Source organism: Rhodococcus sp. BP-160, from assembly GCF_019836205.1.
Lineage (GTDB): Bacteria > Actinomycetota > Actinomycetes > Mycobacteriales > Mycobacteriaceae > Rhodococcoides.
In genome coordinates, this window is the sequence record NZ_JABUEK010000005.1 from 286,651 (window position 1) to 368,327 (window position 81,677).

The window sequence follows — 81,677 nt, forward strand, 5'->3', positions numbered from 1 at the left end:
GTAGCGGCTCGGGTTCCGGCAGGGGTTCGGGCTCGGGTTCGGGTTCCGGCAGCGGTTCCGGCTCGGGCTCGGGTTCGGGTTCGGGCAGCGGTTCCGGCTCGGGGGCGACGGGAATGCTGTCGGCGCGGTGACTCGACGGGTTCCATTCGGGGGTGCGCGGCGACTGCGGTGCGGGTGCCGGATGGAAGGTGCCGTCGTGATCGAACTCGCCGCCGATGACCGACGTCTCCGCCGTGACCGGGTCGTCGAAGGGAGTGGCAAAGCCGGGCCGGGAGTAGGTCGGATCGGGGGCGAAGCTCGGCGGGCGGGTGCGCGATCCGGGAACGTACAGACCGGACGGCGCCGGCTCGTAGCCGCTGTAGGAGCGCTCGGCCAGCTCCCGCATCCGCATCGCCTCGCCGGCGATGGCAGCGCGGTCGTCCGGCAACTCGCCGTCGAACAGCATCTCGAGGCTGCGGCGCAGCGACGCGAGTTCGGCTCGGAGAGCACGCATCTCGTCTCCGTCGGCACCGATCTCGGCGCGCACCCGCGACTCGACGCCGAGCTCGTACTCGCGGCGCGCGGCAATCTCCCGCTCCAGCTGGAGCTCGTAGACGGTCTGCAGATCGCGCGCCTTCATCTGATCCACCGCGGCGTCGCGGCGGTACTTCGTCATCGCGAACGCGCCGAGAACGGCGGCCCACAGCGCTGCCACGATGCCCACGCGCAGCAGCGGAACGCTGTCGCTGAGGATCATCAGAACGCTGGCCACCACGCCCAGCAGAACCAGACCGGCGAGAGCCGTGTGGTTGCCGCCGCGTTTCGTGCGACGGTTCGCCTTGCTCCTGCCGGTGTCCGTCATGAATCCCAGGGTAACGGCTCGGGCGGCTGTCGCACTTCACCATGCACGGACGGGGTGTCCGAGGACGGCCGCGATCGGGTCAGTGGGCGGGCTCGTCGGCTCCGTCGTCCGGTGTCCGGCAGCAGTGCTCGAGCCACAGGGCAGCGGCCACGGCGACGATCCCGGCGACGAGGCCGATCAGCGCTCCCGGCGTGTCCTCCGACGCCGCGCGCACCGAGGACCGCAGGGGCAGCAGATGGATCAGCAGACCGGCCCACACTCCCGCCGCCGCTGCACCGACGAGGGCCGCGGCCTTCGCCAGTGCGACGGCGCGGGCGACCGTGATCGGATGCAGCTGGCCGGGCCCGGGGCCGATCCTGCGGGTGCGCAATCGGGACCGCACCAGCAGACCCACGACCACGAGGACGACCGCCACCGGATACAGCGACGCTCCGGCGAACGTCGAGATCGGCGGAACAGACCCGTAGAACGAGGACGCGAGGATCCAGGTGGCCACCACGGCGAACGCCGCGAGCGCGACGAGGTCGCGCACGCGCGTCGGGCTCACGTGGAGTCACCGCCGGCCCGCCCGCAGCGCACCGGGTCCCACAGCCGTGTCTCGGTGCGACGCACACCGGCGCGTTCGGACTCCGGCAGCTCGGCCAGCAGGTCGCGCACCGATCGGCCACGCAGCACGGCGTCGGGATCCGCGTCCAGCCACGGTGCGAGGACGAAGGCGCGCTCGTGCGCCAGTGGGTGCGGAAGAATCAGCTCGGGGTCGTCGCTGACGACGTCGTCGCACACGACGATGTCCACGTCGACGGTCCGCGGTCCCCAGCGCTGCACCCGCTCGCGGTGAGCGGCCGTCTCCAACTGCTGTCCCCGTCGCAACCAGCCCCGGCAGTCGGTGTTCTCGTCGTCCACGATCACGACGGCGTTGAGGAAGTCCTGCTGGTCGATGCCGCCCCACGGGGCGGTGGCGAACACGGTCGACACCGCGACGACGGCGTCACCGAGACCCTCGACCACGGCCCGCAACTGCTGTTCGCTGTCCCCGATGTTGCTCCCGATCGAGAGCACCGCGCGGGTCACGCAGACCTCGATCGGGTCACCACGACGGCCACGTCCGTGAAGGTCAGGGGGATCGGAGCCGACGGCTTGTGCAGGGTGACCTCGACGCGTTCCACGCGCGGATCCGTCAGGACACCGTCGGCGATCTCGCTCGCGACCGTCTCGATGAGATCGCGACTCGGCCCCGCGACGACCGCGGCGGCGGCCTCGGCCAACTCGCCGTAGTGCGCCGTCTTCGTCAGGTCGTCCGATGCCGCGGCCGGGGCGAGATCCATGTGGACGACGAGGTCGACGAGGAAGTCCTGCCCGTCGCGCTTCTCGTGGTCGAAGACACCGTGATTGCCGCGCACGGTCAACCCGCGCAGCTCGATGCGATCGGTCATGTCGTGCCTTTCGGTTCGGTCGGGCCGTGCCATTGCCGGTGCACGGCGAGAGCGTCGAGAGTGCCGACGGCGTCGTGGACGCGCACCCCCCAGGCGCCCGCCACGGCGGACAGCACCGAGATCGCGGCCGTCGCAGCGTCGCGGCCGTGCGGAGGGCGAGGCTGCCCGTCGCGGGCGAGCAGAGTGCCGAGGAATCGTTTGCGGGACGCACCCACCAGCACGGGAATGCCCGTGTCGACGAGACGATCGAGTCGGCGGAGCAACGCCCAGTTGTGCTCCGCGTTCTTGGCGAAGCCGAGCCCCGGATCGAGGACGATGCGGGAACTGTCCACCCCGGCGGCGACGGCCGCGTCGACCTGACGGAGCAGTCCGCTGCGCACGTCCTCGACGATGTCGCCGTAGTCGTGCTCCTCCGCGGCACCCGGTCGGTGGGTCCAGTCGACGGTGGAACGCCAGTGCATGAGCACCCAGGCGACGCCGGCATCGGCGACGACACCCGCCATGTCGGGATCGGCGCGGCCACCGGAGACGTCGTTGACGATGGACACGCCCGCACCGATCGCCGCAGTCGCCACGGATGCCCGCATCGTGTCGACGCTGACGCACACGCCGTGAGAGACCAACTCGGCGATCACCGGTGCGACGCGCTCCGCCTCGACGGACGGGTCGACGCGGTCGGCTCCCGGACGTGTCGACTCGCCCCCCACATCGACGATGTCGGCACCCGCGGCGTGCAGTTCGAGGCCGTGACGCACCGCGGCGTCGACGTCGAGGTAGCGGCCGCCGTCCGAGAACGAGTCGGCCGTGACGTTGACGACGCCCATCACCACGGGCCCGTCCGCGTGCGGAAGCGTGAACACGAGCGGCGCCTATTTGCGAAGGATGAGATCCAGCGCCTCGGACCGGGACACCGCGCTGGACTGGAACACACCGCGCACGGCGGAGGTGGTGGTGCTGGCGCCCGGCTTACGGATTCCCCGCATCGCCATGCAGAGGTGCTCGGCCTCCATCACCACGATGACTCCGCGCGGTTCGAGCTTGCGCATCATCGCGTCGGCGACCTGCGAGGTGAGACGCTCCTGCACCTGCGGCCGCTTCGCGTATAGGTCGACGACCCGCGCCAGCTTCGACAGGCCCGTCACCCGGCCCGACTTGCCCGGGATGTAGCCGACGTGCGCGACGCCGTGGAAGGACACCAGGTGGTGCTCGCACGTCGAGTACATCGGGATGTCCCGCACGAGGACGAGCTCGCGGTGCGCCTCGTCGAACGTCGTTCCCAGCACCTCGTCGGGATCGACGAACAGTCCGCCGAACATCTCCCGGTATGCACGCGCCACTCGAGCGGGCGTGTCCTTCAGCCCCTCGCGCTCGGGGTCCTCACCCACCGCGAGCAGCAGCTCGCGAACGGCCGCCTCGGCGCGCTCCTGATCGAACGTCCGACCGGACACCACGGACACGGGCTCGTCGATCGACTGATCGGCTTGGTTGACGGACACGGGAGGTCCCTTCGCTGACGGACGCGCTGCCGATGGATCAGAGCAGCCGGAGTGATGTGCGGGCGGGTGCGGCCGCACGGACGAGAGGGTCGGACGAGCGACTCTAGCGCGCGTCCGGGCCCTCCCACCGCTGGGTGTTCGGCGGCAGCTGGGGATCCTCGGCCTCGTCACGCGGAGGCTGGTACTGCCCCTCCGGGTTCTGCGGGTTGCGGTACCGCGGCTCGGGCTGAGCCGGCTCCCCCACACCCGAACCGGGGTACTGCCCGTACGGCTGCGGATCCTGGTACGGCTCCTGATAGGGCTGCGGTTCCTGGTACGCCTGCGGTTCCCGATAGGGCTGGGGTTCCTGGTAGGGCTGGGGTTCCTGGTAGGGCTGGGGCTCGTCGTACCCGCGCGGTTCCTGATACCCACGCGGACCCTGGTAGCCCTGCGGGTCACCCTGACCCTGAGGCTGCCCGTATCCCTGCGGCTGCCCGTATCCCTGCGGCTGCCCGTATCCCTGCGGCTGCCCGTAACCCTGCGGCTGCCCGTAGCCCTGCGGCTGGCCGTAACCCTGCGGCTCCGGGTACCGAGGTGCCTCGTTCTCGCGAGGAGGCCATCCCGGTGCGGACCAGCCGGCCGGTGCGCCGTAGTCGGGCATCGAGGAGCCGGGACGGCCGCCGCGATGTGCGCCACCCTGACCGTTCGGGGTCGACCCGTTCTGGCCCTGCCCGTTCTGACCGTGACCGTTCTGGCCGTGCCCGTTCTGGGCGTGGCCGTTCTGGCCGTTCTGTGCCTGACCGTTCTGGGCCTGGCCGGCGTAGCTCGGCTCCTTGACGATCGAGACGGGAGGCCACGGCTCCCCGCGCTCGGTCGCGAGCTCGCGCGGCGTCTTCACCGGGGGCTTCGACGACGGAACTCGATCACCGAAGTCGTTGAACGCGGTGATGCGGGGACGCTTCTCGACGCCGGTGAAGATCTTCTCCAGATCCTTGCGCGTGAGCGTCTCGCGCTCGAGCAGCTCGGTGGCCAGGATGTCGAGGACGTCGCGGTAGTCGTTCAGGATGGCCCATGCCTCGGTGTGCGCGGCCTCGATGAGGTTGCGCACCTCCCCGTCGATCTCCCGGGCGACCTCGTGCGAGTAGTCGGACTGGACGCCCATCGAGCGGCCCAGGAACGGATCGCCCTGCTCCTGGCCGTACCGGACGGCGCCGAGCTTGCTGCTCATGCCGTACTCGGTGACCATGGCGCGAGCGATCTTGGTCGCCTGGTCGATGTCGGACGACGCTCCCGTGGTCGGCTCGTGGAAGACGAGCTCCTCGGCAGCGCGGCCGCCCATCGCCATGACGAGGCGCGCGATCATCTCGGAGCGCGTCATCAGGCCCTTGTCGTCCTCCGGCACCGTCATCGCGTGACCACCGGTGCGGCCGCGGGCGAGGATGGTGACCTTGTAGATCGGCTCGATGTCGGGCATCGCCCACGCCGCGAGGGTGTGACCACCCTCGTGGTACGCCGTGATCTTGCGCTCGTGCTCGCTGATGATGCGGCTCTTGCGTCGAGGTCCGCCGATGACGCGGTCCACCGACTCCTCGAGGGCGGCCTCGGTGACCACGGTGCCGTTCTCCCGCGCCGTGAGCAGTGCGGCCTCGTTGATGACGTTCGCGAGATCCGCGCCCGACATGCCGACGGTGCGCTTGGCCAGACCTTCGAGGTCGGCGTCCTGCGCGATCGGCTTGCCCTTCGAGTGCACCGCGAGAATCGCGCGGCGTCCTGCGAGGTCGGGGGCGCCGACCGGGATCTGCCTGTCGAAACGGCCCGGGCGCAGCAGGGCGGGATCGAGGATGTCGGGGCGGTTGGTCGCGGCGATGAGGATGACGCCGGTGCGCTCACCGAAGCCGTCCATCTCGACGAGCAGCTGGTTGAGCGTCTGCTCGCGCTCGTCGTGTCCGCCGCCCAGACCGGCCCCGCGCTGGCGACCGACGGCGTCGATCTCGTCGACGAAGATGATGCAGGGGCTGTTCTGCTTGGCCTGCTCGAACAGGTCGCGCACACGTGAGGCACCGACGCCGACGAACATCTCGACGAAGTCGGAACCGGAGATGGTGAAGAACGGCACGCCGGCCTCACCGGCGACGGCGCGGGCGAGCAGCGTCTTGCCGGTTCCGGGAGGGCCGTAGAGCAGCACGCCGCGGGGGATCTTCGCGCCGAGTGCCTGGTAGCGGGCCGGGTTCTGCAGGAAGTCCTTGATCTCGTACAGCTCTTCGACCGCTTCGTTCGCGCCTGCCACGTCCGCGAACGTCGTCTTCGGCATGTCCTTGGTGAGCTGCTTGGCCTTGGACTTGCCGAAGCCCATCACACCGCCGCGCCCGCCGCCCTGCATGCGCGACATCACGAAGATGAAGATGCCCAGCAGGATGATCATGGGGAGCAGGAACACCAGGATCGACGTGAACCAGCTGTCCTGCGTCACCTCGGTGTCGTAGCTCTCGGCACCCGACGCGGCGACCTTGTCGAAGATCTGCTGCGACGCGGCGTCCGGGTACTGCGAGATGATCTGCGTCTCGTTGCCGGTGGCGTCGTTGCCGCTCTTCAGCGTCAGACGGACCTGCTGCTCGCGGTCGTCGATCTGCGCGGTCTGCACGTTCTGGTCGTCGAGCTGCGCGACGGCGACCGACGTGTCGACACTCTTCCACCCCCGCGTGTCGTCGCCGAAGTAGCTGAAGGCGAAGATCACCAACAGGATGCCGGCGACTATCGCCAGGTTGCGGAACAAAGTCTTGCGGTTCATACAGCGTCGCCCTCGATGGCAGTCGGACTCACAGGCAGGTGGTCATGGTTCGCGTCGGTCGGCCGGCAGCAGTTCTCGATCGTTGCCGGTTGCGCACCGGACAAGCCAGGTTACCGCGGATGCGGACGGCCGGGCGGCGCGCACATCTCGGTCAACGCGCCGACACGCGGTGAGGTTCCCGCGCCCAGCTGCGCGTGACGAGTGTTACCGGTCGGCCGCGGTGCGTGGCCAGGGCCGATGCTGTTCGATCTGTGCCGCGAGCGCCAGCAGTCGACGCTCGGACCCGGGAGGTCCCGCCAGCTGCACGGCCAGCGGAGTCCCCGACTCGGGATGGAGTCCCGCGGGCACACCCACGGCCGGCCACCCCAGCAAGTTCCACGGTGCCGCGAAGGGTGCGTAGCGAATGTTGGCCGCCATGTTGGCTGCCCACCCGCGCTCGCTCCACCGGTCCGCACGGATCGGCGGCGCGGCGAGCGCCGGCGTCAGCACCACGTCGACACTCTCGAAGTACGAGCGCATGCGTCGCGTGAGCGTCTCGGTCTGCGACGGCCGCACGAACCGTGCCGCTCGCCGACCCACCGCGATGTGGCGACGGGTTCGCTTCTGCAGCGCCGACACGTCGAGCCCCGCGGCGTCCGCGGCTCCGCCGGCCGTCCAGCGGGCGAGCTGCCCGAGTGGACTCGCCGGGTAGGGCAGCGCTGCCGTGCTGGTGCGGTGCCCGATCCGCTCGAGCTCCCGGGCGACGTCGAGTGCGGCCTGCCGGAAGTGGGGATCCACTCGCACGACGGGCGACGGCGACTCCACGGCGACCCCGATGCGCGTGGTCTCGGGAGCGTCGACGTAGGCGAGATCCGGATCGTCCGCCATGACCGAGAGCAGGAGCGCCGCGTCGGCGACGGTCGTGGTCAACGGACCGTTCTCCGACATGCCGAACCACGAGCCGTTGCCCAGTTCGGACGGGACGAGGCCGAGCCCCGGCTTGATGCCGACCAGTCCGCAGTTCGCGGCGGGGATCCGGATGGACCCCATGCCGTCGTTGCCGTGGGCGACGGGCACCATGCCCGAGGCGACCGCGGCGGCGGCGCCACCGGACGATCCGCCCGGGGTGAGGTCGCGGTTCCACGGATTGCGGGCGATGCCGTCGGCACCGTCCGTCGCGCCCCACAGGCACAGCTCGGGAACCGAGGTGAGACCGACGATCACAGCGCCCGCGCCGCGCAGGCGCGCGACCACCGGGTGATCCGCGGCGGCGGGAGTGTCGGATGTCGCGAGCGAACCGTTGCGCATCGGGTAGCCCGTCACCGGGACGTTGTCCTTGATCGCCACCGGAACGCCGGCGAGCGGCAGGGCCCGTAGATTCGCTCGAACGGCGACCGCGTCCGCTTCCCGGAGCACCTCGTCGGGACGCACCACGACGAACGCGTGCAGGTCGTCGTTGCGAGCGGCGATGCGGTCCAACGCTTCTCGGGCGACCGCGGCAGGTTGGACCCGCCCGTTCCGGACGTCGTCCGCGATGGACGTGGCGGTGGGGCCGACCTGTTCGCGCGACATTCGATCAGCCTCCGTAGACCCGCGGTTCCAGCAGTCCGATGTAGGGAAGGTCGCGGTAACGCTCGTCGTAGTCGAGGCCGTAGCCCACGACGAACTCGTTCGGAATGTCGAAGCCGACGTTCGCGACGTCGACGTCCACCTTCACCGCGTCGGGCTTGCGGAGCAGGGTGACCACCTCGAGCGATGCGGGCTGGCGCGTGGCGAGGTTCTTCATCAACCACGACAGCGTCAGACCGGAGTCGATGATGTCCTCCACGATGAGGACGTGGCGGCCGTGGATGTCGCGGTCGAGGTCCTTGAGGATGCGGACGACGCCCGACGAGGACGTGGACGATCCGTACGAACTGACCGCCATGAACTCGAGCTGGCTCGGGATCGGCAGTGCGCGTGCGAAATCCGTCATGAACATGATGGCGCCCTTGAGAACTCCGACGAGCAGCAGATCACCCTCGGGAGCCCCCACCGGATAGCGAGCGGCGATCTCCTCGGCCAGCTCGGCGATACGCTTGTCGATCTCCTCTCGGGAGATCAGGATCGATGCGATGTCGCCCTCGTACACGGGTGTCCCTTCACTCGCTCGCGGCCCGGCCGGTCCACCGAACCAGGTCGAGCTTGCCACGTCGTCTCTCGACGACCAACCTCTCGACCGGGCCGCCCCCGGCCACCGCGACGCCGCCCTGCCCGCGCCACGCGCCGACGAGATCGTCCACGGCGCGCACCTGCGCCTCGTTGCGCAACGGCACTCCACAGTCGGCCAGCCACTCGCGGATCACCCGCCGACGGAGTGCACCCGGTACCTCCACGAGGGCGGACACCTCCAGCGCGTCGCCGACGCGGGCGGACACGGCGATGTCCGCGGCGAGTGCGTCGAGAACGGCGCCGTCCTCGCGCAGCTGGTCGGCGGTGCGCGCGAGCGCGGCGGCGACACCGCCGTGCAGGACGTCCTCCAGCAGCGGGAGCACCTCGCCGCGGAGTCGGACCCGAACGAAGGACGGGTCGAGGTTGTGCGGGTCGTCCCACGCGGCGAGACCCAGTTCGGCGCACGCGCCGACGGTGGACTCGCGGCGCACGGTCAACAGCGGCCGACCTCGCGGCGGGTCCCAGGCCGCCATCCCCCGCAGCGATCGGGACCCGGATCCGCGGGCGAGTCCGAGCAGGACGGTCTCGGCCTGGTCGTCCAGCGTGTGGCCCAGCAGGATCGGGCGGTCACCGCGGACCGCGTCGAGAGCGGCGTACCGGGCGCGCCGGGCCGCGGCCTCGGGTCCACCCGCCCCGGTCACCGACACGGTCCTCACCTCGGCGCGGGAACACCCGAGGTCTCGTGCCTGCTCGGCGGCCCTGTGCGCCACCTCGGCCGAACCCGCCTGCAGCGCGTGGTCGACGACCACGGCGTGCACCTGTGCGCCCTCGGCCACACAGGCGGCGGTGAGCGCCAGCGAGTCCGCACCACCCGACAGCCCGACGACGACGGCGCGCTCCGGGCAGTGCTCCCCGAACCAGGCGCGCACCGCCCGCCGCACCGTGAGCAGGTGCGGGCCCTCCGGCATCGGGCGTGCCCCGGTCATGCCGGGACGCCGGTCATCCCAGAACTCGCTGCGTCCACTTCTCCGGCGCCTCGATCTCGGAGAGCAGCGGCAACGTGTCCGCGTCGGTCCACACGGTGTTGAAACGCTCCATGCCGACCTGGCCGACGACGGCGTCGACGAACGCCTTGCCGCGGACGTACTGCGCCATCTTCGCGTCCATCCCGAGCAGCGCGCGGATCACGCGCTGCACCGGGTTCTGCTTCCGCGTGCGACGGGCGTCGAAGGCCTTGCGGATCGCCGAGACCGACGGCACCACCGCGGGACCCACCGCGTCCATCACGTGGTCGGCATGGCCTTCGAGCAGCGTTCCGAGCACCAGCAGACGATCGAGTGCCTCCTGCTGCGCGGGTGCCTGCGTCGCCCGGAGCAGGCCGATGATGCCGCCGTCGCCGCCGTCCTGCCCGCGGGACCGCACCGCCGCCGCGAGGCGTCCCACGACGTCGGCCAGGGGCTCGTCCGCGCCGCCCTGCAGCGTGGTGACGCTGTCCTTCATGTAACCCGCGAGCCACGGCGACGACGAGAACTGCACGCGGTGCGTCACCTCGTGCAGACACACCCACAGTCGGAAGTCGCTGGGCCGCAGGCGAAGCGATCGCTCCACGGAGACGATGTTGGGTGCCACGAGCAGCAGCGTTCCGTCCGGACCGGTGAAGGGGTCGTACTGCCCGAGAATGGCCGTCGACAGGAACGCCAGCATCGCGCCCGCCTGCACGCCGCCCGGCTTGCCGCCGAGGAACGAACTGTCGTCGCCGTCGGAGTCACTGACGAGATGCCGCATCGACTCGGACGCGGCGGCGATCCACTCCGGCCGATCGAGCACGCGCGCCGCCGGGACGGGCAGACCGTCGGCGAGTCCCGTGACCTCGCGCACGGGGCCCTCGGCGCGTACCGACGCGTCGGCCAGTTCGCGCAGCGCCGCGTCCGCGGTGTACCGCGACGTCTTCGGACCCCGTGGTGCGAGCCGGGCACCCGTCCGGGCCGCCAGACCCCAATCGATCACACCAGTGTCGGACATGCCCTCACCCCTGTTCTCTCTCGAAATCGACCGGTCAGGTGCAGCCGCAGGAGCGGAGCGTCGACGCGAGTGCGTCCAGGGCCGGACGACCGACCTCGGGCGGCCTGTCGTTGGACATCAACGCGAACGTCAACACCCGGCCGCTCTCGTCGGTCACGTATCCGGCCAACGCACTGGCGGTCGAGAGCGTTCCCGTCTTGGCGCGCAGCCACCCCGCGGCCGTGCGGTCACCCGACGCGTAGCGGGCGGCGAGCGTGCCCGTGGCACCGGCGACGGGCAGGTAGTCGAGCATCGGCCGCAGGTTCTCGGTGCCGGACCCGGCGGCCCGGGTGACGAGCGCGCCCAGCACCCGGGCAGGGATGAGATTGTCGACGGAGAGTCCGCTGGTGTCCTCGAGCATGACTCCGGTGACGTCGACGCCGTTCTTCTGCAGTGTCTCCAGGACGGCGTCCGTGGCCCCGTCGAACGACGCGGGCCGGCCCACCTCCTCGGCGATCTCGCGACCGACGGCCTCCGCGAGCACGTTGTCCGAGAACCCCAACATCTGCCCGAGCCGCTGCCGCAGAGGCGCGGACTGCACCGTCGCGAGAGATCCGGCACCGGACTGCGCGCGACCGTCCGTCACGACGGCCGGGTCCAGGCCGAGAGCACGCGCCAACGCCCGACCGGCGTCGAGACCGGGAGTGGCGCTGCGCGGCGACTCGTCGACCGTCGGCACCGAGCGACCCCCGTCGAGGGTGATCGGTTCGATGGGTGCGATGTATCCGGCGGCCACGTCGCCGGGGAACCAGCCCTGCGCCTGCTCCGGCCCCGAGTACGCGCCGCCGTCCACGGCGATGGACGTGACGGTCGTGCCGGACCTGCGGATCTGTTCGGCGAGGTCGTCGATGCGGGCTCCCCCGTCGTAGAACCCGGGTCGCCCGACCGGCTCCGCCGTGAGCGTGGGGTCGCCGTCACCGACGAGTACCACCTGACCGGCCGCGTCGCCCGCCACGACCTTGGTGGTCACGCGGTGGTCGGCGGGCAGCGCCATCATGGCGGCCGCGGCCGTGAGGATCTTGGTGGTCGACGCCGGCGTCATGGGGGTGTCCGCATCGGCGCTCCACAGCACCTCACCGGTGATCGCGTCCGCGACGGATCCGGTGAAGCGGCCCAGATCGGGATTGCGCAGGGGTGCGGCGAGCACCGCCTCGAGGCCCGCCGGGCTCGGTTTCGGCGCATCGGGTGAGACCGGAACCACCTGCGGGGCGGGCAGAACGGGCGACGGCTCGGGTGAAGTCGCCACGGGTGTCGAGTCCTCGGAGAGCGTGGGGGTGATCAGCGCGACGCCGACGATCGCCAGCACGAGCACCACGACCGAGGCTCCGATCAGCAGCACGCGCGTGCGTAACGGCGTGCCGGACGGCCGCTTCCCTGAGCTCACGTCTCTCCTCCACTCGCGGGTCCGTGGCCGTTCTCCGGCGATGCACCTCTCCTCGCACCCTATCGACGCGGCCGGTTACTGTCTGACCACCGGCGCGTCCTTCGATGCGCCCGACAGACGACTGCACGACAGTACGTGGCCGCCGAGCAGGTAGCCGGGCCACCGAGCAAAGGACAGTGGACGTGAAGTTCGACGTGACCATCGAGATCCCCAAGGGTCAGCGCAACAAGTACGAGGTCGACCACGAGTCCGGGCGAGTGCGCCTGGACCGCTACCTCTACACGGCGATGGGCTACCCCGCGGACTACGGCTTCATCGAGAACACCCTCGGTGAGGACGGCGATCCGCTCGACGCGTTCGTCCTGCTGCCGGAGTCCGTGTTCCCCGGCGTCCTCGTCGAGGCCCGCCCCGTGGCGATGTTCAAGATGGTCGACGAGGCCGGCGGCGACGACAAGGTGCTGTGCGTCCCGGCGGGCGATCCGCGGTGGGACCACATCCAGGATCTCTCGGACGTCTCGCAGTTCGAGCTCGACGCGATCGAGCACTTCTTCCTGCACTACAAGGATCTCGAGCCGAACAAGCACGTCACCGGGTCCAACTGGGTCGGCCGCGCCGAGGCCGAGGCGGAGTTCGAGGCATCGGTCGAGCGCCTGAAGAACCAGGGCGACCACTAGAGACCGTCGGAAACCCGGATGCGGTGCTGTCCGCTGATAGCATCGCATCCGCGGTCCCCCGGGCCGTGTCAGGACGAACGAGCCACGACGTAAGGGTGCGGTACCACCGATGAGTGACGCTGTGAGCGACCGGAGAAATCCCACGTCCGAGGCGGTCTCGACCACGACGCAGTTCCCGTCACTGCCGGTGACCGTCGTGCTCGACCGCATTCCGTTGGCCGTCCTCGCCGTCGAGCCCGGCGGCACGGTCGTCTTCGCCAACGAGGCCTTCGACGAACTGATGGGCTTCGACGAGGAGTCCCCCCGGTCGAACGAGACCCTCACACTGCAGGACATCTTCCCGGCCAACGAACCGCTCGGAGTCAACATCGCCGAGACGTTCCTGACCACCGTCGCCACCCGCGCCGACTCGCTCTGGCGCATGACGGACTCGAAGGGCGACATCCTCCAGGTCCGGGCGAGCAAGTCGATCCTGCGCCGCGCTGAGGACTCGGTGGTGCTCGTCGTCCTCGAGGACTTCACCGATCAGCTGTGGAACGACCCGAAGAGCGCCTTCCGCTGATCGGGCCGTTCCACCAGGGTCTCTACTACTTGCCCTGGAACGACGCGGGGCGCTTCTCGAACACCGAGGTGATGGCCTCCGTCAGATCCTCGGACGGCAGGAAAGCTGCGTTCCACGCGGCGACGTAGCGCAGCGAATCCTCCACTGCCGCAACGCGACCGTGGTCGAGAACCGCCTTGATCCCGTGCACCACGAGAGGCGGGTTCGCCGCGATCTCGGTGGCCGTGGCACGCGCTGCGGCGAGCACGGCCTCCGCGTCGTCGAACACGTCGTTGACCAGACCGATCTGCTGCGCCCGGGCACTGTCGATATCTTTTCCGGTCAACGCGAGTTCGCGAAGATGACCGTCGCCGATGATCGCGGGCAGACGGGCGAACGACCCCATGTCCGCCACGATGGCGACCTTCACCTCGCGCACACTGAACGTCGCGTCCGCGCTGGCGTAGCGGATGTCGGCGGCCGAGATGAGATCGATCCCACCGCCGATGCACCACCCCTGCACGGCGGCCACCACGGGCTTGCGGCAGTCGGCCACCGCGTTGATCGACGCCTGCATGCGCTTGATCATGTCGTGGAACGTGCTGCGCGGACCGGCCTGTGCCTTGTCCCCCATGACCGCACCGAAATCGCCTGCCATGGCGGGCAGGTCGAGACCGTAGCTGAAGTTGCGGCCCGAGCCGGCGAGCACGATGGCGCGTACCTCGGGGTCCGCGTCGAGCGCGGAGAAGACGAGAGGCAGTTCCGACCAGAAGTCGGGACCCATCGCATTGCCCTTGTTCGGGCCGATGAGGGTCACCGTCGCGACATGGGCGTCGGTCGTCACCGTGAAGGCTTTCCACGCATCCGTGTGTGTCATCCGGTCAGGATAGCCAGCGCTCCCGCTCACCGGATGTCCCGGCGGCGTGGACTGACTATCCTGCGACCATGACGCGGATCCACCATCCCGCTGCGGCACACGTGTCGGACGTTCTGATCGCCCGAGGTCATCACGGCGTGATCGTGACGCAGTCCGAGCCGACGCACACGGCGCGTCAGGCCGCGGCGGTGAGCGGGGTTCCGCTCGGTGCCGTCTGCAAGTCGCTGGTGTTCCTGCTCGACGACGACCCGGTGTTGCTGCTGGTGTCGGGTGCACACAACGTGGACCTCGATGCCACCGGTCGACGTCTCGAGGGCACGCTGACCCGCGCATCGATCGACGTGGTCGAACACGCCACCGGGCAACCGGTGGGCGGGATCGCGCCCGTGGGCCACCCGACGAATCTGCCGACGTTCGTCGACACGGCGCTGGAACGCTTCGAACGGCTGTGGGCTGCAGCGGGTCACCCCGCGACCCTCTTCCGCACGACCTACCCCGAACTGCTGCGCATCACCGCCGGGCTCGCTGTGGACATGGGCCCCGAGACCCGCGAGGGCTGAGCCTCAGGACGCGCGCAGACGCCGAACCTCCAGGGCGGGCACCACCTCGGTGGTGATCGCCCGGACGACGGACTCCCGCGTCTGCTCCACCACCGGACGCAGGGTCACGCCGTCCGCCACGTCGACCGTCACGATGTCGGCGACGAGGCCTGCGAGACCCGACGCGGTCCCGACGTACTGCAGCGTGCCGGGGCGAGGCTTGCTGTCCGACGCCAGCACCTCGCGGCGGGCGGTCCGGGCGTCGGCGGCGATGTGCACGTCGATGTCCACCACGACACGAGCACCGGGGTGCTCGGCCTTGAGGGTCGCGTAGCGGCTCTGGGCCTCGGAGAGATCGGCGGCGGAGAACCGGACGACGTCCGGGGAGGTACCGGAGACGCCGTCGAGGAAGACGAGGGAGTCGGAAGACACCGTGGTCATGAGTTGTCCAGTCAGTCGTGGGTGCAGCGGAGGCTGTGGGGTGAAGTGAGTCGCACGATCACCGGACCGGACAGGCGCTCGAGGTCGCACGGCAGAGGTCGACGTGTCGTCGACCCCACAACCTGCTCCTCGTCATGATGCTGATGCTAACGATCCGGTGGTGACGCGATCCCGCAGTGAGAGGCACGTCACACGCACCGCCTCCACGAAGCGGTCGACATCGTCGGCGGTGGTCCCCAGCCCGATGCTCGCCCGCACGGCACCGTCGGCCGCGCCTACCCGCGAGAGGAGGGGGTGGGCGCAGAACTTCCCAGCCCGCACCGCGATGCCGTGATCGTCGGCCAGTGTGGTGGCGAGTGCACCCGCGTCGACACCGTCGACGGTGAAGGACACGATGCCGACGATGTCGGCGGAGTCGCTCCACAGACGGAGGACCGACACACCGGCCAGAGCGGTGAGCCCGCCGAGCAGGGCGTCCGTGCACTCCTGATCGTGAGTGGCGATGGCACCGTGGCCGATCGCGCCGATCTCGTCGCACGCCGCGGCGATCGCGACGGCGCCGAGGAGATTGGGTGTGCCGGCCTCGTGCCGCGCCGGGGACGGCGCCCAGTCGATGTCGACCGACGCACCGAGGACGGACACGTGCCGGGTGGCTCCACCGCCCGCGAGGTACGGCTCGGCCACATCGAGCCAGTCACGCCGTCCCACGAGCACTCCCGCTCCGAAGGGCGCGTACAGCTTGTGACCACTGAAAGCCAGGTAGTCGATGCCCGCCGCGGTGATGTCCACGGCGCGGTGCGGAACGAGTTGCGCCCCGTCGACAAGGATGCGGGCACCGTGTCGGTGCGCCAGATCCGCGAGTCGATCGAGGGGCAGGACCTCGCCCGTCACGTTGGAGGCACCCGTGACGGCAAGCAGCGCAGCAGGTCTCGACGCGAGTTCGTCGCCGAGCCGAGTCAGAGTCTCATCGACCGAGTCCGCCGATCGCACCACCCGGCGGTTCCGCCACGGCAGCAGATTCGCGTGATGCTCGATGTCCAGCACCACCGTGTCCCCGGGAACGCAGCCCGCCAGGAGATTCAGCGCGTCGGTGGTGTTCCGCGTGAACACGACCACGTCGTCGGGATCCGCGCCGCAGAAGCGGTGCACCGTGTTCCGGGCGGACTCGTACTCCCGGGTGCAGACCTGCGACTTGTGGCCGGCGCCGCGGTGCACACTCGCGCAGTGCGGCAACACCTCTCGTACTCGCTCGACCACCGCGTCGAGCGCGGGAGCGCTGGCCGCGTAGTCCAGATCGATGCTGCGAGTGGTGCGGCCGTCGGCACACGTCACCTGATGGTCCCGGCCGTGCACGGATGCGATGGGGCGCTGCAGAACTGTGGTCATGAGGAATCCCTCCGTCGAGGGATCGACGCACGGCACGAGGGCCGCGATCTGACGAGAGGCGTCGATCCGCGCTTGCCGCCTCCGTCGTCGGAGCGCGGCCAGGTCGTCACCCGGAGCACCCCACCGCGGAGGAGGGTTGCCGACCAGCGAGCCGGGGCTTGATGCTGGTACTCGTGACCTGGAAGCAGGATGGCAAACGGTCGCCCGAGTTGTCAACTGGTTCGCCGCACGCGCGCCGGGTCGGCGGAGTTGTTCACCAACCCGCAAACTGGGCGTGCAATAACGTGTCGTCACACCCGCCAGCGTTCCGTCGTCCCTGTTCGATGCGAGAGGCCGTTCGTCTTGTCACTGCAGACCCGTGTTCCCGAGGCCTACCTCCGTTCCTCCGTGGCGGCCGCGGTGCGCACCCTCGTCGACATCCTCGAGGACACCGCGCGGGCATTCCCCGATGCGCCGGCCATCGACGACGGCGACACCACCATCAGTTACAGCGAACTGCTCGACAACATCGACGAGGGCGCTCGGTGGCTGTCCCGACACGGCGTCTGCGCCGGCGATCGCGTCGGGGTCCGCATGCCGTCGGGCAGTTACTCGCTCTACGCGGCGATCCTGTCGGTCATCGCCGCCGGTGCGGCCTACGTCCCGGTGGACGTCGACGACCCGGACGAGCGGGCCGAGCTGGTGTTCTCGGAGGCCGGCGTCACCGCGATCATCGCGGACGGCGGCGTGACCCGAACCGACACCGCGGGGACCGGTCGCGCGGTCGGCCATCCCACACCCGACGACGACGCCTGGGTCATCTTCACCTCGGGCTCGACCGGCAAGCCCAAGGGCGTCGCGGTGAGCAATCGCAACGCGGCGGCGTTCGTGGACGCCGAGGCACGACTGTTCCTGCAGGACCGACCCATGGGCCCGGGCGATCGAGTGCTGGCGGGGCTCTCCGTGGCGTTCGACGCGTCGTGCGAGGAGATGTGGCTCGCCTGGCGCAGTGGCGCGTGCCTCGTTCCCGCGCCTCGCTCCCTCGTGCGCAGTGGCATGGACCTCGGCCCCTGGCTCGTCGCACGTGACATCAGCGTGGTGTCGACGGTGCCGACCCTGGCGGCGCTGTGGCCTCGCGAAGCGCTCGAGGACGTCCGGTTGCTCATCTTCGGCGGCGAGGCCTGCCCGCCGGATCTCGCTGAGCGACTGGCTGTTCCGGGCCGCGAGGTCTGGAACACCTACGGGCCCACCGAGGCCACCGTCGTCGCCTGCGCCGCTCTCATGGACGGTGTCGGACCGGTGCGCATCGGGCTGCCGCTCGACGGATGGGACCTCGCCGTCGTGGGCCCGGACGAGGAGCCGGTCGCGGTGGGCGAGGTGGGTGAGCTCGTCATCGGTGGCGTCGGCCTCGCGCGTTACCTCGATCCGGTGAAGGACGCCGAGAAGTACGCTCCCATGGCGACTCTCGGATGGGACCGCGCCTACCGCAGCGGCGATCTCGTGCGGCTCGAGCTCGAGGGGCTGCTCTTCCAGGGCCGCGCCGACGATCAGGTGAAGGTCGGCGGGCGCCGCATCGAGCTCGGTGAGGTGGACAACGCCCTGCAGGCCCTCCCCGGTGTGAGCGGCGCAGCCGCCGCAGTGCGGACCACCGGCTCCGGAACACCCGTGCTGGTGGGCTATGTCGCCAGCACCGACCCGGACTTCGACCTCGTCCGCGCGCGCGAGCTCCTCGCGGAACAGCTTCCCGCCGCGATGGTTCCGCGTCTCGCACTCGTCGACGAACTGCCCACCCGCACCTCCGGCAAGGTCGACCGCGCGGCTCTGCCGTGGCCGCTGCCCAAGCGTGGTTCGACTCCGGACGACGCCTCTCTCGCCGGGACCGCCGGCTGGGTGGCCGAGCTGTGGAGCGACGTGCTGGGCGCCGAGATCGGATCCCTGGACGCGGACTTCTTCGCTGCCGGTGGCGGATCGCTCTCGGCCGCACTGCTCGTGACCCGATTGCGCGAGCGTTTCCCCGAGATCACGGTCGCGCAGCTCTACGACCATCCGCGACTCGGCTCGCTCGTCGCGTTGCTCGACTCGCTCGTCCCCCCGCCGGTGACCGCGAAGCGCATCGTGGTCCCCACACCCCGGACGGCCCAGGTGGTGCAGGTCCTCGCGACCCTGCCGCTGACGACGTTGACCGGGCTGCAATGGGTGACCTGGCTCGGCATCATGGCGAACACATTCAGCTGGTTCGCTCCCCGCCCCTGGCTGCCGACGGTGTCCTGGTGGTGGCTCGCGCTCGGGTTTCTGCTGTTCGTGACGCCCGTGGGCCGGATGGCGATCTCCGTCGCCGGATCACGGCTCCTCATGCGCGGCGTCACGGAGGGCGCCCATCCGCGCGGCGGCAGCGTGCACCTCCGGCTGTGGACCGCCAACCGGTTGACCGACGCCAGCGGTGCCTCGAACCTGTCGGGCGCGCCGTGGATGGTCTACTACGCCCGCGCACTCGGTGCGACGGTCGGCCGCGACGTCGATCTGCACACCCTGCCTCCGGTGACCGGCATGCTGACTCTCGGTGACGGATGCTCGCTCGAGCCGGAGGTCGATCTGTCCGGTTACTGGATCGACGGCGACGTCGTGCACATCGGCTCGATCGAGGTCGGCGCCGGCGCCACGGTGGGTGCGCGGTCGACCCTGCTTCCCGGAGCCAGGATCGGCCGCCGCGCCGAGATCACCGCGGGATCGGCCGTCTCCGGCAAGGTCAAAGCCGGTCAGCAGTGGTCCGGCTCGCCCGCCGCGAAGGTCGGCAAGGCGATGCACCCGTGGCCGGACGAGGCGCCGCCGCGCGGTCGCGGCTGGGTGCCCGTCTACGGCGTGACGTCGCTGTTGCTGTCGGGACTTCCCCTCCTGTCCATTGCCGCGGGCCTGCTCCTCGTCGCCGTCGGAGTCGCGCACGCGACCACCCTGCCCGGTGCGATCGGCCTCGGGCTGGCGCTGCTCGCTCCCGCCACCGCGGTGTCGTTGCTCGTCTTCGCAGCGGTCACGCTCGTGTCCGTGCGGTTGCTGTCGATCGGGCTGATTCCCGGCCACCACGCGGTACGCAGTCGCATCGGCTGGCAGGTGTGGGCCACCGAACGCCTGATGGACTCGGCCCGTACGTTCCTCTTCCCGCTCTACGCGAGTCTGCTCACTCCGGGATGGCTCCGGCTGCTCGGCGCGACCATCGGCAAGGACGTGGAGGCGTCGACGGTCCTGATGGTCCCGAAGTTCACGACAGTCGGCGACGGTGCGTTCCTGGCGGACGACACCATGATCGCCAGCTACGAGCTCGGCGGCGGCTGGATGCTGCTCGGCGAGGCCAAGGTGGGCAAGCGTGCGTTCCTCGGCAACTCCGGCATGGCGGCCGCGGGTCGACGCGTGCCGAAGAACGGCCTCGTCGCCGTGCTGTCGGCCGCACCCGCCAAGGCGAAGTCGGGATCGTCGTGGCTCGGCAGCCCGCCGGTGCGCTTGCGCCGAGCGCCCAACTCGTCCGACACCACCCGCACCTTCGACCCGCCGCGGCGACTCAAGATCGCCCGCGCCGTGGTCGAGACCTGTCGACTCGTGCCCGTCGTCGTGTCGTTCGGCATCGGGTTCGGCGTCCTCGCCGCCCTGACCTGGATCGCCGGGACGCTGGGCTACTGGGCCGCCGCCCTGCTCAGCGGCGTCGTGTTGCTGATCGCCGGCGCCGTCGCGGCCGGAATCTCCGCCGTCGCCAAGTGGTCGCTCGTCGGCCGCATCGGTGCGGTGGAGCACCCGCTGTGGAGTTCGTTCGTGTGGCGCAACGAAGTGGCCGACACGTTCGTCGAGGTCGTCGCCGCCCCGTGGTTCGCCCGCGCCGCCGAGGGAACCCCGGTGCTGAACCTGTGGCTGCGCTGGCTCGGCGCCCACATCGGGAAGGGAGTCTGGTGTGAGACCTACTGGCTGCCGGAGGCCGACCTCATCACGCTCGGCGACGGTGCCACCGTCAACAGAGGGTGCGTCGTGCAGACACATCTGTTCCATGATCGGATCATGAGCATGGACACGGTGAGTTTGGGGGCGGGAGCCACGCTGGGCCCGCATTGCGTCGCACTGCCCGCAGCGGGAATCGGGGCGGGTGCCACGGTCGGACCGGCCTCGCTGGTCATGCGCGGCGACACCGTCCCCGAGTCGAGCCGGTGGCAGGGCAACCCCATCGCACCCTGGACCGAGAAGTGATGCCGGACTCTCCCATCGACCCGTACCTGCCGCAGAACGGCAACCGCGGGTACTCGGTCGAGCGATACGCCCTCGACCTCGAGTACAAGGTGCAGTCGAACCGCCTGTCCGGCAAGGCCGTCGTGCACGCGGTGGCCACCCGGTCGATCACCAAGTTCTCACTCGACATGGGTCCGGCCCTCACCCCGTCCAAGGTGAGTGTCACCGGAATGCGCGGTGTCCGGTTCACCCATCGGGGCGGCAAGCTGACGGTCACGCTGCAGCGTGCCATCGACGAGGGCGCCTCCTTCACGGCCACCGTCGCCTACAGCGGCAACCCCGCACCGATTCGCAGCGTGTGGGGTGAGGTCGGGTGGGAGGAGCTCACCGACGGCGCCCTCGTCGCGAGCCAACCCAACGGCGCCGCATCGTGGTTCCCGTGCGACGACCATCCCAGTTCCAAAGCGGCGTACACCATCTCGATCACTGCCGATTCCCCGTACCACGTCGTCTCGAACGGCACACTGACGCGGAAGTACGTGAAGTCCTCGCGCACCACCTGGGTGTACGACCAGCCCGAACCGATGGCTTCATACCTCGCGACCGTGCAGATCGGCCAGTACGAGAAACACCGGGTCAGCGACTCCCCCGTGCCGATCGACGCGATCCTGCCGGCGCGTCTGCGCCAGAACTTCGATCACGACTTCGGCCGTCAGCAGCAGATGATGGAGACGTTCGTCGAGTCGTTCGGCCCCTATCCGTTCGAGTCGTACTCCGTCGTCGTCACCGACGACGAGTTGGAGATCCCCGTCGAGGCACAGACGCTGTCGATCTTCGGCGCCAATCACTGTGACGGCGACCGCGAGTACGAGCGACTCGTCGCCCACGAACTGGCGCACCAGTGGTTCGGCAACAGCCTCACCATCGCGCGGTGGAGCGACATCTGGTTGCACGAGGGCTTCGCCTGCTACTCCGAGTGGATCTGGTCGGAGAGCTCGGGCGGACCGTCCGCGCACCAGGAGGCCACCCGCGCACACAGCCGCCTGTCGTCCCTGCCGCAGGACATCGTGCTGGGAGATCCAGGACCGGAGGACATGTTCGACGACCGCGTGTACAAGCGCGGAGCCCTTGCCCTGCACGCACTTCGGCGCACCATCGGCAACGCGGCGTTCTTCGAACTGATCCGCGAGTGGACCACGACCTTCCGCCACGCCACCGTGGCGACGTCGGACTTCGTCGGGTTGGCGAAGCAGTACGGCAGCACCGACGAGTTCTGGGAGTCCTGGCTCGAGAAGAAGCGGCTACCCCGACTGCCCTGACGGCAGGTGCGACCGCGTTCTCGTCGCGACGAGCACCAATGACACCGCGGCGAGAACCGCACCGGCCGTGAACAGTTCGGGGTAGGTGATCGCGTCGGGGAACTCCTGCACGAGCAGCGCCAGAATCGCCGGCACTGCGAAGCCGAGATAGGTCACCGAGTAGAACACCGCGGTGAGTCCGGCCAGATCACGCGGTCCCGCGATGCGCTGCACCTCCTGCAGGCCCGACACCATCGCCATGCCGTAGCCGCACCCGAGCACCGCGGCGGCGAGCAGCGCCATCGGGATCGTCAGCACGTCGGCGGCGACCGAGACCAGCACCATGCCGACGACGATGATGCCCAGCGCGACCAGGACGGCGCGCGCACTCGACGCGGTGTCGATGCGTCGGCCGACGGCCTGGATGGCGAAGCCGGACGACAGCGCGACCACGCCGAGCAGTGCGGAGAACGCGATGGGGAACGCGCCGGAGTGGTCGGCCATCAGACCGGGCAGCACTGCGTACGCGACGCTGGCCGCGCCGAAGACCCACGGCGCCATGGGAAGAACGACGGACACGAACCGACGGTGACCCGCCGACGGGATACGCAGATCAGACAGCAGCGAGGCGCCGTCCACCGCACGCGCTCGCGTCTCGGGCACCCCGAGCAGGGCCACGGTGGCCAGTGCTGCCAACGCGACGTGCACCAGGTACGGCAGCACCTCGGGCCACGGCGCCCACTGCGCGAGCACCCCGGCGACCCCCGCGCCCGTGGCGAATCCGCCCGTGAGCGACATGGCGGCACGGCGGGCACCCGAGCCGTCCGCGGACAGCTCCTTCAACCAACTGCCGCCGACGGCCATACCCAGCCCCAACGCGATGCCGCTGAGCACGCGGCCGGTCGCGAGGATCGGGGCCGAGTGCGCGCCGAGGGCGATGACGAGAGATCCCGCGGCGGCGACGGCCGGCGCGGGCACCATGAGCGGCCGCCGTCCGTAGCGATCCGAGAGCGGGCCCCCGATCAGCAGGGCCGGCACGATGCCGACGACGTAGGCGAAGAGGAACACGTCGACGACGACGGGCGAGAAGCCGTGACCCTCGCGGTACATCACGAGGAGCGGCGTGAACTCGTTGCCGCCCCAGGCGACGGCGAGCATGCCGAGCGCCACGGGCAGCCAGGTGCGGGTGGTGGTCGTGCGGTCGAGAACGGTCATGGTGGGGTCCTTCAGCGGATTCCACGCGGCAGCGCGTGCGTGGCTGCCATGTGGAGGGAGAGGGCGTCGTCGTACGCGGCGACGTCGCCCTGCTCGACGAGTGCGGTGAGACGGGTGTGGTCGCCGATGATCGACGCCAACACGTCCGGATTGCGCGCCACGGAGTTCGCGGTCATGCGGCGCTGCCGGTCGCGCAATCCTGAGTAGAAGGTCGACAGCAGCGGGTTGTCCCCGTGCGTGACGACGATGGTGTGGAAGTCTGCGTCCTCGGCAGCGAAGCCGAGGGAGTCGCCCGCCTCCGCGAGAACGCGCTGCCGGTCGAGGCTCTCGCGCATCTGTGCGGCGGCGGAGGCCCGGCTGCCCGGATCCTGTGCGAACGCCTCGAGCGATCCGGTCTCGACGAGTCGACGGGCGGCGACGAGATGGGTGGCCTCGTCGGGGGCGACGGGAACCACGAGGGCCCCGCGCTTGGGGTAGAGCCGCATCCATCCTTCGGCCGCGAGCCTGAGGAAGGCCTCACGGACCGGGGTGCGGCTGGTGCCGGTGCGCTCGGCGATCTGCCCCTCGCTGATCAGCTCCCCGCCCGGCAGCTCGCCGGAGACGATGAGCTCCTTGACCGTCGCGTACGCCCGGTCGGACGACGTCTCGGTTGCATCTGTGTTGCGCACATCTTGTATCTAAGCAGTCGCTGCACCGCGTTGCCAGGTGTGTGTGACGGGCATTACGCGGTACGCGCTGCTCTCCGCACCGCAGTTCGCCACCCGCACCTCAGATCGCGGGTGCACCGAACGATCCGCGGAGCGCGGCCGGGCGCAGCGCCCGGTTCTCTGCGCACCGTGGAAGGTGCGCGCGGCGACGAGCGGTGCGCCCGGCGAAGCTAGAGCGCACCGCAGTTCGCCACCCGCACCCCCGATCGCGGGTGCACCGAACGATCCGCGGAGCGCGGCCGGGCGCCCTGCCCTACAGAACCGCGGTGTCGAGGTCCAGCGTCGTACGGTCCAGGTTCTCGAGCAGGTCGAACTGTGGGCCCGTCTTGGGGAGCTCGTATCGGAAGAAGTACTGCGCCGCGACACGCTTGCCGTCGTAGAAGGCGCCTTCCTTGTCGCCGATCGCCCGGAGCTGGTCGAGCCAGAGCCACGCGACGACCACGTGACCGGTCGCCTCGAGGTACGCGGACGAGTTGGCCAGCGCCACCTCGGCGTCGCCCTGACCCCACAGCGTGCCGGTGACGGCCACGAGGCGATCCACTGCCGCTCGCAGGGCGTCGGCGTACTCGCCCGACATCGCGTCGATGGTCTCCGTGATGGTCTCGACGAGGAGCTGGAGCCCTCGGCCGCCCTGCGCGACGACCTTGCGTCCGAGGAGGTCGAGGCCCTGGATGCCGTTCGTTCCCTCGTGGATGGGGTTGAGGCGATTGTCGCGGTAGAACTGCTCGACGTTGTAGTCGCGGGTGTAGCCGTACCCGCCGTGCACCTGGATCGCGAGGTTGTTGGCCTCGAGGCACCACTGCGACGGCCACGCCTTGGCGATGGGGGTGAGCACGTCGAGGAGGAACCCGGCGCGATCCGCCGCGTCCTGCTCGCCGGTGATCTGCTCGTCGACCAGCCGGGAGCAGTACAGACCCAGGGCCAGACCGCCCTCGACGTAGGACTTCTGCGCGAGCAGCATGCGGCGGACGTCGGAGTGGTCGATGATCGGCACCTGCGGGGCAGCCGGATCCTTGTCACCGACGGGCCGGCCCTGTGCACGGTCGCGGGCGTACGCCACCGAGTGCAGGTAGCCGGTGTAGCCCAGCGCGGTCGCGCCCATGCCGACGCCGATGCGCGCCTCGTTCATCATCTTGAACATGTACGACAGGCCCTTGTGCGGCTCGCCGACGAGATAGCCTGTGGCGCCGCCGTTCTCGCCGAACGCGAGGAGCGTGTTGGTGGTTCCGCGGTACCCCATCTTGTGGTTCAGGCCGACGAGGTTCACGTCGTTGCGCTCGCCCAGCGACCCGTCCGCGTTCACCAGCGTCTTGGGTACGACGAACAGCGAGATGCCCTTCACGCCCGCCGGACCGCCGGGGATCTTGGCGAGGACGAGGTGCACGATGTTCTCACCGAGTTCGTGCTCGCCGCCCGAGATCCACATCTTGGTTCCGGTCACCGCGTAGGTGCCGTCACCCTGCTCGACGGCCTTGGTGGTGATGTAGGCGAGCGACGATCCGGCACCGGGCTCGGACAGGCACATGGTCCCGTGGAAACGGCCTTCGAGCATGGGCCGGACATAGGCGTCGACCAACTCCTCGCTGCCGTACTCGATGAGGAGATTGGCGTTGCCGATCGTGAGGAAGGGATAGGTCGCGGTGCCGGTGTTCGCGGCCTGGAACCACGCGAGCGACGCCTTCGACACCGTGGTCGGCAGCTGCATGCCGCCGAGCGAGTCGTCGAACTGCCCGGAGATGAGGCCGGCGTCGTTGAACACCTTCAGCGCCTGCTCGACCTCGGGAATCAGGACGACCTTGCCGTCCTCGCCGACGTGCGGCTCGTTCGCGTCCGCCTTCTTGTTGTGCGGCGCGAAGTGCTTCACCGCGATCTGCTCGCTGAGCTCCATCACCGCGTCGAACGTCTCGCGAGAATGATCGGAGAAGCGCTTCCGCTCGGTCAACGACTCGACGTCGAGCCATTCGTAGAGGAGGAACTCGAGATCGCGACGAGACAGAACGAGGTGCGCGGGAACATCAGCAGCAGAGGACATGCTTCGAGACTAATACCGCCTAGTAGTTCTGTGTCTCGAGCTCGAGCAGAAGCTGCTTGGCGGCCTCACCGCCGGCGTAGCGACCGGGCGTTCCGTCCGACCGCACCACGCGATGACATGGGATGACCAGGGGCAGCGGATTGCGCGCGCAGGCCGATCCCACGGCGCGGACGGCCTTCGGGCTGGCCGTCTCCGCGGCCACGGCGGCGTAGCTCCGGGTCTCGCCGTAGGGGATGCGCCGGAGATGCGTCAGGACGTCGCGACGGAACCCTGCAGCGAGGCGCAGATCCAGGTCGACGTCGACGACGCGGGACGTCCCGGCGAAGAACGCGTCGAGCCCGCGGACCACCGGGTCGAGCCGGGCCGGCGCTCGGAGCACGCGTGGACTGATGCGGGTGGCCAGCGTCTGCAGGACCGTGTCGTGGTTCTCGACGTCGAAGGCCACGCGCACGACACCTCGCTCGGTGGCCGCCACGAGGAGCGTGCCGACGGGTGAGTCGAGGGTGCGGTACGCGACGTCGAGCAGTCCTTCCTCGGCGGCGCGGTGCGTCAGTCGCTCGTGGAGCGCGGTCAGTTCGGCGGCGGTGGTCACAGCAGCTCACTCCTCGTGGTCGTGCGGCGCAGCGTCGCGATGCCGTCGGCACAGGCACGCCGGGCGGCGGTGGTCGAATTACCCAGCAGCGCAGCGACGTCCGCATGAGGGAGCCCCGCGATGTGGTGGTACGCGACGGCCAGTCGCTGAGTGTCGGGCAGGGCCGCGACCGCGGACCACAGGGCGTGATTCTCGTCGGGCACCATCGTGGCGACGTCCGGAACTGAATCGGTAGGCACGGGCCGACGAGCTGCCGCGCGATGAACGTCGACGGCCTTGCGGTGCGCGATGGTCACCAGCCAGGCCTGCACGTTCGCGTCCTCGGGCAGGTCGGGGTACGCCCGGAGTGCGGCGAGGAAGGTCTCCGACCACGCGTCGTCGGCGTCGACGGGACCGACCACGGCGCGACAGACCCGCAGCACCACGGGGCCGTGGGTGGCCACGACGGTCTCGAACGGAAGCATCACGATCAGTAAACGCGTGAGGGCGGCGGAACGTGAGAATCGGCGGGATCGCGAGGTTCAGCGAGCTGCGTGCACACCCCCTGCGTCAACCGCACACACCCTCCAGCCTGCAGCAACGGGTGTTCACCACACGCCGGCCGTGTGCACACCCCTTCCAGCCGGCCACCGCACCAGCGCGCGCACTCCGACACTCAGCAGGGGCTGGGGACCCGATCGGCGTAGGACCGGTCGAGCCCGCGCTGCACCATCCACAGTGCGCGGGGGTCGGTGGTCAGTTCCATGTGCCCGGCGGTGTTGCTCGGGCAGCCGTCCTGCACCCAGACGTTGTCCACGGTCGCGCCCGGGCCCGCGGCGAGGAAGGTGTTCTCGGGCGGCGTGGAGACGGTGTCCGCGCGGGTGGCGATCACGGTGTAGTCGACGCCCGGGACGGTGTCGCCGCCCGCGTTGAGCACGTCGAGGAACGACGAGCCGACCATCTGCTGGACGAACGACGGTCCGACGGCCGCGGCGGCGACCTCGCCGACCGGCAGTCCGAACTGCTGCGCGAGCGATCCGATGAGCTGCCCCGCCGAGAACGTGGTGCCGTGATTGGTGGCGCCGAGGGTGACGAGGGTGTGCACGGCGTCGGCTCCACCCTCGAACTTCAGGTACTGACGCGCCACGACACCACCCTGGGAGTGCCCGACGACGTCCACGTCGGCTGCGCCGGTGCGTGATCGGACGTCGTCGACGAAGGCGCGCAGTTCTCGCGCGGACGTGGCGATGTCGTCGCCGCCGTAGGTCTGCAGCAGGTTCTCGCCGGGCTCGGCGCGGTAGCCGTACTCGAGCGTGAAGACGCAGTAGCCCTCCGCCTCGAGCTGCGGAGTGAGGGTGGACCAGGTGTCCGGACCGTCGACCCAGGTGCCGTGCACCAGCACGACGGGACGGGGATGCTCGGGTGAGCAGGAGCCGACGGTGTCGGCCGCGGCCGGACCGGCGCCGAGAGGTGCGGTGCCCACGGCCACGGCGAGTGCCGTCGCCGCCGTCAGAAGTGCCCGTCTCATGCCCTCATCTTATCCGAGCGTGTTACTGGTGTGACGGATGGGACTCGTCAGTCGCCTTCCGGTCCGAGCGAGATACCGCGGCCGATCAACCACAGTTCGGGATCCACGTGCTTGTCCGCGACGACGGTCTCGAAGTGCAGGTGCGGCCCGGTGGAGTCGCCGCGGTTCCCCATCGTCGCGATCTGCTGCCCCGCCGCGACCCGCTGACCGGCCACCGCGACCAGGGTGTCCACGTGACCGTAGATGGACACGGTGCCGTCGTCGTGTCGCACGCGCACCCACAACCCGAAGCCGCTCGCAGGGCCGGCCTCGATCACCTGACCGTCCGCCACCGACAGGATCGGTGTGCCGATCGGGCCGGCGATGTCGATTCCGTTGTGCATCGTTCCCCACCGCGGGCCGAAACCGGACGTGTACGTGCCGCGAGCCGGTGAGGCGTAGCTACCGATGCGGGCGCCGATCACGGCCGGCGGCAGCTCGTACAGTCGGCGGTCCTTCTCCTCGGCGCTCGCCGCCGTCGAGAGCACGGCGATCGCGGCCGCGTACTCCTCCTCCGCCGTGGCGCGGTTGACCTTCGCGATCTGGCGCAGCGGGCCCAGGTTGCGCTCCGGTTCCGCCAGGAAGCTCGGCCGCAGGTCCGCAGCGGGAGCGGCGACCGCCCCGACGGCCGGTTCCTCGGCCGTCGGCCGGGTCAGGTGGAACACGAGCACCGCGACGGCGAGCACGAGCACGATGGCCAGCGCCTGCGCCGAGACGGTCCGCACCGGAACGGTCGCAGGCGTCGTCACGCTCGGCCGATCGGCCGCCTGTGAGCGCGAGAGCAACTGAACCACCGGAGGAACGCTACCGCTCGGTAAGTCCTCCCGGACCGAGATTCACCGCGCCGGTCGACGCATCAGTCCCCGAGGCGGAGCGGGGCGATGCTCTCGAAGACGTCGCCCGGCCCGGGATTGTCCGGATGTGTCGATCCGCCGAGGTGGTTCATGACTCCCCACACCGCGTTGAGCGCGGTCTGGATGGCGCCCTCGGCCCATCCCGCCGTCCACGAGATGTCGTCGCCGGCGAGGAAGATCCCGCGATGCCGGGGGGCGAGCTCGTCCTGCACGAAGTGCGAGAACAGGCGTTCCTGATAGCGATAGTGGCCGGGCAGGTTGGCCTTGAAGGCACCCATGAAGTGGCGCTCGGTCTCCCACGACAGCGTCACCGGATCGGAGACGATGTGGCTGCGGAAGTCCACCCCGGGATAGATCTCCTCGAGCGATCCCAGCATCAGCGTCAACCGCTCGTCGGGTGAGAGCGGCAGCAGCTTCAGCGAGTCGTCGCTCCACGTGTACGACAGACAGATCACGCCGGGCCGATCGTCGCCGTGATCGAGGAGATACGTTCCCCGACTCAACCGGTCGGTGAGGGTCATGCTGACCAGTTCCCTCCCCGTCTCGGGGTCGACGTCCTTCCAGAACGGTCGGTCCACGAGCACGAACACCTTGGTCGACCCCATGTAGTGGGTGCGTTCGACGGCCGTCCAGTGATCGATGGGCAGCAGGTCGTCGTCGGTGTCGATGGTGTTGAGGAGCATCCAGCTCTGCGCGGTCACGACGACCGAGGCGAACTCGTCCGTCCGGCCCGAGGAGTCGGTCACCGCGAAGGTGTGGTCGCCGGTGGCGTCGTCGGTCCGTCGCCGGATCTCCGTGACACCCGGGCGGGGTGTGCCGCCGTGCAGCGACGCGACCGAGGTGCCCGCCGGCCAGTGCGCCGCGTCCGACACGGCCTCCGACCACAGACCACGTGGCAGGCGGCTGGATCCGCCGACGATGCCGCGGTGGTGATCGTCCGCTTCCGTGGCCACGACGCGCAGGATCTCGAGTATCGAGTTCGGGAAGTCGGTGTCCCAGCCACCGGTGCCGAAACCGACCTGCCCGAACAGCTCTCGACGCGCGAACGACGCGAAGTGGGGGGATCCGACGAGGAACCCGTAGAACGTCGTGTCGTCGAGTCGCACCACGAGGTCGTTCCAGATGCGCTTCACCGCCGCCGCGTCCCGGGCGCGGATGGCGCGCTGGAGAGGGACGAGTTCGGACTGCTCCTCGAGCGTGCGCTGCCACGCCCTGGCCACCTCGGCGTACTCGTCGGGGAGATCGGTCAGCTGCCGCGCGTAGTGACTGGTGCCCTTGAGGTCGATGACGGTGCTGGGCGTCGCCTCGGAGAGCGGGTTGGGGAACGGGGTGGTCTCGATGCCGAGGTGGTCGAGGTAGTGGAACAGGGCGGTGGACGACGGCGGGAACCGCATCGCGCCCATCTCGGCGACCGTGTCCTCGTGCCCCTCGAACGGGACCGAGTGCATGCGGCCGCCGATCCACCCCGCCTCGTACACCACGGGTTCGAGTCCAATCCGCAGCAGCTCCCGGGCGGCGACGGTGCCGGCGAGACCGGCCCCGACGATGGCGACGCGGGTGCCGCGGCGGTCCGGAGGGACCGACCCGAGCCCGGCCGGGTGCGCGAGGAAATCGTCGTAGGCGAAGGGGAAGTCGGGGCCGAACATGGTGACCGGCTGCTCACGGTCCCCTGCTGATCGCTCGTGGACCGAGCTGTCGGGAGTGACGGGCGTGGTCATGGGGTCGTCTCGATTCTGGTTCTGTCGTGGCGGGAGGGCAGGGACGGCGTCAGGACCCACAGCACAGTGGTGTCGACCTCCGCGCGGAAGCTGTGCCGACGACGAGGATCGAAGGTGAGCGCGTCACCGTCGTCGAGTTGCACGGTGCGCTCGTCGAGCGTCAGGATCAGCCGACCGGTGAGCACCAGGACGAACCCCACCTCGGCCGGCAGTTCGTACGACTCGTCGCCGCTGCCTCCTCCGCGCTCGATCCTGCCGTGGATGACCTGCACGCGCTGTTCGCCCGCCGGGGTCAGCAGGTACTCCGTCTGGGCATGACCCCCGAGGGCGATCGGGGGGTACTCGCCGGCGCGGACGACGTCGCCGTGCGGAACGTCGTCGAACAGCGACCCCATGGGAATCTCGAGCGCGTCGCACCAGCGCACCAGGACGGCGACGGACGCGGACGCGCGGTCGTTCTCGACCTTGGACAGGTAGCCCTTGGTCACACCGACGGTCGACGCGAGCGCGTCGAGAGTGAGACGACGGGCGGCCCGGGCCTCCCGCAGCCGGTTTCCGATGGTGGACACGCCGCGATCATGCCCTGCTCCGCGTCAGGAAACAAGTGTTGACCAACCGCCTGAAGTGAGGAAACATCACTGCTCATGACCGACATCAGGGGACCTCTGGACGGCTCGCGATACCCGCGGTACATGGAACCGTCGACCTTCGCGCGGCTGCCGCGACTCGACGAGGTCTCCCGGGCGGACGTGAGCATCGTCGGAGTGCCCTTCGACTCGGGCGTGAGCTACCGGCCGGGCGCGCGCTTCGGTCCCGGCCACATCCGCGCGTCGTCCAAACTGCTCCGGCCGTACAACCCCGCGCTGGACGTGTCGCCGTTCGCGCACCGCCAGGTGGCCGATGCCGGCGACATCGCGGTCAATCCGTTCGACATCGCCGAGGCACTGACGACGGTCGAGCACGCGATCACCGATCTGCGCAAGGACGGCAGCACGGTCCTCACTCTCGGTGGCGACCACACCATCGCGCTGCCGATCCTGCGCGCGCTGCACCGCGACCACGGGCCGATCGCCGTGCTGCACTTCGACGCGCACCTCGACACGTGGGACACGTACTTCGGTGCACCCTTCACGCACGGGACACCGTTCCGACGGGCCAGCGAGGAGGGGCTGATCGACCTCGAGCGGTCGCAGCACATCGGGATCCGCGGTCCGCTGTACGGCAAGAAGGACCTCGAGGACGACGCCGTCCTGGGGTTTCAGATCATCCGGTCCGACGACTACGAGACGGACGGGGTGGCCTCGATCGTCGAGCGGATGCGCCGCCGTCTCGACACGGGCCCGGTCTACGTCTCCGTGGACATCGACGTCCTCGACCCGGCCCACGCCCCGGGTACCGGCACACCCGAGGCGGGCGGCATGACGTCGCGGGAACTGCTGAACACCCTGCGCGGGTTGGTGGGAGCGAACATCGTCGGTGCGGACATCGTCGAGGTCGCGCCCGCGTACGACCACGCGGAGATCACCGGAATCGCCGCGTCACACGTGGCCTACGAGCTGCTGTCGGTGCTCGCGCTGGGATCGTAGGCCCGCGCCGCGCCCTTCTCGGAGCGATGAGCCCGGACGCGCCACACGATCAGCGCGATCACCACCACCGCGACCACGATGATCGCCGCGTCCCGTCCCACCGTCTTCGCGACCTGTTCGTACGAGTTGCCGGCGACGAATCCGAGCACCACGAACCCCGTCCCCCAGACGAGCCCACCGAGTGCGTTGTACGCGAGGAACTTCGGGTACGGCATGCGCGACATTCCGGCCAACGCCGGCATCACCGCCCGGAAGAAGGCGACGAACCGGCCGAGGAAGACGGCCGTCCCGCCCTTGCGCGCCAACAGGTCCCGCGCCTTGTCCAGCTTGTCGCGACGCTTGTCCAGAATCTTCATGGCCAACAGTCGTGGGCCGAAGTGCTTGCCGATCTCGAAGCCCACCGAGTCACCCACCACGGCCGCGACGACCACGACCGCCGCCATCGCCACGACACTAACGTGGTCCTGACTCGCCGCGACACCGCCGATGACCGCGGCCGTCTCTCCCGGGATCACGAAACCGACGAAGATCGCGTCCTCGAGAAACACCAGCAGGAAGACGATGAGGAACACCCAGATCGGTGCGATGTCCAGCAGGCGCTCCATCACGGAAGTCATCCGACCATGATGGCCCACAACCAGTGAATCGAGGTTCGATGTGGCTCCACGCAATCCGCACGCCATCGCGGACGGCATGATCGTGCGCAGTGTCACACGCCCGGATCGGGTCTTCCGGGTCAGCGGCGATCCCGGCGGGACTCGGGTCAATTTCGTGGCGCTGTCGCCGGGCACGCGCACCGTGGTGAACGGCAGCCCTCGCAACTACCGTCCCGAGACACCGGCCGAGGAGTTCGAGCGACTCGCGGACGCCGGGCGGGACGACGTGATCGAGGACGTCCGTCAGACCGAGCCGGCCGACGACGAATCGGCGGGTACGAGCGCCGTGGCGGACGAGCCGACCGACGACGATTCCGTCGCCACACTGTGCGTACGCATGCAGGATGCCGTCGCGCGCGTCGCCGACGGCGAGTGCGACCCGGACGACGCCGCCGCGATCGTCAGCGCCGCGGCCGCGCTCAATGCCGCCGTGATCGAGGAGCACGCACGCCGCGGCTGAGCCCACGACACGAAGAACCCCACCGGTGCGCAGGCACACAGTGGGGGTCTCCGAGACATCGGCGGGCTTCTTCACTCGACGGCTCTGGCACTTCGTGATGTCCGGACAACACGAGTACCTGATGCTTGCGATACCCGCTGGCCACCGAACTCAACCGGAGTCGCTGCCGGTGTCCCCGCGTCGTGCGATGATTCTCAACCGTGGAGAGCAGGGACAGCGCCGTGGCGGCGACAGCGGACTCGGAGCGCGCGGAGGCGGACGAGTCGACGTCGCGTGCGGCGGAGTTGGTCACCGAGGTGGCCACCGGGTCGGTCGCTCCCCGTCGACTCGCGGCCATGCTGAGCGTGGTCGGCGGCAGCGTCCGCGACGACGACCATCTGGCGGTGCTGCTGAAGCGCACCGCGGAGATCGCACACGAGGCCGTCGACGGTGCGTCCAGCGTCGGTGTGAGCATCCTGTTCGGCGGCCTGACGTACACGGCCGTGCACACCGACGACCGCACGCTCGAGGTCGACCGCCATCAGTACGAGATCGGTGAGGGTCCGTGCCTCGAGGCCGCCCGGACCGGAGAGATCGTGCGCGTCGACGTCGATGCGGCGCAGCAGCGCTGGCCGGAGTTCGTACACGCTGCTCGCGAGGAGGGCGTGCGCTCGTTCCTCGCCGCGCCCCTGCACACCGCCGACATGAAGCTCGGATCGTTCAACCTGTACGGCACCGCCCCCGACGCGTTCGGGTCGATCGACGAGTCGATCCTCGAGCTGCTGACGTCCACCGTGTCCACGGCGATCGGCGACTACGCGCGCGTGCGGTCGGCCCGCGAGGTCGCGTCGGGCCTGCAGGACGCACTCGAGCACCGCGCCCCCATCGAGCAGGCCAAGGGCATTCTCATGGCGCTGCACGGCGTCGACAGCGACACCGCGTTCGGCATGCTGTCCGCGGAGTCACAGCGTGCCAACCGCAAGCTCCGTGACATCGCCCGCGACTTCGTGGAGAGCGTCTCGCGCGGCGAGTGATCAGCTCGCGCTCCAGCCGCCGTCCATCGTGTACGACGCGCCGGTGATCATCGACGCCTCGTCTCCGACGAGGAAGGACACCAGTGCGGCCACCTCCTCCGGCTCCACCATCCGCTTGATCGCACTCTCGGTCAGCAGCACCTTCTCGAGCACCTCGGACTCGTCGATGCCGTGGACGCGCGCCTGATCGGCGATCTGCTTCTCCACGAGGGGTGTTCGCACGTAGCCGGGGTTGACGCAGTTGCTGCGGACGCCCCGCTCGGCGCCTTCGAGAGCGGTGACCTTCGACAGTCCCTCCAGCGCGTGCTTCGCCGTGACGTACGCCGACTTGTTGGCCGATGCCCGGATGCCGTGCACGGACGACATGTTGACGATGCGTCCGTACCCGGACTCGTACATGTGCGGCAGAGCGGCACGCACCAGCAGGAACGGTGCCTCCACCATGAGTGTCAGGATGCGGCGGAACATCACCGGGTCGAAGTCCTCGATCGGCGACACGTGCTGGATTCCCGCGTTGTTCACCAGGATGTCGGTCTCGAGGGTGAGGTCCGCGAGCGCGTCGACGTCGGAGAGATCCACCTGCCACGCGTCTCCCCCGATCTCGTGTGCCAGCGCCGTGGCGGCGTCACCGTCGAGGTCGGCGACGGTGACCCGAGCGCCGTTCGCCGCGAGGGCGCGGGCGATCGCGGCCCCGATTCCGCTGGCACCACCGGTGATGAGAGCCGATCGTCCTGTGAGGTCCGTCATGGTCACGAGTCTGTGCCCGTCGCGCTCCGTCTTCAATGACGACCTGCGCACCCGCTTCCTGCACAAGTGCAGACTGGACCCATGACCGACGAACGACTCGAGTTTCAGCGCGTGATGCCGTTGCCCGCGGCGGACATCTTCGACGTGCTCTGCGATCCCGACGGCCACGTCGCCATCGACGGCTCGGGCATGTTGATGAGCGCGGACGGCGCACCCGTGACGTCCGCGGGAGACACCTTCGTCGTGCACATGGATCGCGAGGCACTCGGCGACCTCCCGATGGGTACCTACGACGTCGAGGTCACCATCGCGACCTTCGAGCGCGATCGGGACATCTCGTGGACGATCGTCGGCACGGTCCGACCGCCCATCGGCCACCGCTACGGGTACCGGCTCGCGCCGCACTCCTTCGAGGACGGCACGGAGGGCACCCTCGTCACGTCCTACTACGACTGGTCCGACATCCATCCCGACTGGCGGGAGCGTGACATCTTCCCCGTGGTGTCCGGATCGTCCCTGCGCGTGACCCTCGGCATTCTCGAGCGCACCGTGCGTCGCGGTTACCCTCGACCGCTGCGGGTATCCGACACGGTATGAATCTCACACCGCTGTTCCACCCGCTCGAGAAGGCGACGTTCCTCGATCCGGTCAGCGACCCCGTCGCCGGGAAGCTCCGATCCGCTCTCGAGGGGACGAAGGTCGACGGCCTCCTCCGTGGGACCTTCGTCGGCCACCCGATGCATCCCATCATGGCCTACTCCTCGGTCGGATTGTGGACCAGCGCAGTCTTTCTCGATGTCACCGGTGGAGACTCCGCGGCAGCGCGGCGCCTCATCGGTGCCGGACTGGTGACCGCCCCCACCGCACTGGTGACGGGGTGGGCGACGTGGTCGACGCTCAACGCGGAACAGCGACGAGTGGGTCTGATCCACGCGAGCACCAACGCCGTAGCCCTGGCTCTGTTCACGGCGTCGTATCGCCGGCGCGCGAAGGCAGCGGACGCGTCGTCGCCGCCGGACACCACGTCGAAGGCGCTCGCACTCGCCGGATTCGCCGTCGCCGGTCTGGGCGGCGCTCTCGGCGGTCATCTCGGGTACAACATGGGAGCGGGAGTCGCGGCACGGGCACTCCCGGCGGGCGTGTGAGTACCGACGAGGTGTTCGCCCAGTTGCGAGCACGCGGTGTCACGGCCGAGGGTGCACGGCGCTTCGCGGACGGCAGTGCCGAGAACCTCGATCCGGAGGCCCTCGCGGCACTCACCGAGGCGAACCTCACCGAGGCGCAGCTGCACGACTACGTCACGCAGGCGGCGGAGTGACCGTCCGATAGTGCTCGGCGATGTCGCCGGCGGTGGTGAACCAGACACCGTCGGCGTGCGACGTCAGGTGATCCAGCGCGCGACGAAAGCGTCTGAGCCGGTGCGGTTGCCCGGTGAGGAACGTGTGGGTGGAGATGGCCAACACGCGCGGTGCGCGCCGCGACTGCTCCTTCAGCTCGTCGAACGAGTCGACGACGATGTGCTCGAGATCCTCCGCGGACCCGTGGTGATGGACGAACACCGGAAGGTCGTTGACCTCGTGCGGGTACGGAACACTCAGTAGAGGTCCACCGCGCGTGGCCATCCACACCGGCTGGTCGTCGATCGGCCAGTCGAGCGTGTACTCGAATCCCTGCTCCGCCAACAGGTCCTCCGTCACCCGGCTCGGGTTCGCGCCGGGGCTCATCCAACCCCGAGGCGGCGAACCCTCGTGTGACTCGATCGCCCGTCGTACCGCCTCGATGGTGCGACGTTCCGCGTCCTCGTCCTGCTGGTTCGGCTGCTCGGCGTTGGTGCGGCCGTGGGCGACGACGTCCGCGCCGAGTGCGCGATACGCCGCCACCAGATCGGGAGCGTGCTCGTAGATCTCGGCGTTGACGAGCAGAGTCGGACGAATTCCGCTGTCGCGCAACGTGTCGGCCAACGCGAAGCCGCCCGCCCTGTTGCCGTACTCGCGCCAACCCCAGTTGTAGGTGTTCGGCTGGTCCATTCCCGGCGTCCATCCCAGCCCGGGAGCTCCGTCGTCGTACGGGAAGTGCTCGCAGTTGACGGCCACGTACACCGCGAGGGACGCGCCGCCCGGCCATGAGAACGACGGACGGGACGTGATGGGCGAGTACGGGAATCGGCCGTGCGAGGGCAGTGCCATCACTCGCCCCGACTCGTACGGATCGCGGCGCGGAGGCCGTCGAGATAGGGCTCCATGTCGGTCTCCGACGTCAGCGCCACCGCCTCGACAGGGTGGTGCCGCGCCTCGATCACCACACCGTGGTCGCCCACCGTCGCCGACGCCCACCACCGTTCCTGCCCGCCGTGCATCTCGAAGTCGGTGTCCGCGCCGTTCACCGGCACGACGACGCGACGCGCCTCCGTCGCCGCGATGGCCTCACGTCGCCGCTTGTACTCGGGCGACATCGGCGTCAGACCGATCGCCGACAGCATCGCCTTCAGCGCCGTGCGGTGCGCGTCCTTCGTGGTGGTGGTGACCTCGACGAAGGGACCGTCGATGTCGTCGCCGTCCCAGTCGACCTCACCGTGCCGCAGTGTCACGCTGGTCAGTACGTCGTTCTCCCGCGACCACGGGCCCATCACCCGCACCCCGTTCCACCCGTTCACCGTGTAGGTCGGGAAGGTGGTCGACTCGGCGCGGATCTGATCCTCGATCGCGCGTTGCTGGGTCCAGAACTCGTCGGGCGTGAGGTGGCCGGTGATCTCCATGCCTGCAGTGTGCCCACTTCGCCGTCGTGCGACTCTCACGCCGGAAGAAACACCCGGCCGCGATACGCCTCGCGCACCGTCCTCGTCGCCACCGTCGTCCACGCCGTCACCAGCACGGCGAACAGCACGACCGCCAGTGCCTCGACGACGGACGACTCCAGCGCGCGCCCCAACGCCGCCGCGCCGGTGACGCATGTTCCGACCGGGAAGGTGAACGACCACCATGCCAACGAGAAGCGCAGTCCTCGGCGCGCCGCGTGCACGGTCAGCGCCGTGGCCAGGGCGAACATCATCGCTCCGAAGCCGCCCATCACCATTCCGAAGAGGATTCCCGCCGCACGCAGGACCACCGCCACCTCGCTCCGGTCACCGGTGAACACCATCGCCGCATCGGCACCCAGGAGGTTGGCCGCGGTGACGGACTGGCCGATGACGCCGAGAGTGATCCATATAGTCGGTGCAGCCTGGACCGGGAGGACGGCGCCGTGCAGCAGTCGACCGAGAACCGCGGTCGTCACCATCAGCCCGGTCACGAGTGCCGATCCGAACAGCGCGTAGCAGCCGACGAGCATCGCGAGCCGCCACTGCCCGTCGGCGATGTGCGGGAGGAGAAGTGCACCGGTGGATGCCGAGACCATCGGCGGCACCACGGGCATCAGCCATGCCGGGAGCGCGACCGTGTCGGCACTGCGGCCGCGGGTGATCATCACGTACGGGACGACGACACTGGTCGCGAGCCCCAGCGCGGTACCCACCGTCCAGAGGACGACGAAGATCGAGGTGGCCAGGCTCTGCCCGATGATGTCCACGCCGAGGAGGCTCGTGCCGGCACCGACGGTGAGCAGGGCCATGGGCGGCGCGCCGTAGAACTGCATCATGACCGGGTGGGCCGCGTGGGCCTGCGCGACGCGGCGGTGCGCGAGCCAGTGCGCGGCGAACAGGGTCGACACGACGACGAGGACAGTCGAGGCGAGCAGCCACATGACGACGGCTGCCATGTGGAGCACGACATTCTGCACGGGCAGCGTTGCTGCGGCCGTGGCGACGATTCCGGTCCCCATCACCGATGCGAACCAGTTCGGCGTGATGTGCTCGATCACGCTGCCGGGCGAGTCGAGATCGCGGAGCAGCCCGTGCGATGTCGCGGTCCGGAAGGTCGTCATGCCTTCACAGTGCGCCGGGACGGCGACGATCAGTAGTGGTCGTGCTCTTGTCACCCCACAAACGCTGTTTGTGGCTACTGCCGGGCAATGTCGAGGAAGTCGCGACGTGGACCGCGCAGTGCTGCAGACAGGCTCCAGACCGCGCGCAGCTCACGCGTCATCGAAAGACCGGGAACGTCGATGCGCACCAACGCGCCACTCCGCAGCTCCCCCTCCACCGCGAGGGACGACACCACCGCCGGCGCATTCGCCGATATGGCAGCAGACTTGACAGCGGTGACGGAGTTGAGCTCGATGAGCGGCGGAACCGTCGGGCGGACGGCGCTCTCGTACGTGGTGCGGGTTCCCGACCCCGGCTCCCGTTGCACCAGAGCCGTCGTCTGCAGCAGCTCCATCGACGCCGCACGTCTGGTCGCCCACGGGTGGGACGGTCCCGTGACGATGATCAACTCGTCGTGCGCGACGACGGCGACCCCGAGCCCGGCCGGCACGTCGGGCCCTTCGACGAAGCCGATGTCCGCGCGCCCGTCCAGCACCTGCTCGGCGACCTCCGCCGAGTTCATCAGTCGCATCTGCACCTGGACGTCGGGCGACTGTCTGCGCATCGACAGCATCCACGCCGGCACGAGGTGCTCGGCGACGGTCATACTCGCGGCGATGGTGAGCGTCGCATTGCCCTCGCGCAGAAGCGATGTCACTCCTGTCGCGAACTTCTCGGCCGAGTCGAGGATGCCGCCCGCCCACTCCATGACCGCGACGCCCTCGGGGGTCAGGGCTACACCGCTCGTCCCGCGATCGAAGATGCGGACACCGATGTCCCGCTCCGCCGCGCGCACCCGTGCGCTGACCGCCTGCTGACTCAACCCGTGTTCACGGCCGGCCGCCGTCATGCTGCCCAACCGGGCAACGGACACCATCACGTCGAGGGCTCCGAGATCCGGGACTCGCGGCGACAGTGGCATCCGCCCACCGTAGCGACTGAGCCGGTGGGCTCGGGCTCAGCTGGCGAAGCCTGCGCGGATGCCGACGAGCTGGTACGTGCCGAAGGCGAGGCCGGGCGCACAGTTCACGAGGATGATGTCGCCTCGTTCGCGGTACTCCGCCGCCGTCTCCTGGCAATTCTTCGCAGGCGGGAAGTAGAACTCACCGAAGGTCTGGAAATAGAGCGGGCCGATCGACGGTGCTGCGGACGCCGTTGCCCCGCCGGACAACGCAATGGCAGCGGCTCCGGCGCCTGCCACTGTGGCACCGACGAGTGTGCGGGTGATTCGACGAGACATGGTGGACCTCCTGGGCTGGACGTACCGTTCGGTCTGTTCACGGTAGACCCGGCCACACGCCGTGTCCATGGGTCGAGCCTCACTCGCGCGGCGCTTCCCGCGGGAGTTACGTCGTACCGCGCCGGTTGCAGTGCCCGCGGTAACACGAATCGACCGCGGGAACCCGTCGATCGAGTTCGCCGGCGATCAGCTCCCGAAGAGATCCGTGCGGATTCCGACGAGCTGGTAGCCGGGGTACGCGAGATTGACGGCGCAGTCGACGAGGATGATGTCGCCCCGTTCGCGATACCGTGCCGCCGTGTTCTGGCAATTCTCGCTCGCAGGAATGACGAGCACGCCGAACGATTGCCAGTAGATAGGGCCCTGAGCGGGTGCCGCCGACGCCGTTGCAGAACCCGACAGGGCGATGGCGACTGCTCCGGCGCCGGCGGCCGTGGCGCCGACGAGTGCGCGGGTGATTCGACGAGACATGATGGACCTCCTGGCTGGACGTACCGATCGGTCCGTTCACGGTAGGCCCGGCCTTCCGCCGTGTCCAGAGGTCGAGCGACCCACCCACTACATCGTCATGGTGTACCTGACCTCGTTCTTCAGGATCTTTCCGACCTTCGACCGGGGCAGAAGATCCCAGACCTCGATGTTCTTCGGCGCCTTCACGCTGCCGATGCGTTCTTTGACGAAGGCGATCAGTGCGGCGGGATCCACCTCCTGCCCGGCGCGCAGCTCGACAGCCGCCACGACCCGTTCGCCCCATTTCTCGTCGGGGAGACCCACCACGGCCGACTCCTTCACTGCAGGGTGAGCGAGCAGAGCCTGCTCGACTTCGGCCGAGTACACGTTGAATCCGCCCGTGATGATCATGTCCTTGGCACGGTCGACGACGAAGAGGAACCCGTCGTCGTCGAGGTACCCGATGTCGCCCGTGTGGTGCCAACCGTGAGCGCCCACCTCTGCCGTCGCCGCCGGATTCTCGTGATAGCCGTCCATGACCAGGGGACCGCGCACGACGATCTCGCCACGCTCACCGGTGCCGACGAGGTCGCCCTTCTCGGTCATGATCGCGACCGTGGTCAAGGGTGTCGGACGACCAGCCGAGGTGAGCCGTTCCGTCGCCACCGTGCCGTCCGGACGAAAGTGGTCCGCCGGCGCCAGGGTGGCGATCATGTTGGGCGCCTCGGTCTGTCCGAACAGCTGCCCCAGCACCGGCCCGATGCGCGTGAGCGCTTCCTCGAGCCGCGTCGGCGACATCGGCGCCGCCCCGTACCAGAGGCAGCGGAGAGACGACAGGTCCCGATGACTCAGCTCCGGGTGGTCGAGCACGCCGTAGATCACCGTCGGAGGCAGGAACGCATGGGTGATGCGGTGCCGTTCGATCAGCGCCAGGAACTCCCCGATGTCGGGGGCCGCCATGATGACCACCTCGCCGCCGAGACTCAGGATCGGGAACGTCAGCACACCGGCGGAGTGCGTGAGCGGCGCCAGCGCGAGATAGCGCGGCCGCACACCGAAGGGATAGCTCATCAGCGCGAGTGCCGTCGAGGTCATCATGTTGTCCTCGGTCAGCCGCACCCCTTTCGGCTTTCCCGTGGTGCCGCCCGTTCCCGCCAGCATCGCGAGCCCGCGCGGCGGCCGCCTGTCCGCGTCGAGCTCGCCGCGGTGTTCGGCGAGCCACGACTCGAACGGGATCGACCACTCCGTGTCACCGTCGAGGCAGACCAGTCGCACGAGGTGCGGCAGATCGCCTCGGATCCGGTCGACCAGATCGGTGAATCGGCTCTGGAAGAACAGAGTTCGGCATCCGAAGAGATCGAACAGCTGGCGGTTCTCGTCGGCCTCGTTCCGCGGATTCACCGGGCACCACACCGCGCCGGCGCGCGAGATGCCGAACACGCACGTCAGCGCCAGCGGGTCGTTACCGGACAGGACGGCGACGCGATCGCCGGCCTCGACACCGTCGTGTTGCAGCGCCGCGGCGATCTCGACCGACCGGTCGTACACCTCACCGTAGGTGGAGGTGTCACCCCCGGCCGTGAGGCACGGTGCCCCACGGCCGAGCGAGACGCCCTTGTCCAGGTAGTCGGAGAGTCGCATCTCAGCGGTGCACGGAGACGATCGGGTCCAGGACCAGACCGAACGCCCGCAGCGTGCCGAGCAACTCGCGATGACCGAACGCCTCACAGCTGGAGGCGAATCCGACCTTGCGCGGAGCTCCCTGCAGGAGTGCGGCAGCCCCGTGTGCGTTGAGCAGCGCGGTCTGCTTGTAGTTGCAGTTGCCGTGGATGACGCAGTGTGCGCGGCCCAGCGGACCCGATGCGTACACCGAGTCCAGCGAGGTGTTCAGGCGCGGATTCTCTCGGGGCGGCATCTCGCTGCGGATCGCGGACGACTGCTCGTCGATGATGCGGTACTTCTCCTCGTCAGACTTGCCCTCCATCTGTTCGAGGGCGGCGGCCACCAACAGCGGAACCGCCTTCATCAGAGGCGGATTGAAGACACCGCCGAGAGCCTTCGCGGTGGTGACCCGCGGGTCGTTCTTGAACCAGACCGGATGCGACGTGCCGCCCCACGGCAACGCCAGGCCGAGATCGTGCTGACCGGGAACGCTCACGGTGTAGAGCCCGGCGTCGGCGGGCCACTCGACGTACTCGTTCTCCTCCAGGTAGTACGCCTTGGAGAACGCGGCGTTGGTGAGGATGGTGTTGGTCGAGGCGACGGTGGGGTGCCCCTTCCAGAACACCTGGATGTCGAGGCTGTTCAGACCCGGGTTCTCCAGGCAGATGTTCGCGGCGATCTCACCGATGGAGTACATCTGCGCGAGGCCCGGCGTGAGAACCAGTCCCTGCGAGGCGAAGTCGGCGCTGTACTGCGCCTCGGCGTCGATCATCCAGTTCTGCTCGCCGTTGGTGTCGGTGTAGTGCGCACCGATGGCCAGGCAGGCCTGCGTCACCTCGTGGCCGTAGCGGGCGAACGGTCCCACGGTGTTGAGGACCACGGTCGCGCCGCGGAAGGCCTCGGTCAGCGCCTCCACGGTGTGCTCGACCTCGACGATCTCGTGCTCGACGGTGTCGATACCCGGCACGGCACTCACGGCATCCTTCAGGCGGGCGTGATCGCGGCCGGCGGCCAGGAAGGGAATGTTGTACTCGCGCAGATACTCACAGATGAGGCGACCCGTGTAGCCGGACGCTCCGTAGACGACGACGCGCTTGTCAGTGGGCATGGTTGATCTCCTGGTTCGAAGTGGGGTGGTCGAGAGCCGTACTGGTGGGGCGGCAGGTCACATGCCCATGCCGCCGTCGACGGGGAGCCCCGCGCCGGTGATGAACTTCGCGGCGTCGGACGACAGGAACACCACGGCGTCCGCCATGTCGTCGACCTGGCCGAGTCGACCGAGGGGCGTCAGTTCCACGACGGTCTGCACTGCCGCCTCGACCGACGGGAACAGGCCGAGTTCCGCGGTGTCGACCGCGAGCTTGTTGCCCATCGCGGTCGGGGTCAGTGCCGGATAGATGCAGTTGACGCGCACGCCGTAGCCGAGCTTCCCCGACTCGGCCGCGGCCACGCGGGTCAGCCGGTCGATACCGGATTTGGTCGCCGAGTAGAGGCTGATGCCCGGGAACGCGATCGTGGCGGCAACCGACGCGATGTTGACCACCGAGCCGCCCTTGCCTGCCTTTCCGCCGGGCCGCATCGCGCGGAATGCATGCTTGACCCCGAGTGCGGTGCCGATGACATTGACCTGCAGCATCGCGGACGCCGCCTCGGCGTCGAGATCGGCGATGAGACTGGTGACCTCGATACCCGCGTTGTTGACGACGATGTCGAGGCCGCCCAGTGCGCCGATGGTCGACTCGACCGCCGCCTCCCAGGCCGCGTCGTCCGTGACGTCGAGCTGGACGAACTCCGCTTTCGCTCCTGTGGCCCGCAGCGCCTCGACCGTCTCCTGACCACCCGCGGCATTGATGTCGGCGATGGCGACGGACGCTCCTGCCGCCGCGAGAGCCTGCGCCATTCCCGCGCCGAGACCCTGCGCACCGCCTGTGACCAGTGCCGTTCGTCCGGTCAGGTCGTAACTCGTCATGTCCGCTCTCCTTGTTCGAAGCGTTCTTCGCGTTGGATCACATCCGCTGTTCGATGTGATGCAGGCAACACTAGGGACAAGTCTTGACAGTCGTCAAGAAAAATCTTGACGACTGTCAAGAGTTCGTCGATGCGGCGGTATGCTTTCCGGGTGACCCAGACCACCGACCCCCGACTTCGCGTCGAGGAGCGCTCTCGAGACAAGTTCGAGGCGCGTCGCAGCGAGCTCGCACTGGCGACTCTCGCGACGTTGGCGGAACTCGGTTACGCCCGCACCAGCCTTCGCGAGATCGCTCAGAACTCCGAGTACTCGCACGGCGTCCTGCACTACTACTTCTCCAACAAGCTCGATCTCATCGCGCATGCCGTGCGGCAGTACGAGGAGATCTGTGTGACGCGGTACGACGACGTCGTCGCCGGGGCCGAGTCCGCGGAGCAGCTGCGACGCTCGTTCACCGAGACCTTCTTCGGCACTCTGCTCGCCGACGCGGCGATCCACCGCCTCTGGTACGACCTGCGCAATCAGAGCCTGTTCGATTCCTCCTTCCGCGCCGACGTCCTCGAGATCGAGTCCCGGCGCGAGGAGATGATCTGGCGCGTCGTCGCCCGGTACTGCGAACTCGTCGGAGCGGCGCCTGTTCTCACGCCGGCCACCGCCTACATCACCATCGACGGCATCTTCCAGCGCGCCCTGCTGAACCAGATCGCCGAGCGCCACCCCGACGTCGACGAGGGCCGGGCTCAACTCGACGCCGTCTTCGACATGGTGACCGGTGGCGTACCCTCCTCCCACTGACGACCGCGCCGCGGATCCGCTCGGCTATCTCGGCATCGTCCGATTACCCGGTGCCGCACGCGCTTTCCTCCCCGCACTGCTCGGCCGCCTGGCCTTCGCGATGGTCGGACTGGTCATCCTGTTGGCGGTGCAGCGTGCCACCGGATCGTTCGCGGTCGCGGGTTCCGCGACGGGTGCGTTCGGTGTCGCCAATGTGGTGGCGTCACCGTATCGGGCACGTCTCGTCGACCGCATCGGTCAGCGGCGAGCCCTCGTCTCGATGGCCGTCGGATTCGCCACGGCCCTGGGCACTCTGGCCGTTCTGACGTACATCGATGCCCCGGCCTGGTCCCTGGTGCTCGGCAGTCTGGTCACCGGATTCTTCCCTCCCCCACTCGGTGCCTCGATGCGTGTCGTCTGGAGCTCGCTGACGCAGCCGGGGCCGACCCGCACCCGCGCCTACAGTCTCGATGCCGTGAGCGAGGAGTCGATGTTCACCATCGGTCCCCTCCTCGGCGCCACCCTCGTCACCGCCCTGTCCCCGTCGATCGCACTCGCCGCCACGGGATGCGTCGCCGTCGTCGGCACGGTCGGCATGACCACCAGCCGGCACTCGCGCGGACACGGCCCGCGCACGGCAGGGACCACTCGCTCGTCGCGCCCACTCGGCCGGCCCGGCTTCGTCGGTGTCCTGACAGCGATGGCAGGGGTCGGGGCCGTCCTGGGAACCGTGGAGATCGCCGCCACAGCCTTCGCCGCGAAGCAGGGAGCCATCGGTTCGGCCGGAACGCTTCTCGCGGCGCTCGGAGCCGGAAGTGTCTGCGGTGGACTGCTGTACGGGCGCCGGAGCTGGGCCGGCTCGCTGACCGGTCGACTTCTGACGACGGTCCTGACGATGGCCGTCCTCACCACCGTGCTGTCGCTGGTCTCGACCACGGTGCCGCTGCACGTCGGACTGTTCCTACTGGGCTTCTGCATCGCCCCCGCCCTGGTGACGGGGTACCTGCTGTCCGATCACCTCACCACCGCCGACGTGCGCACCGAGGCGTCGAGCTGGATCAACACCGCGGTCAACGCGGGCGCTGCTCTCGCCTCCGCGGGCGTCGGCGTGGTGGTCGACTCCCGTTCTCCCGGTACAGGATTCCTGGTCGGTGGCGCCGCGGCGGCTCTTCTCCTCGTCCTGGCAGCGGTGACGAGGCCGCCCTCGTGACCGTCGTCGCCGTCACCGCCCGGCTCACTCTGCGCACCTTTTCCCCCGACGACGAGCACCGGCTCGACTTCTACACCGATCCCGAGGTCTGCCGGTACCTCATGCACGAGCCGTGGACGGCGGAGGACGCACGGATCGCAGTGCAGAGACGGTGCGAGCGAACGAGTCTCGACACGGGGGCATTGAATGCTCTGGTCGAGCTGAACGGCCGGGTGATCGGCACCGTCTCCGCGTGGTTCGTCGCCGAGGACACCGTCGAACTCGGGTGGACCTTCGCGCGCGACGTTTCAGGCCACGGCTACGCCACCGAAGCGGTGCAGGCAGTGCTCGACGAGGTACTCGCTCTGGACCGGGTCCGGCGCGTCACCGCGGAGATGGACGCGCGCAACGCAGCCTCCGCACGTCTGGCCCAGCGCGTGGGATTACGCGACGAGGAACTGCGCCTGCAGGACTGCTGGTGCAAGGGTGAGTGGACGGACACGCTCGTGTACTCGCTGAGCCGCTGACCTCGACCGGCCTCCGGCCTTCCCGCTGACCTCGACCGGCCTCCGGCCTTCCCGCTGACCGCACAGGTTCTCGTAGGTGTTGCAGCGTCCGCAGCAACCGGGAACGTCCGCGGGAACCCCGACCCGCGTGCGCCATACTCGAGGAATGGCCGACATCGACTCTCTCCCCGTGGCCGAGTTCGCCTTCCCCGGGCCGCTACGCGATGCCCTCGTGTCGGCGATAGGCGCAGGCCGCAAGACGGCGACCACCTCACTGCGGGTGGAGTACGAGAACGAGCCGCTGCCCCGAGTGGGCGAGCGTCACAGGGTGATCGACTCCGGCGGCGCCACTGCCTGCGTCATCGAGATCACCGATGTACGCGTCAGCGCTCTCGGCGACGTCGACGATGCGCATGCCGTCGCGGAGGGTGAGGGTCACGCCGACATCGCCGCATGGCGTGCCGGGCACGAACGCTTCTGGCGATCCGACGAGATGGCGGACACGCTGGCCGGCCTCACCATCGACGACTCGACTCTCGTGGTCCTCGAACGGTTCCGGGTCGTCTGAGCCTTCGGCCTTCCCGCTGAGAAACGGCCGGCCTCCGGCCTTCCCGCTGGGAAACGGCCGGCCTCCGGCCTTCCCGCTGAGAAACGGCCGGCCTCCGGCCTTCCCGCTGGCCTTCCGTGTTCCCGTAGGCATTGCATCTACCGCGGGAACACGAAACGCCCGCGGGAACACGAGTCACGGCCGTCTTTCCCGCAAGTCACCGCGGAGGAAAGCCACCCGCACGCCCGAGGAACCCCGGCACGTCCTTGCCCAGCGCCGAGCCGAGCCAGGTCGCGGCGTCGACCAGCACGTCCATGCTCACTCCCGTCTCGACGCCGGAGCGGTCGAGCGCGTAGATCAGGTCCTCGGACGCGATGTTCCCGGTGGCGGCGGGTGCGAACGGGCACCCACCGAAGCCGCCGATGCTGGCGTCGAGGGCCTGCGCCCCCGTCTCCAGTGCGGTCAGCGCGTTGGCGTAACCGGTGTTGCGTGTGTTGTGGAAGTGCCAGCGCTGCGGGATGTTCGGAGCGTTACGGGTGGCGAGCTCCGCCAGGCGACGAACCTGCGCCGGCACTCCCACGCCGATGGTGTCGGCGAGGGCGATCTCGGCCGGTGCGCATTCGGCGATCCGCGCGACGAGTTCCCCGACTCGCGCCGGATCCACCTCACCGCTGAACGGGCACCCGAACGATGCGGCGATGGTGACCGTGCCCGGCACGCCCGCAGTACGCGCATCCGTGATGATGTCGTGCGCCGCCGCCACCGCCTCGTCGACGGAGCACCCCTGGTTGCGCTTGCTGAACTCCTCCGTCGCGACGACCACGACGTTGACCTCGTCGACGCCGGACGCCAGAGCGCGGTCGAGTCCACGTCGATTGAGCACCAACCCGATGTACGAGACGGAGCCGTCACGCGGGACGCCTGCCATGACCTCCTCGGCGCCGGCCATCTGCGGCACCCGCTTCGGGTTCACGAAGCTCACCGCCTCGATGCGCGTGGCACCCGAGGCGACGCTGCGCGTGATCAGTTCGATCTTGTCGTCGACGGAGAGGACAGCGTCCTCGTTCTGCAGTCCGTCACGGGGACCCACCTCGACAAGTTGCACCGCAGTCATGGGCCCATCCTGCGCCGACACGCCGTTGTATGCAATAGCCGATCGGAAACGAGAATTTAACGACGATTACCGGGACACGCCATCGTCATGGGCCTACATTGTGAACAATTCACCACCGACCACAGGGAGTCGCATCCATGGCGAGAGCCGTCGACCGCGTCTACGCGCACATCCGCGACAGCATCGTGTCCGGGACGTATGCGCCCGGTGCACGTCTCGGAGAGGTCGAGATCGCCGAACTCACCGAGACCAGCCGGACACCGGTGCGTGAGGCGCTGCGACAGCTCGAGATGGAGGGACTCGTCGAGGTTCTGCCGCATCGCGGGGCTCGGGTGTACCAGTGGACGGCGGACGACCTCGAGGAGATCTACGACCTGAGGATGACGCTCGAGGCCATGGCCGCGGCACGGGCGGCCTCACGTATCGGCGAGAAGGACATCGACCGACTCGCCGAGCTGTGCGACCTCATGGAAACCGCGGCCGGGGACGGAGCGGATCAACGCCTGGACCTGATGGCGCAGCTCAACGACGAGTTCCACGCCATCGTGCGCACCGCCGCGGCCAGCACCCGCCTCATCTCGATGCTCGGAGCGGTGATCCAGCTGCCGTTGGTGATGCGCACCTTCCATCGCTATGCCCCCGTCGATCTCGCACGCAGTCACGCCCACCATCGCGACCTGGTCGCGGCTCTGCGCGCCGGCGACGAGACGTGGGCGGACTCGGTGATGCGCGCCCACGTCCGCGCTGCCAAACATGTTCTGCTCCAGGCCCTCACGACCGACGAGACGAAGGAGTCCTCATGAGCGAGGCCCCCACCGGCCCACTGTCCGATCTGCGTGTCGTGGAGATGGGCCAGCTTCTCGCCGGCCCCTTCTGCGGACAGTTGCTGGCCGACTTCGGCGCCGAGGTGATCAAACTCGAGCCGCCCGGCACCGGCGATCCGATGCGCCAGTGGGGTCGGGAGAAGCCGCACGGCAAGTCCCTGTGGTGGCCCGTCGTCGCGCGCGGCAAGAAGTCCGTGACCTGCAACCTGCGCAGCGCCGAGGGTCAGGACCTCGCCCGCCGGATCATCGCGGACGCCGACATCGTGGTGGAGAACTTCCGCCCCGGCACGATGGAGCGTTGGGGCCTCGGGTTCGACGCACTGCGGGAGATCAATCCGCGCCTCATCATGGCCAGGGTCACCGGGTACGGCCAGAACGGCCCCTACGCACCGCGGGCGGGCTTCGGGTCCATCGGCGAGGCCATGGGCGGAATCCGTTACGTCACCGGCAATCCCGAGATGCCGCCCTCTCGTACCGGTATCTCCCTCGGTGATTCACTGGCAGCCGTGTTCGCCACGATCGGCGTCCTCACCGCGCTGCATCACCGGGAGAACACCGGACGGGGGCAGCTCGTCGACTCGGCCATCTACGAAGCGGTGCTCGCCATGATGGAATCCCTGCTGCCCGAGTGGGAGATCGGCGGGTATCAGCGTGAGCGGACCGGCTCCGTGCTGCCGAACATCGCGCCCAGCAACGTCTATCCCACCCTGGGCGGCGAGATGATTCTCGTCGCGGCCAACCAGGATTCGGTGTTCGGCCGACTGGTCACCGCGATGGACCGGACCGACCTGATCGAGGACGCCCGCTACCGCGACCACGAGGCGCGCGGGAAGAACATGACCGAGCTCGACGACATCGTCGGGGCCTGGACGTCCGCCCTCGACACCGACACCGTGCTCGACCTCCTGCACGAGGCGGGCGTTCCCGCCGGCCGCATCTACACGGCGCGGGACATGTTCGACGATCCGCACTTCGCAGCGCGCGAGGCCATCGTGCGTCTGGCGCACCCGGACTTCGGTGAGATCCCCATGGCGAACGTCGCACCGAAGCTCAGCGACAGTCCCGGCTCGGTCCGGCACGCCGGACCCGAACTGGGAGAACACAACTCCGACATCTACGGACGACTCCTCGGAGTCACGGAATCCGACCGGGCGGCGCTCGCGGAGCGCGGCATCATCTGACCTTCGCTCCTCTCACCCTCACAGCACGGGAGAACACCATGCGTTATCGACTCGGCGTCGACGTCGGCGGCACCTTCACCGACGTCTTGCTTCTCGAGGAGACGACCGGCACCACCTTCAGAGCCAAGACACCGTCCACCCCTGCGGACCAGTCGATCGGTGTGCTCAACGGCATCGCGAAGGTCTGCGCGGAGGCCGAGATCGAGCCGTCGGAGATCGGGCAGGTTCTGCACGGCACCACGGTCGCGACCAACGCCATCCTGCAGGGACGTGGTGCGCGCGTCGGGCTCGTCACCACGGACGGGTTTCGCCAGGTGCTGCAGATCGCGCGCTCCTTCGTCCCGGGCGGGCTCGCGGGGTGGATCATCTGGCCCAAGCCGGAACCGCTCGCGGCGCTCGAGAACACCGTCGAGGTGGTCGGGCGACTGGCTGCCGACGGGTCGGAGATCACTCCTCTCGACGAGGAGCAGGCCCGCGCGCAACTGCGTCGACTGGCCGGTGCGGGCATCGAGGCGCTGACCATCTCGTTGATCAACTCGTATGCGAACGACGCGCACGAGAAGCAGGTCGCGGCCTGGGCGGAGAGCGAACTGCCCGGCATTCCGGTCTCCATCTCGAGCCAGGTGCTTCCCGAGATGCGCGAATACGAGCGCACTCTGACGACGGTGGCCAACAGCTACGTGCAGCCGGAGGTCTCCCGCTACGTGCGGAACCTCGACCGGTCGCTGCAGGAGAAGGGCATCACGGCGCCGCTGTCGATCCTGCGCAGTGACGGTGGCCTGGTGCAGTCGGCCAAGGCGGCCGAGTCACCGGTGTCCCTGCTGCTGTCGGGCCCTGCGGGCGGCGTCACCGGCGCGGTGTGGTTCGCCGAGCAGGCCGGCTACTCCGACTTCCTGACCTTCGACATGGGCGGCACGTCGACGGACGTCGCACTGGTCCTCGGCGGTGAGCCGCGGATCGGTCGTGAGACCAAGGTCGGCGACCTCGCTGTGCGCGCCACCAGTGTGGACGTCCGGACGGTCGGTGCCGGCGGCGGGTCGATCGCCCATGTCCCCGAGCTCACGAAGGCGCTGCGGGTGGGTCCGCAGTCCGCGGGAGCCGACCCCGGGCCCGCGGCCTACGGCAACGGCGGCACGGAGCCGACGGTGACCGACGCCAACGTCGTGCTGGGGTACCTGCCTGCCGCCCTCGCGGGCGGTGAGGTGAGCCTCGACGTCGACGCGAGCAGGACGGCAGTGGCGACCATCGCCGACGCCATCGGGCTCGGCAGTCCCGAGGAAGCGGCGTCGGGCATCGTCGACATCGTCAACGAGAACATGTTCGGCGCACTCCGACTGGTGAGCGTGCAGCAGGGCTACGACCCCCGCGACTTCGCACTGGTGTCGTTCGGTGGCGCAGGTCCGCTGCACGCCAACGCACTCGGGCGTCTCACCGGCGCGTGGCCCGTCATCGTCCCGCCGTCGCCCGGCGTCCTCTGCGCCTACGGAGACGCCACCACCTGCGTCCGCGACGAGAGCGCTCGCACGATGATCCGTGCGTTCTCCGACACCGACGACGCCGAGCTGCGCACCGCCCTGGCGGAACTCGCGACGTCCGCGGCCGCACGACTGTCGGCCGAGGGCGTGCCCGCGGATCAGCAGACGGCGAAGTACCAGGTGGATCTCCGGTACCAGGGCCAAGGCTTCGAGATCCCCGTGGACCTCGACGCGAGCGCACTAGAGTCCGGCGATCTGCTGTCCACTCTGGGAACGGCATTCGACACCGAACACGAGCGTCTCTTCTCCTTCCTGCTGAAGAACGAACGTGAGGTCATCAACCTGCGCGTCACGGTCAGCGGGCCGCGACCGGACGTGGCGTTCCAGCCGCTCGAGGAGGGCGGTGCGGATCCGTCGGCCGCACTGGTGTCCACGAACGACGTGTGGATGGACGGCGAGTACGCGAAGGCCGGCATCTACGACCGGGCGAAGTTGCTGGCAGGCAACGTCGTCGAGGGACCCGCCGTGATCACCGAGATGGACTCGACCACGTTGGTCCTCTCCGGTCACGCCGCGACGGTCCATTCCAGCGCCAGCCTTCTCATCGCTCCCCGCTGATCCCCTCTCGCCCGGAACTCATCTCAGGAGACCTGATGGCCACGATCATCGAGACCTCGACCACGCCCTTCACCACGGTTCCCGTGGACCCGATCACGCTCGACATCATCGAGAACGCGCTCCGCAACGCCCGATACGAGATGGACGAGGTGCTCTTCCGTACCGCACTCTCACCCGGTATCCGCGAGCAGCACGACGAGTTCCCGCTCATCGCCGATCCGAGCGGGAAGATGGTCGTCGGGCAGTTCGGTCTGTCCGTGCCCGACTTCCTCGACAATTTCAACGGGACCGTCGGTGAGGGCGACATCCTCCTCACCTCCGATCCGTACGCGTGCGGTGCCGCCATCAGCCACGCCAACGACTGGCTCATCGTGCTGCCGATCTTCCACAGCGGCCGCGTCGTCGGATGGTCGTCGATGTTCGGCCACATGTCCGACGTCGGCGGAAAGACCCCGTCGTCGATGCCCACCGACGCGCACACCATCTTCGAGGAGGGCGTCATCATCCCGCCCTTCAAGCTGTACAGCGAGGGGCAGCTCAACGAGACCGCGCTCGACATCATCCTCAACCAGGTCCGCAAGCCCGACTGGAACAGAGCCGATCTCAACGGTCTCGTCGCCGCGTGTTCGACGGCGTCCCGGCGCATCGTCGAGTTGTGCGACAGATTCGGTGTCGACGTCTACCTGTCCGCCCTCGACGCACTGCTGGACCGCAACTACCAGGCGATGAAGGTGCTGCTCGCGATGCTCTTCGTCGACGGTGAGACGATCGAGTTCAACGACTTCATCTGCGACGACGGATGTGGTTACGGGCCTTACGAACTCGCGATCACACTGACCCGGCACGGCGAGAAGATCCACCTCGACTTCAGCAAGGCGGCGCCGCAGGCGGTCGGTCCGATCAACTACTTCATCAACGAGAACCTCGTCCGGATGTTCTTCGGGATCTACGTCATCACCGTGGCGGATCCGCAGATCCTCTGGAACGACGGCTTCTATCCGCTGATCGACGTCACCATTCCCGAGGACTCGTTCTGGAAACCGCGCTATCCCGCGGCGCTCAACGGCCGCAACCACGGCATCGGGCGGGTGTTCGACCTCTTCGGTGGGCTCCTGGGCAAGAACAATCCCGACATCCTCAACGCCGCCGGGTTCTCGTCGTCACCCCACTTCATGTACTCGGGCCACTACGACGGCGGACCGCGGGACGGTGAGTGGTTCCAGCTGTACTCCATCGGTTTCGGCGGCATCCCCGGCCGACCGATGGGTGACGGTCCGGACGGACATTCGCTGTGGCCGTCGTTCGTCAACATCCCCTGCGAGTACCTGGAGTCGTACTACCCGCTGCGCATCGAGCGGTGGGAGACGGTCACCGACACGGGCGGCGCCGGTCTGCATCGCGGCGGCAACGGCGTGGACGTGGCCTACTACTTCGAGGAGCCGGGCACCATCGCGATCCACGACGATCGCTGGCTCACCTATCCGTGGGGTGTGAACGGCGGCAAACCCGGTGCACGCGGACGCAAGTGGCTGATCCGCGCGTCGGGTGAGACGGAGATCCTCCCCAGCAAGATTCACGACGTCGAGGTGTCGCGGGGCGATGTGCTGCACTTCGTGACGTGGGGTGGCGGCGGCTGGGGTGACCCGCTGACGCGCGATCCCGAGCTGGTGGCGCTCGAGGTGCGTCGCGGCCTCGTCAGCGCCGACGGCGCTCTGACCGGCTACGGCGTCGTCTGCGACGCGGACGGTGTCATCGATGCCGACGCATCCGCGGGCCGACGCGAGAGCATGGCAGCCGAGCGGGGCGAGATCGAGGTGTTCGACAAGGGTCCGTCCCTCGAGGTCATCCTCGAACGGTGCGAGGAGGAGACCGGTCTGCCGGCGCCACGTCCGCCCGTCAACGTACGGAAGGCGGTGCGCGCGTGACGGACACGCTCGGGTCGTATCGCGAGTCGGGTTTCGCCGGCGATCTCGGACCGGGGCGCAGCGCGGCGCTACTGGTGATCGACGTCGTGCAGGCGTACCTCGTCGACGGGTCGCCCCTGCGCGCTCCCGTGGAGGACGCCGTCGCCGCTGCCGCGACTCTCGTCGCGGCAGCCCGCGACGCCGGGGTACCGGTCGTCTTCACTCGCGTGAGCTATCAGGCCGGCGGCGCCGACGGCGGGCTGTTCATAAGGAAGATCCCGGCGCTGAGCGTGTTCGAGGAGGGCTCGGATCTCGGCGACTTCCCGTCGGCCCCGCGGCCCGCAGCGGGCGAGACCGTCGTGACGAAGCAGTACGCGAGTGCCTTCTTCGGCACGTCGCTCGCCGCGACCCTCACCGCACGCGGTGTCGACACCCTCTACATCTGCGGCCTGACCACCAGTGGCTGCATCCGCGCCAGCGCCACCGACGCTCTGCAACACGGATTCCGGCCACTCGTGGTCGCGGACGCATGTGGTGATCGGGAGGCGGGGATGCACGAGTCGAACCTGCTCGACCTGCGGGCGAAGTACGCGGACGTTCTCACCCTCGACGAGGCGGTGGGGCACTGGGGACGGTCCGGATGACTGCGTCACATCCACGGCACTCGTCGTTGCCACCACGGCATCGATCGCGGTCGCTCCGATTCGACTGTCGCCGAGCGTAAGCGAGTATCGAGGGTGTCGACGGCGACCGCGAGGCGATGAGCGCGCCGCCCGCCGTTGTGCAGCAGCCCGGCGAGACGCGCCCGAGCATCGGTCGGAAGGTCACCGTCACACATCGGACACCCCGTGGGGCCGGTCCATTCCCATGCACGTGACACGGGGTGGGCGCCACCGCGAGCGACGCGCCGTTCCGTGCGCTCGACGTGGTCACGCCACTCGTCGAGGTACCGGAGCGCCGCGCCATCGCGCCGCGGTCGAGAGGGACGGTGCCGGCGAATTCCCTCGTCGGCGGTACGTGATGCCATGTCGATCCCGATGCAGTAGGGGAACCGTGCGACGACGCGGACGGGCATCGGGTCACCGTGGATCGAGCATACCGCCGCTCAGCACCGCCGCAAGGCTCGATCCCGTGGGGTACCGACTGATCCACACCGCCTGGGCTGCGTGGTAGATGTCGGGCTTCCCGCCCCACACACTCGTCGCCACGGCGTTGTGCTCGTCGAGTTCGTGGTGCCACGATCCGCGCGCTCGGTCGACGTAGCAGTCGGCTGCGTGATCCCACCACGCGCGATAGTCGTTCTCGTACTGCCCTTCTCCGGTCCACCGCAGCAGGGTCGCGGCGGCGGCGATCGCCTCGCACAGCACCCAGTGCAATCGCTGGGTCACGACGGGCCGGCCGGTCCAGTCGGTCGTGTAGACGAAGCCGGGCGTCGACCCTTCCTGCCATCCGTCGGCAGCGGCGCGCCGATACAGCGATCGAGCGACGTCCACGTGGTCGTGGCCGCGCGCGCTGGTGGCCACGAGGGAGACCTGCAGCATCAGGCGCGACCACTCGAAACCGTGACCGACCGTCGCACCGTAGGGCTTGAACTGATCGGCCGGACTGTCGGAGTTGTACTCCAGCAGCGGTTCCCACTCGGTGGTGAAGTGTTCGGGGATGCGCCAGTCGTTGGCCTCGGACCACTCGATGACGCTGTCGCAGATGCGAGCGGCCCGCTCGCGCCACACCGTGGGGGCGCCGGCGTCCACTGCCGCGAGCATCGCCTCCACCATGTGCATGTTCGCGTTGATCCCGCGATAGTCGTCCAGTTCCGACCAGTCGGCGTTCCAGGTGTCCACGCACATGCCACTGCGGTCGTCCCAGAACCGGGCATCGACGACGGCGAGTGCCTCGGCGAGCAGTGCAGGTCCGTGAGGGTGACCCGCCGCGGTGGCCGTCGACGCCGCGAGAACGACGAAGGCGTGCGTGTAGGCCGACTTGGTCGCGTCGTCGGTCGACTCGACCCAGCCGTCGTGTCGGTCGTCGCGCAGCACCGTCAGGAGTCCGTCGAACAGTCGGTCGGCTCTGCGGCGAGAGCCCGGATGCCCGAGCAGCGCACCGAGGTACTGCACGTGCACCATGCGCGCGGTGATCCAGGTGAACACCGGCCGCGTCAGGTCCGGCTCGCCCGTGTCGTCGAGCCACGCCGCGCCTCCCGACGGGTGATCGAGAGTGCGGCCGAAGTCGAGCAACCGGGCGGATTCGCCGTCGAGCCACGACCTGTGGGACGGAAGCGTCGGCCAGGAGGGACCCGCAGGCATCTCGTTCGAGGACACCGCGTCACCCTACGAGACCGTCGGCGCCTCCCGGCTCGGAACAGCGGCACCGGTGCTGACATGATCGGGTCCCGCATCGAACAGGAGTTCCTCTGATGGCAGCACCCACGCGCGTCCACGTCACCCACACGTTCACGTCCGCACCGGATGTCGTGTTCGCAGCCCTGTCGGAGCACGAGAACCTCGGCCCCCTGTTCGGAGCGAAGATCACGCGTGTTCGTGACGGAGACAGCTCGCGCAACGGTGTCGGCTCCACGCGCGCACTGAAGCTCGGCCCGCTGCCCGCCTTCCACGAGACGACGATCGTCTCCGAACCGAACACCCTCATCGAGTACAAGATCACCAAGGGCTCACCGCTGCGCGGACACTGGGGCACCCAGCGCCTGACCCCGACGACCGACGGCGGCACCGCTCTCGACTACACCATCGGATTCGACGCTCCGGTTCCCGGCCTGGCTCTCGTCGTCGCGAAGGTTCTCACCTCGACCATCTCCGCCAAGATCGGCAACCTCGTTCCCTGACGAGGGTCAGAAGGTCTCGTTCCAGTCGCGAGCGAACATGAATGCACCGGCGGTGCCCCAGCAGGTCACGCCGAAGTCGACGTCGGACGAGCACACCACTCCGGACGTCGAGAGAACCTCGCCGTACTCGAGTACTCGAGGTGCCGGGCTCGTGTAGATGCCCTGCGTGGTGCACAGATGGTGTGAGCCGGCATCGTCGACACGGACCGCGTACTTGTCGTTCGGCGCATTCGTGCACATCGGGCCGTCGACCGGCTGCACACTCGTCACCGCTTGGCATCCGACCTGGCCCGCGGGTGAGCCACCGGCCCAGATCCCGCACTGCACGTTTCCGCTGGGCGTCGTGAAGTTGGTCAGGCCAGGGGCGGTCTGGAACAGGGCCGGGTCGACCGTTCCCGACTCGGGGCTCGGACGCGGCTGATTCCAGGGAAACAAGTCGGACACCTCCTCCGGGGTTCGCCGCGGCGAGGTGGCAGTGGACTCTCCCGACACCTGTGCACCGGGTGCAGGAGGCGTCGCCGACTCCACCGCCGGTGTCGTGGTGGTCGGCTCCACCGTCGACGTGGCCACCGTGGTCCCCGCAGCCGGCGCATCCGTCGCGGAATCCCCGCCGGAACACCCCACCAGAGCCGACGCACACAGTGCAGCGATCGGAGCGACGAACGTCCGCATCGCCGTCATCGGGCCGGCACCTCGAAAGTGGGGCTCGGCGTGTGCGGGGTGTTCGTCCTGAACGTGACGGTGACCGGGCCTGCACCCGTGTCGATGTCGAGATAGGGGTTGGTCACGTTGGGGCCCTGGAAACGCCAGCTCGCCACTCGGTGTTCGGCGGTACCGCTGGCGCCGGTGTCGTGATTGTGCCAGTCCGCGTACATGGTCACGTAGCACTCGTAGTCGGCCAGCCCCACCCACGCGGGGCTGTACAGATGGGTCGTGAAGTCAGCGTGAATCTCGTCAGGGGTGTAGCCGCTGGTCACTCTGACATCGACCGTTCCCGCGAGGCACTGGGGAACCTCGGCGAGGGTGTGGATGCGCTGCTCCGGTGAGAAGTACATCGGTTGCGCACCGGCGTTCACGGTGCCACCCGCCGTGACGACTGCCGTCAGGGCGCCGGTGACGACGACGGCGCGAGTGCTGATGGGATGCTTCTTCATGACCCTCCTCGAGTGGACTGCATGGCCCGTCGAACGTAACACTTTCCAGCACGGAAAGTGTTAGTGTTTCCGTCATGGAAAGCCATCGGTCGCCAGGCGATGCTCGCGCCCTGCTGAGTGAGATCCATGCCGACCGAGTCGTTCTCGCCGACCGTCTCGTGGCGCCGACATGGTTCTATCCGACCTTCGCGGCACTGACCGCCCTGTACGTCGGTACACCGTCGCTGCCCGACGGCCACGTGCGTTCGGTGTCGACGTCCGTTCTGGTCGCGGCCGCGATCGTGACGACGGTGCTCTATCCCCGCCTGACGGGGGTACGCCCGTCAGGCGTGGGTGCCGTCGGGTGGTCTGTTCTCGGTGGGCTGCTGGTGACCGTGCTCGGATCGTTGAGCGTCTCCTACGGTCTGGTGGCATCTCTGTCCGCGTGGTGGGTCCTCGTGCCACAGGCGCTGTGTTTCGTGCTCGTGCTGTTCGGCGGCCGCCTGTTCGACCGCGAGTATCGCCGCCATCTGCACGCAGACGACGTCCGACGCCCGTCCGGCCGGGCGCACTCCGGACCACGGTCGTGACCGAGGATCGCGGCCCCGAACCGCGATTCGATGCCGTCATCCACGCACCGGTCCGGCTGCGCATCTGCGGGCTTCTACGCCGAGTCGACGAGATCGATTTCGCCATCATCCGCGACACCCTCGAGATCAGTGATGCGTCTCTGTCCAAACATCTCCGAGCTCTGTCGGACGCGGGCTACGTGTCGACGAAGAAGACGACGTCACTCTCCCGCGGCGACTCGCGACTGGTGACGTGGGTCGAGCTGACCCGGGTCGGTCGCGATGCGTTCGACTCTCACATCGCAGAACTCGGACTCATCGCGCACGGTCGCCCGGAACAGTCGACGGCTCGGCAACCACTGTCGACGAGACTTCCCCACTTCGGACCGACACCCGAATTCGGCTGACGACCGCACGGCGTCGTCGCCTGATCCACGTCGTATCCACGTTGTTCACGCCGACGTCGACTCACCCGCCGTTCGAGTTCACCGGGGCTCGATATCAATGACCCGTCACCGTCGAACAGCGCAGCGGCACAGACAGAATTCGGGTCGCATCCTGTGCGCGGGGAGACCGGTGACGCAACGATCCGAGCGCCCGCCGACACGGGCACCCTGCTCGGCTCGGACTCGCTCGCGAACGATTGACGTGAGGGCGGCGACGGTGCACAGTGCGCGCATGACACTGCCGCGCGAGACCGCCGACCGTCACCGCGCCGTCGCCGCGACCTTCACCACGCTCGTCGAGTCCACGTCGGCCTGGGATGCCCCGGCGCCCGTGGACGGTTGGACCGCACGGGATGTGGTGGCGCACCTCGTCGACTGGTTCCCGGCGTTTCTGGCGACGGCCACCGGGCTGGAACTCGATTGTGGGCGCTCACCACTCGAGGACCCGGTCGATGCCTGGCGTGTCCACAGCGACGCCGTGCAGAGAGTGCTGGACGGGCCGGACGCCGCGACCCCGTTCCACCATCCGATGATCGGCGAGATGCCACTTCCCGCGGCGGTCGGCCAGTTCTACGTACCCGACGTCTTCATGCACTCGTGGGACCTCGCCGCGGCCGGCGGGCAGGATCTCTCACTCGACGCCGACTACTGCGCCGAACTGGTCGACGGCATGCGGCCGATCGAGGAGCTCATGCGGTCGTCCGGCCAGTACGGGCCGGCTGTCGCAGTACCCGACGACGCCGACGATCAGACGAGGCTTCTCGGATTCATCGGGCGCGATCCGCATTTCCTCGGGCGCTGAGGCGCCCCGTCAGTCCTGCACTTCGTCTCGCTCGTGCTGCGTTCTCTGCTCGAGCTCGTCGTCGTCGAGATGGCTCGGTGTCTTGGCGTGAGCCCGGCGGTCCGGGTGCGCGTCCTCCGTGGGAACCAGGACGTCGTCGAGTGTGGGTTCGTCGTGTGGATCGGTCATGAGTGCGGCGTGCCCGCGGACGAATCATCTAAACGTCCCCGTTCTCACTCCGCGATAACGACCCTGGACGCCCCAGACCGTGCAGGTGTGATCTGGATGAGAATCATTCACCGAGTCACGGAGGTCTCCATGAGCCAGAACCCACGCGTCGCCGTCGTCACCGGAGCAGCCCGAGGAATCGGCAAGAGTATCGCCGAACGCCTGGGCCGAGACGGTCTTCACGTCGTCGTCGCCGACCTGCCTGGTTCGAAGGACGGTGTCGACGAGACCGTCGAGACGATCGTCGGTGCCGGCGGTGTGGCCACGGGCGCCGCGGTCGACGTCGTGGACGAATCCTCGGTCGAATCGTTGGTGCGTACCGCGGTAGACGCAGGCGGGCGCCTCGACGTCTTCGTCGCGAATGCCGGAATCGCCCAGGTCGAAGAGCTGCTGAAGTACGACAGCGCCGACTTCGACAAGATCTTCGACGTCAACGTCAAAGGCGTCTTCAATTCCTACCGAGCCGCGGCCAACCAGTTCATCGCGCAGGGAGGCGGCGGCAAGATCATCGGCGCGGCCTCGATCGTCGCGTTCCGACCCTTCGCACTTCTCGGCCCCTACTCAGCGACGAAGTGGGCCGTACGCGGTCTCACCCAGGCCGCGGCCATGGAGTGGGCCGAACACGGCATCACCGTCAATGCCTACGGCCCCGGCATCGTCGGCACGGCGATGTGGGATCTCATCGACGAGAAGCTCGCCGCGAAGCACGGCCAGCAGAAGGGCGAGGCGCTCGCCGAGAACGCCCAGTCGATCCTGCTGGGCCGAGTATCGGTGCCCGACGATGTGGCGAAGCTCGTGAGCTTCATGGCATCTCCGGATTCCGACTACGTCACGGGTCAGACGATGCTCGTGGACGGTGGCATCCAGTTCTCCTGACGCGGACGAGGTCAGCCGGTGCGCAACCACCGGCTGATCTCGTTCGCCGCGGACCGCAACGCGTGCTCCACCTCGGCCGCCCGTCGACGGTCCACTTCCCGATCGGGGGTGCTGATGGCCACGGCTCCCATGACCGCACCCGACGCATCATGGACAGCCACTGCAGCGCACGCTTTCGTCGGAACGAATTCCTCACGCTCCCATGCCACCCCACGACGGGACACCTCGGCGAGGTGGTGTTCCAGTTCGTCGCGGTCGGTGATGGTCGTGGACGTGAGCCGTTCGGTGCCATGGGTGTCGAGGTACTCGGCTGCGTCCTCGCGGGACATCGCAGCGAGCAGGATCTTGCCGAAGGCAGTCGCGTGCCCGGCCTCGTGGAAACCGAAGTTCAGCGGCGTGATGCGGGGGTGGGTGGCGCAGTCGGCGACATGCGCCACCACAACGTCGGACCCGCGGTAGACGGCGAAGTAGCTTGCCGTCCCCAGTGTCTCGTGCAGCTTCGAGATACGCTGCCGCACCGGCACAGGCACGCCGACCTGGCGATGCAGGCTGACACCGAGACGAGCCAACTTGTATCCCAGCTCGAACCGCTGTCGCGCTCGGAGATGAACGAGGTAGTCGCAACCGACGAGTACCTGCAGCAGACGGTAGGTCGTGGGCAGCGGGAAGCCCAGCACCTCGGAGACCTCCTTGGCGGTGGCGCCGCCGCGATCGGCCACCACCTCGAGCACGGCGAGGGTCTTCTCCACCGTGGCGACTCCGCCGGCTCCGGCGCGCCGCAACCGCGTCGGGACGTCGGGGGTCGGGGGATCACGGGGAATTCGATCGTCGTCGAGCACACCCCCATCGTCTCTCAGCACCGCCGCAGGGGGCGGAAGATCGAGCCCACGGGTTTCGTCGATCACAGAACTCGACGGGCGCGACGGTCCAACTCTCGGCGCACCCGGGTGCACTCGTTGGAGACCGACACGACGTCGTCCGGTGGCGCGTCGCGGGCAATGGCGGAACGGCGGTCCGTCACCAGCCGCTCGTACCGTTCCTGCAACAGATCGGTGGACATTTCCGCATAGTTCATGGCCCGACTCAGCTCTGACCGCGAGGGTGACCCGGCAGGTCACACCACACTCTCGATCTCCACGATCAGGATCCATCACCGGAGGTCGACTCGGGCATGAATGGCAGATCCCCCACGGACGGTCCATTGACCCGTTCCATTGTGGCGCCACCCTCTCGCGACGCGGTTGACGTGGAGACCGGCCGCGCCTAATTTGGGTGAACCTTCACCCATATGGAACTGGAGCCCAGCGATGGCAGAGTCGATCGAGCAGCTGATGCACGCCAACCTCCTGCAGGTCTTCGGCGAACGGGACCCCGCGGCGAGGCGGGCCGCCATCGCGCGGACGTACACGGAGGGCGTCGTCTTCTCCGATGCCGAGGCTCGGGTGCAGGGCCACGACGCACTCGATGCCAAGGTGCAGGCGATCCTCGACGACGCACCGGGATTCGTGTTCACCGCGGACGGCAGCGTTCACCTCATGCAGGACGCCGGCTACCTGGCGTGGGCACTCGGACCCGAGGGCTCCGATCCCGTCGTCCGCGGAGCCGATGTCGGCATCGTTCGCGACGGCCTCCTGGCACAGGTCTACACCGTCATCCTCACCTGAGGTCGGTGGCCGCCTCGATGCGGGCCGTCCGTCGTCGGCCGGGTACAACAGGACGATGACCGAGTACGACGTGGCATCCGAGTCTCCTTACGCCTTTCTCGGCGAGGAGGAGACACGGGCCTGGTACGCCTACATGAAGGTGCACCTGCGGCTGCGCTACGAGATGGATCACCACCTGCGCGGCGATCACGGCATCTCCCTGGCCGACTACGACGTACTGGTGGCGCTGGTCAGCGATCCCGAGCGCACGCTCTCGGTGTCCGACCTCGCCACCCGCATCGGCTCCGAGCGCAGCAGGGTCTCGCATCAGCTCCGCAGCCTGAGCGCACGGGGACTCGTGACCCTGGCGACCGACCCCGACGACCGTCGAGTGACCCGAGTTGCACTGTCCGACAGAGGTAACGACACCCTCGCCGATGTCTCGCCGCGACACATCGACTTCGTGCGGTCCGTCTTCTTCGATGCCCTCACTCCCCCTCAGGTGCAGGAGATGTCGACGATGTTCGAGGGCATCTACGACCAGTTGATCCGACACGGGACACTGCCCCGGCCTGTCGACCATCCGTGAGTCACCCGACGCCGATCAGTCGGAGTCGGACGGGAACCCGGGAGAGCAACGACACATCCGATCTCACGGCGCTTCTCACGGGTTACCGACCCTCGAACACTTCCTGACACCGAGACTGGCGCGATTCACGAACTCCTGGTCGCCCGCTGCTCAGGAAACGGACCGCACGGCGCACGACGCGAGATACGCGGTGTCCGTTCATGCGAGCGTCGGGGCCCGCATGATGCAGAATCAGCCCATGACCACGGCGGAGTACGCATCTCCGCGACGAGCGCGCCCACCATTTCTCGATGTCGATCGGTCCGATCGTGCAGCGACCGAGGCGAAGGCCGCTGCGCTGGACCGAGACCTTCGCGACCGATGCGGTGTCCTGCTCGGCCTGATCGCCTCCGGGGACGACCGCGCGATGGTCGAACTGATGCTGGTCACTCGACCCGTGGTGTTCGCAGCGGCGTTGCGAGTTCTCGGAGACCGTGCGCGCGCCGAGGACACGGCTCAGGAGACGTACTTCCAGGTGTGGACCTCGGCCGGAACGTTCGACTCCGACCGAGGGACACCTCACGCCTGGTTGGCGACTCTCGCGCGCCGACGAGCGATCGACCGTTCGCGCTCCGACACGGCGTCGGCGAGGCGGGACACGGCGTACACCGCATCGCATTTCGACCGCGCTCACGACGGCGTCTGGGAAGCGGTGTGGACGAACGCCGACAACGATCTGCTGACGAAGGCGCTGATCGAACTGACCAGTCTGCAGAGGAGCGCAGTCGACCTGGTCTACTTCCAGGGCCTGTCCTGCCGCGAAGCAGCCGATCGGCTCGGCGTACCTCACGCCACCGTCAAGACTCGCGTGCGAGACGCCGTGTTGCGCTTGCGACTTCACCTCGCGCGCACCGCCTGAGCGAGCGTTCAGAGGGTGCAGCGAGTCCCTGCCTCGGGTGTGGCCAGCTCGACGAGATAGTCGGCCACGATGTCGTTCACGCAGGCATTCGCACCGGAGATCGCGACGGTGTGCTGCTCGCCGTCCACGGGGAGCAGCGTTCCGCCCAGAGTGTCCGCGAGGTTCACACCCCCTTCGTAGGGCGTGGACGGATCACCCGTGATCGAGATCGTCAGAGTGTCGGGAACGCCCTCGACATCCTGTGCGTAGGGAATTCCGAGTGTCGGCTCGGCCGGCCAGAACTCGCACGGATCACGAGCCCCCTCCGGACCGAGTCCCGCGTCCGTGAACGGCGCGATCTCCTGAATTCTCCGTTTGAGCTCGACTTCCTCCTCCGGTGTGTTGCGGTCCTCGTCCATGCAATTGACGGCGTAGAGCGCTTCGCTGAAGTTGGGGTGGGTGCCGTCCTCGTCGCGGCCGCCGAACACGTCGAGGATCTTCAGCAACGTGTCTCCCTGTCCCGCAGTGACCTCGGCTATCCCTCGGATGATGACAGGCCACACCGTCGAGTCGTAGAGTCCCGCGACCACCGCTCCGTATGCAGCGTCGAAGTCGAGGCGCCGACCGCTCTCGGTGACGATGGGATTCTCGACGAGAGGCCTGACGATGTCCTGGAACCTCTCGACCGCCCTGCTCGGATCGGGGCCCAGCGGACAGTCCGGAGACGCCGCACAGGACGCGGCCATCTCGTCGAACGAGCGCTGGAAGCCGGTGAACTGGTCGACTCTACGGTCGGCCGTGCTCTGAGCGGGGTCGATGGCGCCGTCCAGGACCATGGCGCGCACGTTCTGAGGGAACATCTCGGCGTACACCGCTCCCAGTCTCGTTCCGTAACTCTGACCGAGGTAGCTCAGTTTCTCGTCGCCGAGCACCTCTCGCAGAATGTCCATGTCCCGCGCGGCATCTCGAGTTCCGACCGCCGAGAGGACGTCGTCGCCGCCCGAGCGCTCGGCGCAGCGTTCGACCAGGCGACGCGAGTCGTCCTCCGTCAGCGTTCTCGAGCCGGTCAGCACCGTGGTGTACGCCTCGCCGGCGTCGTTCTCGGCATCGGTGAAACAGTCGATCGCCGGTGTCGACGCACCGACCCCGCGAGGATCGAAGCCGATCAGGTCGAAGTGTTCGGTCACGCGACTGTCCGCCAAGGTCGTCGCACCCGCGGCGGCCATGCTCATTCCCGGACCACCGGGCCCACCCGGATTGAGCAGCAGTGACCCGATTCGCTCACCCCGCGCGGGTGCCTTCAGCAGGGCGATCTGCGCCGTCCGACCGTCGGGATCGTCGTAGTCCAACGGCACGGTCACGTGAGCGCACTCGAAGGTCGGGTCGGCGGCGAACGCAGTGGCATCGGCCGATGTCACCGCGTACCCGTCGCACGATTCGAAGGCCACGTCCTGGTCGTGAACACTGCTCAGATCCGGCTCGGTCCGCGGTTGCGCACACCCGGCGAGCACCAGCGCAGTGACTGCCACGGTGACTCCTGCCGTCCTGCGGCTCACGACAGCGACCCGCTCGGTGCGTGGACGGACGAGGGACTCGCGGAATGCTCGCGCCCACCAAGGTGCTGGGCGAGGAACCGCTCGACCTCGCGGTAGAACGCGATGGTGTTCTCGGGGTTGACGAACCCGTGTCCTTCGTCGTCGAAGACGAGGTAGTCGACGTGGACCCCACACGAGCGGAGGGTGGCGACGACGTTGTCGGACTCGGCTCTGGTGACACGAGGGTCGTTGGCTCCCTGCGCGATGAGCAGGGGCGCCGTGGACCCGTCGAGACGGCTGATCGGGGACCGCGCGAGCATGTCCGCTTCCTGCTCCGGATCACTCGGGTCGCCGACGAACCGGTACCAGTTGTTGACCAGGCTGGCCCGGAGAAAGGACGGTTGTGTCCTCATGAAGTTGGCGAGGTCCGAGATGCCGACCAGATCGACCGCCGCGGTGAACACGTCGGAGGTGAAGGTCGCGCCGACCAACGCGGCGTACCCGCCGTACGAGCCGCCCATGATCGCGACGCGCTCACGATCGGCGTACCCCTGCTGTACGGCCCACTCCACCGCGTCGACCAGGTCGTCGTGCATCGCGCCCGCGAATTCCCCCACCGCGGCGTTGGTGTGAGCCTTCCCGTAGCCGGTGGAACCGCGGAAGTTGACCTGCAGCACGGCATACCCGCGGTTGGCGAGCATCTGCACGACGGAATCGAAGCCCCACGAGTCGCGATACCAGGGGCCGCCGTGCACGAACAGCACCAGCGGCAGCGCGGTCGGGTCGACGCCGAGAGGCAACGTCAGGAAAGACGGCAACGCACGCCCGTCGCGCGCCTCGATGGTCACCGGTTCCATCGGCGCCATCGCGGTCGGCTCGAGATGCGGGTACGGACGGAACAATTGGCGGCTCGCACCCGCGGTGTGGTCGTAGAGAAAGGTGACAGCGGGATCCCGATCGTGCACGAAGCTGACGGTCCAGCGCAGTCCGCTCCGGTCCGAGGACAGTGCGCCGACATCGCCGTCTGAGAGCTGTTCGAGTGCTGCCAAAACCTCTCCGAAGCGCTCGTCGAGGACCCGTATCTCCTGACGCTCGCCCAGGTATCGCACCCCGAGCAGGTCGCCGGTCTCGGCGTCGCAGATCAGGGGCGACGATGTCTGTTCGACAGCGCGGCGGGCTGCGTCGAGTTCCAACGTCGGGTGCGAGTCGACGACGGTCTCCTCGCCGGTGTCGAGGTCGACGCGCACGAGGTGAGTCAGATCGCGCCCGCGGGTCGAGCCCATCCACAAGCCTGTACCGTCCGGGGTCATCTCGGTCGGGGTGATCCCGATCGGGTAGTCCGTCGCGTCGATCGACGCGATCGGAGTCCGTGTTCCCGACGGGGTGACCCGGGACAGGAGCAGGTGGCCGTCGTCGGTCATCTCCTGCTCGACGAGCGTGTCGTCCTCCGCGAGCATCAGCAACCGGTCCGTCCCGGCGCTGCGTCCGATCACGGTGATCTCACCCGTCGCGACGTCGATCCTGTGGAGGTCGAACTCGGCAGGGTTCCGCGCGTTGAGCATCACCGTGTAGCTGCCTGCACTCCCGTGCACGGGCAGGAGTTCGATCGCACGAGCGCCGGGGAACGGCGTGAGATCGACGGCGGGACTGCGGGGATCGTCGAGATCGACACGGAACACGTGGTGGTTCTCGTCGCCTCCGCTGTCCTGCAGGTACAGCAGCCACCGGGGGTCGTCGGTCCACTGGAAGTTCATGACGCTGCGGGTCTCGTCAGCGCTCACGCATCGTGCATCACCCACTGCGGAGAGATCCGGAGCGATGTCCTGCACCCAGACGTTGAGCCTGTTCCTCCACGGTGCGAGGAAGGCGATTCTGTTGCCTTCCGGAGAGATTCGGGCACCGACCGCGGCGGGCGGGCCGAAGAGGTCGTCGATCGCGATCAGATCGGGTGCAGTGGTCATGGGAGGTCCTCTCCTCTGGTGGGGCGGGTGTCGAGCTGTCTGTCGGTGGTGTCTCTCAACGGACGAAGTGGGTGGTCGAACGCCGGAACGCCCAGACGGTGACCACCACGGCGACCGCGAACAACGGCGCACCCATCGCGATTCTCGCGACGGCGAGCCAGCCGGTGGCGTCGGTGTCGTACAGCCAGTCCTGCACGAGGTACCGGGCACCGAAGAGCACCGCGAAGGTGAGAGTGGCGACGTCATGGGCGCGGCGCACCGAGGAGTTCCGTCGCCATGCATATCGGTTGCCGTGCAGCGCGTTCCACAGCAGGCCGGTCACCGGCCTGCGGATCAACACCGATGCGAGCACCACGACGCCGGCCACCAGGCTGGTCCAGATGCCGAGGAGGAAGTAGCCGCTCGCACTGCCACTCATCGCCGCGACGGCGCCGGCGGCGAGAACGCCGACGAGACCGCCGCTCGCCCCGGCGATCGACTCACCACCTCGGACGCGATGGACGGTCAGTCCCAGTGCGACGAGCACCGCGGCGCCGATCGCGATCGGCAGCGTCCAGATCGAGTTGGCGACGACGAACACGATCACCGGTATCGCGGTGCGGATCATTCCGCTGGTGCCACCCAGACTGTCCACCACCCTCGCGCCGGCATCGGTGGTCGGTGCGTCCTGCGTGCTGTCGTGTGGCGGGTTCGTCATGTCGCCCTCCTTGCGCCTCGGTCGATCCGGTCAAATGTGTTCTCCAAACCAGAGTCGTCGAGCTGACCGACCGCTGCCAGTGCCTGCGTGCACCGGATACGGTGACACTGTCATCGACCGGTCATGACAGATGTCACGGCGTCAGCCGGTGCTCACTGCGTCGCCCGAGGACACTGGGCGTCCTTCTCCGGCATGGTGCCGTCGACGAGATAGTCGGTGACCACCTCCTGCGCGCAGGGGTTGGTTCCGAGTGCGAAGACACCGTGCCCACTGCCGTCGACGGTGAGCAGCCGGGAACGATCTCCGAAGCGCTCGTCGAGCAGTTCACCGCCGCTCGAGGGCGTGACCGGATCACGTCGATGCTGAGCGATGAGGATGTTCGTCGGTCCGTCGGAGTCGATGGTGACCGGGGGTTCGGTCGGGGCATGGGCCCAGAACGCGCACGGCATGATGTTCGCCGCCGCTGCGCCGAACAGCGGGTAGTCGACCCTGTCGGTGGCGACGGCATTCTCGTACGTGGTCACGTCGTGCGGCCACTCGACGTCGTTGCAGGTGACCGCCAGGAAGACGGACCACGAGTTGTCGCCGGCCGACGGTACCGGAGCCCCCTGCGGAAGGTCCCCACCCTGACCCGCCGCGAGGCCGTCCCGGTACGAGACCCACGCATCGGCCGCAGTCTCGTACGTCGCCGGGTTGTACAGCGTGACGAAGGTGGCCAGACGGAACGAGCGACCGTCGACCCCGTTCACGGGCGTGGCATCGAGCCTGGAGGCGATGTCGAAGTACGTCGCCCGCACCTCGTCCTCGGTCGCACCGAGACCGTATCGGTCGTGACGCTCGGCCATCCACCGGGCGAGATCCGGGAAGGTGTCTTCCATTCCTCGGGAATAGCGCCGCATCCCGGCTCGATCGAGATGGGTGTCACCGATGTTGCTGTCCAACACGATTCGGTCGGTGCTCTCGGGGAACATCGACGCATAGGCCGCGCCCAGCGCCGAGCCGTAGGAGTAGCCGAGGAAGCTCGCGGTGTCCTCGCCGAGAGCAGCTCGGACGCGGTCGAGGTCCCGCGCCATGTTCGCGGTGCTCACGTGGCGCAGCAGGCCGTCGTCCTCGGCGGCGCACCGGCGCGCGACTTCTCTCGCAGTACGAACCTGCTCGTCGAAGGCAGCCTGGTCGTACGCGTACGGCGGGACTGCGCCGTAGTAGTGCAGGTCGTCGGTGAAGCCGCAGCTGATGGGACTGGAATGGCCCACCCCACGGGTGTCCATGCCGATGAGGTCGTAACTGTCCAGCACGGACTGCGGCATGCCCCGATTCACCAGGAACGTCGGTTGGTCGAGCCCCGTACCGCCGGGGCCGCCCGGGTTGAGCAACAGCACCCCTCGCCGTTCCTCCGGCTTCTGGGAGGGCAGCCGAGAGATCATGACGTCGATCTGTCCAGCGTCGGGGTCGTCGTAGTCGATCGGCACGGACACCGACGCGCACTGCAGGCGCGACGGTTCCTCCGCTGGGTCACCGACGTCGTCGGGACATGAGGACCACTCGAGGTCGGGCATGGAATATGGTTGCTGCACTGCGGCATCGGGCTGAGACGCGGTGGAGGTCGTCGAGCAGCCGACGAGAACGAGGCTGATCGCGGCCACCGCAGCGGTACGCGTGTCGTATCGGTTCACGGGATGTCCATTCGGTAGCAGGGGTGGCCGACGGCCGATCAGTTGCCGGCGGCGTCGAGCCAGTGATAACGCAGTCGCAGAGCGCGTTCCGTGCTGCCCACGGCGGCACCGACGGTGGAGGCGACCGTCGACCACGTCGGCAGATCGATCGGTGCGGCGATGACACCGACCGACTCGGCGATCGGCGGAATTCGAGACACTGTCTCGACGAGATACACCGCGAGCGACAGGACTCCGCTGAGAACGAGGGCGATCGAGACGACGCCGATGACCGAACTCGCCGCGGGGTGCCGCCTGTCGAATCGGGCCCGGCGCCCTTCGGCCGAGCGGGGGTCGGGGCTCAGCTGCCGCTCGCTTCCGTCAGCGGAGACGAGATGGCACCGCTTGACACCGAAACCACTCATCGCGACCTCGATGCGGCCGTCCCCGACGGGGAACGCGGCGGGCAGTGCCGACCGTGCTTCGCACAGACCGTCTCTGTACAGATCGGCCGTGACAGAACCGGAGGCCTGGTCCTGCCAGTGCCTGATGTCGACGGACCATTCCGGCTCATGGGGGCCCGACGGTGGGAGATGAAACAGCGCACGTCCCAGCAACTGCCACCATCGGAACGGCTGCAGTGCTCGCCCGTCGCCGGGTCGCACCCGACGAGCCGCGCGGCGGCGCCTGACTCGATCGAACATGATTCGCTCCTCTTCCGCCGGCCGTGCCACTAGCACGCTGTACTGTCGCGAACGATGGCGACGACGCTAGCACACCGTGCTAGCACATTGTGCTGGTCGCGTGATCGGTCCTGCTCAGAGCAGGAACGAGCGCAGAGGAACAGAGGGGACGCGATGCCGACACCGGAGGAACCCGGCCCGGACACGCGGGCGCGGATACTCATCGCTGCCTGCGAGATGATCGGTGAGGACCCGGCGTCGACACTCAGCGTGCGATCGGTCGCCGCGCGCGCCGGAGTGAGCATGGGTTCTCTCCGTCATCACTTCCCCACCCAGCGCGCACTGCGCGAGGCCGTTCTCGCCACGATCTACGACGTGGTGACACCGGACGCCGACGTCATCCACGACCGATCGATACCGGCTCGGGATCGCCTCGTGCGCTGCCTCGAGCAGGTCCTGGTGCCTGCCGTCGGTGCGCAGGCGCGGCGCGCGTTGATCAGCACCGTCGAGGCGTTCGCAGTACCCGAACCCACCGCAGACATCCGAGCCGCCTACGCGTCCTTCGCCGAGGAAGCGCAACGGAGAGTCGAGCAGTGGCTCGACATTCTCGCCGCCGAAGGTGCAGCGCCACAGGGTGATCAGTCGCTGAACGCCGCGTTCCTCAACACGGTTCTCGACGGCCTGTTCTGGGACCGGGCGATGCCCACCGATCCCGCCACGCTGCACCGAGCGACCGCCATTCTCCAGCATGCAGTGGATTCGGTCCTCACGCCGCCGTGACCACGTCGAGGATGTGGCTCGGGGGCTTCATCCTCACCGCGAGGAGGCGGATGGACGACCCGTGCTGCGCCGTGTCGACACCGCCCGGTGGTCGTGATATGCCTGGCGGCATCGTCGCCACCGCGCACGCATCGACCGACCGGAAGGTCCACCCATGACCGCCGACCTCGCCGCAGGCCCCGACACCCACTCGTCCTCGGCATGGGCGCCGCTGCGTGGCAGGGTGTATCGCACGCTGTTCATCGCTCAGCTGGTGTCGAACATCGGCCTGTGGATGCAGACGGTGGGATCACAGTGGTTCCTGGTGGAGCAGAACAGCAGCGCGACCGTGGTCGCCCTCGTGCAGACGGCCAGCCTGCTGCCCACCTTGTTCTTCGCCCTCCTCGCCGGCGGACTCGCCGATCTGCTCGATCGGCGCAGGTTGTTGATCGCGATCAGCACGTACACCGCCGTCGCCGCGACGGCCACCGCGGTGCTCGCCTTCACCGACGTGCTGACCCCGATGATGTTGCTGGCGATGACGTTCATGCTGGGGTGCGGCTCTGCGCTGTCGTCTCCCGCATGGCAGGCCATCCAACCCGAACTGGTTCCGGCCGAACAGATCCCGGCAGCATCCGCCCTGGGCGGCGTGACCGTGAACGGTGCGCGCGCCGTCGGCCCGGCCATCGGCGGCGTGATCGTGGCTGCGGCCGGACCCGCCGCGGTGTTCGCCATCAACGCCCTGACGTTCGTCGTCATCATCGGCGCGCTCGTGTGGTGGCGTCGGCCCGCAGACGACCGGTCCGTCGACCGAGAGCGCCTCGGCAGGTCCATGCTGACCGGGCTGCACTACATGCAGTCCGCACCGATCGTGCGCCGGATCCTGCTGCGCTCGGCCCTGTTCGCCTTCCCGGCATCGGCGCTGTGGGCCCTGCTGCCCCTGGCCTCGTCGCGCCACCTGCACTTCGGCGCGTCGGGGTACGGGCTCGTCCTGGGAATGCTCGGTGTCGGCGCAGTGTCCGGCGTGGCGCTCTACCCGCGGTTGCGACAGTCGATGTCGGGCAACGCCGTGCTGGCACTGTCCGCGGTCACCTATGCCGTCGGCGTCGTCTCCGTGGCCTACCTCCCCGCCGGCGCGGCCGTCCCGTTGCTGCTGCTGTCGGGCGCCGCGTGGATCGCCACCCTGACCACACTCAACGCGGCGATTCAGCTCTCTCTCGCGCACTGGGTGAGAGCTCGGGGGATGTCGATCTACCTGTTGGTGTTCATGGGCTCCCAGGCGCTGGGCTCGTTCGTCTGGGGTCTGGTCGCGTCGCACGTCGGTTTCGCTGCGGCGCTACTGATCTCGGCGGTGCTCTTGGTGGTCACCGCCGCCAGCGTCACGGTCCTGCCTCTGCGCGCCGACACCGGCACGCTGCCGCGCGGGGTGTCGACGGCGTGGCCGACACCGATGGTGATGTTCGAACCCGAACCCGACGACGGCCCCGTGGTCGTCTCGGTGACGTACCGGGTGCGGCCCGACTCGACGACCGACTTCGACCGCGCCATGGCGGCCGTCGGGAAAGCTCGCCGCCGGACCGGCGGGTACTCCTGGGCACTGTTCAGGAACGGCGAGGACCCGTCTCTGCGTGTCGAGCAGTTCACCGCCCGGTCGTGGGGCGATCTCGAGCGGCAGCACCGTGAGCGCTGGACCGAGTCGGATCACCAGCGGATGACCGAGGCTCTGTCCTACACGGTGACCGGTACGACCGAGAAGGAGGAACACCTGTTCGGCGTACCGGCCGACCGGTAGTGCGAGACCCCGGCCGGACGTGACGACCCCCGGTCAGGCGAGCAGCAACGTTGTCGTCAGCCACTGATCGGAACCCACGAAACCTGGAGGTCGCCATGCCCTACATCACCACCACCGACGGAACCGAGATCTACTACACCGAGCAGGGCACCGGAAAGCCCGTGGTGCTGAGCCACGGATGGCCGCTGTCGTCGGATGCCTGGCAGGTCGAGCTCAAGCTGCTCGCCGACGCCGGCTACCGAGCCATCGCCCACGATCGCCGCGGACACGGCCGGTCGTCCAAGACCTACACCGGCAACGACATGGACACCTACGCCCGTGACCTCGCCGAGCTCGTCGAGGCTCTGGATCTGCAGGAACTGACGTTGATCGGCCACTCGACCGGCGGCGGCGAAGTCGTCCGCTACGCCGCCCAGCACGGCGGATCCCGCGTCGCCCGCGTCATCACTGCCGGCGCCGTCCCGCCCATCATGCTGAAGTCGGAGTCCAACCCGGAGGGCACTCCGATCGAGGCACTGAACGACATCCGCGACGGCGTGCTGACCGACCGCTCGCAGTTCTACCAGGATCTCGCGCAGCCGTTCTTCGGCGCCAACCGTGACGGCGCCGCGGTCTCGCAAGGCGCGATCGACGACTTCTGGCGTCAGGGAATGCTCGTCAACCTCGCTGCCGCCTACGACTGCGTGAAAGCGTTCTCCGAGACCGACTTCACCGAAGATCTAAAGGCGCTGACGGTCCCGATCTTCATCGCCCAGGGTGACGACGACCAGATCGTCCCCATCGCGGCGGCGGCCCTGAAGTCCATCGACCTCGTCCGGGACGGCACGTTGAAGGTGTACCCGGGCGCACCGCACGGCATCTACGGCGACTACCAGAAGGCCCTGGACGCAGACATTCTCGACTTCCTCGCCCGATGACCACTCCCCTCGCCCTCGGGCCCGTCGGCAACGTCTTCTACTTCGTCGACGACCTCGAGGCCGCAGTCGAGTGGTACTCCGCCCGGCTGGGTCGCACACCGATCCAGCGGGGCGGGGCACTGGTGGCCTTCGACATCGACGGGGTGCGGCTCACGCTGCACGAGAACGACGACTACAACTCGTCGGGGCCGGCCGGAGTCTCCGCCTACTGGACCGTGACCGACGTGGATGCGATCGTCGCGGACTGGACAGCCCACGGAGCGGTTGCACACCGGGGACCCAAGACGGTCTTCACCGGTGAACGGCTGTGCCAGCTGCTCGATCCGTTCGGCAATCTGTTCTCGGTGCGACAGGCTCCTGCGCAGACGAGTGTCGACGGCTAGGACAGGGGATCGAGACCGAGAAAGCGGCCACGCGTGTCGCGTGGCCGCTTTTTTCTGAACTGTGTGGAGCCGCCTAAGAGAATCGAACTCTTGACCTTTTCATTACGAGAACGACGATAGACGTTCAGGCGGGTTCGCCTGGGGTTGCGAAACACCGCCTGAACAGCACAACCGTCCGATCCGGTTCACGACGGTTCATGGCCGTTCGTACCGACATGTGTCACTGTCGTGGCATCGAGAGGCTTCCCGAGCGCTGGGTTCCAAGTTACCGACCAGTAGGACGCCCACAAGGTTTCGCAACTTCGCCCCGCCCCATCCTTGACCACCGTCGGAGCATCCGATTTTCCCGAATCGGAACAATGACACCCTCCCGACCGTTGAGCGGGGTATGGCGACCTACAAGACTGTCAATCCTGCCGACGGCACAACTGTGAAGGAATTCGAGACTCTCGACGGTGCCGGCGTCGAGCGTGCACTTGCCGATGCACACGCCGGTTTCCAGACATGGCGCAAGACCTCACCGAAGCATCGCGCCGACATCCTGCACAAGGTCGCCGATCTCTACACCGAGCGTTCCGACGAACTGGCCCGCACGATCTCGCTCGAAATGGGCAAGCCCCTCACCGAATCCCAGGGCGAGGTGGAACTGTCGTCGAACATCTACCGCTACTACGCCGACCACGGCCCGTCGCTTCTCGAGGACGAGAAGCTCGACGTACCCGGCGCGGAAGACACTGTGCTGCAGCGTAAGCCGGTGGGCGCTCTCGTCGGCGTCATGCCGTGGAACTTCCCGTACTACCAGGTTGCCCGGTTCGCCGGCCCGAACCTGATGGTGGGCAACACGATTCTGCTCAAGCATGCACCCAATTGCCCGCAGTCGGCACTGCTGATGGAGGAGATCTTCCAGCAGGCCGGACTCCCCCAGGACGCGTACATCAACATCTTCGCGACCAACGACCAGATCGCCGACATGATCGCCGACTCCCGCGTCCAGGGCGTCTCGCTCACCGGTAGTGAGAGGGCCGGAACCTCCGTCGCCGAGACGGCCGGACGCAACCTCAAGAAGGTCGTCCTCGAACTCGGCGGATCGGACGTATTCATCCTGCTCGACTCCGACGACATGGACGCCACCGTCGAATCCGCTACCCGGGCGCGGCTGTCCAACGCAGGCCAGGCCTGCAATGCCGCCAAGCGCATCCTGGTCGCCGAGGAGGTCTACGACGACTTCGTCACCAAGCTCGTCGCGTCGTTCGAAGCCGTGCAGACCGGCGACCCGCTGGACGCGAAGACCACCCTCGGACCCCTGTCGTCGCAGACCGCCGCCGACACGCTGATCGAGCAGATCGACGACGCCGTCGCCAAGGGCGCAACGCTGCTGACCGGCGGTAAAAAGATCGACGGACCGGGTGCCTACGTACAGCCGACATTGCTGACCGACGTCACCCCGGACATGCGCGCCTACAGCGAAGAGCTGTTCGGACCGGCCGGCGTGATCTACAAGGTCGAAAGCGCGCAGCAGGCAATCGAATTGGCGAACTCCTCCGCATACGGTCTCAGCGGCTCGGTGTGGAGCGCTGACCTCGACAAGGCCCGCGACGTGGCCGAGCAGCTCGAAGTGGGCATGGCGTTCGTCAACGAACACGGCACCACGCTGCCAGGTCTGCCGTTCGGCGGAGTCAAGCGCTCCGGCGTCGGCCGCGAACTGGGCCCGTGGGGCATGGACGAGTTCGTGAACAAGAAGCTCGTGCGCGTCTCAGCGAAGTAGATCCTGCTGGCATGGCTCCCCGGACAAGATGTCCGGGGAGCTTTCGCGTTCCCCGTCGTCGAGCATTTCGACCCGGTACTGCGGGCGTAGCCGATAGGTTCGAGTTTCGTCCCCATCGCCGTGTCGAGGAGTAACCGTGGCCAACGCTTCGTCGTTCGTATCCAAGCAGGACGACATCGAGATCAGCACCTACACCTGGGCAACGGCCGCCGATCCGGCTCGCGGCGTCGTACAGATCGCGCACGGACTCGCCGAGCACGGCAGCCGCTACGCTCGCTTCGCGACCGCGCTGAACGACGCGGGATTCCACGTTATTGCCTCCGATCATCTCGGTCACGGCCAGTCGATCGTCGATACTCCAGGCGATTTCGGTGCCGCTGCGTTCGCCGGGCTGTGGGCCGACATCGAGCAACTCGGAGAATCGTTGCTCAGCGAGTACCCGGACCTGCCGCTGTTCTTGTTCGCTCACTCAATGGGATCGTTTGCCGCGCAGCACGTTCTGATCGAACGATCGGACCTGTACGAGGGTGTGGTGCTGTCGGGCTCGACCACCCTGAACATCGGGCGCAGGGCCGGCTAATCCGGGTTCACCGTCGAACGGACCGTCGCGACCGAATCGGACCGCGACCGGTCCCGCCAAATCTGGTCTCGACCGGCCCCGTTCTACCCCTGACCGTGTAGTCCGGCCCGGTACGGCCCCGTCCGCTGGACCGCGAACAACCTCGAACGGCTGGGCGATTCCACTCAATCAGATTGACGTCTGTTCAAATATTGGAGGGCTAACCGCGCTCACCCAGAACGACCGGATTTCCAACTTGGCGATGCTATGTCCGGCGACGCAATTCGGCTACCAATTGGGGTCTGGCGACCCGCACGGCAACTTCGACCCAAGTCTCTTCGAGGTCGTTGTCTGTCAGCGTTCGCAGTGTTCGCGCTGCGTCGAGCTTGAAGAATTTAGAACCGTTTACCGCGCGTTGTACTGAAACAACGAGATCATCAAAGGGTTCTACGAGCTTTCGTCGCCGAATAGAAGTAGCTTTGTATCTTACACGCATCAAAATCATCACCGGGGACTGTCCCCATTTCGGTTGACGCGTGGGGTTGTTTGGATCAGGCCGCGTGTGCGGCCCTGTTAATTGTCCCGAACTCGATCGGAGAGTAAGTCTGCCGGGGCGTTGCTGGCGACGCCTGCGGTGGTAGGAAGCCGGGGGCATATCGAGAGCCTTTGTCAAGATTGAACTCCGACTCTTCGCTTACCTACTCAGTGGCACTGCCTTCTCGCCAACAAGACAAGCCCCAGGGCTACGCAACCGGATCGGACCGTTTACGGATCTGCAGAAACAGATCTCGGGGCTTCAGAGTGACTGTCTCGTCTACCTCGAGTGAGTAGTCGGGGTCCTCGATCAAGTCGACTCGACCAACTATGAGAGCAAGTGCAACAAGCACCTCGTGATAGGCGAACTGTCGGCCGATGCAGCCGCGCAGTCCGGTCCCGAACGGCTTGTACAGATCAGCGAGGTTGGCCGGAACGCGACTGCGCTCGAACCGATCCGGGTCGAATCGTTCCGGATCAGCACCCCACGCCGCATCGCGATGCAGTTGCAGCAACACCACGAACACCCACTCCCCCTTCTCGAAGGGGTGCTCCCCCACCATCGTGTCTCGACGAGCTTTCCGGTAGTAACCGGGCGCCACCGGCCACAGTCGTAACGTCTCGTCGACCACGCGCCGCAGGTACCGCAGCTTGCCCACGTGCTCGAACTGGAGATCACCATCGGGGCACACCGCCGAGAGTTCCTCCCGGATTCGCTCGACCACGTCCGGACGGGTCGACAAGAAATGCAGAGCGAACGCCATCACACCGGCTGACGTCTCCTGGCCCGCAACCAGGAACGTGAGTATCTGGTTGCGGATGTTCTGGTCGGACAACCGCTCCCCCGTCGCCGGGTTCGCAGTGCTCAGCATCAGGTCTAGGAGATCGCCGCTCCCCGGGGCGTCTCGCTCGCGCCGCGTCGCGACGATGTCGTCCACGAGTCGTTGCGCTACCTCGATGTCGTCTCGGTGCTGGTTGCGTTCACGTCTGTAGATGGTCGCCTCGACAGCCGGATGGGAGTACGCGGCCCGGTTGATGTACTTCAGCGCCCGAGAGATCCGCACCACCAACTCGTGCGGTGCTGCGTCGTCGAACGATCCGAAGTCGTAGCCGAAGGCCACCTCGCCGATCACTCCGAGAGCAAGCTTGTTCATGTCCGCCGGTACATCGATCCAAGCTTCTGGCCCACGGGCGGTCCACAAGGACAACATCTGCTTCGTCATCCCCACCATCGTGTCGTGATACGTGCGCATCGACGACTGTGAGAACGCCGGTGCCAGAATCGCGTGGGCCGCTGCCCAGGAGGGTTCCGAGTTGTAGGCGGTGAACAGCCCATCACCGGCCACTGCCCGGAGATTGCCCATGGGTACACCGAGGAACTTGGCCCACGTCGTCTCGTCGTTCACCGCCGCGACCTCGACGGGTCCCGACACGTACGTCACGCGGGTTCCGAACACGTTGCGTTCGTAGATCGATCCGTACTTCTGCGCATCACGCATCGCCCACTGGCTGGACTCGGTGACGTGCAGATCAAGGACGTCGCCGAGCACCGGTAGCCGTCGCGGTGGATGTGGCAGCACGCGGTCCACCGCTCGAACAGGCCCTACGGTGTTATCGATCATCTCTGCTCCCCCTGCATTCTCACGGTGAATCTCGGCTCGGTCGGCCAGCACCGACCGATGGCGGCAAGTACTCGAACTTCTTGCTTCAAGTCGGCAGACGGCTCGATCGGAACTCTGGTGAACACTCCGGGCGGCGCGTCGGCGCGTCGTCTATGTGCTGCACGGTAGAAGACCTCCGCGGCTGACTTGTCGTCGACCGACACCGCGTCAGGGAGGTCTTCCACATAACGGCCCAGCAGACTCAGTGAATCCCTGATCTCCACGCACATGCGATGAACTCGATGCACGGGTGAGGACTGCGGAGACGGGTGACGGAGGACGACCTCCGGACAGGTCCGAATGAGGTCCGACCACATCGGCGTCAGGGAACGGATCGACCGGGACCAGCGGTCGACGCCCAGCGACTCGGTGACCGCTCGCCAGAGAGGCAATGCCGCGCACAAAGTGGCTAAAGCCAGCAAGTAGGTGTAGCTGGCCTCGTTCAGCGTCACCCGCAGAGTCACGAAGTCCGGAGCGAGTCCGGCTGCTGCGAACACTCCCATCAGCAAGATCGAGATAGCCTCCTCCAACCCCCACACGGCCACGATCGCGAACAGCCAGAACACCAACGACACCTGTGCCGGCAGCTGACCGCGGCGCAGCTCCTCCACAGAGACACGCAGGTACAGATACGGCATGAACGCTGCCCACGCAAAGAAGCACGCGAAGTACACCGCCGTCCGCCAACCCGGCCGGACATCGATGTACTCGCCAGAGACCCGCGCCGCGGAACCGACGACAATCATCAGCGCTCCACTGGCAAGGGCAATCATCATCACCGCTGTGGTCGTCGCAGCATGTCTCTCAGGCCGTCGCCAGCGGAGGGCAATAGCGATCAGTGGCGCAAGTGCCAAAAGGAGCGCCACGGTTCCGAGTTGCTGGATCAGCGGCACGTCGATCACGGCGCCGGTCGCTGACGCCACCGCCGATTGGATGGCTCCTTCACGAGCGAGACCAGACGCAATCCCCAGCGCCAGGGCCACATTGACGAGACGCGAGGTGGCAGTTCGGCTTACGAAGACAAGCCTCGCGACGAGGATGCCGACGCTCCACAGCAGCAGTGGGCATGACACCAATATCGGCACAGACGACGTCACGTCAGACCCAAGAAATCATGCATCGCGGAGGAACGCCTGTAGCGCGACACTGCTGCCGACATCAGCAGATCAGCGAAGGTCTCGGCTTCGCCTTCCTGATCGTCATCGAAGTTCGATCTCTTCATGACCGATTCGAGTGCATCGAGGTCGATGTCGGGGCAGAGATCGCGGAGCGTCGTGTCTGCAGCTGTCGATCCCCCGTGACCCAGCACCATGTGTCCGACTTCGTGCATGATCGTCTGGTCGACGTGGTAGCTCGATGAGTCTGCGTGACAGACGATTTCGTCATGGTCGTGGAACTGCAGCCACAGTCCGCACGGCAAGCCCTGCAGCGTCACCGCGTCGATGGGAACGAGCGCGATCGGCCGACCTCTGTGATGCGACAGGGCTTCGAGGAAGGCTGTTCTGTTCCACGGGCTCGGAACCAAGAGTTCGACGGCGCGGGCAGCCACGATCACATCATGTGCTGAGAATGTCATTTCCCCCCCAGGAATGTGCGAATCGAACGCTGTTAGGGGCCGGCCTCGCGCGCGCGGCGCAAGTCGGCCAAGAGATCCGTGAGATGTTCGATGCGAAGACGTTCGTCACCTGTTCGGAGCCTCATGCCGGTGATCCCCCCATGGAGCACCTCTTCGATCAAACTGAGTTGGCTGTGAATGTTCGGCGCTGCCGAGTCATCGAGTAGGTAACTGCTGCTCGACGGGAACACGGTCGAGATCGCCTCAAGCATGTCTCGTGTGGCAGTACGCGTCCCCTCGCGTAGAGCCGCGATGTCGCGTGCGGTGACGTGCCTGCCCAGAGCCGTAGTGACGTCCGATGCCACAGACTCGGGGCTTCGCTCCGAGCCATCCTCGGTGCGCCAGACCTTGAAAAGCAGGTCCAGTCGCAGATTGACTGGCACTGCCTCCTGCGCTGCAGTTCCCGTCACTTCTGCCCCTTGTGTAGTCGCGCTTCGAACCGGGCCACCGTCTCCGTCGGAACATCGATGTCACGACCGGCGAGCCAGCGTCTGTAGAGACGCTCCTCGCGCTCCGCCTCGTCAGTCGACTCGCTCGGCTCGTCGAGTAGTTGGCCGAACATCGCGTAGATCGGCGACAGCGAACCGTTCTGGCGC

General features: G+C 68.1%; 86 protein-coding genes, 1 tRNA gene, 1 pseudogene and 1 riboswitch (1 of these 89 running past the window's edge). Of the genes and pseudogenes, 35 read left to right on the top strand and 53 right to left on the bottom strand.

What is annotated here, in order from left to right:
• From HQ306_RS19415 to dacB, 12 genes are all read right to left on the bottom strand, one after another.
• On the bottom strand, positions 1 to 841 hold the 5' portion of the coding sequence (locus HQ306_RS19415) for a DUF6779 domain-containing protein (RefSeq protein ID WP_222633177.1). It extends 281 nt beyond the left edge of the window; only the first 841 of its 1,122 coding nucleotides appear in the window; its start codon is at positions 839 to 841; the stop codon falls past the left edge of the window.
• Between the two features lie 79 nt (positions 842 to 920).
• Complete coding sequence (locus HQ306_RS19420; protein WP_027506469.1) at positions 921 to 1,388, bottom strand: DUF3180 domain-containing protein; 468 nt, start codon at positions 1,386 to 1,388, stop codon at positions 921 to 923.
• A complete protein-coding gene (gene folK, locus HQ306_RS19425; RefSeq protein ID WP_027506470.1) occupies positions 1,385 to 1,912 on the bottom strand; it encodes a 2-amino-4-hydroxy-6-hydroxymethyldihydropteridine diphosphokinase in 528 nt (175 codons plus the stop codon). The genes HQ306_RS19420 and folK overlap by 4 nt, the downstream gene beginning before the upstream one ends.
• Positions 1,909 to 2,274, bottom strand: a complete 366-nt coding sequence (gene folB / locus HQ306_RS19430) for a dihydroneopterin aldolase (RefSeq protein ID WP_027506471.1) — start codon at positions 2,272 to 2,274, stop codon at positions 1,909 to 1,911. Before folB ends, folK begins: the two co-directional genes overlap by 4 nt.
• Positions 2,271 to 3,098 carry a dihydropteroate synthase gene (folP, locus tag HQ306_RS19435; protein WP_222633241.1) on the bottom strand — a complete coding sequence of 276 codons (828 nt, stop codon included), beginning with the start codon at positions 3,096 to 3,098 and terminating at the stop codon, positions 2,271 to 2,273. Before folP ends, folB begins: the two co-directional genes overlap by 4 nt.
• Positions 3,099 to 3,143: 45 nt before the next feature.
• The gene (gene folE, locus HQ306_RS19440; protein ID WP_027506473.1) at positions 3,144 to 3,770 is read right to left on the bottom strand and encodes a GTP cyclohydrolase I FolE; all 627 of its coding nucleotides are present in this window, start codon (positions 3,768 to 3,770) and stop codon (positions 3,144 to 3,146) included.
• Between the two features lie 103 nt (positions 3,771 to 3,873).
• On the bottom strand, positions 3,874 to 6,537 hold the full coding sequence (gene ftsH, locus HQ306_RS19445; RefSeq protein ID WP_261770083.1) for an ATP-dependent zinc metalloprotease FtsH: 2,664 nt from the start codon (positions 6,535 to 6,537) through the stop codon (positions 3,874 to 3,876).
• 204 nt (positions 6,538 to 6,741) lie between these two features.
• A complete protein-coding gene (locus tag HQ306_RS19450; RefSeq protein ID WP_222633178.1) occupies positions 6,742 to 8,088 on the bottom strand; it encodes an amidase in 1,347 nt (448 codons plus the stop codon).
• Positions 8,089 to 8,092: 4 nt separating this feature from the next.
• Complete coding sequence (gene hpt, locus HQ306_RS19455) at positions 8,093 to 8,647, bottom strand: hypoxanthine phosphoribosyltransferase (protein WP_027506476.1); 555 nt, start codon at positions 8,645 to 8,647, stop codon at positions 8,093 to 8,095.
• A gap of 10 nt (positions 8,648 to 8,657) precedes the next feature.
• Positions 8,658 to 9,653, bottom strand: coding sequence for a tRNA lysidine(34) synthetase TilS (gene tilS / locus HQ306_RS19460; protein WP_222633179.1), 996 nt, complete (start codon positions 9,651 to 9,653; stop codon positions 8,658 to 8,660).
• Positions 9,654 to 9,666: 13 nt separating this feature from the next.
• The gene (locus HQ306_RS19465; RefSeq protein ID WP_222633180.1) at positions 9,667 to 10,689 is read right to left on the bottom strand and encodes a zinc-dependent metalloprotease; all 1,023 of its coding nucleotides are present in this window, start codon (positions 10,687 to 10,689) and stop codon (positions 9,667 to 9,669) included.
• 34 nt (positions 10,690 to 10,723) lie between these two features.
• Entirely contained in the window at positions 10,724 to 12,112 is a 1,389-nt protein-coding gene (gene dacB / locus HQ306_RS19470) for a D-alanyl-D-alanine carboxypeptidase/D-alanyl-D-alanine-endopeptidase (protein ID WP_308115523.1), read from the bottom strand.
• A 182-nt stretch (positions 12,113 to 12,294) separates the two neighbouring features.
• Between dacB and HQ306_RS19475 the strand changes: the two genes are divergently transcribed.
• Both HQ306_RS19475 and HQ306_RS19480 read left to right on the top strand, forming a co-directional pair.
• The gene (locus HQ306_RS19475; protein WP_027506480.1) at positions 12,295 to 12,786 is read left to right on the top strand and encodes an inorganic diphosphatase; all 492 of its coding nucleotides are present in this window, start codon (positions 12,295 to 12,297) and stop codon (positions 12,784 to 12,786) included.
• 109 nt (positions 12,787 to 12,895) lie between these two features.
• Positions 12,896 to 13,348, top strand: a complete 453-nt coding sequence (locus HQ306_RS19480) for a histidine kinase (RefSeq protein ID WP_027506481.1) — start codon at positions 12,896 to 12,898, stop codon at positions 13,346 to 13,348.
• A 25-nt stretch (positions 13,349 to 13,373) separates the two neighbouring features.
• Here HQ306_RS19480 and HQ306_RS19485 read toward each other — a convergent pair whose 3' ends face one another.
• Complete coding sequence (locus HQ306_RS19485) at positions 13,374 to 14,204, bottom strand: crotonase/enoyl-CoA hydratase family protein (RefSeq protein ID WP_222633181.1); 831 nt, start codon at positions 14,202 to 14,204, stop codon at positions 13,374 to 13,376.
• Between the two features lie 68 nt (positions 14,205 to 14,272).
• On the opposite strand from HQ306_RS19485, the gene HQ306_RS19490 reads away from it, so the two are divergent.
• Positions 14,273 to 14,764, top strand: coding sequence for a YbaK/EbsC family protein (locus tag HQ306_RS19490; RefSeq protein WP_056443532.1), 492 nt, complete (start codon positions 14,273 to 14,275; stop codon positions 14,762 to 14,764).
• A gap of 3 nt (positions 14,765 to 14,767) precedes the next feature.
• On the opposite strand, the gene HQ306_RS19495 is transcribed toward HQ306_RS19490, so the two are convergent.
• Together HQ306_RS19495 and HQ306_RS19500 are read right to left on the bottom strand one after the other, a co-directional pair.
• Entirely contained in the window at positions 14,768 to 15,184 is a 417-nt protein-coding gene (locus tag HQ306_RS19495; RefSeq protein ID WP_037186306.1) for a hypothetical protein, read from the bottom strand.
• A 132-nt stretch (positions 15,185 to 15,316) separates the two neighbouring features.
• Entirely contained in the window at positions 15,317 to 16,570 is a 1,254-nt protein-coding gene (locus tag HQ306_RS19500) for an aminotransferase class V-fold PLP-dependent enzyme (RefSeq protein WP_222633182.1), read from the bottom strand.
• 63 nt (positions 16,571 to 16,633) lie between these two features.
• Positions 16,634 to 16,749: riboswitch (SAM riboswitch) on the bottom strand.
• Between the two features lie 163 nt (positions 16,750 to 16,912).
• Between HQ306_RS19500 and HQ306_RS19505 the strand changes: the two genes are divergently transcribed.
• Together HQ306_RS19505 and HQ306_RS19510 are read left to right on the top strand one after the other, a co-directional pair.
• Positions 16,913 to 20,773 (top strand): Pls/PosA family non-ribosomal peptide synthetase, encoded by a 3,861-nt coding sequence (locus HQ306_RS19505; RefSeq protein WP_261770085.1) that lies wholly within the window; start codon positions 16,913 to 16,915, stop codon positions 20,771 to 20,773.
• Complete coding sequence (locus HQ306_RS19510; RefSeq protein ID WP_222633184.1) at positions 20,773 to 22,071, top strand: M1 family metallopeptidase; 1,299 nt, start codon at positions 20,773 to 20,775, stop codon at positions 22,069 to 22,071. Before HQ306_RS19505 ends, HQ306_RS19510 begins: the two co-directional genes overlap by 1 nt.
• Here the strand turns inward: HQ306_RS19510 and HQ306_RS19515 are convergent.
• The 9 genes from HQ306_RS19515 to HQ306_RS19555 all read right to left on the bottom strand — a co-directional run bounded on the left by HQ306_RS19515 (position 22,054) and on the right by HQ306_RS19555 (position 31,283).
• Positions 22,054 to 23,265, bottom strand: coding sequence for an MFS transporter (locus HQ306_RS19515; RefSeq protein WP_027506487.1), 1,212 nt, complete (start codon positions 23,263 to 23,265; stop codon positions 22,054 to 22,056). The genes HQ306_RS19510 and HQ306_RS19515 overlap by 18 nt on opposite strands.
• Before the next feature lie 11 nt (positions 23,266 to 23,276).
• Complete coding sequence (locus tag HQ306_RS19520; protein WP_037186307.1) at positions 23,277 to 23,933, bottom strand: GntR family transcriptional regulator; 657 nt, start codon at positions 23,931 to 23,933, stop codon at positions 23,277 to 23,279.
• Positions 23,934 to 24,225: 292 nt separating this feature from the next.
• Positions 24,226 to 26,004 (bottom strand): acyl-CoA dehydrogenase, encoded by a 1,779-nt coding sequence (locus HQ306_RS19525; protein WP_222633185.1) that lies wholly within the window; start codon positions 26,002 to 26,004, stop codon positions 24,226 to 24,228.
• A gap of 19 nt (positions 26,005 to 26,023) precedes the next feature.
• The gene (locus HQ306_RS19530) at positions 26,024 to 26,596 is read right to left on the bottom strand and encodes a methylated-DNA--[protein]-cysteine S-methyltransferase (protein WP_222633186.1); all 573 of its coding nucleotides are present in this window, start codon (positions 26,594 to 26,596) and stop codon (positions 26,024 to 26,026) included.
• Positions 26,593 to 27,060 carry an RNA polymerase sigma factor gene (locus HQ306_RS19535; RefSeq protein ID WP_222633187.1) on the bottom strand — a complete coding sequence of 156 codons (468 nt, stop codon included), beginning with the start codon at positions 27,058 to 27,060 and terminating at the stop codon, positions 26,593 to 26,595. The genes HQ306_RS19530 and HQ306_RS19535 overlap by 4 nt, the downstream gene beginning before the upstream one ends.
• A gap of 191 nt (positions 27,061 to 27,251) precedes the next feature.
• Positions 27,252 to 28,103: a triacylglycerol lipase gene (locus HQ306_RS19540; protein WP_222633188.1), complete on the bottom strand. Its 852-nt coding sequence runs from the start codon at positions 28,101 to 28,103 to the stop codon at positions 27,252 to 27,254.
• A 47-nt stretch (positions 28,104 to 28,150) separates the two neighbouring features.
• A complete protein-coding gene (locus tag HQ306_RS22370) occupies positions 28,151 to 28,936 on the bottom strand; it encodes a M23 family metallopeptidase (protein WP_308115524.1) in 786 nt (261 codons plus the stop codon).
• Positions 28,937 to 28,998: 62 nt separating this feature from the next.
• Positions 28,999 to 30,714 (bottom strand): NAD(P)/FAD-dependent oxidoreductase, encoded by a 1,716-nt coding sequence (locus HQ306_RS19550; protein ID WP_222633189.1) that lies wholly within the window; start codon positions 30,712 to 30,714, stop codon positions 28,999 to 29,001.
• Positions 30,711 to 31,283, bottom strand: a complete 573-nt coding sequence (locus HQ306_RS19555) for a helix-turn-helix domain-containing protein (protein ID WP_056443515.1) — start codon at positions 31,281 to 31,283, stop codon at positions 30,711 to 30,713. Before HQ306_RS19555 ends, HQ306_RS19550 begins: the two co-directional genes overlap by 4 nt.
• A gap of 75 nt (positions 31,284 to 31,358) precedes the next feature.
• Between HQ306_RS19555 and speB the strand changes: the two genes are divergently transcribed.
• Positions 31,359 to 32,300, top strand: coding sequence for an agmatinase (gene speB / locus HQ306_RS19560; protein ID WP_027506493.1), 942 nt, complete (start codon positions 31,359 to 31,361; stop codon positions 32,298 to 32,300).
• Here speB and HQ306_RS19565 read toward each other — a convergent pair.
• Complete coding sequence (locus HQ306_RS19565) at positions 32,264 to 32,917, bottom strand: DedA family protein (protein ID WP_051613522.1); 654 nt, start codon at positions 32,915 to 32,917, stop codon at positions 32,264 to 32,266. The two genes, speB and HQ306_RS19565, sit on opposite strands and share 37 nt — an antisense overlap.
• Before the next feature lie 40 nt (positions 32,918 to 32,957).
• Between HQ306_RS19565 and HQ306_RS19570 the strand changes: the two genes are divergently transcribed.
• Together HQ306_RS19570 and HQ306_RS19575 are read left to right on the top strand one after the other, a co-directional pair.
• On the top strand, positions 32,958 to 33,416 hold the full coding sequence (locus tag HQ306_RS19570; RefSeq protein WP_222633190.1) for a hypothetical protein: 459 nt from the start codon (positions 32,958 to 32,960) through the stop codon (positions 33,414 to 33,416).
• Between the two features lie 200 nt (positions 33,417 to 33,616).
• On the top strand, positions 33,617 to 34,429 hold the full coding sequence (locus tag HQ306_RS19575) for a GAF and ANTAR domain-containing protein (RefSeq protein WP_056443510.1): 813 nt from the start codon (positions 33,617 to 33,619) through the stop codon (positions 34,427 to 34,429).
• On the opposite strand, the gene HQ306_RS19580 is transcribed toward HQ306_RS19575, so the two are convergent.
• Positions 34,430 to 35,176, bottom strand: a complete 747-nt coding sequence (locus HQ306_RS19580) for a 3-hydroxybutyrate dehydrogenase (RefSeq protein ID WP_027506496.1) — start codon at positions 35,174 to 35,176, stop codon at positions 34,430 to 34,432.
• Between the two features lie 81 nt (positions 35,177 to 35,257).
• On the opposite strand from HQ306_RS19580, the gene HQ306_RS19585 reads away from it, so the two are divergent.
• Genes HQ306_RS19585 through HQ306_RS19595 form a run of 3 tightly spaced genes read left to right on the top strand, consistent with a single transcriptional unit; the run spans position 35,258 to position 36,494 of the window.
• Positions 35,258 to 35,773 (top strand): polyketide cyclase, encoded by a 516-nt coding sequence (locus HQ306_RS19585; protein WP_027506497.1) that lies wholly within the window; start codon positions 35,258 to 35,260, stop codon positions 35,771 to 35,773.
• Positions 35,770 to 36,321 (top strand): DUF2231 domain-containing protein, encoded by a 552-nt coding sequence (locus HQ306_RS19590; protein ID WP_027506498.1) that lies wholly within the window; start codon positions 35,770 to 35,772, stop codon positions 36,319 to 36,321. The genes HQ306_RS19585 and HQ306_RS19590 overlap by 4 nt, the downstream gene beginning before the upstream one ends.
• Positions 36,318 to 36,494, top strand: coding sequence for a hypothetical protein (locus tag HQ306_RS19595; RefSeq protein ID WP_155957085.1), 177 nt, complete (start codon positions 36,318 to 36,320; stop codon positions 36,492 to 36,494). Before HQ306_RS19590 ends, HQ306_RS19595 begins: the two co-directional genes overlap by 4 nt.
• Here the strand turns inward: HQ306_RS19595 and HQ306_RS19600 are convergent.
• The 9 genes from HQ306_RS19600 to HQ306_RS19640 form a co-directional block, all read right to left on the bottom strand.
• A complete protein-coding gene (locus HQ306_RS19600) occupies positions 36,475 to 37,362 on the bottom strand; it encodes a polysaccharide deacetylase family protein (protein ID WP_222633191.1) in 888 nt (295 codons plus the stop codon). The genes HQ306_RS19595 and HQ306_RS19600 overlap by 20 nt on opposite strands.
• Positions 37,362 to 37,931 (bottom strand): hypothetical protein, encoded by a 570-nt coding sequence (locus HQ306_RS19605; RefSeq protein ID WP_027506500.1) that lies wholly within the window; start codon positions 37,929 to 37,931, stop codon positions 37,362 to 37,364. The genes HQ306_RS19600 and HQ306_RS19605 overlap by 1 nt, the downstream gene beginning before the upstream one ends.
• A 35-nt stretch (positions 37,932 to 37,966) precedes the next feature.
• Positions 37,967 to 39,094, bottom strand: a complete 1,128-nt coding sequence (locus tag HQ306_RS19610; RefSeq protein WP_222633192.1) for a TDT family transporter — start codon at positions 39,092 to 39,094, stop codon at positions 37,967 to 37,969.
• A gap of 74 nt (positions 39,095 to 39,168) precedes the next feature.
• Positions 39,169 to 40,056, bottom strand: a complete 888-nt coding sequence (locus tag HQ306_RS19615; protein WP_056443500.1) for a LysR family transcriptional regulator — start codon at positions 40,054 to 40,056, stop codon at positions 39,169 to 39,171.
• A 36-nt stretch (positions 40,057 to 40,092) separates the two neighbouring features.
• Positions 40,093 to 40,374 carry a hypothetical protein gene (locus tag HQ306_RS19620; RefSeq protein ID WP_222633193.1) on the bottom strand — a complete coding sequence of 94 codons (282 nt, stop codon included), beginning with the start codon at positions 40,372 to 40,374 and terminating at the stop codon, positions 40,093 to 40,095.
• A 186-nt stretch (positions 40,375 to 40,560) separates the two neighbouring features.
• A complete protein-coding gene (locus tag HQ306_RS19625) occupies positions 40,561 to 40,845 on the bottom strand; it encodes a hypothetical protein (RefSeq protein WP_222633194.1) in 285 nt (94 codons plus the stop codon).
• Between the two features lie 87 nt (positions 40,846 to 40,932).
• Positions 40,933 to 42,465 carry an AMP-binding protein gene (locus tag HQ306_RS19630; protein ID WP_222633195.1) on the bottom strand — a complete coding sequence of 511 codons (1,533 nt, stop codon included), beginning with the start codon at positions 42,463 to 42,465 and terminating at the stop codon, positions 40,933 to 40,935.
• 1 nt (position 42,466) lies between these two features.
• Complete coding sequence (locus tag HQ306_RS19635) at positions 42,467 to 43,594, bottom strand: DUF5938 domain-containing protein (RefSeq protein ID WP_222633196.1); 1,128 nt, start codon at positions 43,592 to 43,594, stop codon at positions 42,467 to 42,469.
• 57 nt (positions 43,595 to 43,651) lie between these two features.
• Entirely contained in the window at positions 43,652 to 44,455 is an 804-nt protein-coding gene (locus HQ306_RS19640; protein ID WP_042574244.1) for an SDR family NAD(P)-dependent oxidoreductase, read from the bottom strand.
• 150 nt (positions 44,456 to 44,605) lie between these two features.
• Between HQ306_RS19640 and HQ306_RS19645 the strand changes: the two genes are divergently transcribed.
• From HQ306_RS19645 to HQ306_RS19660, 4 genes are all read left to right on the top strand, one after another.
• A complete protein-coding gene (locus HQ306_RS19645) occupies positions 44,606 to 45,250 on the top strand; it encodes a TetR/AcrR family transcriptional regulator (RefSeq protein WP_027506507.1) in 645 nt (214 codons plus the stop codon).
• Positions 45,228 to 46,439 carry an MFS transporter gene (locus tag HQ306_RS19650; RefSeq protein WP_222633197.1) on the top strand — a complete coding sequence of 404 codons (1,212 nt, stop codon included), beginning with the start codon at positions 45,228 to 45,230 and terminating at the stop codon, positions 46,437 to 46,439. The genes HQ306_RS19645 and HQ306_RS19650 overlap by 23 nt, the downstream gene beginning before the upstream one ends.
• A complete protein-coding gene (locus HQ306_RS19655; protein ID WP_222633198.1) occupies positions 46,436 to 46,945 on the top strand; it encodes a GNAT family N-acetyltransferase in 510 nt (169 codons plus the stop codon). The genes HQ306_RS19650 and HQ306_RS19655 overlap by 4 nt, the downstream gene beginning before the upstream one ends.
• A 145-nt stretch (positions 46,946 to 47,090) precedes the next feature.
• On the top strand, positions 47,091 to 47,492 hold the full coding sequence (locus tag HQ306_RS19660; protein WP_222633199.1) for an ASCH domain-containing protein: 402 nt from the start codon (positions 47,091 to 47,093) through the stop codon (positions 47,490 to 47,492).
• 196 nt (positions 47,493 to 47,688) lie between these two features.
• Here the strand turns inward: HQ306_RS19660 and HQ306_RS19665 are convergent, their stop codons facing one another.
• Positions 47,689 to 48,585 (bottom strand): hydroxymethylglutaryl-CoA lyase, encoded by an 897-nt coding sequence (locus tag HQ306_RS19665; RefSeq protein WP_027506511.1) that lies wholly within the window; start codon positions 48,583 to 48,585, stop codon positions 47,689 to 47,691.
• A gap of 137 nt (positions 48,586 to 48,722) precedes the next feature.
• Between HQ306_RS19665 and HQ306_RS19670 the strand changes: the two genes are divergently transcribed.
• The 6 genes from HQ306_RS19670 (at position 48,723) to HQ306_RS19695 (ending at position 55,608) form a co-directional block, all read left to right on the top strand.
• Positions 48,723 to 49,388 (top strand): GntR family transcriptional regulator, encoded by a 666-nt coding sequence (locus HQ306_RS19670; protein ID WP_222633200.1) that lies wholly within the window; start codon positions 48,723 to 48,725, stop codon positions 49,386 to 49,388.
• Positions 49,385 to 50,590, top strand: coding sequence for a CaiB/BaiF CoA-transferase family protein (locus HQ306_RS19675; protein ID WP_056443476.1), 1,206 nt, complete (start codon positions 49,385 to 49,387; stop codon positions 50,588 to 50,590). Before HQ306_RS19670 ends, HQ306_RS19675 begins: the two co-directional genes overlap by 4 nt.
• 38 nt (positions 50,591 to 50,628) lie before the next feature.
• Positions 50,629 to 52,683 carry a hydantoinase/oxoprolinase family protein gene (locus tag HQ306_RS19680; protein ID WP_222633201.1) on the top strand — a complete coding sequence of 685 codons (2,055 nt, stop codon included), beginning with the start codon at positions 50,629 to 50,631 and terminating at the stop codon, positions 52,681 to 52,683.
• A gap of 35 nt (positions 52,684 to 52,718) precedes the next feature.
• Positions 52,719 to 54,608 (top strand): hydantoinase B/oxoprolinase family protein, encoded by a 1,890-nt coding sequence (locus tag HQ306_RS19685; protein WP_037186312.1) that lies wholly within the window; start codon positions 52,719 to 52,721, stop codon positions 54,606 to 54,608.
• The gene (locus HQ306_RS19690; protein WP_222633202.1) at positions 54,605 to 55,231 is read left to right on the top strand and encodes an isochorismatase family protein; all 627 of its coding nucleotides are present in this window, start codon (positions 54,605 to 54,607) and stop codon (positions 55,229 to 55,231) included. The genes HQ306_RS19685 and HQ306_RS19690 overlap by 4 nt, the downstream gene beginning before the upstream one ends.
• 239 nt (positions 55,232 to 55,470) lie before the next feature.
• Positions 55,471 to 55,608: a hypothetical protein gene (locus tag HQ306_RS19695; RefSeq protein ID WP_197027823.1), complete on the top strand. Its 138-nt coding sequence runs from the start codon at positions 55,471 to 55,473 to the stop codon at positions 55,606 to 55,608.
• 58 nt (positions 55,609 to 55,666) lie between these two features.
• On the opposite strand, the gene HQ306_RS19700 is transcribed toward HQ306_RS19695, so the two are convergent.
• Entirely contained in the window at positions 55,667 to 56,905 is a 1,239-nt protein-coding gene (locus tag HQ306_RS19700) for an AGE family epimerase/isomerase (protein WP_222633203.1), read from the bottom strand.
• Between the two features lie 95 nt (positions 56,906 to 57,000).
• Here HQ306_RS19700 and HQ306_RS19705 point away from each other — a divergent pair, with 95 nt between their 5' ends.
• Positions 57,001 to 57,426, top strand: coding sequence for an SRPBCC family protein (locus tag HQ306_RS19705; RefSeq protein ID WP_037186314.1), 426 nt, complete (start codon positions 57,001 to 57,003; stop codon positions 57,424 to 57,426).
• Positions 57,427 to 57,432: 6 nt separating this feature from the next.
• On the opposite strand, the gene HQ306_RS19710 is transcribed toward HQ306_RS19705, so the two are convergent.
• Positions 57,433 to 58,107 (bottom strand): hypothetical protein, encoded by a 675-nt coding sequence (locus tag HQ306_RS19710; RefSeq protein WP_222633204.1) that lies wholly within the window; start codon positions 58,105 to 58,107, stop codon positions 57,433 to 57,435.
• Positions 58,104 to 58,580, bottom strand: a complete 477-nt coding sequence (locus tag HQ306_RS19715; RefSeq protein ID WP_222633205.1) for a hypothetical protein — start codon at positions 58,578 to 58,580, stop codon at positions 58,104 to 58,106. Before HQ306_RS19715 ends, HQ306_RS19710 begins: the two co-directional genes overlap by 4 nt.
• Positions 58,581 to 58,654: 74 nt before the next feature.
• On the opposite strand from HQ306_RS19715, the gene HQ306_RS22375 reads away from it, so the two are divergent.
• The 3 genes from HQ306_RS22375 (at position 58,655) to HQ306_RS19725 (ending at position 60,376) form a co-directional block, all read left to right on the top strand.
• Positions 58,655 to 59,149: a hypothetical protein gene (locus HQ306_RS22375; RefSeq protein ID WP_261770087.1), complete on the top strand. Its 495-nt coding sequence runs from the start codon at positions 58,655 to 58,657 to the stop codon at positions 59,147 to 59,149.
• Entirely contained in the window at positions 59,146 to 59,535 is a 390-nt protein-coding gene (locus HQ306_RS22380; protein ID WP_307096551.1) for a transcriptional regulator, read from the top strand. The genes HQ306_RS22375 and HQ306_RS22380 overlap by 4 nt, the downstream gene beginning before the upstream one ends.
• A 271-nt stretch (positions 59,536 to 59,806) precedes the next feature.
• Positions 59,807 to 60,376, top strand: coding sequence for a maleylpyruvate isomerase N-terminal domain-containing protein (locus tag HQ306_RS19725; protein ID WP_222633207.1), 570 nt, complete (start codon positions 59,807 to 59,809; stop codon positions 60,374 to 60,376).
• A gap of 9 nt (positions 60,377 to 60,385) precedes the next feature.
• Here the strand turns inward: HQ306_RS19725 and HQ306_RS19730 are convergent, their stop codons facing one another.
• Entirely contained in the window at positions 60,386 to 60,544 is a 159-nt protein-coding gene (locus tag HQ306_RS19730) for a hypothetical protein (protein WP_200933861.1), read from the bottom strand.
• A gap of 129 nt (positions 60,545 to 60,673) precedes the next feature.
• Here HQ306_RS19730 and HQ306_RS19735 point away from each other — a divergent pair, with 129 nt between their 5' ends.
• Positions 60,674 to 61,459, top strand: coding sequence for an SDR family oxidoreductase (locus HQ306_RS19735; RefSeq protein ID WP_027506520.1), 786 nt, complete (start codon positions 60,674 to 60,676; stop codon positions 61,457 to 61,459).
• Between the two features lie 11 nt (positions 61,460 to 61,470).
• Here HQ306_RS19735 and HQ306_RS19740 read toward each other — a convergent pair whose 3' ends face one another.
• Both HQ306_RS19740 and HQ306_RS19745 read right to left on the bottom strand, forming a co-directional pair.
• Entirely contained in the window at positions 61,471 to 62,298 is an 828-nt protein-coding gene (locus tag HQ306_RS19740) for an IclR family transcriptional regulator (protein WP_197027824.1), read from the bottom strand.
• 62 nt (positions 62,299 to 62,360) lie between these two features.
• Positions 62,361 to 62,519 carry a hypothetical protein gene (locus HQ306_RS19745; RefSeq protein WP_197027825.1) on the bottom strand — a complete coding sequence of 53 codons (159 nt, stop codon included), beginning with the start codon at positions 62,517 to 62,519 and terminating at the stop codon, positions 62,361 to 62,363.
• A 247-nt stretch (positions 62,520 to 62,766) separates the two neighbouring features.
• Between HQ306_RS19745 and HQ306_RS19750 the strand changes: the two genes are divergently transcribed.
• From HQ306_RS19750 to HQ306_RS19760, 3 genes are all read left to right on the top strand, one after another.
• Positions 62,767 to 63,123 (top strand): nuclear transport factor 2 family protein, encoded by a 357-nt coding sequence (locus HQ306_RS19750; RefSeq protein ID WP_222633208.1) that lies wholly within the window; start codon positions 62,767 to 62,769, stop codon positions 63,121 to 63,123.
• Between the two features lie 55 nt (positions 63,124 to 63,178).
• Entirely contained in the window at positions 63,179 to 63,691 is a 513-nt protein-coding gene (locus HQ306_RS19755; protein WP_222633209.1) for a MarR family winged helix-turn-helix transcriptional regulator, read from the top strand.
• 238 nt (positions 63,692 to 63,929) lie between these two features.
• Complete coding sequence (locus HQ306_RS19760) at positions 63,930 to 64,589, top strand: sigma-70 family RNA polymerase sigma factor (protein ID WP_222633210.1); 660 nt, start codon at positions 63,930 to 63,932, stop codon at positions 64,587 to 64,589.
• A gap of 8 nt (positions 64,590 to 64,597) precedes the next feature.
• Here HQ306_RS19760 and HQ306_RS19765 read toward each other — a convergent pair whose 3' ends face one another.
• From HQ306_RS19765 to HQ306_RS19785, 5 genes are all read right to left on the bottom strand, one after another.
• Entirely contained in the window at positions 64,598 to 66,097 is a 1,500-nt protein-coding gene (locus HQ306_RS19765; RefSeq protein ID WP_307096560.1) for an alpha/beta fold hydrolase, read from the bottom strand.
• 23 nt (positions 66,098 to 66,120) lie between these two features.
• A complete protein-coding gene (locus HQ306_RS19770) occupies positions 66,121 to 68,064 on the bottom strand; it encodes a S9 family peptidase (protein WP_222633212.1) in 1,944 nt (647 codons plus the stop codon).
• A gap of 55 nt (positions 68,065 to 68,119) precedes the next feature.
• The gene (locus HQ306_RS19775; RefSeq protein WP_222633213.1) at positions 68,120 to 68,761 is read right to left on the bottom strand and encodes a DUF3159 domain-containing protein; all 642 of its coding nucleotides are present in this window, start codon (positions 68,759 to 68,761) and stop codon (positions 68,120 to 68,122) included.
• A 152-nt stretch (positions 68,762 to 68,913) separates the two neighbouring features.
• Complete coding sequence (locus HQ306_RS19780) at positions 68,914 to 70,434, bottom strand: alpha/beta hydrolase (RefSeq protein WP_222633214.1); 1,521 nt, start codon at positions 70,432 to 70,434, stop codon at positions 68,914 to 68,916.
• Positions 70,435 to 70,472: 38 nt separating this feature from the next.
• Positions 70,473 to 71,117 (bottom strand): hypothetical protein, encoded by a 645-nt coding sequence (locus HQ306_RS19785; protein ID WP_239532493.1) that lies wholly within the window; start codon positions 71,115 to 71,117, stop codon positions 70,473 to 70,475.
• A 153-nt stretch (positions 71,118 to 71,270) separates the two neighbouring features.
• Here HQ306_RS19785 and HQ306_RS19790 point away from each other — a divergent pair, with 153 nt between their 5' ends.
• The 4 genes from HQ306_RS19790 (at position 71,271) to HQ306_RS19805 (ending at position 74,947) form a co-directional block, all read left to right on the top strand.
• Positions 71,271 to 71,876 (top strand): TetR/AcrR family transcriptional regulator, encoded by a 606-nt coding sequence (locus HQ306_RS19790; protein WP_222633215.1) that lies wholly within the window; start codon positions 71,271 to 71,273, stop codon positions 71,874 to 71,876.
• Positions 71,877 to 72,030: 154 nt separating this feature from the next.
• Positions 72,031 to 73,647, top strand: a complete 1,617-nt coding sequence (locus HQ306_RS19795; protein ID WP_222633216.1) for an MFS transporter — start codon at positions 72,031 to 72,033, stop codon at positions 73,645 to 73,647.
• 95 nt (positions 73,648 to 73,742) lie between these two features.
• Positions 73,743 to 74,564 (top strand): alpha/beta fold hydrolase, encoded by an 822-nt coding sequence (locus HQ306_RS19800; RefSeq protein ID WP_222633217.1) that lies wholly within the window; start codon positions 73,743 to 73,745, stop codon positions 74,562 to 74,564.
• Positions 74,561 to 74,947, top strand: a complete 387-nt coding sequence (locus HQ306_RS19805) for a VOC family protein (protein WP_222633218.1) — start codon at positions 74,561 to 74,563, stop codon at positions 74,945 to 74,947. Before HQ306_RS19800 ends, HQ306_RS19805 begins: the two co-directional genes overlap by 4 nt.
• Positions 74,948 to 75,011: 64 nt before the next feature.
• On the opposite strand, the gene HQ306_RS19810 is transcribed toward HQ306_RS19805, so the two are convergent.
• A tRNA-Tyr gene (locus HQ306_RS19810) sits at positions 75,012 to 75,079 on the bottom strand.
• A gap of 256 nt (positions 75,080 to 75,335) precedes the next feature.
• Here HQ306_RS19810 and HQ306_RS19815 point away from each other — a divergent pair.
• On the top strand, positions 75,336 to 76,712 hold the full coding sequence (locus HQ306_RS19815; protein WP_222633219.1) for an NAD-dependent succinate-semialdehyde dehydrogenase: 1,377 nt from the start codon (positions 75,336 to 75,338) through the stop codon (positions 76,710 to 76,712).
• Between the two features lie 136 nt (positions 76,713 to 76,848).
• On the top strand, positions 76,849 to 77,292 hold the full coding sequence (locus tag HQ306_RS19820; protein WP_308115525.1) for an alpha/beta fold hydrolase: 444 nt from the start codon (positions 76,849 to 76,851) through the stop codon (positions 77,290 to 77,292).
• Positions 77,293 to 78,014: 722 nt separating this feature from the next.
• Here the strand turns inward: HQ306_RS19820 and HQ306_RS19825 are convergent.
• From HQ306_RS19825 to HQ306_RS19845, 5 genes and pseudogenes are all read right to left on the bottom strand, one after another.
• Entirely contained in the window at positions 78,015 to 79,427 is a 1,413-nt protein-coding gene (locus HQ306_RS19825) for a cytochrome P450 (protein ID WP_222633220.1), read from the bottom strand.
• Positions 79,424 to 80,563, bottom strand: coding sequence for a DUF6545 domain-containing protein (locus tag HQ306_RS19830; protein ID WP_222633221.1), 1,140 nt, complete (start codon positions 80,561 to 80,563; stop codon positions 79,424 to 79,426). Before HQ306_RS19830 ends, HQ306_RS19825 begins: the two co-directional genes overlap by 4 nt.
• On the bottom strand, positions 80,560 to 81,015 hold the full coding sequence (locus HQ306_RS19835; protein WP_308115526.1) for a hypothetical protein: 456 nt from the start codon (positions 81,013 to 81,015) through the stop codon (positions 80,560 to 80,562). The genes HQ306_RS19830 and HQ306_RS19835 overlap by 4 nt, the downstream gene beginning before the upstream one ends.
• Before the next feature lie 59 nt (positions 81,016 to 81,074).
• Entirely contained in the window at positions 81,075 to 81,464 is a 390-nt protein-coding gene (locus HQ306_RS19840) for a hypothetical protein (protein ID WP_222633222.1), read from the bottom strand.
• A 23-nt stretch (positions 81,465 to 81,487) separates the two neighbouring features.
• Positions 81,488 to 81,677: pseudogene (locus tag HQ306_RS19845) on the bottom strand (hypothetical protein); the annotation flags it as partial.

Bases quoted from the DNA above. Each gene is read 5' to 3' on its own strand.
- folB (WP_027506471.1), bottom strand. From the start codon at position 2,274: ATGACCGATCGCATCGAGCTGCGCGGGTTGACCGTGCGCGGCAATCAC.
- folP (WP_222633241.1), bottom strand. From the start codon at position 3,098: ATGGGCGTCGTCAACGTCACGGCCGACTCGTTCTCGGACGGCGGCCGC.
- ftsH (WP_261770083.1), bottom strand. From the start codon at position 6,537: ATGAACCGCAAGACTTTGTTCCGCAACCTGGCGATAGTCGCCGGCATC.
- HQ306_RS19450 (WP_222633178.1), bottom strand. From the start codon at position 8,088: ATGTCGCGCGAACAGGTCGGCCCCACCGCCACGTCCATCGCGGACGAC.
- tilS (WP_222633179.1), bottom strand. From the start codon at position 9,653: ATGACCGGGGCACGCCCGATGCCGGAGGGCCCGCACCTGCTCACGGTG.
- HQ306_RS19465 (WP_222633180.1), bottom strand. From the start codon at position 10,689: ATGTCCGACACTGGTGTGATCGATTGGGGTCTGGCGGCCCGGACGGGT.
- HQ306_RS19480 (WP_027506481.1), top strand. From the start codon at position 12,896: ATGAGTGACGCTGTGAGCGACCGGAGAAATCCCACGTCCGAGGCGGTC.
- HQ306_RS19485 (WP_222633181.1), bottom strand. From the start codon at position 14,204: ATGACACACACGGATGCGTGGAAAGCCTTCACGGTGACGACCGACGCC.
- HQ306_RS19490 (WP_056443532.1), top strand. From the start codon at position 14,273: ATGACGCGGATCCACCATCCCGCTGCGGCACACGTGTCGGACGTTCTG.
- HQ306_RS19495 (WP_037186306.1), bottom strand. From the start codon at position 15,184: ATGACCACGGTGTCTTCCGACTCCCTCGTCTTCCTCGACGGCGTCTCC.
- HQ306_RS19500 (WP_222633182.1), bottom strand. From the start codon at position 16,570: ATGACCACAGTTCTGCAGCGCCCCATCGCATCCGTGCACGGCCGGGAC.
- HQ306_RS19510 (WP_222633184.1), top strand. From the start codon at position 20,773: ATGCCGGACTCTCCCATCGACCCGTACCTGCCGCAGAACGGCAACCGC.
- HQ306_RS19515 (WP_027506487.1), bottom strand. From the start codon at position 23,265: ATGACCGTTCTCGACCGCACGACCACCACCCGCACCTGGCTGCCCGTG.
- HQ306_RS19525 (WP_222633185.1), bottom strand. From the start codon at position 26,004: ATGTCCTCTGCTGCTGATGTTCCCGCGCACCTCGTTCTGTCTCGTCGC.
- HQ306_RS19535 (WP_222633187.1), bottom strand. From the start codon at position 27,060: ATGCTTCCGTTCGAGACCGTCGTGGCCACCCACGGCCCCGTGGTGCTG.
- HQ306_RS19540 (WP_222633188.1), bottom strand. From the start codon at position 28,103: ATGAGACGGGCACTTCTGACGGCGGCGACGGCACTCGCCGTGGCCGTG.
- HQ306_RS19550 (WP_222633189.1), bottom strand. From the start codon at position 30,714: ATGACCACGCCCGTCACTCCCGACAGCTCGGTCCACGAGCGATCAGCA.
- speB (WP_027506493.1), top strand. From the start codon at position 31,359: ATGACCGACATCAGGGGACCTCTGGACGGCTCGCGATACCCGCGGTAC.
- HQ306_RS19565 (WP_051613522.1), bottom strand. From the start codon at position 32,917: ATGACTTCCGTGATGGAGCGCCTGCTGGACATCGCACCGATCTGGGTG.
- HQ306_RS19580 (WP_027506496.1), bottom strand. From the start codon at position 35,176: ATGACGGACCTCACAGGACGATCGGCTCTCATCACCGGTGGTGCCAGC.
- HQ306_RS19585 (WP_027506497.1), top strand. From the start codon at position 35,258: ATGACCGACGAACGACTCGAGTTTCAGCGCGTGATGCCGTTGCCCGCG.
- HQ306_RS19590 (WP_027506498.1), top strand. From the start codon at position 35,770: ATGAATCTCACACCGCTGTTCCACCCGCTCGAGAAGGCGACGTTCCTC.
- HQ306_RS19600 (WP_222633191.1), bottom strand. From the start codon at position 37,362: ATGGCACTGCCCTCGCACGGCCGATTCCCGTACTCGCCCATCACGTCC.
- HQ306_RS19605 (WP_027506500.1), bottom strand. From the start codon at position 37,931: ATGGAGATCACCGGCCACCTCACGCCCGACGAGTTCTGGACCCAGCAA.
- HQ306_RS19610 (WP_222633192.1), bottom strand. From the start codon at position 39,094: ATGACGACCTTCCGGACCGCGACATCGCACGGGCTGCTCCGCGATCTC.
- HQ306_RS19615 (WP_056443500.1), bottom strand. From the start codon at position 40,056: ATGCCACTGTCGCCGCGAGTCCCGGATCTCGGAGCCCTCGACGTGATG.
- HQ306_RS19620 (WP_222633193.1), bottom strand. From the start codon at position 40,374: ATGTCTCGTCGAATCACCCGCACACTCGTCGGTGCCACAGTGGCAGGC.
- HQ306_RS19625 (WP_222633194.1), bottom strand. From the start codon at position 40,845: ATGTCTCGTCGAATCACCCGCGCACTCGTCGGCGCCACGGCCGCCGGC.
- HQ306_RS19630 (WP_222633195.1), bottom strand. From the start codon at position 42,465: ATGCGACTCTCCGACTACCTGGACAAGGGCGTCTCGCTCGGCCGTGGG.
- HQ306_RS19635 (WP_222633196.1), bottom strand. From the start codon at position 43,594: ATGCCCACTGACAAGCGCGTCGTCGTCTACGGAGCGTCCGGCTACACG.
- HQ306_RS19640 (WP_042574244.1), bottom strand. From the start codon at position 44,455: ATGACGAGTTACGACCTGACCGGACGAACGGCACTGGTCACAGGCGGT.
- HQ306_RS19660 (WP_222633199.1), top strand. From the start codon at position 47,091: ATGGCCGACATCGACTCTCTCCCCGTGGCCGAGTTCGCCTTCCCCGGG.
- HQ306_RS19665 (WP_027506511.1), bottom strand. From the start codon at position 48,585: ATGACTGCGGTGCAACTTGTCGAGGTGGGTCCCCGTGACGGACTGCAG.
- HQ306_RS19670 (WP_222633200.1), top strand. From the start codon at position 48,723: ATGGCGAGAGCCGTCGACCGCGTCTACGCGCACATCCGCGACAGCATC.
- HQ306_RS19675 (WP_056443476.1), top strand. From the start codon at position 49,385: ATGAGCGAGGCCCCCACCGGCCCACTGTCCGATCTGCGTGTCGTGGAG.
- HQ306_RS19680 (WP_222633201.1), top strand. From the start codon at position 50,629: ATGCGTTATCGACTCGGCGTCGACGTCGGCGGCACCTTCACCGACGTC.
- HQ306_RS19685 (WP_037186312.1), top strand. From the start codon at position 52,719: ATGGCCACGATCATCGAGACCTCGACCACGCCCTTCACCACGGTTCCC.
- HQ306_RS19705 (WP_037186314.1), top strand. From the start codon at position 57,001: ATGGCAGCACCCACGCGCGTCCACGTCACCCACACGTTCACGTCCGCA.
- HQ306_RS19710 (WP_222633204.1), bottom strand. From the start codon at position 58,107: ATGACGGCGATGCGGACGTTCGTCGCTCCGATCGCTGCACTGTGTGCG.
- HQ306_RS19715 (WP_222633205.1), bottom strand. From the start codon at position 58,580: ATGAAGAAGCATCCCATCAGCACTCGCGCCGTCGTCGTCACCGGCGCC.
- HQ306_RS22375 (WP_261770087.1), top strand. From the start codon at position 58,655: ATGGAAAGCCATCGGTCGCCAGGCGATGCTCGCGCCCTGCTGAGTGAG.
- HQ306_RS19725 (WP_222633207.1), top strand. From the start codon at position 59,807: ATGACACTGCCGCGCGAGACCGCCGACCGTCACCGCGCCGTCGCCGCG.
- HQ306_RS19730 (WP_200933861.1), bottom strand. From the start codon at position 60,544: ATGACCGATCCACACGACGAACCCACACTCGACGACGTCCTGGTTCCC.
- HQ306_RS19735 (WP_027506520.1), top strand. From the start codon at position 60,674: ATGAGCCAGAACCCACGCGTCGCCGTCGTCACCGGAGCAGCCCGAGGA.
- HQ306_RS19745 (WP_197027825.1), bottom strand. From the start codon at position 62,519: ATGTCCACCGATCTGTTGCAGGAACGGTACGAGCGGCTGGTGACGGAC.
- HQ306_RS19750 (WP_222633208.1), top strand. From the start codon at position 62,767: ATGGCAGAGTCGATCGAGCAGCTGATGCACGCCAACCTCCTGCAGGTC.
- HQ306_RS19755 (WP_222633209.1), top strand. From the start codon at position 63,179: ATGACCGAGTACGACGTGGCATCCGAGTCTCCTTACGCCTTTCTCGGC.
- HQ306_RS19760 (WP_222633210.1), top strand. From the start codon at position 63,930: ATGACCACGGCGGAGTACGCATCTCCGCGACGAGCGCGCCCACCATTT.
- HQ306_RS19770 (WP_222633212.1), bottom strand. From the start codon at position 68,064: ATGACCACTGCACCCGATCTGATCGCGATCGACGACCTCTTCGGCCCG.
- HQ306_RS19775 (WP_222633213.1), bottom strand. From the start codon at position 68,761: ATGACGAACCCGCCACACGACAGCACGCAGGACGCACCGACCACCGAT.
- HQ306_RS19785 (WP_239532493.1), bottom strand. From the start codon at position 71,117: ATGTTCGATCGAGTCAGGCGCCGCCGCGCGGCTCGTCGGGTGCGACCC.
- HQ306_RS19790 (WP_222633215.1), top strand. From the start codon at position 71,271: ATGCCGACACCGGAGGAACCCGGCCCGGACACGCGGGCGCGGATACTC.
- HQ306_RS19795 (WP_222633216.1), top strand. From the start codon at position 72,031: ATGACCGCCGACCTCGCCGCAGGCCCCGACACCCACTCGTCCTCGGCA.
- HQ306_RS19800 (WP_222633217.1), top strand. From the start codon at position 73,743: ATGCCCTACATCACCACCACCGACGGAACCGAGATCTACTACACCGAG.
- HQ306_RS19805 (WP_222633218.1), top strand. From the start codon at position 74,561: ATGACCACTCCCCTCGCCCTCGGGCCCGTCGGCAACGTCTTCTACTTC.
- HQ306_RS19815 (WP_222633219.1), top strand. From the start codon at position 75,336: ATGGCGACCTACAAGACTGTCAATCCTGCCGACGGCACAACTGTGAAG.
- HQ306_RS19825 (WP_222633220.1), bottom strand. From the start codon at position 79,427: ATGATCGATAACACCGTAGGGCCTGTTCGAGCGGTGGACCGCGTGCTG.